At 72.3% G+C, this 114,693-nt stretch carries 93 protein-coding genes, 2 pseudogenes and 2 riboswitches; of the genes and pseudogenes, 30 read left to right on the top strand and 65 right to left on the bottom strand.

The annotated features are described in order from the left end of the window. Positions 1–262: 262 nt before the first annotated feature. From ACP4IX_RS24525 to ACP4IX_RS24480, 10 genes are all read right to left on the bottom strand, one after another. Entirely contained in the window at positions 263–1,528 is a 1,266-nt protein-coding gene (locus ACP4IX_RS24525) for a TolB family protein (RefSeq protein WP_426522094.1), read from the bottom strand. Between the two features lie 151 nt (positions 1,529–1,679). Next, on the bottom strand, positions 1,680–2,288 hold the full coding sequence (locus tag ACP4IX_RS24520; protein WP_426522095.1) for a TetR/AcrR family transcriptional regulator: 609 nt from the start codon (positions 2,286–2,288) through the stop codon (positions 1,680–1,682). 12 nt (positions 2,289–2,300) lie between these two features. Beyond that, entirely contained in the window at positions 2,301–3,320 is a 1,020-nt protein-coding gene (locus tag ACP4IX_RS24515) for an agmatine deiminase family protein (protein WP_426556619.1), read from the bottom strand. Positions 3,321–3,337: 17 nt separating this feature from the next. Then, the gene (locus ACP4IX_RS24510; protein WP_426556618.1) at positions 3,338–5,050 is read right to left on the bottom strand and encodes an urease subunit alpha; all 1,713 of its coding nucleotides are present in this window, start codon (positions 5,048–5,050) and stop codon (positions 3,338–3,340) included. Next, complete coding sequence (ureA, locus tag ACP4IX_RS24505; RefSeq protein ID WP_426522098.1) at positions 5,047–5,751, bottom strand: urease subunit gamma; 705 nt, start codon at positions 5,749–5,751, stop codon at positions 5,047–5,049. Before ureA ends, ACP4IX_RS24510 begins: the two co-directional genes overlap by 4 nt. 282 nt (positions 5,752–6,033) lie before the next feature. Next, on the bottom strand, positions 6,034–7,122 hold the full coding sequence (locus ACP4IX_RS24500; RefSeq protein WP_426522099.1) for a branched-chain amino acid aminotransferase: 1,089 nt from the start codon (positions 7,120–7,122) through the stop codon (positions 6,034–6,036). A gap of 259 nt (positions 7,123–7,381) precedes the next feature. Beyond that, on the bottom strand, positions 7,382–8,425 hold the full coding sequence (locus ACP4IX_RS24495; RefSeq protein WP_426522100.1) for a 3-isopropylmalate dehydrogenase: 1,044 nt from the start codon (positions 8,423–8,425) through the stop codon (positions 7,382–7,384). A gap of 75 nt (positions 8,426–8,500) precedes the next feature. After that, positions 8,501–8,632 carry a hypothetical protein gene (locus tag ACP4IX_RS24490; RefSeq protein WP_007444772.1) on the bottom strand — a complete coding sequence of 44 codons (132 nt, stop codon included), beginning with the start codon at positions 8,630–8,632 and terminating at the stop codon, positions 8,501–8,503. A gap of 303 nt (positions 8,633–8,935) precedes the next feature. Continuing rightward, positions 8,936–10,576, bottom strand: coding sequence for an L-glutamate gamma-semialdehyde dehydrogenase (gene pruA, locus ACP4IX_RS24485; RefSeq protein ID WP_426556617.1), 1,641 nt, complete (start codon positions 10,574–10,576; stop codon positions 8,936–8,938). A gap of 49 nt (positions 10,577–10,625) precedes the next feature. After that, positions 10,626–11,606 (bottom strand): proline dehydrogenase family protein, encoded by a 981-nt coding sequence (locus ACP4IX_RS24480; RefSeq protein ID WP_426556616.1) that lies wholly within the window; start codon positions 11,604–11,606, stop codon positions 10,626–10,628. Between the two features lie 164 nt (positions 11,607–11,770). Between ACP4IX_RS24480 and ACP4IX_RS24475 the strand changes: the two genes are divergently transcribed. The 5 genes from ACP4IX_RS24475 (at position 11,771) to ACP4IX_RS24455 (ending at position 18,032) form a co-directional block, all read left to right on the top strand. Then, entirely contained in the window at positions 11,771–13,042 is a 1,272-nt protein-coding gene (locus ACP4IX_RS24475) for a PucR family transcriptional regulator (RefSeq protein WP_426556615.1), read from the top strand. Between the two features lie 116 nt (positions 13,043–13,158). Further along, positions 13,159–14,652, top strand: coding sequence for an ABC transporter substrate-binding protein (locus ACP4IX_RS24470; protein WP_426526367.1), 1,494 nt, complete (start codon positions 13,159–13,161; stop codon positions 14,650–14,652). Beyond that, positions 14,649–16,427, top strand: a complete 1,779-nt coding sequence (locus tag ACP4IX_RS24465) for an ABC transporter permease subunit (RefSeq protein WP_426526365.1) — start codon at positions 14,649–14,651, stop codon at positions 16,425–16,427. The genes ACP4IX_RS24470 and ACP4IX_RS24465 overlap by 4 nt, the downstream gene beginning before the upstream one ends. Then, on the top strand, positions 16,396–17,355 hold the full coding sequence (locus ACP4IX_RS24460; RefSeq protein WP_426526363.1) for an ABC transporter ATP-binding protein: 960 nt from the start codon (positions 16,396–16,398) through the stop codon (positions 17,353–17,355). Before ACP4IX_RS24465 ends, ACP4IX_RS24460 begins: the two co-directional genes overlap by 32 nt. Continuing rightward, on the top strand, positions 17,352–18,032 hold the full coding sequence (locus ACP4IX_RS24455; protein WP_426556614.1) for an ATP-binding cassette domain-containing protein: 681 nt from the start codon (positions 17,352–17,354) through the stop codon (positions 18,030–18,032). The genes ACP4IX_RS24460 and ACP4IX_RS24455 overlap by 4 nt, the downstream gene beginning before the upstream one ends. Here the strand turns inward: ACP4IX_RS24455 and ACP4IX_RS24450 are convergent. Further along, positions 18,019–18,603 carry a TetR/AcrR family transcriptional regulator gene (locus tag ACP4IX_RS24450; RefSeq protein ID WP_426526359.1) on the bottom strand — a complete coding sequence of 195 codons (585 nt, stop codon included), beginning with the start codon at positions 18,601–18,603 and terminating at the stop codon, positions 18,019–18,021. The two genes, ACP4IX_RS24455 and ACP4IX_RS24450, sit on opposite strands and share 14 nt — an antisense overlap. A gap of 83 nt (positions 18,604–18,686) precedes the next feature. Here ACP4IX_RS24450 and ACP4IX_RS24445 point away from each other — a divergent pair, with 83 nt between their 5' ends. Next, positions 18,687–20,234, top strand: coding sequence for an MFS transporter (locus tag ACP4IX_RS24445; RefSeq protein ID WP_426556613.1), 1,548 nt, complete (start codon positions 18,687–18,689; stop codon positions 20,232–20,234). Positions 20,235–20,293: 59 nt separating this feature from the next. Here the strand turns inward: ACP4IX_RS24445 and serA are convergent, their stop codons facing one another. From serA to ACP4IX_RS24415, 6 genes are all read right to left on the bottom strand, one after another. After that, the gene (serA, locus tag ACP4IX_RS24440; RefSeq protein ID WP_426526355.1) at positions 20,294–21,883 is read right to left on the bottom strand and encodes a phosphoglycerate dehydrogenase; all 1,590 of its coding nucleotides are present in this window, start codon (positions 21,881–21,883) and stop codon (positions 20,294–20,296) included. A gap of 267 nt (positions 21,884–22,150) precedes the next feature. Further along, on the bottom strand, positions 22,151–23,149 hold the full coding sequence (gene ilvC, locus ACP4IX_RS24435) for a ketol-acid reductoisomerase (protein WP_426526353.1): 999 nt from the start codon (positions 23,147–23,149) through the stop codon (positions 22,151–22,153). A 117-nt stretch (positions 23,150–23,266) separates the two neighbouring features. Then, positions 23,267–23,791, bottom strand: coding sequence for an acetolactate synthase small subunit (gene ilvN / locus ACP4IX_RS24430; protein WP_239763114.1), 525 nt, complete (start codon positions 23,789–23,791; stop codon positions 23,267–23,269). Between the two features lie 21 nt (positions 23,792–23,812). Further along, positions 23,813–25,672 (bottom strand): acetolactate synthase large subunit, encoded by a 1,860-nt coding sequence (locus ACP4IX_RS24425; protein WP_426556612.1) that lies wholly within the window; start codon positions 25,670–25,672, stop codon positions 23,813–23,815. Between the two features lie 241 nt (positions 25,673–25,913). Then, positions 25,914–29,042 (bottom strand): putative bifunctional diguanylate cyclase/phosphodiesterase, encoded by a 3,129-nt coding sequence (locus ACP4IX_RS24420; RefSeq protein WP_426526348.1) that lies wholly within the window; start codon positions 29,040–29,042, stop codon positions 25,914–25,916. Positions 29,043–29,476: 434 nt separating this feature from the next. Beyond that, complete coding sequence (locus ACP4IX_RS24415; protein ID WP_426526346.1) at positions 29,477–30,418, bottom strand: 2-hydroxyacid dehydrogenase; 942 nt, start codon at positions 30,416–30,418, stop codon at positions 29,477–29,479. A 76-nt stretch (positions 30,419–30,494) separates the two neighbouring features. Between ACP4IX_RS24415 and ACP4IX_RS24410 the strand changes: the two genes are divergently transcribed. Beyond that, a complete protein-coding gene (locus ACP4IX_RS24410) occupies positions 30,495–31,493 on the top strand; it encodes an aldo/keto reductase (RefSeq protein WP_426526344.1) in 999 nt (332 codons plus the stop codon). Between the two features lie 97 nt (positions 31,494–31,590). After that, positions 31,591–32,760: a PQQ-dependent sugar dehydrogenase gene (locus tag ACP4IX_RS24405; RefSeq protein ID WP_426556611.1), complete on the top strand. Its 1,170-nt coding sequence runs from the start codon at positions 31,591–31,593 to the stop codon at positions 32,758–32,760. A gap of 10 nt (positions 32,761–32,770) precedes the next feature. Here the strand turns inward: ACP4IX_RS24405 and ACP4IX_RS24400 are convergent, their stop codons facing one another. The 5 genes from ACP4IX_RS24400 to ACP4IX_RS24380 form a co-directional block, all read right to left on the bottom strand. Further along, positions 32,771–32,965: a DUF6191 domain-containing protein gene (locus ACP4IX_RS24400; protein ID WP_426526340.1), complete on the bottom strand. Its 195-nt coding sequence runs from the start codon at positions 32,963–32,965 to the stop codon at positions 32,771–32,773. A 208-nt stretch (positions 32,966–33,173) separates the two neighbouring features. Beyond that, a complete protein-coding gene (locus ACP4IX_RS24395; protein WP_426556610.1) occupies positions 33,174–33,383 on the bottom strand; it encodes a hypothetical protein in 210 nt (69 codons plus the stop codon). A gap of 200 nt (positions 33,384–33,583) precedes the next feature. Next, complete coding sequence (locus tag ACP4IX_RS24390) at positions 33,584–34,180, bottom strand: hypothetical protein (protein WP_426526334.1); 597 nt, start codon at positions 34,178–34,180, stop codon at positions 33,584–33,586. A 35-nt stretch (positions 34,181–34,215) separates the two neighbouring features. Continuing rightward, complete coding sequence (locus ACP4IX_RS24385; protein ID WP_426526332.1) at positions 34,216–34,800, bottom strand: GNAT family N-acetyltransferase; 585 nt, start codon at positions 34,798–34,800, stop codon at positions 34,216–34,218. Then, entirely contained in the window at positions 34,778–37,024 is a 2,247-nt protein-coding gene (locus tag ACP4IX_RS24380) for an MMPL family transporter (RefSeq protein WP_426526330.1), read from the bottom strand. The genes ACP4IX_RS24385 and ACP4IX_RS24380 overlap by 23 nt, the downstream gene beginning before the upstream one ends. Positions 37,025–37,334: 310 nt before the next feature. Here ACP4IX_RS24380 and ACP4IX_RS24375 point away from each other — a divergent pair, with 310 nt between their 5' ends. Then, positions 37,335–39,245, top strand: coding sequence for a protein kinase domain-containing protein (locus ACP4IX_RS24375; protein ID WP_426556609.1), 1,911 nt, complete (start codon positions 37,335–37,337; stop codon positions 39,243–39,245). A 69-nt stretch (positions 39,246–39,314) separates the two neighbouring features. Here the strand turns inward: ACP4IX_RS24375 and gatB are convergent, their stop codons facing one another. The 10 genes and pseudogenes from gatB to ACP4IX_RS24325 form a co-directional block, all read right to left on the bottom strand. Continuing rightward, entirely contained in the window at positions 39,315–40,826 is a 1,512-nt protein-coding gene (gene gatB / locus ACP4IX_RS24370; protein ID WP_426526326.1) for an Asp-tRNA(Asn)/Glu-tRNA(Gln) amidotransferase subunit GatB, read from the bottom strand. Positions 40,827–40,841: 15 nt separating this feature from the next. Then, complete coding sequence (locus tag ACP4IX_RS24365) at positions 40,842–41,081, bottom strand: hypothetical protein (RefSeq protein WP_055421828.1); 240 nt, start codon at positions 41,079–41,081, stop codon at positions 40,842–40,844. After that, positions 41,078–42,574, bottom strand: coding sequence for an Asp-tRNA(Asn)/Glu-tRNA(Gln) amidotransferase subunit GatA (gene gatA / locus ACP4IX_RS24360; protein ID WP_426526323.1), 1,497 nt, complete (start codon positions 42,572–42,574; stop codon positions 41,078–41,080). The genes ACP4IX_RS24365 and gatA overlap by 4 nt, the downstream gene beginning before the upstream one ends. Before the next feature lie 5 nt (positions 42,575–42,579). Beyond that, on the bottom strand, positions 42,580–42,876 hold the full coding sequence (gene gatC / locus ACP4IX_RS24355) for an Asp-tRNA(Asn)/Glu-tRNA(Gln) amidotransferase subunit GatC (protein WP_003973500.1): 297 nt from the start codon (positions 42,874–42,876) through the stop codon (positions 42,580–42,582). A gap of 147 nt (positions 42,877–43,023) precedes the next feature. Further along, positions 43,024–43,199: pseudogene (locus ACP4IX_RS24350) on the bottom strand (DUF4267 domain-containing protein); the annotation flags it as partial. A 76-nt stretch (positions 43,200–43,275) separates the two neighbouring features. After that, a complete protein-coding gene (locus ACP4IX_RS24345; protein WP_426556608.1) occupies positions 43,276–45,612 on the bottom strand; it encodes an EAL domain-containing protein in 2,337 nt (778 codons plus the stop codon). Between the two features lie 259 nt (positions 45,613–45,871). Further along, on the bottom strand, positions 45,872–48,067 hold the full coding sequence (ligA, locus tag ACP4IX_RS24340) for an NAD-dependent DNA ligase LigA (protein ID WP_426524838.1): 2,196 nt from the start codon (positions 48,065–48,067) through the stop codon (positions 45,872–45,874). A gap of 15 nt (positions 48,068–48,082) precedes the next feature. After that, positions 48,083–49,096, bottom strand: a complete 1,014-nt coding sequence (locus ACP4IX_RS24335; protein WP_426524836.1) for a methionine synthase — start codon at positions 49,094–49,096, stop codon at positions 48,083–48,085. A 53-nt stretch (positions 49,097–49,149) separates the two neighbouring features. Then, positions 49,150–49,848, bottom strand: a complete 699-nt coding sequence (locus ACP4IX_RS24330) for an SDR family oxidoreductase (RefSeq protein WP_426524834.1) — start codon at positions 49,846–49,848, stop codon at positions 49,150–49,152. An 18-nt stretch (positions 49,849–49,866) separates the two neighbouring features. Next, positions 49,867–50,406, bottom strand: a complete 540-nt coding sequence (locus ACP4IX_RS24325; protein WP_426524832.1) for a TIGR00730 family Rossman fold protein — start codon at positions 50,404–50,406, stop codon at positions 49,867–49,869. 93 nt (positions 50,407–50,499) lie between these two features. On the opposite strand from ACP4IX_RS24325, the gene ACP4IX_RS24320 reads away from it, so the two are divergent. Continuing rightward, positions 50,500–50,823, top strand: coding sequence for a DUF427 domain-containing protein (locus ACP4IX_RS24320; RefSeq protein ID WP_426524830.1), 324 nt, complete (start codon positions 50,500–50,502; stop codon positions 50,821–50,823). Between the two features lie 439 nt (positions 50,824–51,262). Here the strand turns inward: ACP4IX_RS24320 and mnmA are convergent, their stop codons facing one another. Beyond that, entirely contained in the window at positions 51,263–52,393 is a 1,131-nt protein-coding gene (gene mnmA / locus ACP4IX_RS24315; protein ID WP_426524828.1) for a tRNA 2-thiouridine(34) synthase MnmA, read from the bottom strand. A gap of 60 nt (positions 52,394–52,453) precedes the next feature. On the opposite strand from mnmA, the gene ACP4IX_RS24310 reads away from it, so the two are divergent. Continuing rightward, positions 52,454–53,278: an N-acetylmuramoyl-L-alanine amidase gene (locus ACP4IX_RS24310; RefSeq protein ID WP_426556607.1), complete on the top strand. Its 825-nt coding sequence runs from the start codon at positions 52,454–52,456 to the stop codon at positions 53,276–53,278. Between the two features lie 16 nt (positions 53,279–53,294). On the opposite strand, the gene ACP4IX_RS24305 is transcribed toward ACP4IX_RS24310, so the two are convergent. The 3 genes from ACP4IX_RS24305 to ACP4IX_RS24295 all read right to left on the bottom strand — a co-directional run bounded on the left by ACP4IX_RS24305 (position 53,295) and on the right by ACP4IX_RS24295 (position 55,147). Continuing rightward, positions 53,295–54,464: a cysteine desulfurase family protein gene (locus ACP4IX_RS24305; protein WP_426556606.1), complete on the bottom strand. Its 1,170-nt coding sequence runs from the start codon at positions 54,462–54,464 to the stop codon at positions 53,295–53,297. Positions 54,465–54,677: 213 nt separating this feature from the next. Next, positions 54,678–54,947, bottom strand: a complete 270-nt coding sequence (locus ACP4IX_RS24300; RefSeq protein ID WP_426524820.1) for a DUF4190 domain-containing protein — start codon at positions 54,945–54,947, stop codon at positions 54,678–54,680. Positions 54,948–54,979: 32 nt separating this feature from the next. Continuing rightward, positions 54,980–55,147: a hypothetical protein gene (locus ACP4IX_RS24295; RefSeq protein ID WP_426524818.1), complete on the bottom strand. Its 168-nt coding sequence runs from the start codon at positions 55,145–55,147 to the stop codon at positions 54,980–54,982. A 115-nt stretch (positions 55,148–55,262) separates the two neighbouring features. Here ACP4IX_RS24295 and ACP4IX_RS24290 point away from each other — a divergent pair, with 115 nt between their 5' ends. After that, positions 55,263–55,907: a TetR family transcriptional regulator gene (locus tag ACP4IX_RS24290; RefSeq protein ID WP_426556605.1), complete on the top strand. Its 645-nt coding sequence runs from the start codon at positions 55,263–55,265 to the stop codon at positions 55,905–55,907. A 139-nt stretch (positions 55,908–56,046) separates the two neighbouring features. On the opposite strand, the gene ACP4IX_RS24285 is transcribed toward ACP4IX_RS24290, so the two are convergent. Both ACP4IX_RS24285 and ACP4IX_RS24280 read right to left on the bottom strand, forming a co-directional pair. Next, entirely contained in the window at positions 56,047–56,907 is an 861-nt protein-coding gene (locus ACP4IX_RS24285; protein ID WP_426524814.1) for a thioesterase family protein, read from the bottom strand. 132 nt (positions 56,908–57,039) lie between these two features. Continuing rightward, complete coding sequence (locus ACP4IX_RS24280) at positions 57,040–57,852, bottom strand: TioE family transcriptional regulator (RefSeq protein WP_426524812.1); 813 nt, start codon at positions 57,850–57,852, stop codon at positions 57,040–57,042. A gap of 58 nt (positions 57,853–57,910) precedes the next feature. On the opposite strand from ACP4IX_RS24280, the gene ACP4IX_RS24275 reads away from it, so the two are divergent. Further along, on the top strand, positions 57,911–59,155 hold the full coding sequence (locus tag ACP4IX_RS24275) for an erythromycin esterase family protein (protein WP_426556604.1): 1,245 nt from the start codon (positions 57,911–57,913) through the stop codon (positions 59,153–59,155). Between the two features lie 12 nt (positions 59,156–59,167). On the opposite strand, the gene ACP4IX_RS24270 is transcribed toward ACP4IX_RS24275, so the two are convergent. From ACP4IX_RS24270 to ACP4IX_RS24230, 9 genes are all read right to left on the bottom strand, one after another. Then, positions 59,168–59,827 (bottom strand): trimeric intracellular cation channel family protein, encoded by a 660-nt coding sequence (locus ACP4IX_RS24270; RefSeq protein ID WP_426524808.1) that lies wholly within the window; start codon positions 59,825–59,827, stop codon positions 59,168–59,170. A 70-nt stretch (positions 59,828–59,897) separates the two neighbouring features. Next, positions 59,898–61,280: an ABC transporter ATP-binding protein gene (locus ACP4IX_RS24265; RefSeq protein ID WP_426556603.1), complete on the bottom strand. Its 1,383-nt coding sequence runs from the start codon at positions 61,278–61,280 to the stop codon at positions 59,898–59,900. 23 nt (positions 61,281–61,303) lie between these two features. Next, positions 61,304–62,401, bottom strand: a complete 1,098-nt coding sequence (locus ACP4IX_RS24260; protein ID WP_426524804.1) for an ABC transporter ATP-binding protein — start codon at positions 62,399–62,401, stop codon at positions 61,304–61,306. Continuing rightward, positions 62,398–63,396: an ABC transporter permease gene (locus ACP4IX_RS24255; RefSeq protein WP_426524802.1), complete on the bottom strand. Its 999-nt coding sequence runs from the start codon at positions 63,394–63,396 to the stop codon at positions 62,398–62,400. The genes ACP4IX_RS24260 and ACP4IX_RS24255 overlap by 4 nt, the downstream gene beginning before the upstream one ends. Positions 63,397–63,503: 107 nt before the next feature. Continuing rightward, positions 63,504–65,303, bottom strand: coding sequence for an ABC transporter substrate-binding protein (locus ACP4IX_RS24250; protein WP_426524800.1), 1,800 nt, complete (start codon positions 65,301–65,303; stop codon positions 63,504–63,506). A gap of 70 nt (positions 65,304–65,373) precedes the next feature. After that, positions 65,374–66,381, bottom strand: coding sequence for an ABC transporter permease (locus tag ACP4IX_RS24245; protein WP_426524798.1), 1,008 nt, complete (start codon positions 66,379–66,381; stop codon positions 65,374–65,376). 314 nt (positions 66,382–66,695) lie between these two features. Continuing rightward, on the bottom strand, positions 66,696–67,493 hold the full coding sequence (locus tag ACP4IX_RS24240) for an enhanced serine sensitivity protein SseB C-terminal domain-containing protein (RefSeq protein WP_426556602.1): 798 nt from the start codon (positions 67,491–67,493) through the stop codon (positions 66,696–66,698). A gap of 188 nt (positions 67,494–67,681) precedes the next feature. Continuing rightward, positions 67,682–68,446, bottom strand: a complete 765-nt coding sequence (locus tag ACP4IX_RS24235; RefSeq protein ID WP_426524795.1) for an enhanced serine sensitivity protein SseB — start codon at positions 68,444–68,446, stop codon at positions 67,682–67,684. Positions 68,447–68,524: 78 nt separating this feature from the next. Further along, positions 68,525–69,193 (bottom strand): AAA family ATPase, encoded by a 669-nt coding sequence (locus ACP4IX_RS24230; RefSeq protein WP_426524794.1) that lies wholly within the window; start codon positions 69,191–69,193, stop codon positions 68,525–68,527. Between the two features lie 180 nt (positions 69,194–69,373). Further along, positions 69,374–69,468: riboswitch (glycine riboswitch) on the top strand. Then, positions 69,469–69,584, top strand: a riboswitch (glycine riboswitch). Positions 69,585–69,623: 39 nt separating this feature from the next. Here ACP4IX_RS24230 and gcvT point away from each other — a divergent pair. The 5 genes from gcvT to ACP4IX_RS24205 all read left to right on the top strand — a co-directional run bounded on the left by gcvT (position 69,624) and on the right by ACP4IX_RS24205 (position 75,286). Next, positions 69,624–70,760 carry a glycine cleavage system aminomethyltransferase GcvT gene (gene gcvT / locus ACP4IX_RS24225; protein WP_426524792.1) on the top strand — a complete coding sequence of 379 codons (1,137 nt, stop codon included), beginning with the start codon at positions 69,624–69,626 and terminating at the stop codon, positions 70,758–70,760. 149 nt (positions 70,761–70,909) lie between these two features. Continuing rightward, positions 70,910–71,287: a glycine cleavage system protein GcvH gene (gcvH, locus tag ACP4IX_RS24220; protein WP_043379681.1), complete on the top strand. Its 378-nt coding sequence runs from the start codon at positions 70,910–70,912 to the stop codon at positions 71,285–71,287. Between the two features lie 15 nt (positions 71,288–71,302). After that, a complete protein-coding gene (gene glyA / locus ACP4IX_RS24215; RefSeq protein WP_426556601.1) occupies positions 71,303–72,565 on the top strand; it encodes a serine hydroxymethyltransferase in 1,263 nt (420 codons plus the stop codon). A 104-nt stretch (positions 72,566–72,669) separates the two neighbouring features. Further along, on the top strand, positions 72,670–74,037 hold the full coding sequence (locus ACP4IX_RS24210; protein ID WP_426556600.1) for an L-serine ammonia-lyase: 1,368 nt from the start codon (positions 72,670–72,672) through the stop codon (positions 74,035–74,037). A 697-nt stretch (positions 74,038–74,734) separates the two neighbouring features. Next, positions 74,735–75,286, top strand: coding sequence for a Uma2 family endonuclease (locus ACP4IX_RS24205; RefSeq protein ID WP_426556599.1), 552 nt, complete (start codon positions 74,735–74,737; stop codon positions 75,284–75,286). 811 nt (positions 75,287–76,097) lie between these two features. Here the strand turns inward: ACP4IX_RS24205 and ACP4IX_RS24200 are convergent. The 6 genes from ACP4IX_RS24200 to ACP4IX_RS24175 form a co-directional block, all read right to left on the bottom strand. After that, complete coding sequence (locus ACP4IX_RS24200; RefSeq protein WP_426556598.1) at positions 76,098–77,330, bottom strand: FAD-dependent monooxygenase; 1,233 nt, start codon at positions 77,328–77,330, stop codon at positions 76,098–76,100. After that, the gene (locus ACP4IX_RS24195; protein WP_426556597.1) at positions 77,327–78,724 is read right to left on the bottom strand and encodes an MFS transporter; all 1,398 of its coding nucleotides are present in this window, start codon (positions 78,722–78,724) and stop codon (positions 77,327–77,329) included. The genes ACP4IX_RS24200 and ACP4IX_RS24195 overlap by 4 nt, the downstream gene beginning before the upstream one ends. A gap of 193 nt (positions 78,725–78,917) precedes the next feature. Further along, a complete protein-coding gene (locus ACP4IX_RS24190; protein ID WP_426556596.1) occupies positions 78,918–81,461 on the bottom strand; it encodes an ABC transporter permease in 2,544 nt (847 codons plus the stop codon). Next, positions 81,458–82,285: an ABC transporter ATP-binding protein gene (locus ACP4IX_RS24185; protein ID WP_426524777.1), complete on the bottom strand. Its 828-nt coding sequence runs from the start codon at positions 82,283–82,285 to the stop codon at positions 81,458–81,460. Before ACP4IX_RS24185 ends, ACP4IX_RS24190 begins: the two co-directional genes overlap by 4 nt. A gap of 529 nt (positions 82,286–82,814) precedes the next feature. Further along, the gene (locus ACP4IX_RS24180) at positions 82,815–83,522 is read right to left on the bottom strand and encodes a response regulator (RefSeq protein WP_426556595.1); all 708 of its coding nucleotides are present in this window, start codon (positions 83,520–83,522) and stop codon (positions 82,815–82,817) included. Continuing rightward, positions 83,519–84,745 carry a sensor histidine kinase gene (locus ACP4IX_RS24175; RefSeq protein ID WP_426524773.1) on the bottom strand — a complete coding sequence of 409 codons (1,227 nt, stop codon included), beginning with the start codon at positions 84,743–84,745 and terminating at the stop codon, positions 83,519–83,521. The genes ACP4IX_RS24180 and ACP4IX_RS24175 overlap by 4 nt, the downstream gene beginning before the upstream one ends. Before the next feature lie 151 nt (positions 84,746–84,896). On the opposite strand from ACP4IX_RS24175, the gene ACP4IX_RS24170 reads away from it, so the two are divergent. Further along, entirely contained in the window at positions 84,897–86,333 is a 1,437-nt protein-coding gene (locus ACP4IX_RS24170) for an MFS transporter (RefSeq protein WP_426556594.1), read from the top strand. Between the two features lie 129 nt (positions 86,334–86,462). Then, entirely contained in the window at positions 86,463–87,020 is a 558-nt protein-coding gene (locus tag ACP4IX_RS24165; RefSeq protein ID WP_426556593.1) for a glycoside hydrolase family 25 protein, read from the top strand. Between the two features lie 91 nt (positions 87,021–87,111). Here ACP4IX_RS24165 and ACP4IX_RS24160 read toward each other — a convergent pair whose 3' ends face one another. Further along, positions 87,112–87,324: an EF-hand domain-containing protein gene (locus ACP4IX_RS24160; protein ID WP_426524842.1), complete on the bottom strand. Its 213-nt coding sequence runs from the start codon at positions 87,322–87,324 to the stop codon at positions 87,112–87,114. Between the two features lie 47 nt (positions 87,325–87,371). Beyond that, on the bottom strand, positions 87,372–88,286 hold the full coding sequence (locus ACP4IX_RS24155) for a MerR family transcriptional regulator (protein WP_426524767.1): 915 nt from the start codon (positions 88,284–88,286) through the stop codon (positions 87,372–87,374). A gap of 48 nt (positions 88,287–88,334) precedes the next feature. On the opposite strand from ACP4IX_RS24155, the gene ACP4IX_RS24150 reads away from it, so the two are divergent. Then, positions 88,335–88,973 carry a GNAT family N-acetyltransferase gene (locus ACP4IX_RS24150; RefSeq protein ID WP_426556592.1) on the top strand — a complete coding sequence of 213 codons (639 nt, stop codon included), beginning with the start codon at positions 88,335–88,337 and terminating at the stop codon, positions 88,971–88,973. Between the two features lie 27 nt (positions 88,974–89,000). Here the strand turns inward: ACP4IX_RS24150 and ACP4IX_RS24145 are convergent. The 5 genes and pseudogenes from ACP4IX_RS24145 to ACP4IX_RS24125 all read right to left on the bottom strand — a co-directional run. Further along, a pseudogene (locus ACP4IX_RS24145) lies at positions 89,001–89,195 on the bottom strand (ADP-ribosyltransferase); the annotation flags it as partial. Positions 89,196–89,249: 54 nt separating this feature from the next. After that, complete coding sequence (locus ACP4IX_RS24140) at positions 89,250–89,753, bottom strand: ATP-binding protein (protein WP_426524763.1); 504 nt, start codon at positions 89,751–89,753, stop codon at positions 89,250–89,252. Between the two features lie 274 nt (positions 89,754–90,027). Then, complete coding sequence (locus ACP4IX_RS24135) at positions 90,028–90,795, bottom strand: enoyl-CoA hydratase/isomerase family protein (protein ID WP_426556591.1); 768 nt, start codon at positions 90,793–90,795, stop codon at positions 90,028–90,030. A 90-nt stretch (positions 90,796–90,885) separates the two neighbouring features. Further along, positions 90,886–92,148, bottom strand: coding sequence for a L,D-transpeptidase (locus tag ACP4IX_RS24130; protein WP_426556590.1), 1,263 nt, complete (start codon positions 92,146–92,148; stop codon positions 90,886–90,888). Positions 92,149–92,302: 154 nt separating this feature from the next. Continuing rightward, positions 92,303–93,538 (bottom strand): Ig-like domain-containing protein, encoded by a 1,236-nt coding sequence (locus tag ACP4IX_RS24125; RefSeq protein WP_426556589.1) that lies wholly within the window; start codon positions 93,536–93,538, stop codon positions 92,303–92,305. A gap of 170 nt (positions 93,539–93,708) precedes the next feature. Between ACP4IX_RS24125 and glgX the strand changes: the two genes are divergently transcribed. Beyond that, positions 93,709–95,967: a glycogen debranching protein GlgX gene (gene glgX, locus ACP4IX_RS24120; RefSeq protein ID WP_426524755.1), complete on the top strand. Its 2,259-nt coding sequence runs from the start codon at positions 93,709–93,711 to the stop codon at positions 95,965–95,967. Between the two features lie 24 nt (positions 95,968–95,991). Here the strand turns inward: glgX and ACP4IX_RS24115 are convergent, their stop codons facing one another. Genes ACP4IX_RS24115 through ACP4IX_RS24100 form a run of 4 tightly spaced genes read right to left on the bottom strand, consistent with a single transcriptional unit; the run spans position 95,992 to position 99,569 of the window. Beyond that, positions 95,992–96,636: a response regulator gene (locus tag ACP4IX_RS24115; protein WP_426556588.1), complete on the bottom strand. Its 645-nt coding sequence runs from the start codon at positions 96,634–96,636 to the stop codon at positions 95,992–95,994. After that, on the bottom strand, positions 96,626–97,879 hold the full coding sequence (locus ACP4IX_RS24110) for a sensor histidine kinase (RefSeq protein ID WP_426556587.1): 1,254 nt from the start codon (positions 97,877–97,879) through the stop codon (positions 96,626–96,628). The genes ACP4IX_RS24115 and ACP4IX_RS24110 overlap by 11 nt, the downstream gene beginning before the upstream one ends. 41 nt (positions 97,880–97,920) lie before the next feature. Then, on the bottom strand, positions 97,921–98,670 hold the full coding sequence (locus ACP4IX_RS24105; protein WP_426524749.1) for an ABC transporter permease: 750 nt from the start codon (positions 98,668–98,670) through the stop codon (positions 97,921–97,923). Beyond that, positions 98,667–99,569: an ATP-binding cassette domain-containing protein gene (locus ACP4IX_RS24100; RefSeq protein WP_426524747.1), complete on the bottom strand. Its 903-nt coding sequence runs from the start codon at positions 99,567–99,569 to the stop codon at positions 98,667–98,669. The genes ACP4IX_RS24105 and ACP4IX_RS24100 overlap by 4 nt, the downstream gene beginning before the upstream one ends. 148 nt (positions 99,570–99,717) lie before the next feature. Here ACP4IX_RS24100 and ACP4IX_RS24095 point away from each other — a divergent pair, with 148 nt between their 5' ends. The 7 genes from ACP4IX_RS24095 to ACP4IX_RS24065 all read left to right on the top strand — a co-directional run bounded on the left by ACP4IX_RS24095 (position 99,718) and on the right by ACP4IX_RS24065 (position 111,005). Beyond that, complete coding sequence (locus ACP4IX_RS24095; protein ID WP_426556586.1) at positions 99,718–101,640, top strand: ABC transporter ATP-binding protein; 1,923 nt, start codon at positions 99,718–99,720, stop codon at positions 101,638–101,640. Next, positions 101,637–103,511 (top strand): ABC transporter ATP-binding protein, encoded by a 1,875-nt coding sequence (locus ACP4IX_RS24090; RefSeq protein ID WP_426524743.1) that lies wholly within the window; start codon positions 101,637–101,639, stop codon positions 103,509–103,511. The genes ACP4IX_RS24095 and ACP4IX_RS24090 overlap by 4 nt, the downstream gene beginning before the upstream one ends. Before the next feature lie 26 nt (positions 103,512–103,537). Continuing rightward, on the top strand, positions 103,538–105,337 hold the full coding sequence (locus tag ACP4IX_RS24085; protein ID WP_426556585.1) for an ABC transporter transmembrane domain-containing protein: 1,800 nt from the start codon (positions 103,538–103,540) through the stop codon (positions 105,335–105,337). After that, positions 105,334–107,103, top strand: a complete 1,770-nt coding sequence (locus ACP4IX_RS24080; RefSeq protein WP_426524739.1) for an ABC transporter ATP-binding protein — start codon at positions 105,334–105,336, stop codon at positions 107,101–107,103. The genes ACP4IX_RS24085 and ACP4IX_RS24080 overlap by 4 nt, the downstream gene beginning before the upstream one ends. A gap of 88 nt (positions 107,104–107,191) precedes the next feature. Beyond that, complete coding sequence (locus ACP4IX_RS24075; RefSeq protein ID WP_426556584.1) at positions 107,192–108,043, top strand: phosphotransferase enzyme family protein; 852 nt, start codon at positions 107,192–107,194, stop codon at positions 108,041–108,043. Between the two features lie 329 nt (positions 108,044–108,372). Continuing rightward, the gene (locus ACP4IX_RS24070) at positions 108,373–110,412 is read left to right on the top strand and encodes a M4 family metallopeptidase (protein ID WP_426556583.1); all 2,040 of its coding nucleotides are present in this window, start codon (positions 108,373–108,375) and stop codon (positions 110,410–110,412) included. Between the two features lie 83 nt (positions 110,413–110,495). Next, positions 110,496–111,005 (top strand): DUF1990 domain-containing protein, encoded by a 510-nt coding sequence (locus ACP4IX_RS24065; RefSeq protein ID WP_426524733.1) that lies wholly within the window; start codon positions 110,496–110,498, stop codon positions 111,003–111,005. 49 nt (positions 111,006–111,054) lie between these two features. Here ACP4IX_RS24065 and ACP4IX_RS24060 read toward each other — a convergent pair whose 3' ends face one another. Further along, complete coding sequence (locus ACP4IX_RS24060; protein WP_426524731.1) at positions 111,055–113,673, bottom strand: glycosyltransferase family 1 protein; 2,619 nt, start codon at positions 113,671–113,673, stop codon at positions 111,055–111,057. A gap of 309 nt (positions 113,674–113,982) precedes the next feature. Between ACP4IX_RS24060 and ACP4IX_RS24055 the strand changes: the two genes are divergently transcribed. Continuing rightward, the coding region (locus ACP4IX_RS24055; protein WP_426556582.1) for a maltotransferase domain-containing protein at positions 113,983–114,693 on the top strand (711 nt) is incomplete at its 3' end.

Raw genomic sequence — 114,693 nt, 5'->3', positions numbered from 1 at the left:
CGGTTCCACCGTCCGTCTATGATCCCTCGCGCTCTCTTCCCGGCTGGGGGTGGGGCCAGGAAAACGAAAAACCTCTCGCGGGTGCGAGAGGTCTGCGCGCGGGTCGAGGACGACGGTGTCCACCCGTACCTGGTCGTACGTGGTGGTCACTGCGGACCGGCGCGCCTGCTGCCAATAATCATGGCGAACGAGAGCACGCGGGCATTCTGGCACAGTCTGTCCCCGTGCTCACCGTCCGTCTCAGGATGCGAGCAGCGGGCGTTCAGCGCAGGCGTCGCACGAAGCCGTCGTAGTGGCCGTTGGTGTCGCCCGGGACCAGTTGCGCGGAGCCGCTGCCGAGGCCGACGCGCCGGGCGTCCGCGCTCACCCAGGACACCGTCACGGAGGCATCGGTCACCGGGCCTCCGGCGACGGACTCGCTGACCGTGCGGGTGGTGCCGGTGCGCAGGTCACGCAGGTAGACGTTGGCCGGTCCGAGCCGCCCGTCCGCCGACCGGGGATCCGCCTGGTAGGCCAGGTACCGGCCGTCCGGGCTGAGCACCGGTTCGCGCGGCCGCTCCTCGCCGGCCGTTCCGGGATCGACGCGGCGGGTGACGTCCGTGCGCAGGTCGCGGACGTAGAGGTGGGTGTCGTCCCCGGGGGTCTCGCCCGGCACCAGGTCGTCGCCCCAGTACTGGAAGGCGATGGTCCGGCCGTCCGCGGAGAGCGAGGCGGGCAGCGCGTACCGCTCGGCCGGGGTGCCGTCCGAGCGGACGTTGACCCGCTCCTCGGTGCCGGTGCGGCGGTCGTGGACCCAGGTGGCGCCGTTGGAGCTGCGCGGCACCATCTGCGTGTACGCCACGTGGCGGCCGTCGGCGCTGATGGCCTGCAGCAGGGCGGGGTGGGAGGGGCGGTCGCGGTTGCTGATCCGCTCCACGGCGCCGGTGCGCCGGTCGAGGACGTACACGGCTCCGAAGAGGTCGCCGGGTTCGTGCTCCATCCGGTCGGCCTTGGCGTTGAAGGCGACGTAGCGGGCGTCCGCCGACATGACGGCGCCGCCCGCGTGGGCGGAACCTCCGTCGAGGCCGACGCTGATCTGCTCGGTGCGGCCGGTGCGCCGGTCGTGCAGGTAGATGTCGTACGCCCCCGCGGCCACGGGCGGGGTCTCCCGGTCGACCAGGTTCCGGGCCTGGGAACGGAACAGGACGTGACGCCCGTCGGAGCTGACGGCGAGCGCCGAGGAGTCGCCGTCGGCCTGCGCGCCGCCCGGGCCGACGTTGACCCGCTCGACGGTTCCCTCGCGCAGGTCGCGCACGAAGACGTCCGTGAGCGCGTTGGTGTCGCCGGGCACCAGGTTGGACGCGTTTCCCGAGAAGACCGCGAACCGGCCGTCGGCGCTGAGCTGCGGGCCGTACGAGTCACCGTCGCCCTGCTCCCCCGTCGCCGCCAGTGTGACCCTCTCGGTCCCCGGCTTCGGCGCCGCTGCCGCCGAGGTCGCCGACAGTGCGACCATCGCCCCCGCGAGCACCGCGACGGACGCTCCACGCATGGATCTGAGCACGATTCTCGACCTGAGCACGATTCCCCCTGTTTCCCCGTTGACGCCTTCCCCCGGCCCCGCGCCGAGGGGCTCCCCCGATCCAAGCGCACCGCACGCCACAGGGTCAATCACCCGTATTACGTACAACCCGGGCGCGGGGTCAGGCGTCCGCGAAGAGGCCGTCCGTCAGGAACTCCCTTACGTGGGCCATGACTTGGCCCCGGTCCGTGCCCCGCAGCCCGATCGCCACGTGGATGGCGAAGCCGTCGAGGAGGGCGCGCAGCCGGGACGCGAAGCGGTCCGGGTCGACGGGGCGGAACTCGCCGCGCGAGACGCCCTCGGCGAGCAGCGCGACCAGGTCGCGGTGCCAGGCACCCTCGATGGCGGCCTGCCGGTCGCGGGCCTCGTCGGCGGCGTTCTGCGAGCGGTTCCAGACCTCCAGCCACAGCGTCCAGTGCGGATCGCGGTGCCCGTCGGGGACGTACAGGTCGACGTAGGCGTGGAGGCGTGCGCGGGCGGTGCCGGGCCGGGCGAGGAGCCGGCCGCGTTCGACGCCGAGGCGGCCCTCGCTCCACTCCAGGGTGCGCAGCAGCAGTTCGTCCTTGGAACGGAAGTAGTAGAGGAGGTGGCCGCTGCTCATGCCGACCTCGCGGCCGAGCGCCGCCATGGTGAGCTTCTCCAGGCCGCGCTCGGCGATCATCTCCATGGCGGCGGCGAGGACGTCCTCGCGGGGCGGTGCGTTCTTCCGCGCTCGCGCCGCACCGGCCATGGCTGACTCCTTCTAGATCCTCGGCTGCTGTTGCGTGACGCAGTGGATGCCTCCACCGCTCGCGAAGATCGTACGGGCGTCCACCGGTGTCACCGTGCGCCCGGGGAACAGGCGCCGGAAGATCTCCGCCGCGCGTTCGTCGTTCGGGTCGTCGAAGGCGCACAGGACGACGCCGCCGTTGCACAGGTAGTGGTTGATGTACGAGTAGTCGACCCAGTCGCCGTCCTCGTCCTTGAGGACGGTCGGGGCGGGGACCTCGACGACCTCCAGGCGGCGGCCCGCCGCGTCGGTCTGGCCGCGCAGGATCTCCAGGTAGGTCTGCGAGCGGGCGTGGTCGGGGTGGGCGGGGTCGCGCTGGCTGTGCACGACGACGGTGCCCGGCCGGGCGAAGGCCGCGACGATGTCGACGTGCCCCTGGGTGCCGTACGTGCCGTAGTCGCCGGTCAGGCCGTGCGGGAGCCAGATGGCCTTGGTGGTGCCGAGCTTGGCGTGGATCTCCGCCTCGACCTGCTCGCGGGTCCAGCCGGGGTTGCGGCCGGAGCCGAGCTGGACGGTGTCGGTCAGCAGGACCGTGCCCTCGCCGTCGACGTGGATCGCGCCGCCCTCGTTGACGAGCGTGCTGCCCAGCACGGGGACACCGGCGAGATGCGCGACGTGGCGGGCGATGTCGGAGTCGTGCTCCCAGCGGGCCCAGTCCTGGGCGCCCCAGCCGTTGAACACCCAGTCCACGGCGGCCAGGCCGCCCTGCCCGTCCGTCACGAAGGTCGGGCCGATGTCCCGCATCCAGGCGTCGTCCAGCTCGCGCTCGACCAGGTCGACGTCCGGGCCGAGCAGCTCGCGCGCCGAGTCGCCCTGGCCGGGTCCGTGCACCATCGTCACCGGCTCGAAGCGGCGCACCGCGCGGGCCACGGACGCCCAGGCCGCACGGGCCTCGGCCAGCTGCTCGGCGCCGGCGAACGTCGGGTTGGGGCCGGGCCAGGCCATCCAGGTGCGTTCGTGCGGGGCCCACTCGGGAGGCATGCGGAAGGTCATGGAGGTGTCCCAGGAGGTCAGAGGAAGTAGAGGCGGTTGAGGGAGACGGAGTCGGCCGGTTCCGAGCGCAGCGGGTCGCCGTCCAGGGTGACCAGGCCGGTGCGCCGGTCGACGTCGACCGCGCCGGTACGGCAGTTCAGGCGCAGGTCGGCCGGGCCGATGCCGCGGGTGCCGCGCACGGCGACCCGGCGGCGGCGGGTCGGCATGGTGTCGCCGCCCTGGTCGAGGGCGGCCTGCGCGACGAAGGCCACCGATATCTCGGCGGGCGTGGCGCCGTGCGCGCCGAACTGCGGGCCGAGGACGAGGGGCTCGCAGGTGTCGGTGGCCGCGTTCGGGTCGCCGACCACGCCGTACGCCGGGAAGCCGGACTTGAGGACGAGCTGCGGCTTGGCGCCGAAGTACTCCGGGCGCCACAGGACGATGTCGGCGAGCTTGCCGGCCTCGATGGAGCCGACCTCGTGGGCCAGGCCGTGGGCGATGGCGGGGTTGATGGTCAGCTTGGCGATGTAGCGCAGGACGCGTTCGTTGTCGTCGTCCCCGTCGGCGCCGAACTGGGCCTTCATCTTCCCGGCCATGGCGAAGGTGCGGCGGACGGTCTCGCCGGCCCGGCCCATGCCCTGCGCGTCGGAGGAGGTGATGCCGATGGCGCCCAGGTCGTGCAGCACGTCCTCGGCGCCCATGGTCCCGGCGCGGATGCGGTCGCGGGCCATGGCGGCGTCGCCCGGCAGGTCGGTCTTGAGGTCGTGGACGGAGACGATCATGCCGTAGTGCTCGGCGACCGCGTCCCGGCCGAAGGGCAGGGTGGGGTTGGTGGAGGAGCCGATGACGTTGGGGACACCTGCCATCCTCAGCACGTTGGGGACGTGTCCGCCTCCGCAGCCCTCGATGTGGAAGGCGTGGATGGTGCGGCCCTCCAGGACGCGGAGGGTGTCCTCCACGGAGAGGCACTCGTTCAGGCCGTCGCTGTGCAGGGCGACCTGGACGTCGTGCTCCTCGGCGACGCGCAGGGCGGTGTCGAGGGCGCGGGAGTGGGCGCCCATGTCCTCGTGCACCTTGAAGCCGGACGCGCCGCCCTCGGCCAGCGCCTCGGTCAGGGGCGCCCGGTCGGACGACGATCCCCGGCCCAGGAAGCCGATGTTGACCGGCCAGGCGTCGAAGGCGCCGAACGCGTGCTTGAGCGCCCAGGGCGAGTTGACGCCGACGCCCCAGACGGGGCCGAACTCCTGCCCGATGACCGTCGTCACACCGGACGCGAGCGACGCCTCCATGATGCGCGGGGAGAGCAGGTGGACATGGGTGTCGACGGCTCCGGCGGTGGCGATGAGGCCCTCGCCGGAGACGATGGAGGTGCCCGTGCCGACCACGACGTCGACACCGTCGAGGGTGTCGGGGTTCCCTGCCCGGCCGATGCCGCAGATGCGGCCCTCGCGGACGCCGATGGAGACCTTCCGGACCCCCTGCACGGCGTCGATCACGACGACGTTGCTGATGACGACGTCGCAGGTGTCGCGCACGGCGGCGGCCTTGAGGTGGAGTCCGTCGCGGGCGGTCTTCCCGAAGCCGGCGAGGAACTCGTCGCCGTGCCGCTGGGCGTCGGACTCGACGCGGACCACCAGCCCCGAGTCGCCGAGGCGGAGGCGGTCGCCGGCGCGGGGGCCGTGGGTGGCGGCGTAGGCGTGGGCGTCGATGCGGACCGCCTCGCTGATCTCGCGTCCCTTCGAGCGGCTCATCGCTCGCCTCCTTCCGGTGCCTGCCGTGCGACGCCGAGGTACCCGCAGGCCGCCGCCCGCCGCAGGGCCTCCTCCCTCGCTCCCGGTGCGTCCAGCGGCCCGTCGACCAGACCGGCGAACCCGATCGCGACCCGCCGCCCGCCGATGGGCACCAGGCCGACCTCGGCGCTCTCCCCGGGCCCGAAGCGGACCGAGGAACCGGCGGGGACGGCGAGGCGCATGCCGTAGGCCCGCGCGCGGTCGAAGTCCAGGCGCGGGTTGGCCTCGAAGAAGTGGAAGTGGGAGGTGACGGAGACGGGCACGGTCGCGGTGTTGGTGACCGGGACGCGTACCGCCGCCTCCGGTTCGGCGAGGGCGGGACCCGGCAGCAGGGCGCCCGGCGCCCGCTCCCCCAGTCCGCCCCCGATCGGGTCGGGGACGACCGCGAGCCGGGAGCCGTCGTCGAAGACCGCCTCCACGTGCACCTCGGTGACGACGTCCGCGACGCCGGGCAGCACGTCGTCCGGGCCGAGCACGGACCGGGCGCGCTCGACCGCCTCCGCGAGGCGGGCACCGTCGCGGGCGGCCTCGCACACGGTGTCCGCGATCAGCGCGGTCGCCTCCGGCACGTTCAGCCGCAGCCCGCGGGCGCGCCGGGAGCGGGCCAGCTCGGCCGCCCCGAAGAGCAGCAGCCGGTCACGTTCCGTGGGAGTCAGTCTCACGACGCGGCACCTCCTCGCTATCCATGGATTAGAGCATCACTCTAAACAGGGAAACCTTGAAAGAGAAGCGTCTATGGACCCTCATGCGGCATCACATTGAACGTCACTCTAAAATATGGGCAAGGCGGTGTACGTGCCGCCGCCCCCGGGCTCTGCCTCGGCAGGGCCCGGGGGCGGCGCGGACTCAGCCCGTCCGGTGTCCGGGAAGGGGGCCGTTCGGCGGGGATCCCGGGACGGAGCCCCCGGGAGCCCCCGGCAGCCTCCGCACCGGCGCCCGGTGACTCAGGCCAGGCGGTGCATCCACCCGTGCTTGTCCTCGGCGGTGCCGCGCTGGATGTCCAGCAGGGCCCCGCGCAGGCGCTGCGTCACCTCGCCCGGCTCGCCCCCGCTCTGCTGCCACTGCGCCCCGGCCCGCTTCACCGTGCCGACCGGCGTGATCACGGCGGCCGTGCCGCAGGCGAAGACCTCCGTGAGGGTGCCGTTCTCCGAGTCGCGCTGCCACTGCTCGACGGAGACGCGGCCCTCCTCGGCCTCGTAACCGAGGTCGCGGGCGACGGTGAGGAGGGAGTCGCGGGTGACACCCTCCAGGATGGAACCGGTCAGGGCCGGGGTGACGATCTTGTCGCCGTACACGAAGTACAGGTTCATGCCGCCGAGCTCCTCGACCCACTGGTGCTCGACCGCGTCGAGGTAGCAGACCTGGTCGCAGCCCTTGGCGGCCGCCTCGGCCTGGGCGAGCAGGGAGGCAGCGTAGTTGCCGCCGGTCTTGGCGTCGCCCATGCCGCCGGGGACGGCGCGCACGCGGTCCTCGGAGACCCAGATGGAGACCGGCTTGACGCCGCCCGGGAAGTAGGCGCCGGCCGGGGAGGCGATGACGATGAAGAGGTACTCGTTGGCCGGCTTCACGCCCAGGCCGACCTCGGTGGCGATCATGAAGGGACGCAGGTACAGGGATTCCTCACCGCCGTGCGCCGGGACCCAGCCCTGGTCCTGCCGCACCAGCGCGTCGCACGCCTCGATGAAGGTCTCCACCGGCAGCTCCGGCATGCCGAGCCGGCGCGAGGACGCCTGGAAGCGCTGCGCGTTCTTCTCCGGGCGGAAGGTGGCGACGGACCCGTCGGGGCGCCGGTAGGCCTTCAGTCCCTCGAAGATCTCCTGCGCGTAGTGCAGGACCATGGTGGCCGGGTCGAGGGAGAGCGGGGCGTACGGAACGAGCCGGCCGTCGTGCCAGCCGCGGCCCTCGGTCCACTTGACCGTCACCATGTGGTCGGTGAAGTGGCGGCCGAACCCGGGGTTGGCCAGGATCGCCTGCCGCTCCGTGTCGGAGAGCGGGTTGGCGGAGGGCTTGAGCTCGATCGTGGGCGTCGTCATGGGTTGATGTCCTTCACCGGTTTGGTTGTGACGGGCCGCCGTCACGCCCCTACGGCCGGTGGCCGGTGCTAGGACGTCCGAGCATTCCCTCATGTCACGGCTTCGCGTTCGATTATCGCGCGCGGCCCGTGACGGATGAAGCGGGGTGAATGCGGCCCAGGTTTCGATGGTCGCACCTTGCGGACGCAGGAGAAAGCCGCCGGGTGCCTTGTTTCTCGGACCCGGCGGCTTCGAAAGGTTGTATTTCGAGTGCGCCGGGTCAGCCGGCTACTCGCACGGCGAGCGCGTCGCCGATCTCGGAGGTGCTCCGGGCGGGCAGGTCACCGCGTGCGCCGAGGTCGGCGGAGACGGCGTCCTCGATCCGGGCCGCCTCGGCCTCGTGGCCGAGGTGGCGCAGCAGCAGGGCGACGGACAGGACGGTGGCGGTGGGGTCGGCCTTGCCCTGGCCGGCGATGTCGGGCGCGGAGCCGTGGACCGGCTCGAACATCGAGGGGAAGTCGCCGGAGGGGTTGATGTTCCCGCTCGCGGCGACGCCGATGCCGCCGGAGACGGCCGCGGCGAGGTCGGTGATGATGTCGCCGAAGAGGTTGTCGGTGACGATCACGTCGAAGCGTTCGGGCTGGGTGACGAGGTAGATCGTGGCCGCGTCGACGTGCATGTACTCGGTGGTGACGTCGGGGTACTCGGCGGCCACCCTGTCGAAGACGTTCGTCCACAGGTGACCGGCGAAGGTCAGCACGTTGTTCTTGTGGATGAGCGCCAGCTTCTTGCGCGGGCGGGCCTGTGCGCGGGCGAAGGCGTCACGGACGACGCGCTCGACACCGTAGGCCGTGTTGACGGAGACCTCGGTGGCGACCTCGTGCTCGGTGCCCTTGCGGATGGTGCCGCCGTTGCCCGTGTACGGGCCCTCGGTGCCCTCGCGGACGACGACGAAGTCGATCTCCGGCTGGCCGGCGAGCGGGGTGGCCACACCCGGCAGCAGCTTGGACGGCCGCAGGTTGACGTGGTGGTCGAAGGCGAAGCGGAGCTTCAGCAGGAAGCCGCGCTCCAGGACGCCGGACGGCACCGACGGGTCGCCGATCGCGCCGAGCAGGATGGCGTCGTGCGCCTTGAGGGCGTCGAGGTCGGCGTCGGTGAGGGTCTCACCGGTGGCGTGGTAGCGCCGGGCGCCGAAGTCGAACTCCTTGGTCTCCAGCTTCACATCCTGCGGAAGGACGGCGGAGAGGACCTTCAGGCCTTCGGCCACGACCTCCTGGCCGATGCCGTCACCGGGAATCACTGCGAGATTGAGGCTGCGAGACATGCCGGCACCCTACCCCTCGTCCCACGGGATGACATGCGGCGTCCGGCATGCGGACGCCGGCCTGTCACGCCCGGCTCAGTGGCCGGTGGCGCCGCCGTTGTCGCGGCGGTCGAGGGCGCGCTGGAGGGCGGCGGCCGCGTTCTTGCGGTCGGAGTCGCTGGTGCGGGAGAGGTGGCGGACTCGGCGGCGGACGGTCGTCTCGGCCATGGGAATCGTCTCCTTCGGCGCGCGGGAGCGCGGAAAGCGAGTGGGAGGGGAGACGCCGGAAGGGCGGGGAGCGCGGTGCCGCAGGGGTTGCCTGCACGGGGCCCGGCTCACGACCGCCTGTCGCTCGATCGAGCGGGACGTTCGGCTCCTACAAAGCTAAGGGAACGCGGAGCGTCTGTCTCCACAATTACTCGGACTTCCTACTATCTGAGACAGTGCCGTCGGTCACTCCGCCGTGACCTGCGAAAACGTCGGACGGGCCAGGTCGGGGGGAGACCTGGCCCGTCCGGGATCGGGTGGGCGTCAGCCCATGTGCGGGTACGTGTAGTCGGTCGGCGGGACCAGCGTCTCCTTGATGGCGCGGGTCAGGGTCCAGCGCATCAGGTTCTGCGGGGCGCCGGCCTTGTCGTTGGTGCCGGAGGCACGGCCGCCGCCGAAGGGCTGCTGGCCGACGACGGCGCCGGTCGACTTGTCGTTGATGTAGAAGTTGCCGGCCGCGTAGCGCAGCTTCTCCATCGTGTACGCCGCCGCCGCGCGGTCGTTGGAGACGACCGAGCCGGTGAGGGCGTAGTCCGACACGGACTCCATCTGGGTCAGCATCGCGTCGTACGCGTCGGCCTTGCTGTCGTCGTACACGTACACCGCGAGGAACGGGCCGAAGTACTCGGTGCGGAACACCTCGTTCTCCGGGTCGGTGCACTCGACGACCGTCGGGCGGACGAAGTAGCCGACCGAGTCGTCGTAGGAGCCGCCCGCGACGATCGTGCAGGTCTCGTCGGCCTTGGCCCGGTCGATGGCGGCCTTGTTCTTGGCGAAGGACCGCTCGTCGATGACGGCGCCCATGAAGTTCGACAGGTCGGTGACGTCACCCATGGTGAGGTAGTCGACCTCGGCGGCGAACTCCTCCTTGAAGCCGTCGTTCCAGATGGACGCCGGGATGTACGCGCGGGAGGTGGCGCTGCACTTCTGGCCCTGGTACTCGAAGGCACCGCGGGTCAGGGCGGTCTTCAGGACGGCGCGGTCGGCGCTCGGGTGGGCGACCAGGAAGTCCTTGCCGCCGGTCTCGCCGACCAGGCGCGGGTAGGTGCGGTACTTCTCGATGTTGTTGCCGACCGTCTTCCACAGGTGCTGGAAGGTCTTGGTCGAGCCGGTGAAGTGGATGCCCGCGAGGTCCCGGTGCTCCAGCGCGACCTCGGAGACCGCGATGCCGTCGCCGGTGACCAGGTTGATGACGCCCTTGGGCAGCCCGGCCTCCTCCAGCAGCTGCATCAGCAGCACGGCGGCGTGGGTCTGGGTCGGGGACGGCTTCCAGACCACGACGTTGCCCATCAGGGCGGGGGCGGTGGGCAGGTTGGCGGCGATCGCGCTGAAGTTGAACGGCGTGATCGCGTAGACGAAGCCCTCCAGCGGGCGGTGGTCCATGCGGTTCCACACGCCCGGGGAGTTGGCCGGGGGCTGCTCGGCCAGGATGTTCCGGGCGTAGTGGACGTTGAAGCGCCAGAAGTCGATCAGCTCGCAGGGGCTGTCGATCTCGGCCTGCTGGGCCGTCTTGGACTGGCCGAGCATGGTGGAGGCGGCGATGGTCTCGCGCCACGGGCCGGACAGCAGCTCGGCGGCGCGCAGGATGATCGCCGCGCGGTCGTCGAAGGACATCGCGCGCCACGCCGGGGCGGCGGCCAGGGCGGCGTCGATCGCGTCCTGGGCGTCCTGCTGGGTGGCGTTCGCGTACGTGCCCAGACGCGCCTTGTGGTTGTGCGGCTGCACGACGTCGAAGCGCTCACCGCCGCCCATCCGCTTCACACCGCCGATGGTGCAGGGCAGGTCGACCGGGTTGTCGGCCAGCTCCTTGAGCTTGGCCTCCAGACGGGCGCGCTCGGGCGAGCCGGGGGCGTAGCCGTGCACCGGCTCGTTGACGGGGGTGGGGACCTGGGTCACAGCGTCCATGGGTTCCGTTACTCCTTGACTTGAGCGGGTTGTGCGAGCGGGTGCGGGCTCAGCCCTTGCTCACCATCGAGCGGGCGAAGAACCGGAGGTTGGCCGGCTTCTCCGCCAGACGGCGCATGAAGTAGCCGTACCAGTCGGTGCCGTAGGCGGTGTACACGCGCATGCGGTGGCCCTCGGCGGCGAGCCGCAGGTGCTCGTCGCCGCGGATGCCGTACAGCATCTGGAACTCGTACTCGTCGAGCTTGCGCCCGGCGGTGCGGGCCAGCTCCTGCGCGATGGAGATCAGGCGCGGGTCGTGGGACCCGATCATCGGGTAGCCCTCGCCCTCCATCAGGGTCCGCAGGATGCGCACGTACGCCTTGTCGATCTCGTGGCGCTGCTGGTAGGCGACCTCGGCGGGCTCCTTGTAGGCGCCCTTCACCAACCGTACGCGAGAGCCGTTCTCCGCGAGCCGGCGCGCGTCGGCCTCGGTGCGGAAGAGGTAGGCCTGGATGACGCAGCCGGTCTGCGGGAAGTCCTTCCGCAGCTCGTCGTGGATGGCGAACATCGAGTCGAGGGTGGTGTGGTCCTCGGCGTCGAGCGTGACCGTGGTGCCGATCTCCGCCGCCGCCTCGACGACCGGGCGGACGTTCTCGAGGGCCAGCTCGTGGCCGCCGTGGAAGGCGGACGCGGGTCCGGAGGACCCACCGTTGAGGGCGGTGGTGGGCGACGGGAGGGCCTGGCCGAACATGGACAGCTTCACCGACATCTCGGCGCGGGTGCCGAGGTCCAGCGGCTTCAGCCGGTCGATCAGCTCCAGGTAGGCGTCGCGGGCGGCCTCGGCCTGCGCGGGAGTGGTGATGTCCTCGCCGACGACGTCCATCGTCAGCTCCAGGCCCTGGTCGGTCAGGTCCCTGATGATCGGAACGATCTGGTCGACCGTCTCGCCGGGGATGAACCGGTCGACGACCGGCTTGGTCACCGGCGCGGCCGAGACCAGACGACGCATCCGGTCGCTGCGCGACGCGGCGAGAATCACGGGACCCAGCACGGGGCACCTCCACTTACCAACCAACACGAGGCCGTAGCCCGACGAACGGGGGACGGCACGGAGAACCACCGTGAAATCTAAGGATCCCCCCGATCGTGGGCCATCGACAGCTGTCACGCATCCGTGCCGCAGATCTCAGACAGATGTATGAACCAGGCACGCAAATGCGGCAGAATGCCCGGGTGACGACGGATTCCAGGGGTGACTACCAGGAGCTGGTCGACGAGATCTCCGAACTGCTGGGCGCGCCCGCGACCCTGGAGAACCGCGACTTCGAGCTGATCGCCTTCGGCGCGTACGACAGCGAGGGCGACCTCGACCCCTCCGCGCTGGACCCGGTGCGCACCCGCTCGATCCTCACCCGGCGCTCCACCACGGCGGTCCGGGCCTGGTTCGAGGGCTTCGGCATCACCCGCGCGACCGGCCCGGTCCGCATTCCGCCGACCCCGGAGGCGGGCGTGTACCGGGGGCGCACCTGCCTGCCGGTACGCCATCGGGGCGTCGTCCTCGGCTACGTGTGGCTCCTGGACACCGAGCCCGGCCCGACGGAGCGGCAGCTGACGGCGGCCATGGAGGTCACCGCCCGGATCGGCGCGCTGCTCGCGGACGAGGCGCAGCACGGCGCGGACCTGAGCCGTGAGCTGCGGGCGGTGCTCACCGCCGACCGGGACTGGCAGCGGGACATGGCCGTGGCGGAACTGCGCACCGCGCTCGGCGCCCGCGCGGACACCCCGCACGCGGTGGTGTGCGTGGCGCCCTGGCCTTCGGCCGGCCCCGACGACGCGCCCTCGGTCCGTACGGTGCCGGGGGCGACGGCGCTGTGCACGATGCCGTGGGACGGGGACGCCTCCCGCGCCCTCTGGGCGGCGGGGGCCGCGGGTCAGTCGCTAGCCCTGCTGGTGCGGCTGCGTTCGGCGGACGTGCCGACCCCGGCGACGACGGCGGCGGGGCGGCTGCTGGAGCGGGCGCGGGGCGCGGCCGGGGCGGCGGCGGGGGCGGCCGGGGCGGCAGCCGGGGCGACGGCGGGGGTGGCGGCGGGGGTGTCCGCGCCGCGCACCGGGCTGGTGGAGCTGGGGGACGCCTGGTGGGAGGCGTCGGCGGCGGCCCGGGCGGCGCGCGCCGAGAGCCGGTTCGGGCCGGTCGCCGAGTGGACGTCCATCGGGGCGTTCCGCCTGCTGACCGCACTGCCCGCGCGGTCCGTCCGCGATCCCGCCGTACGGGTGCTGCTCTCCCCCGCCCACCGCGAACTGGCCCGCACGGCCGAGGTCTACCTCGACTGCGCGGGCCAGGCCGGCCGCACGGCCGCCGAGCTGGGCATCCACCGGCAGACGCTGTACTACCGCCTCTCCCGCGTCGAACAGCTCACGGGCCTGGACCTGGCCGACGGCGAGGACCGGCTGCTGCTGCACATGGCGCTGAAGAGCGCGCGCCTCTGACGCACGGTCACGCGGCCATACGGCCACCCCCGGGGCCACTTCTGAAAACGATTGTCATCGTGTTACGGTCATCGAACGCTCAACCTTTGACCGGCCCCTTACTCGGAGTGACCCCCGTGCGCGTCTCCGCCCGCCTCCTGCCCGTCCCTGCAGCCCTCGCCGCCTCCGCCCTGCTCACCGGCTGCTTCGCGTCCACGGAGGCCACCGGCACCGGCGCGGGTGGAGGCGAGCGCATCCGCGTCGCGATGATGCAGCCGCCGCGCTCGGGCCTGTCCCCGCTCTCCGACGACGCGTTCAAGCTGTCCCGCTGGTCCACGGCGGAGACGCTCGTCAAGCTGGACGCGGACGGCGACGCCGAGCCGTCGCTGGCCACCGAGTGGAAGCAGTCCGGCCGGAGCTGGACCTTCACCCTCCGCGAGGGCGTCACCTTCCACGACGGCACGGAACTGACCGCCGAGGCCGTCGTCCGCTCCCTCACCGCTGCCGCCACCGCCTCCCCCAAGCCCCGCATCCTGGACGGCGTCGAGCTGACCGTCGAGGAAGGCGACGCCGGCACCGTCGTCGTCACCACCGCCGAGGTGGACCCCCTGGTCCCGCAGCGGCTCAGCTCCCCGCAGCTGTCGGTCCTCGCGGCGAAGGCGTACCGGGGGAAGACGGTGAACCCGGTCGGCGCCGGCACCGGCCCCTTCGAGCTGACCGACGTCAACGGCACCTCCTCCGCCGCCCTCGACCGCTACGACGACTACTGGGGCGGCAAGGCCAAGGCGCCCGGCATCGACGTGACGTTCGTACCGGACGGCACCGCGCGCGCCGCCGCCCTGCGCAGCGGCGAGGCCGACATCGTCGAGGCGGTGCCCGTCTCGCAGGCCGCGCTGCTGGAGAAGGACCTGATCACCGAGGTCCCGATGCCGCGCACCAACACGCTGTACCTCAACACGGAGAAGGGCGCCTTCAAGGACCCGGCGCTGCGGGCGGCGGCCCGGGAGGCGATCGACGCCGAGTCGATCGTGAAGGGCGTGTACGAGGGCCGGGCCGACGTGGCCGAGGGGCTGCTCGGACCGGCGCTGCCGTGGGCGGCCGGACTGCGCGAGCCGGTGCGGCGGGCGCAGGCGGGCGACCCGTCCGGGAAGAGCATCACCATCGGCACCTTCACCGACCGGGCCGAGCTGCCCGAGGTGGCCGCCGCGCTGCAACAACAGCTGAAGAAGGCGGGGTTCGAGGTGAAACTGGAGGTCCGCGAGTACGCCAACATCGAGTCCGACGCCCTGGCGGGCGCGTTCGACGCGTTCATCCTCTCCCGCGCCACCGTCCTCGACTCCGGTGACCCGGCCGCCTACCTCTACAGCGACTTCGCCTCCGACGGCTCCTTCAACATCTCCCAGCTCGCCGCCCCGGCCGTGGACAAGGCCCTGCACAAGGCGGGGAGCACCCCGACCGGTGACGCCCGGCGCCGGGCCGTCGTCGACGCGGAGGCCGCCGTGCTCGCCACCGACGCGGCCGTGCCGATGCTGCACGAGCGCGTGATCCAGGGCGACGCCGCCGACGTGGTCGGCGCGGCCCACGACCCGCGCGAGCGGGAACTGGTCACGCTCGACACGCACGTCAAGTGAGGCCGACCACAGCGGGGGTGACGCGAGCCGTCTCCCTCGTCGCCGTACTGGCCGCCGTCGGCCTGCTCCCCTGGCTGTCCGGCCGGGACCCGGCGCTGACCGTGCTGCGCGCCCGCTCCGCCGAGCAGGAGCCGACCGAGGAGGCGCTGTCCTCGATCCGCCGGGACCTCGGCCTGGACGCCGGCCCGCTCTCCCTGCTCGGCGACTGGGCGTCCGGGCTGCTCCGCGGCGACCTCGGCACCTCGTGGGTCTCGGGGACCGAGGTCGCGCCGTCCGTCGTCTCCGGACTCCAGGTGTCGCTGGGGCTGATGGCCGCCGCGCTGGCGGTGGCCGTGCTGCTGGCGGTGGCGCTGGTGGCACCCGTACTGGTGCGGGGGCGGGGGTCGGCCGGGGCGTTCGCCGCGATGGCGGCAGCGGTGCCCGAGTTCCTGCTGGCGACGGTCGGGCTGCTGGTGTGCGGGGTGTGGCTGGGATGGCTGCCGACGTCCGGCTGGCAGGGGCCCGAGTACCTGGTCCTGCCCGCCCTCGCGCTCGGCGTCCCCGCGGGCGGCCTGCTCGGGCGGCTGGTCGCGGACGCGCTGCCCGCCGTACTGGACGAACGGTGGGTGGAGCTGTGGCGGGGAGCGGGAGTGAGCCGTGCCCGCGTCTCGGCCGCCGCGCTGCGCCGCGTACTGCCGCCGCTGGTCCCGCAGTTCGGGATGGTCGCCGTCGGGCTGACGGGCGGCGCGGTCGCGGTGGAGACGGTGTTCGCGGTACCCGGCATCGGGCGTACGGCGCTGGGAGCGGCCAAGTCGCAGGACCTGCCGCTGCTCCAGGGTGCGGTACTCGCCCTGCTCGCCCTGGGCCTGGTGGCCGGCGCGGCGTCCGCCCTGGTACGGCGCCGGCTGCTGGGCCCGGCCCTGCGCGACGCCGGACTCTCGCTGCCGCCGGCCCGCCCGGTCCGGGCGCATCCGGCGATCCCGGCCGCCCTCGCCGCCGTACTGCTGGTGGCGATCGGCTGGGGCCTGCTGCGCGACCCGTACGCGGTGGACACGGCCGCCCGCCTGTCCCCGCCGTCCTGGGCGTACCCGCTCGGCACCGACGGACTCGGCCGCGACGTGCTGGCCCGGCTCGGGCACGGGGCCGCCTCGACGGTCGGCACGGCGGCGGCCGTCTGCCTGCTGAGCCTGCTGGCCGGGCTGGCGCTGGGCTTTTGGCCGGGTGTCGCGGCGGGCGCGGCGGACATCGCCAACGCCCTGCCGCCCGTCATCGTCGGCATCCTGGTCGCGGCGGCGGCCGGTCCCGGCACCGGCGGCGCGGCCCTCGCCGTCGCGCTGATCTCCTGGCCGCCACTGGCCGCGCACGCGGCGGCGCTGGTGCAGGAGGTACGGGCGTCGGCGTTCCTGACCGCGCAACGCGCCATCGGCGCACCGCCGCTGTGGATCCTCACCCGGCACGTCCTGCCGTCCGTCGCCGCCCCGGTCGCCCGCCACGCCCTTCTCCGGCTGCCCGGCATCGCGCTCGCCCTGGCCTCCCTGGGCTTCCTGGGCCTGGGCGCCCAGCCGCCCGCCCCCGAGTGGGGCCTGCTCCTGGACGAGTCCCGTGCCTACATCGAACGCGCCCCCTGGGCCGCCCTCGCCCCGGCCGTCGCCCTCGCCCTCCTGGCGGGGCTCGCGGTGTCGGGCGCGGCGCTCGCCCGGGGACGCGGTTCCCGCCGTGGCCCCCGCGCCGCTTCCCGCCCCGCTTCCCGGAAGGAGACGGCCGATGCCACCCGAGCCACTGCTGTCCGTACGTGACCTGCGCATCGCCTTCGGCCCCGCCGAGGCCGTGCGCGGTCTCTCCTTCGACGTGCACCCGGGTGAAGTCCTGGGCGTCGTCGGGGAGTCGGGGGCGGGCAAGTCCCTCGTCGCACGTGCGCTGCTGGGCATGGTGCCGCGGGGCGCGAGCACGAGCGGGAGCGTCCGGCTGCGCGGGGCGGCCGACCTCGCCGCCGAGCGCGGGCGCCGGATCGCCCTCGTACCCCAGGACGCCCTGTCCGCCCTCTCCCCGGTCCACCCGGTGGGCGACCAACTGGCCGCCGCCGTACGGTCGGTGCGCCGCGTCTCCCGCAAGGAGGCCCGGGCCCGGGCCGTCGCGGCCCTCGACCGGGTCGGCATCCCGGACGCCGCCCGCCGGGCGTGCGCCTACCCGCACGAGTACTCGGGCGGCATGCGGCAGCGCGCGGTGATCGCCATGGCGACGGTCAACGAGCCGGACGTGGTCGTCGCCGACGAACCGACCACCGCGCTGGACGAGGAGCGCCGCGAACAGGTGCTGCGCGTGCTCGCCGAGCAGCGGGAGGCGGTGGGCGCCGCACTGGTCCTGATCACCCACGACCTGGACGTCGTACGCGGCCACGCGGACCGCGTGCTGGTGATGTACGCCGGGCGGGCGGTCGAACTCGGACCGGCCGAAGGGGTGCTGTCCCGCCCGCGTGCCCCGTACACGGCGGGCCTGCTGGCCTCGCTCCCGCAGGACGGCCCCCGGCGCCGCCGCCTCCCGGCCCTCCCCGGCACCCCGCCCGCGCCGGACGCCCTCGGCCCCGGCTGCGCCTTCGCCCCGCGCTGCCCACTGGCGGCGGAGCAGTGCCGTACGGCCGAACCGGTGCCCCAGACGGTGGACGGCCGGCTGGTCGCCTGCCACCGCGTGGCCGAGATCCCCGAGCCCCTCAAGGAGTTCGTGTGAGCGACCTTCTCCTGGACGTGCGCGACCTGGTCGTCCGCTACGGTCCGGTGACCGCCGTGGACCACGTCTCCTTCACCCTGGACGCCGGTGAGACCCTCGCCCTCAACGGCCCCTCCGGCTGCGGCAAGTCCTCCACCGCCCTGGCGGTGCTCCAGCTGCGCCGGACGGACGGCGGCGAGGTCCGCTTCGAGGGGCGGGAGCTGACGGGCCTGTCCGAGCGGGAACTGCGGCCGCTGCGCCCGCGCATGCAGCCCGTCTTCCAGGACCCCTACGGCTCCCTCAGCCCCCGCCACCGCATCCGCGACGCGGTGGCCGAACCGCTGAAGGTGCAGGGCCGCTGGAACCCGGCCGACGGCCCGGACCGGGTGGCCGAACTGCTCGACCGGGTCGGCCTGGACCCGTCGTACGGCGACCGGCGCCCGCACGAGCTCTCCGGCGGCCAGTGCCAGCGGGTGGGCATCGCCCGCGCCCTCGCCTCCGAGCCCCGCCTGCTCGTCCTCGACGAGCCGGTGTCGGCCCTCGACGCCTCGGTACGGGCCGGGGTGCTGAACCTGCTCGCCGACCTCCAGGACGAGCTGGGCCTCGGCTACCTGTTCATCTGCCACGACCGGGCCGTCGTACGGCATGTCGCGGACCGGGTGGTCGAGATGCGGGACGGGCGGATCAGCTCCGGGTGATGCCCTCGACCACCCGGCGCAGCCCCTCGGCGAGCTGCTCCGCCTCGGGGGCGTCCTTGGGAGCGAAGGACCACTGCGTCATGAGTCCCATCAGCAGCGTGACGTAGAAGTTCCCGAGGGTGTCCACGGTCTCCTCCGGCACGTCCTCCTCACGCCCGCCCATGAAGAGCGTGACGAGGCCACGCGCACCCTCCCGCTGGGCCCGTGCCAGGTGATCCCGCACCTCCGGCATCTGGTCGCCCATGGACACGATCTCCATGCTGAGCCGCCACAGCGAGCCCGGGTCGCGCATGGTGCCGATGATGTTCGAGCACACCGCCGAGAACCGCTCCAGCGAGCCGGGCTCGCCGGGCAGATCACCCTCGGCACCGCCCTCGAAGGCGCCGGACATCGCCTCCACCAACTCGATGTAGGCCTGTACGAGCAGCGCGTCCTTGGACCCGTAGTGGTAGCCGATCGACGCGAGGTTGGTCCCCGACTCCTTGACGATGTCCCGCGCGGTCGTGCGCGCGAACCCCTTCTCCAGCAGGCAGCGCTTGGCGCCGGCGAGCAGATCCTCACGGTGTCCCATGCGCCCACCCTATCCCCGGTCCATACGAGCGTCCTATACAACTGTCATAGACGAACGTCTTATACATCCGTATAGTCGCTCGCATGACACCCACCCCGTCCCGTGCCGGCCGCCGCGCATGGACCGCGCTCGCCGTGCTGATGCTTCCGCTGCTGCTCGTCTCCATGGACGTGTCGGTCCTGTACTTCGCGGTCCCGGCGATCAACGCCGACCTCGCGCCGAGCGGCACCCAGCAACTGTGGATCTTCGACGTCTACGCCTTCGCCGTGGCCGGCCTGCTGATCACCATGGGGTCGGTCGGTGACCGCATCGGCCGCCGCAGGCTGCTGCTGATCGGCGCCGCGGCCTTCGGCGCCGCCTCGCTGGCCGCGGCGTACGCGGACAGCGCCGGGATGCTCATCGCGGCCCGCGCGCTGCTCGGCATCGGCGGCGCGACGCTGATGCCCTCGACGCTGGCCCTGGTCCGCTCCCTGTTCACCGACTCCGCCCAGCGGGCGCAGGCCATCGCGATCTGGTCCGGCGTGATGACGGCCGGCGTGGCGCTCGGCTCGGTGCTGAGCGGGGTGCTGGTGGAGTTCTTCTGGTGGGGTTCGGTCTTCCTGGTGAACCTGCCGGCGATGGCCCTGCTCCTGATCCTCGGGCCGCTCCTGCTGCCCGAGTCGAAGGACCCGGCGCCGGGGCGCTTCGACTGGGTGAGCGTTCCGCTGTCGATGGCCGCGGTGCTCCCGGTGGTCTACGGCCTCAAGGAGATCTCGGCCGAGGGCTGGAACGTCCGGTACGTCATGGCGGTGACCGTGGGTCTGCTGTTCGCGGCGCTGTTCGTGCACCGGCAGCGGACCACCGCCTCGCCGATGGTCTCCCCCGCCCTCTTCCGCGCGCGCGGTTTCGCCCCGGCCGTCGTCCTCAACCTGGTGACGATGTTCGCGATGATGGGCTCGGCGTTCTTCACCGCGCAGTACATCCAGTCGGTCGTGGGCAAGAGCGCGCTGGAGGCGGCCCTGTGGGCGCTGCTGCCCTCGGTGCCGATCGGCTTCGCGGCCCCGCTCGCGGCCCACCTGGTGCAGAAGGGCGTCAACCGTGCCCACGTGGTGTCGGCGGGCTTCGCCCTCGCCGCTTGCGGCTACGCCCTGCTGACGCTGGTGGACACGGACGCGCTCGCGCTGGGGCTGGTGGCCGCCGGGATCCTCGCCTCGGGCGTCACCATGGTGATGTCCCAGATCATGGACCTCGCGCTGAGCGCCGCTCCGGTGGAGCGGGCGGGCTCCGCGTCCTCCCTCATGGAGACCGGCGCCGAGTTCGGCGGGGCGCTGGGGATGGCGGTGCTCGGTTCCATCGGTACGGCTGTCTACCGGCAGGAGATGCCGGACTCCGCTCCGGAGGCGGCACACGAGACGCTGGGCGGCGCGCTGGCCGTCGCCGGGCAGTTGCCGGGGCGCGCGGGAGACGCCCTGGCCACCGCGGCACGGGAGGCGTTCACCGGTGGAATGCACGCGGCGGCGGTCGCGGGCGCGGTGGTGCTCGCCGGTGCGGCGGTTGTGGCGTCGGTGACGCTGCGGAAGGTCCGGGTGCGCGAGGAGACGTGTACACAAGACGCCGGACAGGCTGGACGTCCCAGCCCGTCCGGCGTGTGAGGCCGAGCCCGTTCGGGGCGAACGGGGGTCCGGGGGCGGCAGCCCCCGGAGAAGGTCACTCAGACCAGGTTCACCGACCGGGCCGACGTCGCCCCGATCTCCGCCGAGACCTCGGCGAGCACCCCGGCGGGCACCGTGTCGTCGACGGTCAGCACGGCCAGCGCCTCGCCGCCGACCGTCGCACGGGCGACCTGCATGCCGGCGATGTTGATGCCGGCCTCGCCGATGACGCGGCCGACGGTGCCGACGACGCCGGGGCGGTCCTCGTAGCGCAGGACGACCATGTGGTCGGCGAGGGTGAGGTCGACGTCGTACTCGCCGACGGCGACGAGCTTCTGGAGGTGCTTCGGGCCGGCCAGCGTGCCGGAGACCGACACCTCCTCGCCGTCCTGCAGGGTGCCGCGCACGGTGACGACGTTGCGGTGCTCCGGGGACTCCGAGCTGGTGGTCAGCCGGACCTCGACGCCGCGCTCCTGGGCGAACAGCGGGGCGTTGACGTACGACACGGTCTCGTCGACGACGTCCTCGAAGACGCCCTTGAGGGCGGAGAGCTCCAGCACCTTCACGTCGTGCTGGGTGATCTCGCCGTAGACCTCGACGTCGAGACGGACGGCGACCTCGCCGGCGAGCGCGGTGAAGATGCGGCCGAGGCGCTCGGCGAGCGGCAGGCCCGGCTTGACGTCCTCGGCGATGACCCCGCCCTGGACGTTGACCGCGTCGGGGACCAGCTCACCGGCGAGGGCGAGGCGGACCGACTTGGCCACCGCGATGCCGGCCTTCTCCTGGGCCTCGTCGGTGGAGGCGCCGAGGTGCGGGGTGCAGACGACCTGGTCGAACTCGAACAGCGGCGAGTCGGTGCAGGGCTCCTTGGCGTACACGTCGAGGCCGGCGCCGGCGACCCGGCCCTCCTTCAGCGCCGAGTACAGCGCCTCCTCGTCGACGATGCCGCCGCGCGCGGCGTTGACGATGCGGACGCTCGGCTTGACCTTGCGCAGCGCCTCGTCGCCGATCAGGCCGAGGGTCTCGGGGGTCTTGGGCAGGTGGACGGTGATGAAGTCGGAGACCTCGAGCAGCTCGTCCAGCGACAGCACCTTGACGCCCATCTGCGCGGCCCGCGCGGGCTGCACGTAGGGGTCGTAGGCGACGACCTTCATGCCGAAGGCCGACATGCGCTGCGCGACGAGGGCGCCGATGCGGCCCAGGCCCACGACGCCGAGGGTCTTCTCGGCCAGTTCGACACCGGTGTACTTGCTGCGCTTCCACTCGCCGTTCTTCAGCGCGGCGTTGGCCTGCGGGATGTTGCGGGCGGTGGCGACGAGCAGACCGCAGGCGAGCTCGGCGGCGGTCACGATGTTGGAGGTCGGGGCGTTGACCACCATCACGCCGGCCTTGGTGGACGCGGCGACGTCCACGTTGTCCAGGCCGACACCGGCGCGGGCGACGACCTTGAGCTTCTTCGCGGCGGCGATGGCCTCGGCGTCGACCTTGGTCGCGGAGCGGACCAGGATCGCGTCCACGTCGGCGATGGCGGGGAGCAGCTCGGCCCGGTCCGCGCCGTTGCACTGGCGGATCTCGAAGTCGGGGCCGAGCGCGTCCACGGTCGCGGGCGACAGCTCTTCAGCGATGAGTACGACGGGTTTCGAGCTCACGTGAGTCCTCACAAGTCCAATGCGGACGGCCGTCCCGACGGCCGCATGCGGTGGAGGGTTGGTGGCCGCGTGGAAGACGCACGACGCTGTGGGCCTGACGCGTATGTTGTCAGCAGTCTAGTGGCGTGGCGGAGGTCGTCCTGCGCCTTGGCGGAAGGATCACCCGTCCGTGGCCGGACGGGTTGGACAACGCCGCCCCCACGACGTTACCCGGGGTTCGCCGAGGGGGCCGGAGCGGTGTGCTCCGGCCCCCTCGGCCGTGAGGGCTTACGCCTCCTCGTCGACCCAGCTCATGAGCTTGCGCAGCTCCTTGCCGGTGGTCTCCAGGAGGTGCTCGGAGTCCTGCTGCTTGTACTCGTTGTACTTCTTCAGACCGCCGTGGTACTCGTCCATCCAGTTCTTGGCGAACGTGCCGTCCTGGATCTCGGCGAGGACCTTCTTCATCTCGGCCTTGGTGGCGTCGGTGATGATCCGCGGGCCGGTGACGTAGTCGCCCCACTCGGCGGTCTCGGAGATCGACCAGCGCATCTTCTCCAGGCCGCCCTCGTACATGAGGTCCACGATCAGCTTCAGCTCGTGGAGGCACTCGAAGTAGGCGATCTCCGGCTGGTAGCCGGCCTCGGTCAGGGTCTCGAAGCCCGCCTTGACCAGCGCCGCGGTGCCACCGCAGAGGACGGCCTGCTCACCGAACAGGTCGGTCTCGGTCTCCTCGGTGAAGGTCGTCTTGATGACGCCGGCGCGGGTGCCGCCGATGCCCTTCGCGTACGACAGGGCCAGCGCGAAGCCGTTGCCCGTGGCGTCCTGCTCGACGGCGGCGATGCAGGGAACGCCGCGGCCCTCCTCGTACTGGCGGCGCACCAGGTGGCCCGGGCCCTTCGGCGCGACCATGCAGACGTCCACACCGGCCGGGGGCTTGATGAAGCCGTAGCGGATGTTCAGGCCGTGGCCGAAGAACAGGGCGTCGCCGTCCTTCAGGTTGTCCTTGATGTGCTCCTCGTAGACCTGGGCCTGGATCGGGTCCGGGACGAGGATCATGATGACGTCGGCCTCGGCGGCCGCCTCGGACGGGCTCACCACGCGCAGGCCCTGCTCCTCGGCCTTGGTCTTGGACTTGGAGCCCTCGTGCAGACCGACGCGCACGTCGACGCCGGAGTCGCGCAGCGACAGGGCGTGGGCGTGGCCCTGGCTGCCGTACCCGATGACCGCGACCTTGCGGCCCTGGATGATGGACAGGTCGGCGTCGGCGTCGTAGAACAGCTCGGCCACTGGGTTCTCTCCTTGTGTGCAGGTGTTGCGTCCCACCGTATGCCGGTGGGCGGAAGGAAGTTTCGGGGTCTCGGAATACGGGCGGCAGGAATTCCCACCGGCCGCCCGTTTCCGTCGTTAGGCGGACCGGTCGAGTGCGCGCAGCGAGCGGTCCGTGATCGAACGGGCGCCGCGGCCGATGGCGATCGTGCCGGACTGGACGAGTTCCTTGATGCCGTACGGTTCCAGCATCTTGAGCATGGCGGACAGCTTGTCGCTGCTGCCGGTGGCCTCGATGGTGACGGCCTCCGGGGAGACGTCGACGGTCTTGGCGCGGAAGAGCTGGACGATCTCGACGATCTGGGAACGCGTCTCGTTGTCGGAGCGCACCTTCACCAGGACGAGTTCGCGCTGGACGGCCTGGGCCGGCTCCAGCTCGACGATCTTGAGCACGTTCACCAGCTTGTTGAGCTGCTTGGTGACCTGCTCCAGCGGGAAGTCCTCGACGCTCACCACGATGGTGATGCGGGAGATGTCGGGGTGCTCGGTGACGCCGACGGCGAGGGAGTCGATGTTGAAGCCGCGGCGGGAGAAGAGGGCGGTGATCCGCGCCAGGACGCCGGGGGTGTTCTCCACCAGGACGGAGAGCGTGTGCTTGGACATGGTCTCTTCGGTCTCTCTCGCTCAGTCGTCTTCGTTGTCGCCGAAGTCGGGGCGGACGTCCCGGGCGGCCATGATCTCGTCGTTGGAGGTGCCGGCGGCGACCATCGGCCAGACCATCGCGTCCTCGTGGACGATGAAGTCCACGACGACCGGGCGGTCGTTGATGGAGTTGGCCTCCTCGATGACCTTGTCGAGGTCGGCCGGGTCCTCGCAGCGGATGGCGTAGCAGCCCATGGCCTCCGACAGCTTCACGAAGTCGGGGACGCGGGTGCCGCGGGCCTCCGGGTTGACGTCGTCGGGGCCGGAGTGCAGCACGGTGTTGGAGTACCGCTGGTTGTAGAACAGGGTCTGCCACTGGCGGACCATCCCGAGGGCGCCGTTGTTGATGACGGCGACCTTGATCGGGATGTTGTTCAGGGCGCAGGTGGTCAGTTCCTGGTTGGTCATCTGGAAGCAGCCGTCGCCGTCGATCGCCCAGACGGTGCGGTCGGGGACGCCCGCCTTGGCGCCCATGGCGGCCGGGACGGCGTAGCCCATGGTCCCGGCGCCGCCGGAGTTCAGCCAGGTGGCGGGCTGCTCGTACTGGACGAAGTGCGCGGCCCACATCTGGTGCTGGCCGACGCCGGCGGCGAAGACCGTGCCCTCGGGCGCGAGCCGTCCGATGCGCTCGATGACCGCCTGCGGGGAGAGGGAACCGTCCTCCGGCTGGTCGTAGCCGAGGGGGTAGGTGTCGCGCCAGCGGCTGAGGTCCTTCCACCAGGCCGCATACCTCGACGCGGCGGCCTCGCCCGTGCCGCCCTCACCGTGCTCCTTCTGGACGGCCTGCACGAGGTCGGCGATGACCTCGCGGGCGTCGCCGACGATCGGCACGTCGGCGGCGCGGTTCTTGCCGATCTCGGCCGGGTCGACGTCGGCGTGGACGATCTTGGCGTACGGGGCGAAGCTGTCCAGCTTGCCGGTGACGCGGTCGTCGAAGCGGGCTCCGAGGGCGACGATCAGGTCGGCCTTCTGCAGCGCGGTGACGGCGGTGACCGAACCGTGCATGCCCGGCATCCCCACGTGCAGCGGGTGGCTGTCGGGGAACGCGCCGAGCGCCATCAGGGTGGTGGTGACGGGCGCTCCGGTGAGCTCGGCGAGGACCTTCAGCTCGGCGGTGGCCTTCGCCTTGAGGACGCCGCCGCCGACGTACAGGACCGGCCGCTTGGCGGCGGTGATCAGCTTGGCGGCCTCGCGGATCTGCTTGGCGTGCGGCTTGGTGACCGGGCGGTAGCCGGGCAGGTCCATGACCGGGGGCCAGGAGAAGGTGGTCTTCTTCTGGAGGATGTCCTTGGGGATGTCGACCAGGACCGGACCGGGGCGGCCGGTGGAGGCGATGTGGAACGCCTGCGCGATCACCCGGGGGATGTCCTCGGCCTTGGTGACGAGGAAGCTGTGCTTGGTGACCGGCATGGTGATGCCGACGATGTCCGCCTCCTGGAAGGCGTCCGTGCCGATCGCGGAGGACACCACCTGGCCGGTGATCGCGACCAGCGGCACGGAGTCCATGTGCGCGTCGGCGATCGGGGTGACCAGGTTGGTGGCGCCGGGGCCGGAGGTCGCCATGCAGACGCCCACCTTGCCGGTGGCCTGCGCGTAGCCGGTGGCCGCGTGGCCGGCGCCCTGCTCGTGGCGGACCAGGACGTGGCGCACCCGGGTGGAGTCCATCAACGGGTCGTACGCCGGGAGGATGGTGCCGCCGGGAATGCCGAATACCGTGTCGACCCCGACCTCCTCGAGGGAGCGGATGAGGGACTGCGCACCCGTGACGTGCTCGGGGGCGGACTGTCCTCCGGATCGGGGCCGGGGCTGCGGGTGATGGGCCCCGGTGGCCTGCTCGGTCATCGGCATTCTCTTCTCGATGCTGAGGGTTTATGCGAGGTTTGTGCGACGTGCGGCTGCTGCTCGGCAGGTGCCTGTGCAACAAAAAACCCCTCGTGCCATAGGCAAGCGAGGGGAGCGCGTCGGGTGTGGGGCGCTGGACGTCCGGGTCGGTCCGGACATCACCAGCTCAGCCGACGCGCTTTCCAAGTACGAGAATTCGGGTGCGCATGGCACTGACCCTCCCCCCGGCACGCACCCACTGTCAAGTGGGTGGGACGGGAGTCTCATCATGTGAGCGGAGGGCCGTGCCACCACCCAGGACCGCGGGCAGTCCGGGGGCGACACCGCCGACGATCTGCCCGGCGGCGGCGTTGCCGATGCCGGGGCCGACGCCCGTACCGACCCCTGCGCCTCCCGTGCCCACGCCCTTCGCGTACACTCCCGCGGCACCGCGCGCGAAGGCCGGTTCGGCGGGCCCGTGCGGCACCGGGTAGTGGCCGGTCCCGAGCGCTCTGCGCAGCCGGTACTCGTCCAGCGGCCCGGAGAACGCCATGCCCTGCCCGTGTGTGCAGCCCATCGCGCGCAGGGCGACGATCTGCTCGGGCAGGTCCACCCCGTCGGCCACGGACTTCAGCCCGAGGTCGGTGGCGATGCGCAGCAGACCACTGGTGATCTTGTGCAGTCGCGCCGACTCCACCACGCCCTCGACCAGGCCGCGGTCGAGCTTGAGGACGTCCACGGGGAGTCGCCGCAGCGCGGTGATGGCCGCGTAACCGCTCCCGAAGCCGTCCAGGGCGACGCGGACGCCCACCCTCCGCAGGGCGTTCAGCCGACGGTCCAGCTCGTCCAGTCCGACCCGTGGGTCGATGTCCGACAGCTCGACCACAAGGGAACCAGGAGGAAGCCCGTGTCGGGTCAGCAGGGCCTCCACGGAACCCAGCGGCATGGACCGGTCCAGCAGCCGGCGGGCTCCGATGCGTACGGCCACGGCCACCGGCAGTCCGGCGCCCGCGCGTTCGGCGGCCTGTTCCACGGCCTCCTCGAGCACCCAGCGGTCCAGTTCGGCGGTCTTGTCGCTGCCCTCGGCCACCCGCAGGAACTCGGCGGGGGTGAAGAGCACCCCCTGCGAGGAGCGCCAGCGCGCCTGGGCGCAGACGGACGTGATCCGGCCGTCCGTCAGGGAGACCACCGGCTGGTGCAGCAGCGCGAACTCGCCGTCGTGCAGCGCGGCGCGCAGGCGCGTGGCCAGCTCGGCCTTGCGGACGACGTCCTGCTGCATCTGCGGCCGGTACAGCTCGACGCGCCCCTTGCCGGCCGCCTTGGCGCGGTACATGGCGAGGTCGGCGTTGCGCAGCAGTTCGCCCGCGCCCAGGCCCGGTTCGGCGAAGGCGACCCCGATGGAGGCGTTGACCCGGACGTCGTTGCCGTCGATGAGGTAGGGCTGCGAGAGGGTCATCCGGAGCCGGTCGGCCAGTTCCACGATGTGCTTCTCGCGGGCGGCACGGTCCCGGGCTCCGTCCCCGACGATCAGGGCCGCGAACTCGTCGCCGCCCAGCCGGGAGGCGGTGTCCCCCTTGCGGACGGCCTCGTGGAGCCTGCGGGCGGCCTGCACGAGCAGCTCGTCGCCGGCCTGGTGCCCGATGGTGTCGTTGACCGCCTTGAAGCCGTCGAGGTCGATGAAGAGCACGGCCGTGCCGCGCAGGGCGGCACCGCGGTCGGAGGCACGGCGGCCGGACAGGGCCTGCTGGACGCGCCGGGTGAACAGGGCGCGGTTGGGCAGGTCGGTCAGCGGGTCGTGTTCGGCGTTGTGCTGGAGCTGCGCCTGGAGGCGCACTCTCTCGGTCACGTCCCGGCTGTTGAAGATCAGGCCCCCGTGGTGGCGGTTGACGGTGGACTCGACGTTGAGCCAGCCGCCGCCCCCCGAGCGGAAGCGGCACTCGATGCGCGTGGTGGGTTCCTCGACCGGGCTCGCGGCGAGGAACCGGCGCACCTCGTGCACCACGCAGCCGAGGTCCTCCGGGTGGATGAGACCGGCCAGCTCGCTGCCCACGAGCTCCTCGGCGGGGCTTCCGTAGACCCCGGCGGCGGCCGGGGAGACGTAGCGGAGGATGCCGTTGGGCGCGGCGATCATGATGACGTCGCTGGACCCCTGCACCAGGGACCGGAAGTGGTTCTCCTTCTGGGCCAGTTCCTGGGTGAGGGTGATGTTGTCGAGCAGCATGATGCCCTGGCGCACGACGAGCGCGAGCACCACGGTGCCGCCGGTCAGCAGCACCACACGGTCGACGCTGCGGCCGTTGAGGACGTTGTAGAGGATGCCCAGGGTGCAGACCGCGGCGGCCAGGTACGGCGTGAGCGCGGCCAGCGACCCGGCGATGGGCCGGGCCGCCGGATAGCGGCCGCGCTCGCCCACCGGTCCGGGTCCCGGTACGGGCCCGGCCATGGCCACGGAGGTCTCCTGGCCGACGGTGCCGCGCGGTGCGGGTACGTCCTCGCGCGTCACGCCCGGGTGCCCGTCGGCACCCTCCTCGGCCATCGGCAGCCCGCGCCGGGACGCCGCCCAGGGGGCGTACGCGAGCAGCAGCGAGCCCGCGAACCAGCCCGCGTCGAGCAGTTGACCGGAGCGGTAACTGTTGTGCAGCAGCGGCGAGGTGAACAGGGCGTCGCACATCACCGTCAGGGCGAGCGCGCAGATCGCCGTGTTGACGGCCGACCGGCAGACGGGCGATCGCCTGAAGTGCAGCGCGAGCACCATGCTGACCAGTGCGATGTCGAGCAGCGGGTACGCCACCGAGAGCGCGGAGTGCGCCACACTGGACCCGCCGCCGGCCTTCGCCGCCTGGGCGAGCGCCAGGCTCCACGCCAGAGTCAGCAGCGAACCGCCGATCAGCCAGGCGTCGAGGCCCAGGCAGATCCAGCCGGCCTTCGTCACCGGCCGTTTGGCCAGCACCAGCAGCCCCACGATGGCGGGCGGAGCGAAGCACAGGAAGAACAGGTCCGCGTAACTGGGGGTGGGCACGGGCTGGCGCAGGACGACCTCGTACCACCCCCAGACCACGTTGCCCAGGGCCGCCATCGCCGAGGAGAGGGCGAACAGCAGCCAAGCCGGCCGAAAGCGGACGCTACGCCCGCGGGCGTAGAGGAAGCAGGAGACGGCGGCGGTGGCCGCGGCGGCGCCCAGCCCGAAGTCACCCATGATCTTGGCGACGTGGTCCGAACCCCAGCCGAACGCGGAGCCGACGGCGTATCCCGCGCAGACCAGGGCCAGTACGAGCTGGCGGACGAGGTTCGGTCCGCAGGCGGCGGCCGACGACCGGGGCAGCGACGGCCCGGGGGAGGACTGCGTCCGCAGTGCTCCGTCCAGGGTGGACACGGGGGGTGGCGGACTCACCGGGACCTCCCGGTCCTCGCCGCTCCCGCATTCCCCGGGCCCCGCCGCACCGGGTGAGGCCGTCTCCCGTGCCCGCTCTGCCGACGCCGGTGAGGGCCGTGCCGACCGTCGTGGCCGGCGGGACTGCCGTCCTGACCGCGTCTGCGCACGGCCGTGGTCGCGGCCGCGCTCGCGCTCGTGGTGGTCGTGCGCCAGGGTCGTCGGCGGCGGCTCCGCCGCGTCGGGTCGTTCGTCCATCGGCCGTGCATCGCCCGTCGCCCCCCTCACAGTCTGAGATGTCCATCCCCGGCGCCGAACGGTGCGCGGCGCATCCCCTGTCGGACGATACACCAGTCTCGTCACTCAGGGACATAGGCTCTCTACGCTCCGTGACGGTCGACGGATATGCGCGTACCCTGCGCATCCGGGGAGTCGCGGAGGGTACCTGAAACGGATTACGCGCCCGTCGTCAGAATCACGTTGCGCAGCGGCTCCCGGTTCACGAAACGGCTCAACTGGTCCACCAGCAGCCGCTTGGCGCGGGGCAGGAAGGCGGAGGTCGGCCCCCCTGCGTGCGGGCTGACGAGTATGCCCGGAGCCTGCCACAGGGGATGGCCGGGCGGCAGCGGCTCGGGGTCGGTCACGTCGAGGGCGGCGGTGAGGCGCCCGCTCTCCAGTTCGGCGAGCAACGCCTTCGTGTCGACGACGGGGCCGCGCGCGACGTTGACGAGCAGGGCGCCGTCCTTCATCCGGGCCAGGAACTCCGCGTCGACCATGCCACGGGTGGCTTCGGTGAGCGGTGTGGAGAGGACGACGACGTCGGCATCCGGCAGCAGGGCGGGGAGTGCGGTGAGCGGGTGCACCGGGCCGCGCGCCGTGGTGCGGGCGGAGCGCGCGACGCGCACCACCGGCGCGACCTCGAACGGCACGAGCCGGTCCTCGATCGCGGCACCGATCGAGCCGTACCCGACGACGAGCACCTTCCGGTCGGCGAGCGCCGGCCGGAACCCGCCGAGCCACTCGCCCCGGTCCTGGGCCCGGACGAAGTCGGGGATGCCGCGCAGCGACGCCAGGATCAGGGCGAGGGCGAGTTCCGCGGTGCTGGCCTCGTGCACGCCGCGCGCGTTGCACAGCCGTACGCCCGCGGGCAGGTGCTTCAGTCCGGGCTCCACGTGGTCGATGCCGGCGGAGAGGGTCTGGACGACCTGGACGGAGCGCATCCGCGGCAGCGGGCGTACGCCGATCCCGCTGGGCTTCATGTAGGGGACGACGTAGTACGCGCAGTCGGCCGGATCGGCGGGGAACGACTCCTCGCCGTTCCAGTGGTGGTAGGCGGGGCCCTCGGGGAGGCCCTCGATCTCGTCCGGCGGGATGGGCAGCCACACGTCAGGAGTCATGGTCGGGAGGCTACGTCAGGAGCGTGGAAGGGCAGAGGTTAGGTTGGGTGGCCTGACGAGGGAGGGTCACGACCAGGTGGAGCGCAGGACGATCGGCGCGACGGCACTCGCGGTGGGGGCCGTCGGACTGGGGTGCATGCCGATGAACTGGGCGTACAGCGCGTCGCGGCAGCGCGGCGAGGAGTCGGTCAGGGCGGTGCACCGGGCCCTCGACCTGGGTGCTTCCCTGCTGGACACGGCGGACATGTACGGCCCGTTCACCAACGAGCTGCTGCTGGGGCGGGTGTTGAGGGAGCGGCGGTCCGAGGCCTTCGTGTCGACCAAGGTCGGTCTGCTGGTGGGCGATCAGCACATCGTGGCCAACGGCCGCCCCGGCTACGTGAAACGTGCCTGCGACGCCTCGCTGCGCCGGCTGCAGACGGACGTCATCGACCTCTACCAACTGCACCGTGCCGACCCGGAGATACCCGTCGAGGAGACCTGGGGTGCGATGGCGGAGCTGGTCCGGGCCGGGAAGGTGCGGGCGCTCGGGCTCTGCGCGGTCGGTGCGCGGTCGGCCCGGCGGCCGGGTGCGCGGCTGCACGACGCGACGATCCGGCAGCTGGAGCGGGTGCAGCAGGTCTTCCCGGTGAGCGCGGTGCAGGCCGAGCTGTCGGTGTGGTCGCCGGAGGCTCTGCGGACGCTGCTGCCGTGGTGCGTTTCGCGCGGCGTCGGTTTCCTCGCCGCGATGCCGCTCGGCAACGGCTTCCTGACCGGCACGCTGACGCCCGGACAGGGCTTCGAGCCGGAGGACCTGCGCGCCCGGCACCCCCGCTTCACCGCCGAGATGATGGCCGCCAACCAGCCGATCGTGGCCGGTCTGCGCCGGATCGCGGCCCGGCACGGGGACGGGGTCACACCGGCGCAGGTGGCGCTGGCATGGGTTCTCGCGCAGGGCCGGCACGTGGTGCCGGTGCCGGGCAGCAAGCGGGAGCGCTGGGTGGCCGAGAACGCCGGCGCGGCCCGGCTGCGGCTGACCGAGCGGGACCTGGCCGAGGTGCGTGGGCTGCCGGCGGCGCAGGGGTCGTGGGAGTGACGCGCGGGTGATCGCCGGGTTCGGAATGCGGCGATCGGGAACTCGCGAGGGCGCGTGCGGTGTATGACAGGGGAGAACCCGCCGCGTCGAAGGGACCATGATCGTGCAACGTCGAGCCGCGTCGGCCGTGTTGACCGCCGCCGCCCTGCTCCTGGCGGCCGGCTGCTCCTCCGACGACGGAGAGCCGTCGGGCGCGGACGCGAGTACCGCCCCGAGCCGTACGGCGGCGCAGTCGTCGCCCTCGGGTTCCGCCGCCGAGGAGACGCCGCCCGCGAAGGGCTCCGTGAAGGTGGTCCGTACGGTCGCCACGGGGCTGACGAGTCCCTGGGGGCTGGCCCCGTTGCCGGGCGGTGACCTGCTGGTCTCCTCCCGTGACGAGGCGACGGTCACCCTGGTCGACGAGGAGACGGGCAAGAAGACGGAGCTGGGCGAGGTGCCCGGGGTGGCGCCGTCCGGCGAGGGCGGCCTCCTCGGCATCGCCCTCTCCCCCGACTACGCGTCGGACCGGATGATCTACGCGTACTTCACCTCGGCGTCGGACAACCGCATCGTGCGCATGCGGTACGACGAGAAGAAGCCGTCCGGTGAGCAGCTGGGCGCGCCGGACACGGTCTTCCGGGGCATCCCCAAGGGTGTCGTCCACAACGGCGGCCGGATCGCGTTCGGACCCGACGGGATGCTCTACGCGGGCACGGGCGAGAGCGGTGACACGGGCCTGTCCCAGGACAAGGAGTCCCTCGGCGGGAAGATCCTGCGGATGACACCGGACGGCGACCCGGCGCCCGGCAACCCCTTCCCCGACTCCGCCGTCTACTCGTACGGCCACCGGAACGTGCAGGGGCTGGCCTGGGACGACAAGCAGCGGCTGTTCGCGGCGGAGTTCGGGCAGAAGGCCTGGGACGAGCTGAACGCGATCAAGCCGGGCGACAACTACGGCTGGCCGGAGGCGGAGGGCGACTCCGGGGGGTCGGAGTTCCACGACCCGCTCGCCCAGTGGAGCACCGACGAGGCCTCGCCCAGCGGCATCGCCCACGCCGAGGGTTCCGTGTGGATGGCGGGCCTGCGCGGCGAGCGGCTGTGGCGTGTCCCGCTGAAGGGCACGCAGACCGCGGCCGACCCGCAGGCGTTCCTGGAGGGCGAGTACGGCCGGCTGCGCACGGTGGTCCCGGCGGGCGACGGCAAGCTGTGGCTCGTGACCAGCAACACGGACGGCCGGGGCGGCGCGAAGGACGGCGACGACCGGATCCTGGAGCTGGAGGTGACGTAGGCGCCCGCCGTCACTCGTCCTCGGTGATGGTCTCCGCCTCCTTGGGCCGCGGCAGGTGGACGACGACCTTGCCCGAGGTGAGGTCTATCGGGCCGTGGCTCGGGGTGCCGTCGCCGACGTCCTCGCGGGTCAGTTCCAGTCGGTTCTGCTCGTCGCGGGTGTGTTTACTGCCCGGGGAGAAGAGTTCCTCGAATGCGTTGAACACAAAGCCTCCGTCCGTCGGCGTCCCGTCCAGCGTAAGCCTCACTCCGCGGAACGGGAGGTGATCCGTTCGTCCGGGAACAGCGCCAGCGGGTGGGCCGCCGCCTCGCCGCGGCCGGAGACGCCGAGCTCGGCCACGACGTGCGTGCTCGACGGCGACGGGGAGAGCGGCCGTGCGGCAGCCCTCCCCGGTCCTCCCCGGTCGTCCCCGCTCACGCGGCCCGGGCGAACCGGTGCCGGCGGAACCGGGACGTATGGCTCTCCACCGGGGCGGCGCCGCGGCGGGCTTCCCGGCGAGCGGCGCGGCGGGCTTCCCGGCGAGCGGCGCGGCGGGCGCGGACGGCCTCGCGGGCCGGCCTGGCCCGGTCGGCGCGGCGGATCAGTCCGGCGGAACGGGTCTGCTGGAGCTCGTGCACGAACATGGTGTGCCCCTCGGTGAGAGGCCGGTATCCGCTTCGCTTGCTGCGGTGCCTCAGCCTTCTTCTCCCGGGCGGGTCCGCCACATCGGGCACGTTCCCGCGTCTTCGGGCGGAGGACGGGGCCTCGGACGTGCGTGAGGGGCCCCAGGGCGGCGCGTGAGGAACGCCGGCTGCCCCGAGACCCCTCAGGGGCGGGGGAGGCATCACCCCACGGACGGCACGTCCAGCATCACGTTGGTGTACTTGAGCACGGCCAGGATCAGACCGATCACGCCCAGCGCGACACCGGCCCAGGAGACCGACTTGATCCACGCGGCCTGCGGCCGGCCGGGTACGCCGAACGCGGGCCGGACCAGGACCACGACGCCGACGATCAGCGCGACCAGGGCGAAGACGCCGCCCCAGAACGCGGTGGCCTGCCAGGCCTCGCCGTATCCCTTCTCGAGCATGGTCTGGACGTTCGAGGACGCGGTCGTCTCCAGTTGTCCGAAGACCGACTCGCGAGCGGAGGCGACGGTGCCGACCCAGCTCCCCGTCAGGGACACGATGCCGAGCCCCGCGGAGACGACGGCGCCCGCGCCCTGTCCGACGCCGGTGGCGCCGTGGCTCCCGGCGCCGGTCCCGGCCTCGTCGATGGCCGCGTCGTCGAGGTCCGCGGTGCCGAGGTCCGCGGTGCCGGCGCCGTCCGGGGTCTCGGCCGCGACGGTCTCGGCCCCGGTGTTCTCAGGAGACTCCGTGGCCTCGTCCGTCTTGTCCTTGTCGGTCTTCACGCCGGTCTCGTCCACTGTCTTCGTTCCCATGTCTCGCACCGTACGGACGCTGTCTGAGAGGTCCCTTAACGTTCCTTGTGAGCGGCACGCGCGCGTGCCTCACGTGCCGCACGCCACTCGGGCGCGAGCACCGCCCACACCTCCATGTCCTGGCGGGCACCCCGGTAGGGGAAGCTCTCGCGCAACACGCCCTCCCGCATCATGCCGAGTCGCCGTGCGGCGTTGACGCTCGGGGTGTTGGCGGACGACGCGTGCCACTCCACGCGGTGCATGCCGCGCTCGTCGAACGCCCAGTCGATCAGGACCCGGGCGCCGCGTGTGACGAGGCCCCGGCCCGTCCCGGCGGGCTCCAGCCAGCAGCCGATCTCGCAGACACCGGTGGCGGCGTCGAAGACCCGGAACAGCAGGCCGCCGACGAGCTTGCCGTCCAGCCACAGCCCGTGCAGGAAGCCGCTGCCGGCGGCACGGCGGTCGGCGTAGGCCTGGATCAGTTCGCGGGCGGAGTCGACGTCGGTGGCCTTCACCCCGAAGGGGATGTGCTGTGTGATGAACTCCCTGCCCCGGTCCAGGTGGGCCAGGAACTCCTCGGCGTGCCAGGTCTCCAGGGGACGCAGTTCGGCTCCGTCCTCACCCAGTGGTATCGCGTACATCCCGCTTCCGCTCCTCCTCCGCCAGGACGTCCGCCACTTCGGCGTCCGTCGCCGCGGCCAGCCTCTCATGGGCGACGCGGCACTCGGGCGGCTCGATGCTGATGCGCGGCAGGAGCCTGTCCAGCCGCCGCGGCAGCCACCAGTTGGCGCCGCCGAGCAGGTGCATCAGGGCGGGCACCAGGAGCGTACGGAGCACGAAGGCGTCCAGGGCGACGGCGGCGGCGAGCGCGATGCCGAACATGGCGATCACCCGGTCGCCGCTGAGGACGAAGGCGAGGAAGACCGCGATCATGATGACCGCGGCGGAGTTGATCACCCGGCTGGTCTCGGCGAGGCCGACGCGGACGGCACGGCGGTTGTCGCCGGTCTCCAGCCATTCCTCGTACATCCGGCTGACCAGGAAGACCTGGTAGTCCATGGAGAGCCCGAAGAGGACCGACACCATGATCACGGGCAGGAAGGGTTCGATCGGGCCGGCGCTGCCGAGGCCGAGCAGTTCGCTCCCCCAGCCCCACTGGAAGATCGCCACGACGACACCGAAGGACGCGGCGACGGCGGCGACGTTCATCGCGGCGGCCTTGACCGGTATGCCGACGGAGCGGAAGGCCAGCAGGAGCAGCAGGCAGCCCAGGCCTATGACGACGCCGACGAAGAGGGGCAGCTTGCCGACGATGACGTCGGCGAAGTCGTCGTAGCCGGCCGTCACGCCGCCGACGTGCACGTCGAGCGTGGTGCCGGACTCGGCGCGGGGCAGTACCTCGGAGCGCAGCCGGTCGACGAGGTCGCTGGTGGTCCGGGACTGCGGGGCCGACTCGGGTACGACGGTGAGGTACGCGGTGTCGCCGCCGGAGTCGTACGTCACCGGGGTCACCGAGGAGACGCCCTCGGTGGTGCGCAGGGAGGCGCCGAGGTTGTCCAGCGCGAGCCGGTCCTCGGCTCCGCCGACCTCGGTGACCAGGGTGAGAGGGCCGTTCACGCCGGGTCCGAAGCCCTCGGCGAGGAGGTCGTAGGCCTGGCGGGTGGTGGTGCCCTTGGGGTCGTTGCCCTGGTCGGAGGTGCCCAGGCGCAGCCCCAGGGTGGGCAGCGCGAGGACGGTGATGACGACGAGGGCGATGGCGCCGAGCAGCTTGGGACGGCGCTCGACCAGCGTCGACCAGCGGGCGGCGAACCCGGTCGGCAGCTCGGGTTCGGGCCCGTGCTCCGCCATCCGGCGCCGCTCGCGCCTGCTCAGGGAGCGGGGGCCGATGTACGACAGCAGCGCCGGCAGCAGGGTCACGGAGGCCGCGACGGTGAGGACGACGGTCAGCGCGGCGGCGACGGCCACGCCCCCCAGGAAGCTGAGCCGGAGGATCAGCATGCCCAGCAGGGCGATGCAGACGGTGGCACCCGCGAAGACGACCGCCCGTCCGGTGGTCGCCACGGCGTTCTCGGCGGCCTCGGCCACGGAGAGCCCGCGCTTCAGTCCGCGCCGGTGCCGGGTGACGATGAACAGCGCGTAGTCGATGCCGACGCCGAGTCCGACGAGGGTGCCCAGCATGGGTGCGAAGTCCGCGACGGTCATGGCGTGGCCGAGCAGGGTGATGCCGGCGTAGGCGGTGCCGACGGAGACCAGCGCGGTGGCGATGGGCAGCAGGGCGGCGGCGAGGGAACCGAAGGCGAGGAAGAGCACGACCGCGGCCACGGCCACACCGAGGGCTTCGGCGAGATGGCCGTCCGGCGCCTCGGTGAGCGCGACGGCGCCGCCGCCCAGTTCGACCTGGAGCCCGGCGGTCTCGGCCGCCTCGGCGGCGTCGACCACGGCGCGCGCCTCCCCCGCGTCGATGTCCTGGGAGGCGTCCCCGAAGGTGACCGGGGCGTACGCGGTCCGGGCGTTCTCGCTGATCAGGGGCGAGTCGGGGTCGTCGTACGGGTTGGTCACCGAGGCCACACCGGGCAGCTCCGCGATACGGTCCAGAGTGCGGGTCATGGCCTGTTCGACGTCGGTGGCGCGGACGGTGTCCGTCGTCGTGTGCCACACGATCGTGTCGCTGCCGCCGCCGAGGCCGGGGAAGCCGGAGGCGAGCAGCCGGGAGGCACGGTCGGAGTCGGTGCCGGGTACCCCGTAGTCGTTGGAGTACGCGGAGCCGGTGACCGCGGCGGCCGTGGCGACGCCGCCGAAGGCGACGAGCCAGAGCAGGACGGCGACGAGGCGGCGCTGGATGCACCAGCGTGCTAGGGCTGCCACGAGCGTGCTCCCAGGGTGTCCGATTGTTGATCTTTGACCGGGAACAGTCGTTCATCGTGTGAACAGCCCGCAAAGAACGCATCAGCGATGCCGAGCCACTCTTTCAGGCATAGATGATCGTTTGAGGCTTTAGTGGGCTTATTCACAATTCCGCCGCATCGCCCCGAGGGAACCGCTGGGCCGCATGGTGCTGTCGTTGACTTGGGCGACGAGTGCCGGGCAAGCTGACGCGCGCTCACCTACGGCACCGCATGCTCGTACTGAGCCATCAACTCGTCTACGCCGGGGGGCAATCGACTTGAACAGTGCCATGCACTACATCGGACCGGACGTGGCACCCGACCGGTACCGGCTCCTCAACTCGATCGGCCGGGGCGGTGAGGCCGTGCTGTACCGGGCGACGATCCAGCTGGACGGCGAGCCCGAGACGGTGGTCGTCAAGGTGCTCGACGCGAAGAACACGCTCACGCCGGACCAGTTCGAGCGGCTGAGCGCCAAGTGGAACGACCAGGCGGAGCTGCTGCGTTTCGTGGGGCGGCCGGGGGTCGTGGGGGTCCGTGAGCACTTCGAGGGGCCGCCGATCCACGCGCAGGGCGGGGCCGGGTCCGCCGCGGGACGGGCGCTGGTCCTGGTGATGAACCACGTCGACGGCCTCGACCTGCGGGACTGGCGGGCCGAACGCACCCTCGCCACGCATGCCGAGCGGCGCGAGGCCGGCCGGGTGCTGGAGCAGCTCGCCGACACCCTCGACTGGCTGCACTCCGGCCGGGCCACACCGTCCGGGCGCACCGTGATCCACGGTGACCTGTCACCGGGCAACATCATGGTCGACGTGCACGGGCAGGCCACGCTCGTCGACTTCGGCCTCAGCAAGCTCACCGCGGACCACCAGACCGCGGAGGTCTGGTTCACGCCCGGGTACGCGGCGCCCGAGGTGTTCGACGGCAAGCGCACCCCGAACACGGACCGGTACGCGTTCGGAGCCATCACGTACTTCCTGCTGAGCGGGCAGACGCCGCCCAGCACCCCGGAACAGCTGCGCGCCGCGCTGGCGGACCTGCCGTCGGTACAGGCGCTCGCCCCGGACCGTGCCGAGCGGGTCCTGACGATCTGCGCCACGGACCCGGCCCAGCGGCCCGAGAGCCTGCGCGCCTGGCTGAGCGACGTGCGGGACGCGGTGGTGTCGACGACGAACCCGGTGCGGGACGCCGTACCCGCGGGGTCCACCGGCACCCAGCAGCCGCCCACGACGGTGACGGCCGCGCCGACGGCCCCGCCGCCGCACCCGACCCAGGCTCCCCCGACCACCGTGACCGGCTCCGCCGTCTCCGGGCCGGCGGGGCCGCAGGCGCCGCCGACGACGGTGACGCACGCGCCCGAGCCCGGGCCGGTCGGGGCCCCGGTTTCGGCGCCGGTGGCGGACGCGGGCGGCAGCGGGCCCGAGCACCCGGCCCCGCTCGGGAGCTTCGGGCCGCCCGTCCCGCCGCTCCCCGGCGCCGGGGCCGCTGGTGGCGCCACGACCGGCGCCGCTCCCGGTCGTCCGAGCGGCGGGGACAGGGCGCGGCGGGTGCTGGTCCCCGTGCTGGCCGTGGCGCTCGTCGCCTCGCTGGCCGTCATCGGCGTCCAGGCCATGGCCGACGACGGCACCACGAACGGCGCGTCCCCCACCGTGACCAGGACGGTCACGGCGACGGCCACGGTCACGGCGGCGCCGGACGCGGCGGTGGAGAGTCCGGTGGCGGACGGGGGGACGACCACCGGTCCGTCCTCGGACGAGTCTTCGGCGGGAACCGGGAACGACGGGGTGGCGGACCAGGCGTCCTCGGTGTCGCTGACGACCTTCGAGACGGTCGCCCAGGACGTGAACGCCTCACTCACCGTCGGCGACGGCACCATGAACAACCGGCATTACGAGACGGCTCTCGTCCCCGAGGGCGGGGACAGGGAGTGCAGCGGGTGGGCCGAGTACAACCTGGGTCGTGAGTGGAAGAACCTCACCATGACCGCCGGTGTGTCCGACGTCTCGGCGAACACGTCGTCCCGCGTCGAGGTGTCCGTGGACGGACAGTCCCTGTTCACCGGGCAGGTCGATCTCGGCAAGCCGCGCGAGCTGGACATGAAGGTCGAGAACGGGCTGCGGCTGCGCATCGCGTACAGCGACCCGGACCGCAGCTGCGACATGGGCGACCTGCTGCTCGCCGACCCCACGCTCACGAGGTGAACACGAGGGGCGGTGCTCCGGGACACGAGGTCCGGGAGCACCGCCCCGTCATGCGGCGCGGGCGGGCGCTCAGCCCTCGACGCCCAACTTCTCCAGGATCAGCTCCTTGACGCGCGCCGCGTCCGCCTGACCCCGGGTCGCCTTCATGACCGCACCGACCAGGGCGCCGACCGCGGCCACCTTGCCGCCGCGGATCTTGTCCACGACGCCCTGGTTGCCGGCGATGGCCTCGTCGACGGCGGCGGTCAGCGCGCCCTCGTCGGAGACGACCTTCAGGCCGCGCTGGTCGACGACCTCGTCCGGCGTGCCCTCACCGGCGAGCACGCCGAGGATGACCTGGCGGGCCAGCTTGTCGTTCAGGTCGCCCTTGGTGACCAGCTCGGTGACCCGGGCGACCTGCTCCGGCGTGATCGCCAGCTCGTCGAGCGCCTTGCCCGACTCGTTGGCGCTGCGGGCCAGCTCACCCATCCACCACTTGCGGGCGGACGCGGCGTCGGCACCGGCGTCGATCGTGGCGACGATCGGGTCCAGCGCGCCGGCGTTGAGGATCGACTGCATGTCGGTGCCGGAGATGCCCCACTCCTCGCGGAGCCGGTTGCGGCGCACCAGCGGCAGTTCGGGCAGGGCGGACCGGATCTCCTCGACCCACTCGCGCGAGGGGGCCACCGGCACCAGGTCGGGCTCCGGGAAGTACCGGTAGTCCTCGGCCTCCTCCTTCACGCGGCCCGAGGTCGTGGACCCCGTGTCCTCGTGGAAGTGGCGGGTCTCCTGGATGATCGTGCCGCCGTCGTTCAGCACGGCGGCGTGCCGCTGGATCTCGAAGCGGGCCGCGCGCTCGACCGAACGCAGGGAGTTGACGTTCTTGGTCTCGCTGCGGGTGCCGAACTTCTCCCGGCCGTGCGGGCGCAGCGACAGGTTCACGTCGCAGCGCATCTGGCCCATCTCCATGCGGGCCTCGGACACACCGAGGGCACGGATGAGTTCGCGCAGTTCACGGACGTAGGCCCGCGCGACCTCGGGGGCCCGCTCGCCCGCTCCCTCGATCGGCTTGGTGACGATCTCGATGAGCGGGATGCCGGCGCGGTTGTAGTCGAGGAGGGAGTGCGAGGCGCCGTGGATACGGCCCGTCGCGCCGCCGACGTGCAGCGACTTGCCGGTGTCCTCCTCCATGTGCGCGCGCTCGATCTGCACGCGGAAGGTCTCCCCGTCCTCCAGCTGCACGTCGAGGTAGCCGTCGAAGGCGATCGGCTCGTCGTACTGGGAGGTCTGGAAGTTCTTCGGCATGTCCGGATAGAAGTAGTTCTTCCGGGCGAAGCGGCACCACTCGGCGATCTCGCAGTTCAGCGCGAGACCGATCTTGATGGCCGACTCGACGCCGGTCGCGTTGACGACCGGGAGCGCGCCGGGCATGCCGAGGCAGACGGGACAGGTCTGGGTGTTGGGGTCGGCGCCCAGTGCGGTCGAACAACCGCAGAACATCTTGGTGTGGGTGCCGAGTTCGACATGGACCTCGAGGCCCATGACGGGGTCGTACGACGCCAGCGCGTCCTCGTACGACACCAGGTCGGTCGTGGTGGTCACGGTGAAACTTCCCTCTCAGCCCAGCAGGACGTCGTCGTCGCCCAGGCGCTTCAGCTCGCGGTAGAGGATGGCGAGGTTGGTGACGACCGCGGCGCCGGTCACGACGGCGTCGAGCAGCCGCAGCGTGTCGTTGTCTCCGCGGGCCTTCTTGATCTGCTTGTACACCCCGACGGCGCCGAACGCCGACGTGGCCATCGAGACGTACAGGCCGGACCGGGACTTCTTGAAGCCCTTTGCCTTGGTCAGTGCGCTCACAGCGACGGTGCCTCCTCGATCAGCGGGTGGCCCCACTTTTCCACGAACGCGGCCTCGACGGCGGCGCCGACCTTGTAGAGCCGGTCGTCCTTCATGGCGGGGGCGATGATCTGCAGGCCCACCGGCAGGTTGTCCTCGGGGGCGAGGCCGCAGGGCAGCGACATGGCCGCGTTGCCCGCCAGGTTGGTGGGGATGGTGCACAGGTCGGCCAGGTACATCGCCATCGGGTCGTCGGCGCGCTCGCCGATCGCGAAGGCGGTGGTCGGCGTCGTCGGGGAGACGATCACGTCGACCTGCTCGAAGGCCCGCTCGAACTCCTGCTTGATCAGGGTGCGGACCTTCTGGGCGCTGCCGTAGTACGCGTCGTAGTAGCCCGAGCTCAGGGCGTACGTGCCGAGCATGATGCGGCGCTTGACCTCGGGGCCGAAGCCGGCCTCGCGGGTCAGGGAGGTGACCTCCTCCGCGGAGTGCGTGCCGTCGTCGCCGACGCGCGCGCCGTAGCGCAGGCCGTCGAAGCGGGCGAGGTTGGAGGAGCACTCCGAGGGGGCGATCAGGTAGTACGCCGACAGGGCGAGGTCGAAGGACGGGCAGTCCAGTTCGACGACCTCGGCGCCCAGTTCCTTCAGCAGTTCGACGGACTCGTCGAAGCGCTGGATGACACCGGGCTGGTAGCCCTCGCCGCGGAACTGCTTGACGACGCCGACCCGCATGCCCTCGACGCTGCCGTTGCGGGCGGCCTCGACGACCGCGGGGACCGGGGCGTCGATGGAGGTGGAGTCCATCGGGTCGTGCCCGGCGATCACCTCGTGCAGCAGGGCCGCGTCCAGAACCGTACGGGCGCAGGGGCCGCCCTGGTCGAGGGAGGAGGAGAAGGCCACCATGCCGTAGCGGGAGACGCCGCCGTACGTCGGCTTGACGCCGACCGTGCCGGTGACGGCCGCCGGCTGGCGGATGGAGCCGCCGGTGTCGGTGCCGATGGCGAGCGGCGCCTGGAAGGCGGCGAGGGCGGCGGAGGAGCCACCACCGGAGCCGCCGGGGATCTTGGTGAGGTCCCAGGGGTTGCCGGTCGGGCCGTACGCGCTGTTCTCCGTCGAGGACCCCATGGCGAACTCGTCCATGTTGGTCTTGCCGAGGATGACGACGTCGGCGGCCTTCAGACGCTGGGTGACGGTCGCGTCGTAGGGCGGGATCCAGCCCTCGAGGATCTTCGAGCCGACGGTGGTGGGGACGCCCTCGGTGGTGAAGATGTCCTTGAGCGCGAGCGGGACGCCGGCCAGGGGGCCGAGCTTCTCGCCGCGCTCGCGCTTCTCGTCGACGGCGCGGGCCTGCGCGAGGGCGCCCTCGCGGTCGACGTGCAGGAAGGCGTGCACCTTCTCGTCGACGGCCTCGATGCGGGCCAGGTGGGCCTCGGTGACCTCGACGGCCGTCAGCTCGCCGGAGGCGATCTTCGCGGCGATCTCGGCCGCGGTGAGCTTGATGATGGGATCGCTCATGGCGGTTACTCCTCCCCCAGGATCTGCGGCACCTTGAAACGCTGCTGCTCCTGGGCCGGGGCGCCGGAGAGCGCCTGCTCGGGCGTGAGCGACGGACGGACCTCGTCCGGCCGCATGACGTTCGTCAGCGGGAGCGGGTGCGAGGTCGGCGGTACGTCTTGGTCGGCGACCTCACTGACGCGGGCGACCGCGCCGATGATGTCGTCCAGCTGTCCCGCGAAGTGCTCGAGCTCTTCGGGCTTCAGCTCCAGACGCGCCAGCCGGGCGAGGTGGGCGACCTCCTCGCGCGTGATGCCAGGCATGCAGCGTTCCTCTGGGGTGAGTGTGTGTGGTGTGGGCAAATCGGCTTTGGCAAGTCGGTTTGGCCCAATCCTATGGGGCGGCGCCCCGTGCCCGTTAAACGGTTTCCCTCCGCCGCTCCCTCCCGGCCGCGGGCGGGGAGCCGCTCGGAGCGCGAAGAGCAGGCCGGGCGCAGCACGAGGACGACGAGCGCGGTGGCGAAGTGAACGCCGAAGGCCACGGCTCTCGTACCCCCGTGGCGCAGCACGGTGAGCGTGTCGCCGAGCGGCACGAGGGCCACGCCCAGCATGAACCACGCCTCGGCACGGGCGCCCGCGAAGACCAGCGGGGAATCGGCGGACGCCCTCCTTCGCGAGGGGCGCAACCGCCGGACGGGTGACAGGGGCCGGCGGGTGGGCGGGTCACTCGTCGGTCGCCGCCACGGGCAGTGCGGCGGCCGGCCTCACCCAGCCCCGCGAGCCCCGCGCACGCAGCCACGCCGTCGTCTCCTCGGGCGGCATCGCGGCCGCCACCAGCCAGCCCTGTACGGCGTCGCAGCCCAGGTCGCGCAGGCGCTCCCAGGTCTCGTCGTCCTCCACCCCCTCGGCGACGACGAGCAGACCGAGCGAGTGCGCCAGGTCGACGGTGCAGCGCACGATCGCCGCGTCCTCGGTGTCGACGGCCAGCCGGGCCACGAACGAGCGGTCGATCTTCAGCTCGCTGACCGGGAGCCGTCGCAGGTGGACGAGGGAGGAGTACCCGGTGCCGAAGTCGTCGAGGGACATCTTCACGCCGTGGCCGGTCAGCGCGTTGAGGGTGTCGGCGGCGCGCTGCGGGTCCTCCAGGAGGACGTGTTCCGTGATCTCCAGTTGGAGTGCCCCCGCCGGGACGCCGTGCCGGGCGAGCCGGGCGGCGACCGCGCCCGCGAAGCCGGGGGTGTGGACGTCACGCGGGGAGACGTTGACCGCGACGGGCACGAACAGGCCCTGGGAGCGCCAGCGGGCGACCTGCCCGAGGGCCGTCTCCAGCACGTACTCCGTCAGATGGGGCATCAGGCCGGAGGACTCGGCGATCGCTATGAACTCGTCCGGCGGCACCTTGCCACGCTCGGGGTGCACCCAGCGGACCAGGGCCTCCAGGCCCGCGACCTGTCCGTCGAAGCGGACCTTGGGCTGGTAGTGCAGCTCGACCTCGTGGGCGTCCAGGGCCCGGCGGAGGTCGCCCAGCAGCCCGAGCCGGTCCGGGGTGTTGGAGTCCCGCTTGGACTCGTAGACCTCCACGCCCGTACGGTCCCGCTTCGCCTGGTACATCGCCACGTCCGCGCGGCGCAGCAGGCCTTCGGCGTCCAGCGCGTGGTCGGGGAAGACGGCGACCCCGGCGCTGGCCTCCAGGACGAGGGTGAGTCCGTCCAGGTCCATCGGGGAGCTGAGCGCGGCCACCAGGCCCCGGGCCACCCGGGTCGCCGACGTGGTGGAGTCGGCGACGGGCAGGAGGACGGCGAACTCGTCGCCGCCGAGCCGCGCGGCCTCCGCTCCGCGCGGCAGGGCCTGCCGCAGCCGGTCGGCGGTCTGCAGCAGCAGCCGGTCGCCGGCGAGGTGTCCGAGCGTGTCGTTGACCGACCGGAAGCGGTCCAGGTCGATCAGCATCAGGGCGGAGCGGGCACCGATGCGCTCGGCGTCGTCCAGGGCGGCCCAGGTCCGCTCGAGCAGCCACTGCCGGTTGGGCAGTCCGGTGAGCGGGTCCCGCAACTGCTCCTCGGCCCGGGCGCGGGCGATCCACAGCGTGGAGTCGAGGGCGATCAGCGGGATGGAGAACAGCGGCAGCAGCAGCGGTTTGGCGACGGCGACCACGCAGATCAGCGGGGCGATGCCGAGCAGTGCGACGGCGACCAGGCCCTGTCTGACCAGGGCGGTGCGGGCGACGGTGGGCAGACCGGGGCGCGGCGTCTGCAGGTACCACAGCAGGGCGCGGGTGACGGCGAGGTAGGCGACGGCGACGAGCACCACCTTGGGTGCCGCGGACACCCCCCAGGTGTTCGGGTCCCAGGGTTCCTCCACGGACGGCTCGGAGCCGCAGAAGCCCAGCAGCAGGGCGCCCGCGGCGATGCCGAGGATGTCCACCGCGCCGTGCAGGAGGCCCTGTCGCCAGCGGCCCCGGCGGGCTATGCCGACCAGGACGACGACGGTGAGGCTGACCATGCCGGCCGGAACCCAGCCGTACAGCATCAGGACGGCGAGGGTGAGGGCGGCGCCGGAGCCGGTGCCGCCCCACCAGCGGGAGCGGCCGAGCATCACCAGGTGGCCGACGACGATGCCGGTCAGCACGGCCAGGGACCAGCCTGCGGTGCCGGACGGGAAGAGGGCGTGGCCGTCGGTGAACGCACGGTAGAACCCGGCACCCAGCACGAAGGCCGCGGTCGCGACGATCGCCGCGGGCAAGGCGGGCCAGGACAGGTGCCGTTCGCCGTCGGCGTCGGCGTCGGACAGCACGGAGGGGCGGCGGGCGGCCGGCGGTCCGGAGCCACGGCCGGCGGACGGCCGCGCGGAGCCGCGGGCGGTGGACGGCGGCGCGGAGCCGCCGGCGGTCGACGGCGGCGCGGAGTCACGGCCGGCGGACGGCGGCGCGGAGCCGCGGGCGGCGGGCGCGGGATGCGGTGCGCCGCCACCGCGCTGCCCGAGCCACCGGCCCACGTGCCGCGCGCCCGCCATGCGACGCAGGCGCAGCCGTGAGCCCGCGGCGGCGCTCTCGGTCGGTTCCATTCCCGTCCCTCTCACAGCCGGCGGTGCCCACGCCACGCGGCCCCCGCCTCGACCACCATCAACGGCTCCGCGTCGGACAACCCTTCCCCCTGTCCCTCGGGGGCAGGGGGATGCCCCGACCGCAACTGGGCACGGCAGGCGCACATCTCAACAGTAGGCCGCGGAAGGCTTCCAGGGGCACCGGTCGTCGACGGTTGCCCGAATGCGACCTGGCCAACCGTATGCATCTGGTATGCGCCGATCGGGTGGCCTTCAACCGCTATTCCTCAGCCGAAAGCGCTACGCCGGCCGCCGCTTCGGGTCCTTGTTCGAGCAGGACGGTGAAACCGTCCTCGTTCAGAACCGGCACCTTCAGTTGCATCGCCTTGTCGTACTTCGATCCCGGGTTGTCACCGACCACGACGAACGACGTCTTCTTGGACACCGATCCGGTCACCTTCGCACCCCTGCTCTGCAGGGCGTCCTTGGCTCCGTCCCGGGTGAAGTCCTCCAGGGTGCCGGTGACGACGACGGTGAGTCCTTCGAGCGGGCGCGGCCCCTCGTCCTCCCCCGTCGACCGGTCCTCCAACGGGACTCCGGCCGCCTTCCACTTGCGCACGATCTCGCGGTGCCACTCCTCGGCGAACCACTCCTTGAGGGCGCCGGCGATGATCGGGCCGACGCCGTCGGTGTTCGACAGCTCCGCTTCGGTGGCCTGCTCGATGCGGTCGAGCGAGCGGAACTCGCGGGCCAGGGCCTGGGCGGCGACCGGCCCGACGTGCCGGATGGAGAGTCCGTTGAGGAAGCGGGCGAGCGGTCGGGTCTTGGCCTCCTCGATGTGCTTCAGCAGCGCGAGGGTGTTCTTCTTGGGCTCGCCCTCCTTGTTGGCGAAGACCGTGACGATCTTCTCCTCGCCGGTCTTCGGGTCGCGCTTGGGCAGCCCGCTGTCCGGGTCGAGGACGTACGCCTTGATGGGCAGCAGCTTCTCGACGGTGAGGTCGAAGAGGTCGCCCTCGTCCACCAGCGGCGGGTCGGCCGGCTCCAGCGGTCCGGTCAGCGCCGCCGCGACGACGCCGCCGAAGTGTTCGATGTCCAGGCACTCCCGGCCGGCGAGGTAGGAGACTCGCTCGCGCAACTGGGCCGGGCACGTACGGGCGTTGGGACACCGGAGGTCGATGTCGCCCTCCTTCATGGCCTTCAGCGGCGTCCCGCACTCGGGGCACTCGGCCGGCATGACGAACTCCCGCTCGGTGTCGTCCCGCAGGTCGACGACCGGCCCGAGGATCTCCGGGATGACGTCACCGGCCTTGCGCAGCACCACGGTGTCGCCGATGCGCACGCCCTTGGCCTTGACGACCTCCTGGTTGTGCAGGGTGGCGAACTCCACCTCGCTGCCGGCCACCGTGACCGGTTCCACCTGCGCGTACGGCGTGACACGGCCGGTGCGGCCGACGCCGACCTTGATGTCGATGAGCTTGGTGTTGACCTCTTCCGGCGCGTACTTGTAGGCGATGGCCCAGCGCGGTGCCCGGGCCGTGGAGCCGAGGCGTCCCTGGAGGCGGATCTCGTCGAGCTTGACGACGACACCGTCGATCTCGTGCGCCACGGAGTGCCGGTTCTCGCCGTAGTACGCGATGAACTCGCGTACGCCGTCGAGTCCGTCGACCACCCTGTTGTGCGGGGAGGTGGGCAGGCCCCAGGTCTTCAGCAGGTCGTAGGCCTGGGAGAGGCGGGTCATGCCCGTGAAGCCCTCCAGGACGCCGATGCCGTGGACGACCATGTGCAGCGGGCGGGTGGCGGTGACGCGCGGGTCCTTCTGGCGCAGCGAACCGGCCGCCGCGTTGCGCGGGTTGGCGAAGGGCTTGTCGCCCGCCTCGTTCAACCGCTGGTTGAGTTCCTGGAACTTCTCCATCGGGAAGTAGACCTCGCCGCGGATCTCCACGAGGTCGGGGACCTCGTCCCCCTGCAGGCGCTCCGGGATCTCGGCGATGGTGCGGACGTTGGGTGTGATGTCCTCGCCGGTGCGGCCGTCGCCGCGGGTGGCCGCGCGGACGAGCCGGCCGCGCTCGTAGGTGAGGTTGACGGCGAGTCCGTCGACCTTCAGCTCGCACAGGAAGTGGTACTCCTGCTCGCCGAGCTCCCGGGCGATGCGCTCGGTCCAGGCGGCGAGCTCGTCGTCGTTGAAGGTGTTGTCGAGGGAGAGCATGCGGGAGCGGTGCTCGACGGCCGTGAACTCCGTCTCGTAGGACCCGGCGACCTTCTGGGTCGGGGAGTCCGGGGTGCGCAGCTCCGGGTACTGCTCCTCCAGCTCCTCCAGGGAGCGCAGCAGCCGGTCGAAGTCCGCGTCGCTGACGACGGGGGCGTCCTTCACGTAGTACCGGAAGCGGTGCTCCTCGATCCGCTCAGCGAGCTGCACGTGCTTCTCGCGCGCCTCGGCGGGCACGCTCGTCGTCTCCGCCTGCTTGTCGCCGGCCACCGTGTTGTCCTCCCGTTACTCTGGGTCGTCCGCGAGGGATCTCGCCGCCCGGGCGCAGTGGGCGAGGGCCCGGCGGGCGTACTCGGGGGACGCGCCCGCGAGTCCGCACGCCGGCGTGACGGTGACCGCCTCCGCGAGAAGTCCCGGATGCAGCCCCAGCCTGCGCCACAGCGTCCTGACCCCCATGACGCTACCGGCAGGGTCTGACAATGCGGCATCGGTGCCCGGGACGACACCGGCGAACAGCCGGGTGCCGCCCTCGACCGCCTCGCCGATCGCGTCGTCGTCACGCTCGGTGAGGAGCGAGAAGTCGAAGGAGACACCCGCGACGCCAGCCCGGCGCAGCAGGGCGAACGGCACGTCCGGTGCGCAGGAGTGGACCACGACGGGGCCGTCCCCGTGCACCCCGGCGACGTCGCGGAGCGCTGCCTCGACGACCTGGCGGTCGACGGCCCGGTGGGTGCGGTAGCCGCTGGCACTGCGCACCTGGCCGCGCAGTACGGCGGTGAGGGACGGCTCGTCGAGCTGGAGCACGGGCCGGGCGCCCGGCACGCGGCGCCGGACCTCCGCCAGGTGCAGGCGCAGGCCTTCCGCGAGCGAGGCGGCGAGGTCGCGGGAGGCGCCGGCGTCGGAGAGGACCGCCTCGCCGTTCCTGAGTTCCAGGGCGGCGGCGAGCGTCCAGGGGCCGACGGCCTGGACCTTCAGCGGCCCCTCGTAGCCCTGGGTGAACTCCTCCAGGGCGTCGAGGTCCTGCCCGAGCCAGGCCCGGGCCCGCTTGGTGTCGCGCCCCGGGCGGTCGCCGAGCCGCCATCCGCTGGGCTCCACGCGCGCGTACAGCTCGACGAGCATTCCGGCGGTGCGGCCGATCATGTCGGCTCCGGGGCCGCGGGCGGGCAGCTCGGGCAGGTACGGGAAGTCCTCGAAGGTGCCGGTGGCGGTCTTGACGGCCTCGCGGGCGTCGTCCCCCGGCTGGGAGCCGACGCCGGTGGCGGGGCCGAAACGCGGGCTGGTCTGGCTGTTGTCGCTCACCCGGCCAGCCTATGCGGGCGGCCTCGCCCCGGCGCCCGCTCCCCCGCGTGCGGTCACCGTCCCGGCCGCACCGTCAGGTCGTTGACCTCCGCGTCCCTCGGCAGGTCCAGGGCCATCAGGATCGTCGTGGCGACCGACTCGGGGTCGATCCACTGGGCGGGGTCGTACTCCTTGCCCTCCTGCTGGTGGACCTTGGCCTGCATGGGGCTGGCGGTGCGGCCGGGGTAGACCGAGGTGACGCGGACGCCGTTCGCGTGCTCCTCCTGGCGCAGGGCGTCGGCCAGGGCCTTCAGGCCGTGCTTGGAGGCGGCGTACGCGGACCAGCCGGCGTGGGCGTTCAGGCCGGAACCGGAGTTGACGAACAGCACGTGGCCCTGGGCGACGCGCAGCTGGGGCAGGAAGAGGCGGGTCAGTTCGGCGGGCGCGACCAGGTTGACGTTGAGCTGGTTGCGCCAGGTCCTGGACGTGAGGTCGCCGACCGGGCCGAGGTCGACCACCCCGGCGATGTGCAGCAGCGAGTCCACGCGGTCGGGCAGGGTCTGGTGCGAGAAGGCCCAGGAGAGCTTGTCCGGGTCGGCCAGGTCGCCGACCAGCGTCTTCGCGCCGGGGAACGCGGCCGCCAGGTCCTTCGCGCGGCCCGCGTCGCGCGCGTGCAGCACGACCTCGTCACCGCGTTCGTGCAGGCGGCGGGTCACGGCCGCGCCGATGCCGGATCCCGCTCCGGTGATCACATGTGTAGCCATGCCCGCCATGCTCGCATCACCGCGGGGTCATGCGACGCCCTGGCTCTCCTCCAGGTAGGCCAGCGCCCCGACGGGCTCCTCGGCGAAGAACACCAGCTCGGTGAGGGGGCGGGGCAGGAAGCCCTCGTCCTCCATCCGGCGGAACTGCTCCTTGAGGCCGTCGTAGAAGCCGGCCGTGTTGAGCAGGACGACCGGCTTGTCGGTGTGCCCGTGCTTCTTCAGCTCCAGGATCTCCGTGGCCTCGTCCAGCGTGCCGGTGCCGCCCACCATGATCACCACGGCGTCGGCCTTCTCCAGCAGCAGCCGCTTGCGCTCGGCGAGGTCCCGGGCGATCACCATCTCGTCGGCGCCCTCGCGCGCCTTGGCCGCCAGGAAGTCCACGGAGACCCCCAGCAGCCGTCCTCCGGCCCCCTGAACGCCGTCGGCGACCACCTTCATCAGTCCGACGTCGGAGCCGCCCCACACCAGGGTGTGACCGCCCTTTCCGAGCAGTTCGGCGAACTCCTTCGCGGGGCGCGTGTAGCGCTCGTCGAGGTCGGCGGCGGAGAGGAAGACGCAGATGTTCATGGGGCAACGGTACGTTCGGCGCCCTGACGGGAAGAACCCGGCCTCCGGCCGCGCTGTACGTGACCGAGGCCACTGCCACCGAGGAGGACGATCGTGACCAAGGGACACCGCATCACCGTCGAGCCGAGCGACCGGCACGTGCGCGTGGTGCACGGCGGGCAGGTCCTGGCGGAGAGCGACAAGGCGCTGGTGCTGCGGGAGACGGGCCTTCCGGAGCGGTACTACATCCCGCCCCAGGACGTACGCCTGGACCTGCTGACCCCGTCCGGCACGCAGACGCACTGCCCCTTCAAGGGTGACGCCTCCTACTGGTCGCTGCCGGACGCGGCGGACCTGGTCTGGGCCTACCCGGACCCGAAGCCGGAGGTGGCGGAGATCAAGGACCACCTCTGCTTCTACGAAGTCGAGGTGTCCTGAGCCGAGCGGTTCCCGGGCGGTTCGTGTCCTGTGCGACGGAGCGCGCCCCGTAGGGCGGTCTGCACAGCCGTGGAGGCGCAGACCCTCTTCACGCGACGGCACGCGGATCGCCTGCGAACGCACCGGACGGGGCCCGCGATGCGGGCCGGCCCGGAGTCGGTCGCGCCGAGTCCGGCGTAGGACGACGCGGTGACGGGCGGCAGCCGGGTCCCCCGCTCCCGGCTCGCCCCGGTCGCCGCTCCCCTGCCGGCCCTGGCGGGCGGCGTGAGTGCCGACCGGATGCGGGCGGCGGCCCGGGCGGTCGCGGACGCGGCTCCCCCAGGGGACGTACCGTGCCCCGAAGGGGCGGGCCCACGGGGGAGCCGGGCGGGCCGGCGCCGGTGCCGGCGGAGTTCTTCGCGAGGTGAGCGGCCCCGGGACGGGACGGCGTCCCCGCGGTTCAGGCCGCGCCGGCCGTCACGCGCGTCGTGGACGCGATCGTCGCCGAGCCCACCACGCGTGTGCCGTCGTAGAGCACGATCGCCTGGCCGGGGGCCACGCCCCGCACCGGCTCCGTGAACGACACCTCCAGTGAGCCGTCGACCAGTTCCGCCCGGACCTCCGTCTCGCCGCCGTGGGCGCGGAGCTGGGCGGTGTAGGTGCCGGGGCCGGTCGGGGCGGCGCCGCACCAGCGGGGCTTGATCGCGCGCAGGGCGCCGACGTCCAGGGCTTCCGCCGGGCCGACGGTGACGGTGTTGTTCACCGGGGAGATGTCCAGCACGTAGCGCGGCTTGCCGTCGGGGGCCGGGGTGCCGATCCTGAGGCCCTTGCGCTGGCCGATGGTGTAGCCGTACGCGCCTTCGTGGGTGCCGAGCCGGTTGCCCGCCTCGTCGACGATGTCGCCCTCCGCCTTGCCGAGCCGGCCGGCCAGGAAGCCCTGGGTGTCGCCGTCGGCGATGAAGCAGATGTCGTGCGAGTCGGGCTTCTTGGCCACCGCGAGGCCCCGGCGCTCGGCCTCCGCGCGGATCTCGTCCTTGGTGGTGACCGTGTCGCCGAGCGGGAACATGGCGTGCGCGAGCTGACGGTCGTCCAGCACACCGAGGACGTAGCTCTGGTCCTTGGCCATGTCGGAGGCGCGGTGCAGCTCTCGCGTGCCGTCCTCCCGGAGGATCACCTGGGCGTAGTGACCGGTGCAGACGGCGTCGAAGCCGAGGGCGAGCGCCTTGTCGAGCAGCGCGGCGAACTTGATCTTCTCGTTGCAGCGCAGGCACGGGTTCGGGGTGCGGCCCGCCTCGTACTCGGCGACGAAGTCCTCGACCACGTCCTCCCGGAAGCGGTCGGCGAGGTCCCAGACGTAGAAGGGGATGCCGATGACGTCCGCGGCGCGGCGGGCGTCCCGCGAGTCCTCGATGGTGCAACAGCCCCGCGCACCGGTGCGGAAGGACTGCGGGTTCGCGGAGAGCGCGAGGTGGACGCCGGTCACGTCGTGCCCCGCCTCGGCCGCGCGGGCGGCGGCGACGGCGGAGTCGACTCCGCCCGACATGGCGGCGAGGACGCGGAGGGGACGGGTGCGCTGCGGGGTGTCAGTCATAACCCCTCCAGGGTACGGGGAGGCGGGAACCGGAGCGCGCGAGTATGCGTTGAAGATCGTATGGGGGCGAAGCACGGATCCAGAAGCTCATCCGCCGGTCGATCCACCAGCGGATCCACCGGTGGATCGACCGGTGGATCGACCGGTGGCGCGACGGGCGGGCCCCCCGGCGGGTCTGCCCGCGGGTCCACCGGCGGGTCCAAGGACGCGGACCGGCGTATCGGCCGGCGGGCGCTGCTCGTCGGCGGTGCGGCGACGGCCGTGGGCACGGCCGTGCTGGCGCGCGACGAGCTGGCGCGCCTGTGGTGGCGCGTGCCGGGAGTCGAGCGGCCCCGCGAGGAGGGCGCGGTCGACTACGGCGGCGCGCGGTGGGTGGCGGCCTCGGACGAGAACTGGCGGCGTGCGGACCGGCCGGACGACTTCGACGTCGACATGGTGATCGTCCATGTCACGCAGGGCAGCTTCGAGAGCGCGGTGAGGGCCTTCCAGAACCCGGCGCACAAGGCGGCCTCGCACTACATCGTCGGGCAGGACGGGCGCGTCACCCAGATGATCCGTGAGCTGGACGTGGCGTACCACGCGGGCAACCGCGACTACAACGAGCGCAGTGTCGGCATCGAGCACGCGGGTTTCGTGGACCGCCCGCAGGATCTCACCGACGCGATGTACACGGCCTCCGCGCGGCTGACGGCGGGGATCTGCGCGCGGTACGAGATACCCATGGACCGCGAGCACATCATCGGCCACGTGGAGGTGCCGGGCACCGATCACACCGATCCGGGGCCGCACTGGGACTGGGACCGGTACATGGAGCTCGTCCGGCGGGCGGCCACGAGCGCGCCGTCGGGCAGTCCGTCGGGGGGGCCGTCCCCGTCCGGCGCTTAGGTCAGCCCCGTCGCGCTCAGGTCAGCCCCGCCGCCCGGGCCCGTTCCACCGCCGGGCCGATCACCTTGGCGAGCGCCTCGACGTCGGCCGCCGTGGACGTGTGGCCGAGGGAGAAGCGCAGTGTGCCGCGGGCCAGGTCGGGATCGGTGCCGGTGGCCAGCAGTACGTGGCTGGGCTGGGCGACGCCCGCGGTGCAGGCGGACCCGGTGGAGCACTCGATGCCCTGGGCGTCGAGCAGGAGGAGGAGGGAGTCGCCCTCGCAGCCCGGGAAGGTGAAGTGGGCGTTGGCGGGGAGGCGGCCCTGCGGCGCCGGGTCGCCGCCGAGGATCGCGTCCGGGACCGCCGTGCGGACGGCGTCGACCAGGTCGTCGCGCAGGGCCCCGATCTCGCGGGCGAACCACTCGCGCTGCCCGGTGGCGAGGCGGCCGGCGACCGCGAAGGAGGCGACGGCGGGGACGTCGAGGGTGCCGGAGCGGACGTGGCGTTCCTGGCCGCCGCCGTGCAGGACGGGTACGGGACTGTGCTCGCGGCCCAGCAGCAGCGCGCCGATGCCGTAGGGGCCGCCGATCTTGTGGCCGGAAACCGTCATTGCGGCGAGTCCGGAAGCGGCGAAGTCGACGGGGAGCTGGCCGACGGCCTGGACCGCGTCGGCATGCAGGGGTACGCCGAACTCGGCGGCCACGTCGGCGAGTTCACGGACCGGCATGATCGTGCCGATCTCGTTGTTGGCCCACATGACGGTGGCGAGGGCCACGTCGGCGGGGTCACGGGCGATGGCCTCGCGCAGGGCCTCGGGGTGGACGCGGCCGTGCGCGTCGACGGGCAGGTACTCGATCCTCGCGCCCTCGTGCTCGCCGAGCCAGTGGACGGCGTCGAGGACCGCGTGGTGCTCGACAGGGCTGGTCAGGACGCGAGTGCGGGCCGGGTCGGCGTCGCGGCGGGCCCAGTACAGGCCCTTGACGGCGAGGTTGTCGGCCTCGGTGCCGCCGGAGGTGAGGACCACCTCGCTGGGGCGGGCGCCGAGGGCTTCGGCGAGGGTTTCGCGGGCCTCCTCGACGGTGCGCCGCGCGCGGCGGCCGGAGGCGTGGAGGGAGGAGGCGTTGCCGGTGGCGCCCAGGTGCGCGGTGAGTGCCTCGACCGCCTCGGGAAGCATCGGGGTGGTCGCGGCGTGGTCGAGGTAAGCCATGGTGGGCCCGATTCTACGGGGCACTCCCGCCCGGCCTCAGATCAAGGCCGGTCTCTTTGTGCTCGGCCCCTTCACCTTCGGCCTCTTCACCTTCGGCCTCCTCACCTTCGGCCTCTTCGCCTTCGGCCCCTTCACCTTCAGCCCCTTCGTGTTCGGCCTCTCGGTGCGCGGTCCGCACGGCTGGCGCCACGGCTCGTGCGGTCCGGGCGCGACTCACACGCTCCACGACAACGTGTGGTCCGCGGCCGTGAACGCCGCCAGGACCAGCAGGTCGGCGACGCCCAGTCCGAGACCGAGCAGGGCCCGGCCGCGGCGCGCGGTCCCGTGCCGCAGGGCGGTGCCCGCCAGGACGATGGCGATCGGGCCGAGGAGGACGTTGAGCACGAGCAGACCGAGCAGGCCGAGGACGAAGGAGGCGACGGCCATGCCGTCGGTGTCCCGGATGCCGGTCCGGCGGGCGGTGGCCGGTGCGGTGAGCTGCATGGTGATCTCCCTACTGGGCGACGGTCCGTGCGTCAGCGGGCTGAGGTGCTCCGCCGGCGGCCGTGCCGCTCACGGATCGCGAAGATGCCGAGCCAGACGGCGATGACCAGGCCGGCGGCGGCGGAGAAGGCGGGCGGGGCGTGGGCGACGGTGCCCAGCACCAGGCCGAAGAGCAGGAGCGCGGCGACGAGAAACAGCATGGAGCGGATCCTCCGACCTCTCGTGAACGATTGCGGTTACAGTTGTTCACTGACTTGGCAGTCTAGCGCGCCGCACGGCTTTCCAATTCGAGAGAACAGTTGTTAACTGCATGGCATGAGTCACAGCGTCGGTGTCCGGCAGGCCCAGAAGCAGAAGACCCGGCAGGCGCTCATGGACGCGGCTCTCGGGCTACTGGAGGAGCAGAGTCTGAGCAGCCTGGGCCTGCGCGAGGTCACCCGTGCCGTGGGCGTCGCCCCGACCGCCTTCTACCGGCACTTCCGTTCCACCGCCGACCTCGGCGTGGCACTGGTGGAGGAGGCGCTGGGCAGTCTGCACCCGATGATCAGGACAACGGTGTCACCGGCCGGGGGCAGCGAGGAACGCATCGCCCGGGCGGTCGAGTTGATCGCGGGTCACGTGGCCTCGTATCCCGCCCACGTCCGGTTCATCGCCCGCGAGCGGCACGGCGGGGTGCAGCCGGTACGGGAGGCGATACGGGAGCAACTGGCCCGGTTCGCCGAGGAGGTGAAGGCCGAGCTGGCCAAGGACCCGGTGTCGGAGGGCTGGAGCGACGCCGACCTGCTGATGCTCGCGGGTCTGTACGTCGACCAGATGCTCGCCACGGGCTCCCTGTTCCTGGAGGCACTGGAGGCCCCGGAGACACCGGGGACATCGGAGGAGGCGCGGCGGCGCGCCGCCGCCACCGCGACCCGCCAGATGCGGCTGATCGGCCTCGGCCGCCGGCACTGGCTGGACTGACGGTTCACCGGCCGTCGGCAGAGCGGCCTCGAACCGGCCCCGGACCGGGACGCCGCAGGCGGACAGTGCCTCGACGACGTCCCGGTGGACGACGGGACGGCCGGACTTCACGGCACCGGCCCTGCCGCGAGTGCCGGGGTCAGCCGAGCCGGACCCGGGCCAGCTGCCGGGACTGGGCCACCAGGCGGTCGGCGCTGTCCCAGACCTCGGCGTCCTCCTCCAGGAAGCCGCCGGCGAGGTTGCGGGTGGTGATGGAGACGCGCAGCGGGCCCGGCGCCGGGCGGCACCGCACGTGCACGGTCAGTTCGACCGTGGGCACCCAGCCCTTGAGCCCGAGCTCGAAGGCGGTCGGGGGCAGCGCGTCCACCGCGAGGAGCATCGACAGGGGGTCGGCGTCGCGGCCGTCGGCCAGGCCGAACCAGGCCCGCATCTCGCCCCGGCCCGAGGGCTGTCCGAGCGCCCAGCCCAGCGTGGCGGGGTCCAGCTTGAGCATCAGCCGGTCGGCGATGGCCGAACTGCCTTCGACAGGGGCGGGGCCGTCCTCCGGGCCGAAGCACTGGTCCATCGGCGGGATCGCGGGTGGTTTCGCCGAGGTCCGGACGTCGTCGGGCAGAGCGTCGAGGTCGCCGTAGGAGGCGAGGACGCGGATGCGCTCGACTTCGTTGCCCTCGGCGTCGTACTGGAAGAGGGAGGCCTGGCCGGTGGACACGGTGCGCCCGGTGCGGACGGTCTCGGTGCGCACGACCGCCGGGCCCGGCTGGGAGGCCGTGAGGTAGTGCGCCGAGATGGTGAAGGGGTCGGGGTGCGGGAGGGCGTCCCCGAGGGCGCGGCCCAGGACGGCCAGCAGGTAGCCGCCGTTGACGGCGTTGATGATCGTCCAGCCGGCGGAGAGGTCGATGTCGTAGACGCCCGGGCCGCGACGGGTGACGGTGGTGTCCCGGTCGAACTCGCTGTCGCCGATGGTGGCACGCGTGGCCGCTGCGGAGGCTGCTTCTGGCATGGCTGCACGGTACAACAAGGAAGCTACTAAGCGGTAGCTTTCTGCTGACCGGAAGGCGAATCCTCGGCAGGGCGACCCCTCATGCGCACCCGGCCGCCACCCCCTCATCCCCTCACCCCCCCATCACCTCCCTCACCCACTCGTCTCCTCATCCACTCCTCCCCCACTCGGGGTACTGAGCCCTCGTCCGCGCTCGCGGAGGTACGCCTCGAGTGCGGCCGCACCGGTCAGCATCGCCCGTCCGCGGGCGGACACCCGGCCGTGCCAGTCGTGCAGGGCCGCTTCCAGCGGCTCCAGTCCACCGGCGGCCCGCACCTGGTCGATCACGCGGGCGATCTGCTCCAACGGATAGCCGCCCCGCCTGAGCTGGTGGGCCAGCCGGGCGTCCCGTACGTCCGTCTCGCCGTAGACCCGGTATCCGGTCTGCGGGTCGCGGCGCGGGCGCACCAGCCCGGCACGCTCCCACTTGCGCAGCGTCGCGGGCCGGATGCCGAGCTCCGCCGCCAGCGGACCGACGAACGTTCCGCCGGAACCGGCCGCGGACGCACCGGGCGCGGGGTGCAAGGCGGGCGCGGTGGGTGCGGCGCCCGCGGTGGGCGCCAGGTCGCGCAGCGCGCCCTCCACGGCCCGGAGCGTTCGCCGGTCGTCGAGCAGCTGGGCGTGGCTCTCGTCGATGAGCCGGTACGCCTCGTCCACCGCGTCCCGGTTCACGGCCCGCATGATCGAGGCCGCCGACCGGTGGCCGTGGCCGGGCACCAGGGCGAGGAACGCGTCCAGCGCCCGGGCGTGCAGGGGGGTGTAGGTGCGGTAGCCGTGGGCCGTGCGAGCGGCGGCCGGAAGGATGCCGGCTTCCTCGTAGTTCCGGACGGCCTGCGTCGACAGACCGTGCCCGCGCGCGAGATCGACCGGCCTGAGCCTGTCCCTGCTTTGAGACTTTCGCACCATGGGCGGGACAGTACAGCGACAAAGTTTCCACCGAAAGTTCAACGATAGCGTTGAGGGCATGGCTACTGGCATCAAGGACACCGTCCACCCCGTCGAGTCCGCCGCCGTCATGGCGCTGCTCCCCGGCCGGCCTCGGATGCTCGCCCTGGGCGAACCCACCCACGGCGAGGACGCGCTGCTCGAGATCCGCAACGACCTCTTCCGGCAGCTCGTCGAACTGGAGGGCTACCGGACGATCGCGCTCGAGAGCGACTGCCTGACGGGCCTGGTCGTGGACGACTACGTCACCTCCGGCGCGGGCACCCTCGACGAGGTCATGGAGCGCGGGTTCAGCCACGGCTGGGGGGCCTCGGCGGCCAACCGCGAACTCGTGCGCTGGATGCGCGCCCACAACGAGCGCGCCGACAAGGACGGCCGGCCCGCCTCCGAGCGGCTCCGCTTCGCCGGTTTCGACGGCCCGCTGGAGATCACCGGCGCCGCGAGCCCCCGGCAGGCCCTCACCGCGCTCCACGGCTACCTGGAGCAGGCCCGGGTGGACGCGGGCCTGCTCCCGTGCACCGCGGAAACGCTCGACCGCCTGCTGGGCGCAGACGACCGGTGGACCGAGCCCGCCGCGATGACGGACCCGGCCCGGTCCGTGGGGCGGTCGGCCGAGGCCGGGGAGTTGCGGCTGCTCACCGACGACCTGGTGTCGCTGCTCGACGAGCAGACGCCGCACCTGCTCGCGGCGACCTCGTGGGACGACTGGGACCGGGCGCGCCTGTACGGGCGGACCGCGGCCGGCCTGCTGCGCTACCACGCGTGGATGGCCGACACCTCACCGGCACGCATGAACCGGCTGCTGGGCGTGCGGGACGGGATGATGGCCCACAACCTCCTCGCGCTCGCCGACCGGGGTCCGGTGCTCGTCCACGCCCAGAACGCCCATCTCCAGCGGGAGAAGAGCACGATGCGGATGTGGCAGGGGCAGGTGGAGTGGTGGAGCGCCGGTGCGCTGGTGAGCGCCCGGCTCGGCGAGGAGTACGCCGTCCTCGCCACGGCCCTCGGCACGATCCGGCACCGGGGAGTGGACGCCCCTCCGCCGGACACCGTCGAGGGACTCCTGTACGGGCTCCCGGAGGAGCGCTACGTCGTCGACACCTCGCGGCTGGCCACCGCCCTGGGCGAGACGCCGCCCGCGCCCCGCGTGTCCCCCTGGTTCGGCTACGCCTCGCTCGACCCGGCCCACCTGGCCTCGATCGACGGGCTGATGTTCGTCAAGGACGTCCCGGACAGGCGGCAGGACGTCCCGGACAGGCGGTAGTGCCGCCGGGCCTCACTCCCCCTCCGCCACCGTCGACCGCCGGTTCCAGGCGCGCGGGGCCCGCCAGTGGAACCGCAGGGCGAGCAGGCGCAGGGTGAAGGCCGTGACCACCGCGAGTCCGGTGGTGGCCGGGGTGAGCGCCTCGTAGCGGATGCACAGGGCGACCATGGTGGCGCCGACGATCGCCGGGACGGCGTACAGGTCGCGGTCCCAGCGCAGCAGCGACGGCACCTCGTTGGCCAGCACGTCCCGCAGTACGCCGCCGCCCACGGCCGTGGCCAGGCCCAGGCAGGCGGAGGCGGTCAGGCCGAGCCCGTAGTCGTACGCCTTGGTCGTGCCGGCGACGCAGAACAGGCCGAGGCCGGCCGCGTCGAAGATGTTCACGCCGGTCTGGAGGCGCTCCACGTGGGGGTGGAGGAAGAAGACCAGCAGGGTGGCGAAGAGCGGGGTGATGAAGTAGCCCAGGTCCGTGAAGGCCGCGGGCGGTACGGCGCCGATGACCAGGTCCCGGAAGAGCCCGCCGCCCAGCGCGGTGACCTCGGCGAGGACGGCGATGCCGAACACGTCGAAGTTCTTGCGTACGGCCAGCAGCGCGCCGGAGATGGCGAAGACGAAGATGCCGACCAGGTCGAGCGTGTGCTGGACGGTGGGGCTGAAGAGTTGCTCGTACACCCTTCTATTCTTACCTGCCGATGAGCCCCCGCCTTACAAACGAAGGCGGGGGCTCCTCAGCAGGGCAAGGTTACTTCTCCTTGGCGGGAGGCTCCTCGTCGGCGCCATCGGCACTCTCGGGGCTCTCCGTGCCCTTGGCACCCTTGGCACCCTCGGAGCCCTCCGCACCCTTGGCGCTCTCGGCGCTCTCGGCGCTCTCGGCGCCAGGCTCGTCACCGCTCGCGGCGTCCTCGGAGTGCTCGGAGTCCTCGGCGCCGGCCTCGGCCTCCGCGGCCTCGACCTCCGCGGCCACCGCCGCCGAGGTCGCCGCCGACTCCGCCAGAGCCTTCTCGGACACCAGCTCCGCCGCCTCCTTGGCGTCGGAGAGCAGGACGACGTCCTGCGGGGCCTGGTCCTCGAAGTTCTCCGGGTGGTGGCAGGCGACCTGCTGGCCGGGGCGCAGCTCCTTCAGCGGCGGCTCGGTCGTCGTGCAGATCTGCGTCGCCTTCCAGCACCGGGTGTGGAAGCGGCAGCCGCTCGGCGGGGCGATCGGCGAGGGGACGTCGCCCTTGAGCAGGATCCGCTCGCTCTTGGCCGACTTGCGTGCCGGGTCGGGGATCGGAACCGCCGACATCAGCGCCTTGGTGTACGGGTGCATCGGCGTCTTGTAGAGCAGGTCGCGGTCGGCCAGCTCCATGATCTTGCCGAGGTACATCACCGCGATCCGGTCCGAGACGTGCCGGACGACGGACAGGTCGTGCGCGATGATCACGTACGTCAGGCCCAGCTCCTGCTGGAGGTCGTCGAGGAGGTTGACGACCTGGGCCTGGATCGACACGTCGAGCGCGGAGACCGGCTCGTCGGCCACGACCAGCCTGGGGTTGAGCGCGAGCGCGCGGGCAATGCCGATGCGCTGGCGCTGACCGCCGGAGAACTCGTGCGGGTAGCGGTTGTAGTGCTCGGGGTTGAGACCGACCACCGACAGCAGCCGCTGGACCTCCTTCTTGACCCCGCCCTCGGGCTCGACGCCCTGGAGCTTGAAGGGGGCGCTGACGATCGTGCCGATGGTGTGGCGCGGGTTCAGCGACGAGTACGGGTCCTGGAAGATCATCTGCACGTCGCGGCGCAGCGGACGCATGCCGCCGACCCCGAGGTGGGTGATGTCCTTGCCCTGGAACTCGACCTTGCCGGCGGTCGGCTCGAGCAGCCGGGTGATCAGCCGGCCCATGGTCGACTTGCCGCAGCCCGACTCGCCGACGACGCCGAGGGTCTCACCGGACCTGACCTCGAAGTCGATGCCGTCGACGGCGCGCACCGCGCCGACCTGGCGCTGCAGCAGGCCCTTCTTGATCGGGAAGTGCTTCTGCAGCCCGGTCACCTTCAGCAGGGTCTCGCCGGGGGCGGCGTCCTTGGTGAGGGTGGCGGCCCGGGCGGCCTCGCCCTGTGTGCCGTCGCTCTGCGCAGGAATGGCCACTGCTTCGTCCTTGGCGTTCTCGCTCACAGCTTCGGCGCAATCTCTTCGGTCCAGATACGCTCCCGCTGCTCCTGCGACATGTGGCAGGCGGCCCAGTGCTTGCTGCCGACCTCGGCCAGCTCGGGGCGGACCGTGCGGGTGACGTCGTCCTTGGGCACGTCGGCGTACGGGCAGCGCGGGTTGAAGGCGCAGCCGGACGGCAGGTTGATCAGCGAGGGCGGGGAGCCCTTGACCGGGATGAGGCGCTCCTGCTGGTCGCGGTCGAGCCGCGGCATCGAGCCGAGCAGGCCCCAGGTGTAGGGGTGCCGGGGCTCGTAGAACACCTTCTCCGCCGGGCCCCGCTCGACGCACCGGCCGCCGTACATCACCAGGAGGTCGTCGGCCAGCTCGGCGACGACGCCCAGGTCGTGGGTGATGACGATGACCGCGGAGCCGAACTCCTTCTGCAGGTCCCGGATGAGGTCGAGGATCTGCGCCTGGACGGTCACGTCCAGGGCGGTGGTCGGCTCGTCCGCGATGAGCAGCTCGGGGTTGTTGACCAGCGACATCGCGATCATCGCGCGCTGGCGCATGCCGCCGGAGAACTCGTGCGGGTAACTGTCCACCCGCTTGTCCGGCTGCGGGATGCCGACGCGGTCGAGCATCTCGACCGCGCGGCGCTTGGCGGTCTTCTTGTCCACGTCGTGGTGGATGCGGTACGCCTCCACGATCTGCTGCCCGATCGTGTAGTACGGGTGCAGGGCGGACAGCGGGTCCTGGAAGATCATCGCCATCTCGCGGCCGCGCAGCTTGCGCACGTGGTCCGGGTCGGCGGAGAGCAGCTCGGTGCCGTCCAGCCAGATCTCACCCGAGATCCGGGCCTTGCGCTTGCCGTACTGGCCGGCGGTGTGCAGGCCCATGATGCCGAGCGAGGTCACCGACTTGCCCGAGCCGGACTCGCCCACGATGCCGAGGGTCTTGCCCCGCTCCAGCTGGAAGCTGAGCCCGTCGACGGACTTGACCAGGCCGTCGTCGGTCGGGAAGTGCACCTTCAGGTCGCGTACTTCCAGGAAGGCGCTCGGCGCGGGCGAGGTGCCGGTGGGCTCGCCCACGGCTGCTCCGCTCTTGCTGAGTTCGGTCATGCGAGCCTCACTCGGGGGTCGATCACGGCGTACAGGATGTCCACCACGAGGTTGGCGATCAGCACCGCGAGGGAAGTGATCAGGACGACGCCCAGGATGAAGGGCAGGTCCTGGGTCTTGATGGCGTCCAGCACCTTCTGGCCGAGGCCGGGGAGGCTGAACGTGGTCTCGGTCAGGATCGCGCCGCCCATGAGGGCGCCGAGGTCCATGCCGAGCATGGTGAGCAGCGGGGTCAGGGTCGACCGCATGGCGTGCTTGCGGATGACGACCGGCTCCCTGAGGCCCTTGGCACGCGCGGTGCGGATGTAGTCCTCGCCGAGGATCTCCATCATGGTGGCCCGGGTGATCCGGGCGTACATCGCGGCGTACAGGAAGGCCAGGGTGACCCAGGGCAGGATCATGCCGCCGAGCCAGCCGGTGAGGCTGTCCTCCAGGGGCACGAACTCACCGTCGATCCAGCCCAGGCCGTAGGAGAAGACCGCCAGGCTGACCAGGCCGGTGAAGTAGATGGGGAGGGAGACGCCCGCCAGCGCGACGATCATCGCGCCGCGGTCCCACAGGGTGCCCCGCTTGAGCGCGGAGAGCACACCGGCGGCGAGGCCGAAGATCAGCCACAGGACGGCCGCACCGAGCGCGAGAGCCAGGGTCACCGGGAAACGCTCGGTCAGCACCGGCCACACGGACTGCTCGGTGCGGAAGGAGTAGCCGAAGCACGGCGCGGCGCAGTTGGTGACGTCACCGCCGGCCGCGTAGGTGCGGCCCACGAAGATGCCCTTGAAGAACTCCCAGGCCTGGACGAAGACCGGGTCGGACAGACCCAGCTTCTGTCGCACTCCCTCGACGGCGGCGGGGTCCGCCTGCTTGCCCACGAAGCTCAGGGCGACGTCGACGCCCGCCCACTTGGGGACGAGGAAGAAGATGCCGAAGACCACCAGGATGATGACCACGAGCATCACTGCGGCGGCGAACAGCCGCCTGATGAGATAAGCGAGCACGGGTTGCGGCCCGCTGCGGACCAGGGCCGCCGGAGATCGTCCGGCGGCCCGCGGTCACGCCGCGCCGGCCTTCACCTGCCTTTCGTGCCGTACGGCGGGTGTACCGGTTACTTCGAGGACTTCAGGCCGAGGTTGACGAAGTCGTACATACCGCTGTAGCCGTCGGTCGTGTACACGTTCGCCAGTCGGTTGGAGCGCCAGTTGATGAACTTCTCGAAGACGAAGGGCAGGTAGTACGCGCCCTCCATCACCTTGTGGTTGATCTCCGTGGCGATCTTGGCCTTGCCCGCGTCGTCCAGCTCGGTCAGGTAGTCCGCGAACAGACCGTCGATGGCCTTGTCCTTGATCATCGCGAAGTTGTTGTTCGCGCTCTCGAGGATGTAGTCGCTGTGCCACAGCGGCAGACCGTAGCCCTGCACGGACGGGAAGTCCGGGCCCCAGCCCATGATGATGATGCCGTAGCCCTTCTTCTGGACGTTGGCGGGGGCACCGATGACGCTGGCGTACTGCGAACCGTCGTACTGGTCGATCTCGACGTCGATGCCGACCTTCTTCAGCGACGCCTGGAGCGACTCGGCGGTGGCCACCTCGACCGGCTTGTTGTTGCGGACCGCGATGGTGGTCTTGAAGCCGTTCGGCTGGCCGCAGGCCTTCAGCTCTTCCTTGGCCTTGGCGACGTTGCCCTTCTTGTTCTCACCGGCCATGCCGTACGGGTCGTACTTCTGGCCCTCGGAGCCCGGGACGGACGGCGGCAGCATGTTGGTGCCGATGTCGCCACCGGCGACCGGGCCGCCGCGCGCGGTCTGCAGCGAGACGTGGTCGGCCCCGTAGAGCACGGCCTTGCGGCAGTGGACGTTGTCGAACGGCTTCACGTTCTGCGGGAAGGACGCGTACCGGATGTAACCCGAGACCGGGTTGTCCAGGTTGCCCTTGTGCTCCTGCAGGGCGGTGGTGCGGCCCTGCGGGGACAGACCGGTCTGGGCCAGGTCCAGGTCGTAGTCGCCGGCGATCAGGCGGGCGTCCAGGTCGTTGGCGTTGGAGAAGAACTTGATCGTGATCTTGTCCGGGTACGCCTTGCGGACCGGGTCCGACTCCTGCTTCCACTCGGTGTTGCGGACCAGGGTGAGGTCCTTGCCCGGGTTGTAGGACTCGAACTTGTACGGGCCCGAGGAGAACGGGCGCAGGCCGTACTTGGACTTGGTGTCCTTGTCCTGGCGGACCGGGGACGCCGAGGTCAGCGCCAGCATCTCCTCGAAGTCCGAGTTGGCCTGCGGCAGCTTGAAGACGATGGTCTTGTCGTCGGGGGTCTCGATCGCCTTCAGACCGAGCTTGTCCTTCGACGGGTCCTTGTAGGGACCGGGGTACTCACCCTTGGGGTCCAGGACGTCCTTCAGGTAGACCGGACCGCCGGACAGCACGTCCTGGGCCCAGACGCGCTCGATGCCGTACTTGACGTCCTTGGAGGTGATCGGCTTGCCGTCCTCCCAGGTGACGCCCTCACGCAGGGTGTACGTGTAGGTCTTACCGTCGTCCGAGACCTTGGCGAGCCCGGTGGCGAGGTCGGGGGTGACCTGCGCTCCGGCGGCGCCCGGCTCCGTCTTGTTCGTGACGAGCTGGCGGCTGTAGTAGCGGGAGAAGTTCCACATGAAGCCGTAGTAACCGCGCGTGGTGTCCCACGAGTCGGCGTCCTGCGTGCTCGCGAACTTCAGCGTGCCGCCCTTCTTGGCCTCGGAGGCCTGAAGGACCTTGTTGTTGGCCGCGTCGAACTTGGCCGCGCCGTTCTTCGAGCCGCCGCCGCTGCTGTCGTCTCCGCCGCCGCCGCACGCCGCCGTGGTCAGCAGCGCGGCGACCACTGCGGCAGCGGCCAAAGCCTGCTTGCGCCGCCCTGAGGTGCGTTGGGTAGTCACGATCTCGGATCCTCCGGATTAGATGAGAGACCCCGTGCAGGTGCCACGGGTCGCTTGCCGGTACGGCAGGTCAGCGGGAGCCCTTCGGGTCCAGCGCGTCACGCACGCCGTCGCCGAAGAGGTTGAAGGCAAGAACGGTGATGAAGATCGCCACACCGGGAACCACCATGTACATGGGATCCGACTTGTAGTAGTCGATCGCGCTCGAGAGCATCTGCCCCCAGGACGAGGTGGGCGGCTTGACGCCCACGCCCAGGAAGCTGAGCGCCGCCTCGGTGAGGATGTTGGTGGGGATCATCATCGTGGTGTACACGATGATCGGCGCCACCAGGTTGGGCAGCAGTTCCTTGAACAGGATGTAGAACCGTCCGGCTCCCAGGGACCGGGCCGCCTCGACGTACTCGCGTTCACGCATCGAGAGCGTCTGGCCGCGGACCACACGGCCGATGTAGGGCCAGCCGAAGAAGCCGATGACCAGGATCATCATGAGCAGTCGCACGCCCGTGCCGCTCAGTCCCAGCATGTTGTCGGGCATGACGGAGACCAGCGCGATGATGAACAGCAGCTGCGGGAAGGCCAGCAGGCCGTCCATGATCCGGCTGATGAGGGCGTCGACCCAGCCGCCGAAGAAGCCGGCCAGGACACCCAGGACGGTGCCGATGACCACGGCGACCATCGCGGACAGGAAGCCGACGAGCAGCGAGATCCGGGCACCGTGGACGATGCGGGCGAAGACGTCGCGGCCGTTGACCGGTTCGACGCCCAGCCAGTGCTCGCCGCTGATCCCGCCCAGGGACCCCGTGGGGGTGCCGAACAGCGGGTCGATCTTGTCCTCGTTGAAGGCGTTGGGCTCCTGCCCGTAGAGGGAGGTGATCAGGGGTGCGAGCACCGCGATCACGATGAGGGCGAGTACCACGACGCCGCCCGTCAGGGCCAGCTTGTCCCGTTTCAGGCGCTCCCAGGCGATCCGGCCCAGGGAACGTCCCTGTACCGCCTTGGCGTCGGCGCCGGCAACCGCCGCTTCCTCGGCAGCACTTGGGGCCGCTTCCGCGGTCGGCTCGTGCAATGGTGCCGTCATCTGGCAGGGACCCCTCTCAACCGGCGGTAGCCGGCCCGCACTTGCCGCTGTAGCGGCGTGATCAGTCCGTCGTACACAGGGGCAGGCAATCACCCCTCGTTTCGGGAGTCTTCAACGCTTTGGCGATCTGTAGCCAGACTTGAAGGGGAATGGATGCGCAACCGTGATGCTGTTTGAGGTGTTCCGTTATCCGGACACTGGGTAACGGGGGCCGGACGCGGACGAGTTGGGGCATCGAGGACGAGACGGGACCTTACGCCCTCGTCTACGCGCGAAGATCTCCCCCGGCACCGGCGGAACCGGCCCCGCGACGGTCAGTACCGTCCCCCGGCCGGAGGGTATCCGTACCCGCCCGCCGGCGCCTGGGCGGGGGCGGCCACGTGGGCCTCGCGGTCGTAGAACGGGCGGGCGTGGGCACGTAGCCACATGGCGACCGGATCGTGGGCGTCGGTCATCGCCACCGTCGACACCGGCAGCCCGTCCGGCACCGCGCCGACGGACTGCTGCATCATCGCGCGCACCGCGTCGACGGCCGGCGGGGAGGTGTCGTACACGTCGAGACCGATGGCGAGGTACGGCGCGCCCAGCGCCGGCTGCACCCAGGCGCGGCGCAGCGCGCGGACCGCCGGGGTGCGGTGGGCGTTCTGGGCGAGCAGGGCGTAGAACTGGGGGACCTCGATGGCCGGTTCGGACAGGCGCAGGGGGCCCGCCGGCTGGCGGTCCAGGCCGGAGGCGATGCGGCGCAGGTCGAGCCACGGGATGCCGACACCGCCGCCGGGGGCGTGCGGGTTGAGCCACAGGCCGTAGTGGTCCGGGTAGAGGGCGCGGGCCACTTCCAGGCCGTCGACCACTTCGTACGACCGGTTCCAGCCGCTGGCCGACAGTTCCTGGGCGGAGGTCACGCAGGGCGCGTAGCCGTAGCCGTCGACCTCCATGTTCCCGTACTGGGCGTCGGGGGAGCCGGCCTGGCCGTGCCAGAGCAGCATCCAGATCTGGCCGGATGTGGGGGTGGCGAGCGCGCGCAGCAGGGCCTCGTAGGCGTCGTAGCGCCCGGGCGTCACCTGGCGCAGCATGTGCTCGACCTGTCCGGTCGTGGTGCCGCTGGCGCTCACGCGTATCGCCCCTTCGAGAAGTTCCCCGGTCGTGGAACCAGCTTAAGGCTCCGCGGACAGGGGGCGGCCATGAGCTCGGGCGCGCTGTCCGCCGACGGGTGCGGGTTCGGTTGCGGCTCGTCGCACCCCTGCGGCGGAGCCGCACATCGGTACGGCTAGCGCCGCACGCACGTCCTCCTCGGCGGCGCTCACACGTCGCGGTCGTAGAAGGGGCGGACATGGGTCCGCATCCAGTCGCAGACCGGGTCCTGGGCCGCCTCCAGGAGGACCAGGTTGACCTGGCACTTCAGGGGAGCCCTGGTCAGGGCCCGGCCCAGGGCGTCCAGGGGGAGGGCGCGGGCGTCACCCTCCCAGTGGGTGAGTTCGACGCCGACGAACATGACGGGGTCGGCGGTCTCGACGGCGGCCATGCAGCGGCGGGCGGTGCGGACGACACCGATCGCGGTGAACTCGGCGGAGGCGGCGGCCAGGAAGTCCACCGGGTCGTCCTGCCAGTCCGGTTCGAAGAGGCGGACCCGGCCGCCGGACGCGGGCCCGTCCAGCGGGGTGCGGCCGGCCCGGCACAGCTCGGCCACCGCCGGCGGCGGCAGCGGGATGCCGACCGTGCCGTCCGGGTTGACGGCGATGCCGACCTGAGGGGGGAGGCCGCGGGCGAACTCCGCGGCGGGGGCGACGGTGTACGCCATCTGCGCGCCGGCCACCTGGCGGAGCTGCTCCTCGGAGCTGAAGACCGGTACGTAGGCCTGGCCGTCGATCTCCAGGGAGGGCAGGTCGAGGGGGCCGCTGTGCGGGCCGCCGCCGTTCGGCAGGGGTATCCACAGGAAGCTGCGGCCGAGCACCTCCACGATCCGGCCGCCGGCGCCCGGCACTCCGAGCGAGGCGGACAGCACCTCCTCCAGCTCGTTGCCGGGCCACCCGCCGTGCGGGTGGTGCGCCTGTGCCGGGACGTCCATCTGCCTACCTACCGCCTGCCTGGTACCGCTGCTGTGACGGAAAGGCTAACCCGTTCGGCCCCGCGGCCCTACGGTGCGTCACCCGGTGAAGGCGATACGGCGGAGCGTGTTCGCCGCCGCCCGGTCCAGGAGGACCGCCGAGGTGCAGCCGGCGGGCAGGGTGCCCTCGGTCACCGCGCGCAGCAGGCGGGTGTTGGCCGCGCGGTGCCGCAGGAACGCGTACCGCGACACGCCCCGGCCGCGCTCGCGCTGGCCGGCCAGGGCCTCGTCGGCCTCGACGTCGAGCAGCAGCAGGTGGAGCGTGCCGTCGCGGCGGCGGGCCTCGCGGGCCAGCCAGCCGCGCACCCAGGCCTGGGTGCCGCAGTCGTGCACGACGACGCCCTCGCCGGAGCGCAGGGCCCTGCGCAGTCCGGCGTAGTGGGCGAGGCGGACGAGGGGGCGGTAGAGCCCGTACGGCACGAAGCGCGGCATGCGTCGGTCCCAGCGGTCCCGGGTGTCCTGGGAGTCGATGCGCAGTCCGCGCACGGTGCGCTCCATCAGCGTGGACTTCCCGCTGCCGGGCAGGCCGGTGATCACCACCAGGTCCCGGGGTCCGAAGAGCAGGGCGTGCGGGCTGTGGCCGTCCCGGTCCCGCAGGTCGCGGACGACCGGTGCGGGCAGTTCGGCGCACGCCTGGGGTGCCGGGGCGACGGGCTGCTCTGGCAGCGCGAGACCGGAGGTGGTGGCGTACGCCGTGGTCCTGTTCACCGTGATCGTCCTCCCCTGGGGCGGTTCACGAGTTCCCATCCCCGTCGAGTGTAAAGAGAAGGTAATGCGCAGGTCTCGCGTTTTCGTGCGCTGACTGCCACAAGCCGGTTACAGATATCGGTCTGCCCACGGGTCGGCGGGGCGTGCAATGATGGCGGCGCCAACTGCATACCGGCCGTTTGAATCCGCGCGGGAGAGTCCCCGGCCGTCGCCGGGGCGCCGAAGGAGCAAGTCCCTCCCTTGAATCTCTCAGGCCCCGTTACCGCGCGGGCGAGGCACATCTGAAAAGCGGGCGCCGTTCGACGGCTGCCCCACCCAAGGTGCAAGTCCCGGCCACCGCGCTCCGGTGGCCGTGACGAACCTCTCAGGTTCCGATGACAGATGGGGAGGACCGACCTCGCCACGTCCTGTCCTGGGAGACGAACGACCGATGAGCAGTACCGAACTCCGCCGTACCGCGCTCGATGCCACGCATCGGGCGCTGGGCGCGACGATGACCGACTTCGCCGGCTGGGACATGCCCCTGCGCTACGGCTCCGAGCGGGACGAGCACGTCGCGGTGCGCACCCGGGCCGGACTCTTCGACCTCTCCCACATGGGCGAGATCACGGTCACCGGCCCCCAGGCCGCCGATCTGCTGGACTTCGCGCTGGTCGGCAACATCGGCAGCGTGAAGCCGGGCCGCGCCCGCTACACCATGATCTGCCGCGAGGACGGCGGCATCCTGGACGACCTGATCGTCTACCGGCTGGGCGAGACCGAGGCCGCTCCTTCTCACTACATGGTGGTCGCCAACGCCTCCAACGCCCAGGTGGTGCTGGACGCGCTGACCGAGCGCTCGGCCGGCTTCGACGCCGAGGTGCGCGACGACCGCGACGCCTACGCGCTGCTCGCCGTGCAGGGCCCCGAGTCCCCGGCGATCCTCGCCTCGCTGACCGACGCCGACCTGGACGGCCTGAAGTACTACGCCGGTCTTCCCGGCACCGTGGCCGGCGTCCCGGCGCTCATCGCGCGCACCGGCTACACCGGCGAGGACGGCTTCGAGCTGTTCGTGAAGCCGGAGCACGCCGTCGGGCTGTGGCAGGCGCTGACCCGGGCGGGCGAGGGCGCCGGGCTGGTCCCGTGCGGACTGTCCTGCCGGGACACGCTCCGCCTGGAGGCGGGCATGCCGCTGTACGGGCACGAGCTGTCGACCGCGCTGACGCCCTTCGACGCCGGGCTCGGCCGGGTGGTGAAGTTCGAGAAGGAGGGCGACTTCGTGGGGCGCGCCGCGCTGACCGAGGCCGCCTCCCGGGCCGAGCAGAACCCGCCCCGCGTCCTGGTCGGCCTGGTCGCCGAGGGCCGCCGGGTGCCGCGCGCCGGGTACCAGGTCGTCGCCGGCGGCGGCGAGGTCGTCGGCGAGGTCACCTCCGGGGCGCCGTCCCCGACGCTGGGCAAGCCGATCGCCATGGCGTACGTCGACCCCGCGCACGCGGCACCCGGCACCGCGGGTGTGGGCGTGGACATCCGGGGCAGCCACGAGCCGTACGAGGTCGTCGCGCTGCCGTTCTACAAGCGGCAGAAGTAGACACCCGGGCGGACGGCGGCGTCCTCGTCGCCCCGCGCGTGTCCTCGTCGCCCCGAGCGTGTCCTCGCTGCTCACCAGCGGTTTCAGCAGCCCCCTCACCAGCAGCCCCCCGTCACCAGCACTCCCCCGCGTACAGGAGAATTCAGGCCATGAGCAACCCCCAGCAGCTGCGTTACAGCAAGGAGCACGAGTGGCTGTCGGACGCCGAGGACGGCGCCTCGACGGTCGGCATCACGGAGCACGCGGCCAACGCGCTCGGTGACGTCGTCTTCGTCCAGCTCCCCGAGGTCGGCGACTCGGTGACCGCGGGCGAGACCTGCGGCGAACTGGAGTCCACCAAGTCGGTCTCCGACCTGTACTCCCCCGTGTCCGGTGAGGTCACCGAGGTCAACGAGGACGTCGTCAACGACCCGTCGCTGGTGAACAGCGCGCCCTTCGAGGGCGGCTGGCTGTTCAAGGTGCGGATCACGGACGAGCCGGCCGACCTGCTCTCCGCCGACGAGTACACCGCCTTCACCGCCGGCTGAGGAGTCACGGACCGCATGTCGCTTCTGAACACCCCCCTGCACGAGCTCGACCCCGACGTCGCCGCCGCCGTCGACGCCGAGCTGGACCGCCAGCAGTCCACCCTCGAGATGATCGCCTCCGAGAACTTCGCGCCGGTCGCGGTCATGGAGGCCCAGGGCTCGGTCCTCACCAACAAGTACGCCGAGGGCTACCCCGGCCGCCGCTACTACGGCGGCTGCGAGCACGTCGACGTGGTCGAGCAGATCGCCATCGACCGGGTCAAGGCGCTCTTCGGCGCCGAGCACGCCAACGTGCAGCCGCACTCGGGCGCCCAGGCCAACGCGGCGGCGATGTTCGCGCTGCTCAAGCCCGGCGACACGATCATGGGTCTGAACCTCGCCCACGGCGGGCACCTGACCCACGGCATGAAGATCAACTTCTCCGGCAAGCTCTACGACGTCGTCCCGTACCACGTCGGCGACGACGGCCAGGTCGACATGGCCGAGGTGGAGCGCCTCGCCAAGGAGACCAAGCCGAAGCTGATCGTGGCCGGCTGGTCGGCCTATCCCCGTCAGCTGGACTTCGCCGCGTTCCGCAAGGTCGCCGACGAGGTCGGCGCGTACCTGATGGTCGACATGGCGCACTTCGCCGGTCTGGTCGCGGCGGGCCTGCACCCGAACCCGGTGCCGCACGCCCACGTCGTCACCACGACCACCCACAAGACGCTGGGCGGACCGCGCGGCGGTGTGATCCTCTCCACGGCCGAGCTGGCCAAGAAGATCAACTCCGCCGTCTTCCCCGGTCAGCAGGGTGGCCCGCTGGAGCACGTGGTGGCCGCCAAGGCCGTCGCCTTCAAGGTCGCCGCGAGCGAGGACTTCAAGGAGCGCCAGCGTCGTACGCTGGAGGGCGCCCGCATCCTCGCCGAGCGCCTGGTGAAGGACGACGCGAAGGCGGCGGGCGTCTCCGTCCTGACCGGCGGCACGGACGTCCACCTGGTCCTGGTCGACCTGCGCGACTCCGAGCTGGACGGGCAGCAGGCCGAGGACCGCCTCCACGAGGTCGGCATCACGGTCAACCGCAACGCCGTCCCGAACGACCCGCGTCCGCCGATGGTGACCTCCGGTCTGCGCATCGGTACGCCGGCCCTGGCGACCCGAGGCTTCACGGCCGAGGACTTCGCCGAGGTCGCGGACGTGATCGCCGAGGCGCTGAAGCCGTCCTACGACGCCGAGGCCCTCAAGGCCCGGGTGAAGGCCCTGGCCGACAAGCACCCGCTGTACCCGGGTCTGAACGCGTAGCACCCCGCGTGTTCAGGTGCGCCGTGCCCGCCACAAGCGGGCGCGGCGCGTCCCACCCCGACCAAGCACCACCCTCTGCACCACCCCCGTTCTGAGGAGTCCCCGTGGCCATCTCGGTCTTCGACCTGTTCTCGATCGGCATCGGCCCGTCGAGCTCCCACACGGTCGGCCCGATGCGCGCGGCCCGTATGTTCGCCCGCCGCCTGCGCAACGAGGAGCTGCTCGGCTCCGTCGCCTCGGTCCGCGCCGAGCTGTACGGCTCGCTCGGCGCCACCGGCCACGGCCACGGCACGCCCAAGGCGGTGCTGCTCGGCCTGGAGGGCGACTCGCCGCGCACGGTGGACGTGGAGACGGCGGACGAACGCGTCGAGACGATCAAAGCCTCGGGCCGCCTCCGCCTCCTCGGCGAGCGCGGGATCGCCTTCGCCTACGACGACGACATGGTGCTGCACCGCCGCAAGGCCCTCCCGTACCACGCCAACGGCATGACGCTGTGGGCGTACGACGCGGCCGGCGCGGAAGTGCTCTCGAAGACGTACTACTCGGTCGGCGGCGGCTTCGTCGTCGACGAGGAGGCGGTGGGCGCGGACCGCATCGTGCTCGACGACACGGTGCTGAAGTACCCCTTCCGCACCGGCGACGAGCTGCTGCGGCTGGCCCGGGAGACGGGCCTGTCCATCTCCGCCCTGATGCTGGAGAACGAGCGGGCCTGGCGCGACGAGGACGAGATCCGCGAGGGCCTGCTGGAGATCTGGCGCGTCATGCGGGCGTGCGTCGACCGCGGCATGTCCCGCGAGGGCATCCTGCCGGGCGGCCTCAAGGTCCGCCGCCGCGCCGCCAACACCGCGCGCAAGCTGCGCTCCGAGGGCGACCCGCTGGCCCTGGCGATGGAGTGGATCACCCTCTACGCCATGGCCGTGAACGAGGAGAACGCGGCCGGCGGCCGGGTCGTCACCGCCCCGACGAACGGCGCGGCGGGCATCATCCCGGCGGTCCTGCACTACTACATGAACTTCGTCCCGGGCGCCGACGAGGACGGCGTGGTCCGCTTCCTCCTGGCCGCGGGCGCCATCGGCATGCTCTTCAAGGAGAACGCCTCCATCTCCGGCGCCGAGGTCGGCTGCCAGGGCGAGGTCGGCTCCGCCTGCTCCATGGCGGCCGGCGCGCTCGCCGAGGTGCTGGGCGGCACGCCGGAGCAGGTGGAGAACGCCGCCGAGATCGGCATGGAGCACAACCTCGGCCTGACCTGCGACCCGGTCGGCGGCCTCGTCCAGATCCCGTGCATCGAGCGCAACGGCATGGCCGCGGTCAAGGCGGTCACGGCGGCGCGGATGGCGATGCGCGGTGACGGCTCGCACAAGGTGTCCCTCGACAAGGTCATCAAGACCATGAAGGAGACCGGCGCGGACATGTCGGTGAAGTACAAGGAGACGGCGCGGGGCGGGCTGGCGGTGAACATCATCGAGTGCTAGCCAGATGGGCTCTGACCAGCGCGTTCGCATCTTTCAGCGCTGTCAGGGCCTTCCCTGTTCACGCGGCGGAAAGTCCCTGGGAAGTCCATGTGACAGGCGTGAAAGTCCTGAGAAGTCCCTGGGACATCCCCCCTGGAAGGGGCTTTTGACCTGCAGGTTCGCGGCACGTGATCAACGCCGGATGTGCCGATCACCCACCAGCTGATGTATCGAATCGATCCCTTACCCCCGCTCAAGGGGTGCCATTCGATATACGAACTCTGCGGAAAACCCGCGCTTGAAGCAGCGGCTGGCCGGCCTCTCCCCCACATTCACGACGGCGCAGGCGCGACAGGCCCTGCTCTCCCCTCCCTATCCGGCGCACTTGGTCACGGAGGGGAGACAGACGAACTGTCCCGTGGGGTGTACCGGCGGGCAGACGCCCCGGAAACGGCGCACGCTGATCTGCTGGCCGCGTGCGCACGGGCCCCTCGCGCCGTCTTGTGCGGTGAATCCTCCCTGGCCCGGCATGAGCTGATCGACGACATCCCCGCAGCAGTACACATCGCCGTGCCGCGCGGTACACGCCGCCCGACGATTTCCTACCCGCCGCTCGTGCGGACCGGTTCCCCCTATAGTGCGCGCACGTCATGGAAGTCCACCCGTGGGACGGCTCTGCCCGCCGTATCATGACGGCACACGGGAAGGAGTACCGTCCATGAGTGTCGACGCGATCACGCACACCGAGTTCCCCGCGGGATACGTGGTGTTCTTCGGCGCCGACGGAAAGATCATCATGACCCCGCAGAGCGAAGAGCACTCCAGCACGATCAGGTCGATGCAGATCGACTCTCTCGCCCTCGGCCGTCATGCGAAGGTCACCTCGGACGTCTACATCGACTTCCCCGCCGACGAGCACTCCGCCCCCGACCTGGCCATCCTGCGCGAGGACGCGCGCAAGGAGGGCAAGCGCTACAGCTTCGAGGACGTCCTGTTGATCTCGGAGGTCGTCTCCACGTCCTCGGCACGCAAGGATTACGACGACTGCACCGCCAAGTACGGCCGGTACGGCATCCCCGTCTACCTCGTCGTGGATCCCTACGCCCGGGAAGTCGCCCTGCACACCGAGCCCACCTCCAGCGGCTACAGCACCGCCCACACCCGCGCATACGGCACAGGCAAGCTCCCCATCCCCCTGGCCGACGGCCGCACCTTCACCCTCGACCTCGACGAACTCCCCCTGCCGGACCCGGAGCCCGACACTCACTGAGTCCGAGAAAACACGCCCCGAAGCAGGAAGAGGCCCGGCAGCCGGTCGGCGCGCGCAGGATCATCAAAACCGGACTGAAGAGCTCCACGCATGTGGGGCGCCCGGGGTTTGGTGATCACTCCCGGTGCTTCCCTGTCCTTCCGGCCCCATTCTGGCCCCAGGAAGGCCCAGCGGCAGGCTGGGCCGGGGCCCGTCGGGCAGGACTCCAGTTCTGAGCCCATCCCCCGGTCGAGCAGATCGAGGCCGCGTCTCGCGAGTACGAGGGCGCCGCCGACCAGGCCCGCCGCACTGACCGCGGCGAGCGCGCCGCGAAGAAGGTCCTCGACAAGCTGCCCGCCAGTACCTACGGCACATGGCGCGTCTTCCGCACCCCGTCCTCGCGGTAGGCCCCGGACCTCGCCGAGATCACCCGCATCTTCAGAGCCCACGGCCTCGACCCCGTCTCGATGAGGCCCGCACCCCGAGCCGCAAGGTCGAGCTTGCCAAAGACGGCGTTCGAGGGCGGTGGTGACGGCGAGGAAGGCATGTGCGAGCAGGGCCAGAGTGACCCAGCGGTGCCAGGAGTCCCAGCGGCGTACTTGATGCTCGTCCAGTCCTGCCAGTGTCTTAGGAGACGGCGCGGGGCGGGCTCGCGGTGAACATCATCGAGTGCTGAGGACGCGGGCCCCGGCCAGCGCGTTCACACCATTCAGCGCTGTCAGGCCCGTCCCTGCCCGCCCAGCGGAAGGTCCCGGAGCTGGAAGCCAGGCCCTGGCGAAGGCGGGCCACGGCCCCTCGGCGGCGACCACGACGTGATCGCCGCCTCGGAGTGTCAGCCGTTCCTGCCGCTGTCCCCGATGGGTTCGGGCAGGGTGAGGGCCGAATGGGCGGGCTGTCCCTCCCCGGAGGGGAGGGTGCTGAGTTCGCGGAGCCTGTTGTTGCGTCGCTCCAGGGCCTGGGGGGTGGTCGGGAAGAGGGTGGCACCGCCCTTGCCGACCAGTCCCTGGTTCAGGGTGACGAACTCGCGGGTGCTGTCTTCGTAGGCGGCGAAGCCCGTGGCATGGTCCTGGTGGGCCAGGGAGCGGGCGAGCATGTAGGCGCCGACGAGCGCGAGGCTGGTGCCCTGGCCGGTGAGGAACGAGGGCGCCCACGCGGCGTCGCCCACCAGCGCGACCCTGCCCCTGGACCAGCGGGGCATACGGATCTGGCCGACCGCGTCGAAGAACAGGTCGTCCGCGTCGCGCATGGCGGCGATCATGCCCGGGATCTCCCATCCCGCGTCGGCGAAGACCGAGGCGACCAGCTCCTGCCGGGCTTCCGGGTCGCGGAGCGCGTCCCGTGGCGGTTCGGGGAGGGCGAAGTTCAGGAAGGCGTGCACTTCGTCGTCGTCCCCCACCGCGTAGAGCGCCGCGGCCCTGCCCGGGCTGTTCCACATCACGGTCTCGTGCGAGAGCGCGAGGGTGTTGGGCATCGTGAACACGGCGAAGCAGTAGCCGAGGTAGTGGTGGAACCGGTCTTCGGGTCCGAACAGCATCTCCCGGGTACGTGAGTGCACGCCGTCCGCGGCGACCACCACGTCGAAGGTACGCCGGCCGCCCCCGCGGAAGGTGACGTCGACCCCGTGGCCCGACTGGTCGAGGGTGTCGATGGAGTCGTCGAACACGAACTCCACGTCGTCGCGGACCGCCGTGTAGAGCGCGTCGGACAGGTCCCCGCGCCGTACCTCCAGGTCCCGTCCCGCGGCGCCGCCGGTGACGGTGTGCGGATGGAGCGAGGCCACTTCGCTGCCGTCGCCCTCGAGGAAGGTCAGCCGGCGCAGGTCGATGTGCGCGTCCCGCAGTCGCGGCAGGATGCCCATCCTCTCCACGACGTCCAGTGCGGTGCCGCGCACGTCGACGGGATAACCACCGCCTCGGAGTGCGGGCGCCTTCTCGACCACCGTGACCGCGTGTCCACAGCGGTTCAGCCAGAACGCCAGGGCGGGGCCCGCGATGCTGGCCCCCGAGATCAGGACCGTGCGCCTCGGTGTGGTGCGGGTGTCTGCCGGCTGGTCGGTGCGGGTCATGCCTTGACTCCTTTGCTCATGGTGCGGGTGACAAGCAGGGCCAGCGCCGTGACGGCGCCGGCGATGACGAAGCCGGTGACGTAAGCCGATTCAGCCGCAACATCCGATCCGGACGGAGTCGCGGCGGTGAGGAGCGCGCCGCCGAGCTGCCCGCCCACGGCGTAGCCGAGCACGCGGCTCACCAGGACCAGGCTGGTGGCGATGCCGGTGTCACTCCGGTCGACGGCCGTGGCGGTGCTGGTCATCATCGCCGTGACGCACAGACCGTTGGCCAGCGCGATCAGCGCCTTGCCGACGACGAGGTGCCAGACCTCGGTGTGCACGGCTGCCAGGGCGGCCAGGGAGACGGCCATCATGACCACTCCGGCGGTGACGACGGCACGTGAGCCGAAACGCCGGTCCCCGATCCCGCCGAGCGGCCCGGCCAGCGACGCGGCGATGGCGCCGGGCAGCAGGAAGAAGCCGATCTGGGTGGCGCTGGCCCCGAATCCGTATCCGTCGCCGGTCTCGTCGAACAGCTGCGGAACGAGATAGACCCCCATCGAGGTACCGAGGCATATCACGAACGTCAGCGCGCAGGCCTTCCATATCGCGGGCCGTGCCAGCATGCGCAGATCGATCATCGGCGAGGCCGCACGCCGTTCGACGGCCACCCATCCGGTGACGAAGGCGGCCAGAGCCACGAGGAGGGCGCCGAGCACGAGGGGCTGCGAGACGAGGTCGGGCGCCAGCGCGAGTACGAGCATGAGCGTGACCAGCGTCCCGCTCAGGAGAAGCAGGCCGGGCCAGTCGATCCCGGCGTCGTCCGACCGGCCCGGCGGATCAGTCGGCATCAGCCGGTTCACCAGCAGGGTGGCCCCGATGACCGCGAGCGTCGGCAGCGCGAACATCCAGTGCCGGGAGAGCGCTTCCGCCACGGGCCCGGCCGACAGCGTTCCCGCCATCCCGCCCCCGACGAACAGTCCGCTGACCACCCCGATGGCCACCTTCGACTCTCCCGCGGGGAGGTGTTTGCGCACCACGATGAACGACAGGGGCAGCGCGCCCACCATCGCCCCCTGGAGTACCTGGCCGAGCAGCAGCACGGGCAGGTTCGGCGCCAGGGCGGACACCAGACCGCCGGCACAGACCACCGCCATCAGCCGGATCAGGATCCGCTTCCCTCCGTAGCGGTCGCCGAACTTGCCCGCCAGCGGTGTGATGAGCGCGCCGGTGATGAGGAGCACGATGCTGAGCAGCGCCCCCTCGGAGGGGCTCATGTCCAGCTCGCGTTGCAGGAGCGGAAGCGTCGGTGTCACCACCGACTCCAGGGCACCGGTGGCGAGTGCCAGTAGGCCGAGGGCCCCGACGGCTGCCTTCCCGATGCGGACGGGGGGAGCCAGAGTGTCGGTCATGAACGTCCTTTCCTTCGTTGCCGGGCGGGTGGAAGGGGGGCGGCAGGCGTAGCGCTGCCGCGTCGCGGCCCGCGCCACAAGCCGGCCAGGGCCGTCGCGGCACCATGCGCCCGCTGCTCTGCGGCCCTGGGCCCCGAGAGGTCGTACGGGGCGGGAGCCGGCGTGGGGCCGGCCGTCGCGCCGTACGCACGTGCTACGACCAGCGGCGCAGCGCCGCTCGCGCCGGCAGCGTGACCGCGAGCAGTGCCAGGCCGACGCCGGCGGCCGCGAAGGATCCGTACATCAGCGGGGGCACGTACGGCCCCTCGCCGGTCGTGCCGCGCATCATCGGGATGAGCGTGGCCGCGGCGATCGCGGAGCCGAGGACCACGCCCACCGTGGAGACCAGCAGGCCCTCCCAGCCGAGCATCGTCAGCACCTGGCGCCGGGTGGAGCCGACCAGGCGCAGTGTGCCCAGCTCGCGGCGGCGGTCGAGGACCGTCATCACCAGGGTGTTGGCGGCGGCGACGGCGGCGAAGCCGCCGAGGACCGCGGCCATGGTGTTGTTCATCCAGGCGCCCAGCTCGGCGTCGAGGTTCCGCTCGGTGGCGTAGCCGGAGGCGTCGGTGACCTCGCCCAGGGCGCTGAGTGACGTCTCCGAGCCGCCCCTCACCAGCAACGTGTCGTCGAAGCCCGAGGTGACGTGCCCGGCGAGGGACGCCCGGTCCATGGTCACCGTGGCCAGGCCGAGGCCTCGGCCGTAGACGGCGACGATCTCGGGGCCGGCCTCGGTGCCGTCGGGGAGGTAGAGCGGGAGCCGGTCGCCGACGCCGGCGTCCGCCGCGTTCGCGAGGGTCTTGTCGATGGCGATCCGGCCCTCGCCGAGCCAGTCGAGACTGCCTTCGCGTACGTCCAGGTCCTGCACCTTCGCGAGCTCGGCGCCGGAGCCGCTGACACCCTGGGTCGCCGCGCCCTGCAGTGACCTGAACTCGCCGGAGCCGGTCGGCACCAGCACCTGCGTGTTCAGCAGGCCGACGGCCGCGTCCACGCCCGGCGCGCGGGCGGCCCGTGCCACCGCGTCCACGGGGAGCCCGGCCGGGTGCGTGACCACGTGGTCCGCGGTGACGCCCGCGCGCAGCTGCTTGTCGGCGGCGTGGGTCTCGCTGGTGTGCATGAACACGAGGGTCGAGGCGAAGGCCATGGCGAGGACGATCGGAGTGATCGCGGAGGCGAGGCGGCGGGCGTTGGTACGGGAGTTGGCGGCCGCGAGCTGCGCGGCCGGGCCCGCGCCCCGCAGGGGGAGGCCGAACAGGCCCGCGCACAGCCGCGCCACCAGCGGGCCGAGCAGCGCGACGGCCAGCATGAAGAGCATGACGACGCCGAGGGCGGCGCCGGCCGCGTCACCTCCCGTGGAGCCGGCGGAGACGCCGGTGAGGACTCCACCGCCGACGAGGGCGCCCACGCCCAGCACCGTACGGACCAGGCCGGGCCGCAGCCGCTCCACCGACGCCTCGGCGAGCGCCTGTCCGGGCTTGATCCTCGCGGGCCGACGCCCGGCCGCCCAGCCGGCGGCGAGGGCGGTGAGCAGTCCCATGGCGACCGCGGCGAGGAGGGGCAGCCCGGAGACGTGCAGGTCCACGGCGTGCGGGATCGCACCGCGGTCCTGCAGCTGTCCGAACCACCAGTGGGCGAGCCCGATGCCGGGCAGGCAGCCGGTGATCCCGGCGAGCGGCGCGACGAGCAGTGCCTCGGAGGCGACCGCGCGCCGGACCTGCCGCGGGGTGGCGCCGACGGCGCGCAGCAGCGCGAATTCGCGGGCCCGCTGGGATACGGACAGGGACACGGTCCCGGCCGCGGTGAGGATCGCGACGATGGTGGCGATGCCACCGAAGGAGCCGCCGATTCCGAAGAGCGTGACCTTGGCGTAGCCGAGGCCCGGGTCCTCGACGGCACCGCGGTCGTCGCCGGTGTGCACCTGGGCTCCGGAGCCGGCCAGGGCCTTCCTCACGGAGTCGGCGAGGGTCTCGGCATCGGTGCCGTGCTCGGCCAGCACGGCGATGGCGTCGGCCTTGCCGGGGTGTCCGGCGAGCGTGGGGGCCTGGGCGTCGGCGAACCAGGCCAGGGCGCCGGCGGCGCCGGTGTTCCGGGCGGTGTCCCCGGATCCGGCCCTGGCGACGCCGGCCACGCGGAAGTCCTGCTGCCCGGCGGCGGTCCGCAGCACCACGGTGTCACCGACGGCGGCCTTCGCGGCGCGGGCCGTGGCCGCGTCGAGCACGACTTCGCCCCGGTGGGGCGCGGAGCCGGTGGTCAGCGCGGTCCCGGTGAAGAGGTGCGAGCCCCAGCCGTGTGCGGTGAGCACACCGCCCGGAACGGGCAGTTCGCGTGCGCCGGGGTCCACGCCTTCGTCCGCCGCGCGCACCGGGAAGGTGAAGTCCGGGACGGCGGTGGCCGCGCCCGGCGCCTCGGCGGCCTTCGCCACCAGCCCGGCGTCCACGCGTGCGGTGTCCGGCAGCGGGACCGCCTCCTTCTCACGGTCCTCACCGCTGCCCGTGACGACGTACTCGTACTGGTCCGCGGCCGCGACGACCGGCGCCTTCGCGTACCGCTCCGGCGGCACCGACGCGCGCAGGCTGGTCTCGAGCAGGATTCCGCAGGTCGAGACGATCAGCGCGGACATCAGCAGCGCGAGGAAGGTCCCCGCGAAGGACGCGGGCCTGAAGCGGACGGCCTCCCGGGCGAGTCCGTTGGGGAGCCTCATGCCGCCGCACCCGCCATCACGCCCGTACGGGAGGTGAGCACGGCCATCCGTGCCGCGATCTGCTCCGCCGAGCCACGCTCCAGGCCGTCGGCGAAGGCGCCGTCGGCGAGGAACAGCACGCGGTCGGCCCAGGCGGCCGCGGCCGGGTCGTGGGTGACCATGACGACGGTGGCGCCGAGGGTGTCCACCGCGTGCCGGAGCAGGCCGAGGACCTCGGCGGCGGTGCCGGTGTCGAGGGCGCCGGTGGGCTCGTCGGCGAAGATCACGTCCGGGCTGGTGACCAGGGCGCGGGCGACGGCCACGCGCTGCTGCTGGCCGCCGGAGAGCTCGCCGGGCCGGCGCCGGGCCTTGTCGGCGAGCCCGACCTGGGCGAGCACCGCGGCCGCCCGGCCGCGGTCCTGGCGCTGCCCGGCGAGGCGCACGGGCAGCAGGACGTTCTGCTCCACGGTCAGTGACGGCAGCAGGTTGAACGCCTGGAAGACGAAGCCGAGGCGGCTGCGGCGGAGCTCGGTGAGCTCGGTCTCGTTCATACCGGTGATCTCCGTACCGCCGAGGCGCACGGACCCCGCCGACGGCCGGTCGAGCCCGGCGGCGCACTGCAGGAAGGTGGACTTGCCGGACCCGGACGGGCCCATGACCGCGGTGAACGTGCCGCGCGGGAGGGCGAGGTCGACGCCCGCGAGGGCGTGCACGGAGCCCGCGCCGCGGCCGTACTGCCGCCGGACACCGCGCAGTTCGACGGCGAGACCGGGTGTGCCCGGTGTGGTGGCCGGGGCCTCCGGCCGGTCGTCCGCCTTCTGACGCTTGCGGCTGCGTAGCCTCATGTTCCGCCCTCTCGCGATGTTCTCGTGCCTACGAGGTGAGAGTGCGGGGACGGCTGCGCGCCGGGCGTCATACCCGGGAGCCAATGTGGAGGTGCTACCACGGTAGGGGGTGGAGGAGGGGCGGGCCCTGCCTCCGCCTCCGCCCGGGGCTGCCGGCGAGGGGCGGATCCAGCGGACTGCGCCCCGGCCTGCACCGGCACGGGGCACCCCGGCTCGGAGGTCGGCGCAGGGCCGGCCCGGCCGCCGCCGGCGCGGCGTGCACGGGGATGCGTCCGTTGCCGCCCTGTGCCGGAGCGCGGCCCGGCGGGGAGCCGTCTCTCTGGGGGGCCGCCCGCCACCGTCTCTCCGGCGGGGGCCGCCCGCGCCGTCCGGGGGCGTGGGGCGAGCCGCCTCCCGACGAGGCCGCGACTCGCCCGACGCGGCTCAGGGACACCGACACCGGCGACGTGCGAACACCGGGGCCGCGGGCTCCTCCGTCTCCGACGGCGACTGCTCGCGGTCGCGGGGCACGGCCCGGTCGGGGGCCGTCCTACTCCCCCGCGGTGACCAGCCCCGACTCGTACGCGAAGACCACCGCCTGGGCGCGGTCGCGCAGGTCGAGCTTGGTCAGGACGCGGCTCACGTGCGTCTTCACCGTCTGCTCGGCCAGCACCAGCGTCTGCGCGATCTCCGCGTTGGACCGGCCGCGGGCCACCAGGGTGAGGACCTCGGTCTCGCGGTGGGTCAGGGCCTTGAGCCGCAGTGCGGGCTTGCCCCGGGCGGCGGGACGCTGCCGGGCGAAGTCCGCGATGAGGCGGCGCGTCACGGAGGGAGCGAGCAGGGCGTCGCCCGCGGCCACCACGCGTACCGCCGCGATGAGGTCGGCCGGCGGCGCGTCCTTCAGCAGGAAGCCGCTCGCACCGGCCCGCAGCGCCTCGTAGACGTAGTCGTCGATGTCGAAGGTGGTGAGCATCAGCACGCGCGGCCGGTGTTCCCCCCCTGCCTGTCGGGCGTGGGCGGTGCCCCCACCGCCCGGCGGGGGCGCGAGGATGCGGCGCGCGGCCTCGAGGCCGTCCATCTCGGGCATGCGGACGTCCATCAGTACGACGTCGGGGTGGGTGCGCCGGCTCAGCTCGACGCCCTGCGCACCGTCGGGGGCCTCGCCCACCACGTCGATGTCGCTCTGGGCGGCCAGCAGCGCGGCGAAGCCGGCCCGCACCATGGCCTGGTCGTCGACGATGATGACGCGCGTCGTCACGTGAAGTCACTTTCCGTCAGGGGAAGTCGGGCTGCCACCCGGAAGCCGCCGTCCGGCAGCGGCCCCACATCGAGGCTGCCGCCTATGATCCGCACCCGCTCGCGCATGCCGACGAGACCGTGCCCGGTGCCGCCCACCTCGAGCGGCGCGGCGGGCGGCTCCGGCGGCGGCCCGTTGACGACCAGAACGGTGAGCCGCGCGCCGTCCTCCGGCACCGACAGCGACACCCGCGTCGGGGCACCCGGCGCGTGCCGCACGACGTTCGCGAGGGCCTCCTGGACGATGCGGTACGCGGACAGGCCCACCGCCTCGGGCACGTCGGCGTCGCAGGGGGTGAACTCCACCGGCATGCCGGCCCTCGCCGTCGCCTCCACCAGCTGCCCGATCCGCGTCAGGCCCGGCTGGGGCGCGAGCTCGCCGTGCGCCTCCTCGTTGCGCAGTACGCCGAGGAGCCGCCGCATCTCGCCGAGCGACTCGCGCGCGGTCGCCGCGATGGACGTGAACTCCTCCCGCACGTTGGGCGCCAGTCCGTCGAGGCGGTACTCCGCGGTGCCCGCCTGCACCGTGATGACGGACATGTGGTGCGCCACCACGTCGTGCAGCTCGCGTGCGATCCGGGCGCGTTCCTCCAGCAGCATCCGCCGGCCGCGCTCGGCCTCGCTGATCGTCTCCTGCTCGGCCAGCCTGCGCTGCACGTCGTACCGCTCCCGGAGCGCACCGGCGATCAGGAGCGTGATGCCGCTGAGCATCGTGAGCACGGTGCTGTTGCTGTTCGTACCGTCGGGAACGACGAACCCCAGACCGATGCCCGCGCCCACCGTCGCCAGCCACACCAGCAGCAGCGTCCGGCGCGACTCGCGCAGACCGAGGGCGAGGCAGAGGCCGACGTACCCGACGATCTCCATCGGCGGAAACGGCCACAGGAGCCGCTCATCGAAGTCGACGGTGCGCAGGACGAGCGCCCCGGCCACATCCGCCACGAAGATCACGCACCAGGCCGGCAGCGGACGGACGACGGCGAGCAGCAGCGGTGCCGCCTGCGCGACCGCCAGCGCGCTCGCGACGCCGCCGTTCAGCCCGTAGTCGGCGGTCAGCACCTGGATGGTGGTGGGCAACAGGGCGACACCCAGCACGAACGCCACACCCCACGGCAGCAGCCGCACCCACCGACGCGAAGCCCCCGCGAACAGCGCGCGCGGCGGCTGCTCCTCCGCTGACGTCATGGGCTCCACCCTATGCGCGGGGGAACGGCGTCAGGAAACACCGTGCAGCGGGCGGCCCGGCCGGCGTCTCACATCGTGACACCCGCTTTCCGAAAAATAAGACGCCTGAGATCGTTGCGCTACCCATGTATCGCGCGTGAAAGACCGAGAGATGCCCGCACCGTCCCCCCACCCCGCTCCCGCTCAGACACCCGTCAATTCGCGGTCCCGCGTCCTCATCGCCAGCCTCATCGGCACGACGATCGAGTTCTACGACTTCTACATCTACGCGACCGCCGCCGTCCTGGTCTTCCCCGCCCTCTTCTTCCCGGACAGCGACCCGACCACGGCACTGCTGTCGTCCTTCGCGGTCTTCGGCGCCGCGATGGTCGCCCGGCCGATCGGCGCCGTCTTCTTCGGGCACCTCGGTGACCGGCTCGGCCGCAAGAAGACGCTGGTGGTCTCGCTCCTCACCATGGGCATCGCCACCTTCCTCATCGGCGTGCTGCCCACCTACGCACAGGCCGGCTGGGTCGCCACCGCGCTGCTCGTGCTGATGCGGCTGGCGCAGGGCTTCGCGCTCGGCGGCGAGTGGAGCGGGGCCGCGCTGGTCGCGACCGAGAACGCCCCCCGCGGCAAGCGCGCCCTGTACGGGACCTTCCCGCAGCTGGGCGCCCCGCTCGGCTTCATCATCGGCAACGGCCTGTTCCTGGTCATCGGGGCGCTGCTGCCGTCCACGGCCGGCGCCGACCCCACCCAGCCGTCCGAGGCCTTCACGAGCTGGGGCTGGCGCATCCCGTTCCTGTTCTCCGCGGTGATGGTCGCGATCGGCCTGTGGGTGCGCTCGCGGCTCGTCGAGTCGGCGGTGTTCGCCAAGACCCGCGAGGCCGGGAAGGTGCGGAAGCTGCCGCTGGCCACCGTGGTCCAGGGCCACTGGAAGCAGCTGATCCTGGGCACGTTCATCATGCTGGCGACGTACGTGCTCTTCTACCTCATGACCACGTTCTCGCTGAGCTACGGGCGCACCGCGAAGGACGCCGACGTGCCGGGTCTGGGGTACAGCTACACCACGTTCGTCCTGATGATGATCTTCGGCGTGCTCTTCTTCGCCGTGTTCACCCTGGTCTCCGGCCCGCTCGCCGACAAGTACGGCCGCCGTACCACCCTGATCTGGATCACCGCCGCGATCGTGGTCTTCGGCCTGGTCTGGGTGCCGCTGATCGGCCTGGGCACGCTCGGCGTGGTGCTGTGGCTGGTGCTCGGCTTCACGCTGATGGGCATGACGTTCGGTCCGATGGGCGCGCTGCTGCCGGAGCTGTTCCCGACGAGTGTGCGCTACACCGGCTCCGGCATCTCGTACAACGTCAGCTCGATCCTCGGAGCGGCCGTCGCGCCGTTCATAGCGGTGGCGCTGTGGGAGACCGGTGACGGCTCACCGTGGCTGGTCGGCGTCTACCTCTCCGCGATGGCGGTGCTGACGCTGGCCGCGCTCCTGCTCAGCAAGGAGACCAAGGACGTCTCCCTGGACGAGGGCGAGGACGAGGGCGAGGACGAGGCGGCCTCCGCCGCTGACGGCACCGGCACCCCGGTCGTCACCTCCGCCCCCTGATCCCACCGGCGTTCACCACTGCCGTACGCCGAGCATCCACACGCCCGGCGTACGGCAGCCGATGCCGGGCATAACAACTACCTAGGCCCCCGGGGCACTTCAGTCCCACCGGCATCCGAGGGAGTCGTCATGCTCCGCGGCATCGACGTCAGCGCGTACCAGTCCTCCACCTACGACACCGACGGGCTCTCCTTCGTCTTCGTGAAGGCGACGGAGGGCCGTTCGTACGTCAATCCGAAGCTCAAGGCCCAGACGGAGCGGGCCCGCGACGCCGGTCTCGTCGTCGGCTTCTACCACTTCCTGTGGCCGGGAAACCTCAGCGCCCAGGCCGAGTACTTCGTCTCCAAGACCCCGGAGAAGAAGGGTGACATCCTCGCCGTCGACTGGGAGACGAACGGGGAGGGCACCCACGCGAGCAACTCCGAGAAGGACCGCTTCATCCGGAAGCTGAAGGAACTGCGGCCGGACAGCCGGGTCGTCCTCTACTGCAACCGGCACTTCTGGCTCACCGTCGACAGCACCTCGTACGCCGGTGACGGCCTCTGGATCGCCGACTACGTGTCGGCCGGAAAGCCCCGCATCCAGGCCGAGTGGCGCTTCCACCAGTACACCGACGACCCGGTCGACACCAATGTCGCGGACTTCGCGAGCCGGGCCGCGCTGAAGGAGTGGGCCGAGGGCGCGTAGCTCCCGGCCCTTGAGCCCCTCGCCGGCCGGGGCGGGGCGTTCCGCGCAGGGGCGCCCCCGGGTGACCGGACGGGCGCCCCTCACGGCGTCGTCACTTGTTCAGGTGGGCCCAGAACTCGTCGAACGACAGCACCTTGTCCCCGTCGAGGTCGCGACCGGCGATGATCGCCTCGGCCACCGACTCGGTGACGTTCCAGTCGCCGCCCTGGGCCAGCGCGGTCTTGAACTCGGCGGCGGTGATGAAGCCGTCCCCGTCCGTGTCGATCCGCTGGAACTGCTTGCGTGCTTCCTCGATGTCCGCCACCGGTCCGCCCCTCATCTCATGCGTGGGTCCTTCTGACGCAGGTCAGATTAGCTGCCCGTCCGGGCACCCAGTGCGGCGACCACCCACCCGAACTGCTCCTCGTAGGCGGCCGGGGGCTCCAGGCCGTTCACGATCGCGGAGAGCTCCCGGTAGCGGACGAGACGGGCGTTCGTCACCGGTGTGAGGCGCTCCCGTACGACGGCCGGGTCGGCGTCGCCGATCAGCCCGCGCAGGATGCCGGCGGCCCGCGGCGAGTCCGGCGCGACGTCCTCCCTCAGCGCATCGCCCGCGAGCTGCACCAAGCGGCTCACGAACCACAGGGAGGAGCCGGTGGGGACGTCCGGTCCCCGGTCGGCCGCGTTGAACTCGATCATCCTGCGCATCGTCGCCCGGAACTCCGGGTCCTGGATCAGCTCGGCCAGCTCCACCCAGGCGTCCACCTGCTCGGGGGTGGGGTCGTCGGGCAGGTCGGCCGCGGCGAAGCGCAGGCGGCTGCGGATGTCGGGGTCCGCGGTGTCGACGCCCTCGAAGACCTCCGCCAGGAAGTCCTCGATGATGCGCCGTCGTTCGGTGGCGGACAGTCGCGCCAGTCTGTTCATCAGGGTCGTCTCCTCAACGGTCGAGCCGCGTCGTGCCACGGTCGACAGCACCGCGCGGGTCACCCGCAGGGACCTGATCTGCGCGTCCAGCGCGCTCACGTGGGCCGCCGCCACCTGCGCGACCGTCGTCTCGCCGGCCAGCACACGGCGTACGGCGTCCAGGCCGAGGCCGAGTTCGCGCAGCGTGCGGATCAGCTCCAGGCGGGCGACGGACGCGGCGTCGTAGAGCCGGTAGCCCCCCGTGGAGCGGGTCACCGGGGGCAGGGCGCCCTCGTCGGACCAGTAGCGGATGGTGCGCACCGTGAGTCCGGTGGCACGCGCCAGTTCGCCGATGGTCAGGAGTCCGGTGCCGTCGTCGGTCATGTCTGTGAGTCTGGGCCTTCCAGTGGGTGGAGACTCAAGGAGAGCGGTGTGGCGGAGAGCCTGCGGGACATTCTGGACGCGGCGGCGCGGGGCGTCTTCCCGGCGGCGGACGGCGGTACGACCGTCGTGCCGCAGCACGGCCCCCGGGACGCGGGGGTGATCGCGTTCACGGCGCACTCGGTCGTCTTCACGGACGAGGACGAGGGGTGGGTGCGCGAGACGTTGGGCGCGCTGCGCTGCGACGCCCTCGCCGCGACGATGAACGCCCGTTTCCTGGCCGCCTTCATGGCGCGGACCGGGCGGACGACCGACACGATCGACGTGCTGCTGACCGGTGCTCCGCTTGCGGGCCGGCCGGAGACCGTGCTGACGGAGGTCGTCGGTCCCGGGCATCCGCGGGTGGTTTCGGCGCGTCGGCGGCGGGACGAGGCGCGGGTGTGGGCGGCGGACGGCGGGGTGCTCGTGCTGGGCCGGGGGGTCGCCGGGCGGCTGGAGGCCGCGGTCGAGGTGGCGGAGGGGGCGCGGCAGCGGGGGCTGGGGCGGCGCCTGGCGACGGCGGCGCGGCAGCTGGCCGGGGGTGAGCCGGTGTGGGCCCAGGTGTCGCCGGGTAACGCCCGCAGTCTGCGGGCGTTCCAGGCGGCGGGCTACCGGCCGGTGGGGGCGGAGGCGCTGTTCCTCCGGCCCTGAGTCAGGTCCTGTCCCGGCCCGGCGCCGTCAGTGCCAGGGCTGGTGGTGCGGGTTGCTCTCGCACTCGCTCGTGATCTCGGTCCTGGTCTGCCTGTCGACCGGGCAGACGCCGATGACGTACTTCCGCTGGACGCCGCCGGGGAAGGCGACCTCGACCTGGTCGGCCCCCTTGTGGGTGTCGCCGATGGTCTTGTTGACGTCGACGCCGCCGGGGGCGTCGATACCCCTGGGTGGCGTGTCCGCCGAACGCGGTCGCGCCGAGCGGCAGACGGGCCCTCAGCGGTCCGTCACCCGCATCTCGAACCAGGTCGTCTTCCCGCGCGGCAGCAGGTCGACGCCCCACCGGTCGGACAGCTTGTCGACGAGGAACAGGCCTCGTCCGCTGACGTCCGTCTCCTGTACCGGCATCAGACACGGCAGCCCCCGGGAGGGGTCGCGGACCTCGACGCGGATCCAGCCGGGGCGGCGGCGCATGTGCAGTCCGAAGACGCGGGCGCCGGTGTGGCGTACGGCGTTGCCGACCAGTTCGGAGACGAGCAGAACGGTGTCCTCCGTGACCTTGGGGCCGAGTTTCCACTGGCGAAGGGCCACGATCTGGGCCAGTCGGCGGGCGGTGGCGGCGGACTCGGGGCGGGACGGTAACGGAACCTCGCACTCCGTCGGATTGCCGAACAACTCCAGCGCCTTGACTGCGCGTTCGTCCTCGACCGCCGGCGACCAGCGCGCCGCGGTCGCCCGTCCGGCTCCCCGCGGCTGTTCCGTACCATCCAGCCCCGCCATGCCCCCCATCATGGCCGCCCCCGGGGGGCTCCGGGGCCGTTCCCGGGGAATACGCCCCTGCGGGGCCGCGGCCCGGCAACAGCCGGTTGGCATATGCCAAAGGCATTTCAGAGCCGACGGCGACCCCGCTGACCTGCGCGGACGGCTCGGTCGGAGACGAAAGGCGGGCCCCCTCGACAGGACTCGCTCAATGGGGTGTCAGGGCTGACCTAAACCGCCCTATCGAGGGACCTGGCACCACACGCCGCGTCAACGCAAGCAGTTCGGGCGAACTTCAGAGGAACTCGGCCTTCCCGGGGCCCTCTTCCACGAAGCTGCGCATTCCGCGTTCGCGGTCCTCGGTGGCGAACAGACCCGCGAACCAGTTGCGCTCGACGGCGAGGCCGGTCTCGATGTCCGTCTCCAGTCCCGTGTCGATCGCCTCCTTCGCCGCGCGCAGCGCGATCGCGGGCCCCTTCGCGAGCCGCGCGGCCCACGCGTGCGCCTGCTCGTAGACCTCGGCGGCCGGTACCACCCGGTCCACCAGTCCGAGCGCGAGCGCCTCGTCGGCCCTCACCTGGCGGCCGGTGAAGATGAGGTCCTTGGCCTTGGAGGGGCCGACCAGCCGGGACAGCCGCTGGGTGCCGCCCGCGCCGGGGATCAGGCCGAGCAGGATCTCGGGCTGGCCGAGCTTGGCGTTCTCACCGGCGACGCGGTAGTCGGCGCAGAGCGCGAGTTCGCAGCCGCCGCCCAGCGCGTACCCGGTCACCGCCGCGACGACCGGCTTGGGGATGCGGGCCACCGCCGTGAAGGAGTCCTGCAGGGCCCGGGCGCGCACGATCATCGCCGCGTGGTCCATCGCCTGCATCTCCTTGATGTCCGCGCCCGCCGCGAACACCTTCTCGCCACCGTGGATCACCACGGCGCGTACGTCCGCGCGGCGGGTGGCCTCCTCGGCGAGCTCCTTGAGCCGGTCCTGCGTGGCGATGTCCAGCGCGTTCATGGGCGGACGGTCCAGGCGCAGCGTGCCGACGCCGTCCGCGACTTCGAGATGTACGGTCATGCCAGCAGGTTAACGGCGGCTAACGGCAACGGCCCCGGTGCCGTACCTCACATCGAGGATCACGGGCACCGGGGCCGTACGCGGGCGGGGCTACGCCTTCCACTTCTCCCAGGACATGTTCCAGCCGTTGAGGCCGTTGTCCGGGGCGATGGTCGCGTCGTTGGAGTTCTTCACCACGACCACGTCGCCGATGAGCGAGTTCTCGAAGAACCAGGCGCCCGGCGCCTTCTCGTCCCAGCCGCCGCGCACGTCGCGCAGGCCGATGCAGCCGTGGCTGGCGTTGCGGTTGCCGAAGGCGTCGCCGCCCCAGTAGTTGCCGTGGATGAAGGTGCCGGAGGTGGACAGGCGCATGGCGTGCGGGACGTCCTTGATGTCGTACTCGCCGCCGTAGCCGACCGTCTCGCCGTTCATCCGGGTGACCGGGAGCCGCTCGGTGATGACCATCTGGCCGTTCCAGGTCTCGTAGCCGGGCGCGCCGGTGGTGACGGGGATGGTCTTGACGGTCTTTCCGTCCCGGACGACCTCCATCGTGAGCTTCTTGGCGTCGACGACGGAGACCTGGCTGCGGCCGACGGTGAAGGAGACGGTCTTGGCCTGCTTGCCGTAGACGCCGTCGCGGCCCTCGACGCCGTCGAGGTTGAGGTCGACGGTGACCTTGGTGCCGGGCTTCCAGTACTTCTCCGGGCGGAAGTCGAGGCGGTCGTTGCCGAACCAGTGGCCCGCGACCTCGACGGCCGGCTCGGTCGTGATGCGGATGGCCTTCTCGACGTCCTCGGGGTTGGTGATGCCCCGGGTGAAGCGGATCGAGAACGGCATGCCGACGCCGACCTTCGAGCCGTCCTCCGGTGTGAAGGTGCCCATGAAGGTGTTCTTCGGCGTCAGCGTGGTGAAGCGGGAGTCCTCGGCGGCGGTGCGGCCCTCGGAGTCCTTGGCGACCGCGTGCACGGTGTAGGCGGTGGCGGCGGCCAGGTGGGTGGACGGCGTCCAGGTGGCGCCGTCCCCGGATATCTGCCCGTCGACCTTCGCCCCCTTGGCGTCCTTGACCACGACCTCGGTCAGCTTGCCCTTCGCGGCGCCGACCTTGAGGGCGCCGCTGGTGTCGACGGCCGTGGCCCCGTCCTTCGGGGTGACGGTGACGACGGCCTCGGACTGCTTGCTCTGTGCCGCGGTGGAGTCCTTGGCGTTCTTGCCGCCGTCCGCCGCCCCGGCTCCCGAGCCGGAGTCCGCCCCGCCGCACGCGGTGACCGTCAGCAGCACGCCCAGTGCCAGCGCCGGCAGTGTCCTGCCGCGTCCCTTGCCGCCCCGCCCCCGGATGCCGGCCGACGCCGTCCTCGATATCGGACGCACGTTCAACTTGTCTCCCCTCGCCGGGCCTGGTCGGGCCCGCGCCCCAGTGCGCCCGCGCGCGCACCGGCGCATCGTAACCGCAGGCCAGGGGCGTAGGGGACAGTGGAATGGTCACTGTTCCGTACCGAGTTGGCGGCCGGGTGCCGGAAACGGGCCGGCGTCACTTCACCGCGCTGCCCGCCTTCCACTTCTCCCAGTTCATGTTCCAGCCACCGAGGCCGTTGTCGGGGGCGACCTTCTTGTCCTTGCTGTGGACCACCTCGACGACGTCGCCGATCAGGCTGCGGTCGAAGAACCAGCCCGCCGGGGTGTCGGAACCGCCGCCCTTGACGTCGCGCAGCCCGACGCAGCCGTGGCTGACGTTGGCCCGGCCGAAGGTGTCGGCGGGCGCCCAGTAGTTGCCGTGCAGGAAGGTGCCGGAGCTGGTCAGGCGGATGGCGTGCGGGACGTCGGGGATGTCGTACTCGCCGCCGAAGCCGACCGTGCGGCTGTTCATGCGGGTGACGTCGAGCATCTCGGTGATCACCATCTTGCCGTTGTAGGTGGGGGTCGTCGGCGCCCCCGCCGTGATCGGCACGGTGGCCAGCAGCGTGCCGTCCCGGCGCACCTGCATGGTCCGCGCGGCGGCGTCGACGAGCGAGACCTGGCTGCGGCCGACAGTGAAGGAGAGCTTCTTGTGCTGGAGCCCGTAGACCCCCGGCGCGCCCTCGACGTCGCGCAGGCGCAGGTCGACGGTGACCTCGGTGCCGGGTTTCCAGTATTCCTTCGGGCGGAAGTCGAGGCGGTCCTTGCCGAACCAGTGGGGGCGGATCTCCGTGGCGGGTTTCGCGGACACCGAGACGGCGCGTTCGACGGCGGCGCGGTCAGTGATCTCCCGGCTGAACTCCAGCGAGACGATCATTCCGGTGCCGACGACCGAGCGGTTCTCGGGGCCCACGTACCCGATGAAGCGTTCCTCGGGTACGTAGGTGGTGAAGGTGGCGTGCCGGGCGGAACGGCGCCCGTGGCCGTCCAGGGCGACGGCGTCGACGGTGTACTTCGCGGCCAGCGCCAGCCGGTCGTCGTGGGGTTCCCAGCGCAGACCGTCGCGGGAGATCCGGCCGGGCACCGGGGTCTCCTGCGCGTCCTGGGACTTGACGACCTTCACCGACTCCAGCCGCCCGTCGGGCACCCGGACCGACAGCTTCTTCTGTGGCCGGACGGCCTTGCTGCCGTCGTCCGGGGTGATGCGGATGACCTCCTCGGCGGCGGGGGGTTTGCCGAACACCCCGCCGATGCCGCCTGCGACACCGCCGTCCGAGGTGCATCCGGCGGCCCCGGCCAGCAGTCCTGCCCATGTCAGTACGGCGGCCAGAGCGGCCCCCGCGCGCCGTGCGCGCCCATGTACGTGCCTCACATCCACCCGTAACGACCGGTCCGCCCTGGGGAAACGTGAGTGCGAGCCATGCGGTGGGCAGAACTGTGGGGAGGACGACGCGACGGGGTGCGGCGGTCGGGACACCGCGCGCCCTTTTCCCGTCTTCCCGTCTGAGGCACGTCGTTCCACGAGCCGCAGGAGGCTGACAGGTGTCCAGCGCAGCCGAGCAGGAGGCGGTGGCCGGCAACCAGGCCGCCGAGGACGGGCACCCCGCCGTCGTGGTCAACGGCGCGCGGCGTGCCGCGTCGCCGCCCGCCGTGCCGGCCTGGCCGGGCACCCCGGTGCCGCTGGGCGCCCGGTTCCGGACCGGGCCGGGCCAGGTGGCGGGGACCAATTTCGCGCTGTGGGCGGGCGGGGCGGAGGCGGTGGAGCTCTGCCTGTTCGACGAACGGGGGGTGGAGAGCCGGGTACGGCTGACCGAGCTGACGCACGAGATCTGGCACGGCTTCGTGCCGGGCGTGGGGCCCGGGCAGCGGTACGGCTTCCGGGTGCGGGGCCGCTGGGACCCGTGGACCGGCGCCCGCTGGAACCCGGCGAAGCTGCTGCTCGACCCGTACGCGCGCGCGGTCGACGGCGACTTCTCCCTGCCGCCCCAGGTGTACGGGCATGTGCGGGACTGGCCCGAGCAGCACGTGGCGGACACCGTGCGCGACGACCGGGACTCGGCGCCGTACGTCCCGAAGGGCGTCGTCGTGCACGACGGCGGCCCCGACGACGAATGGACGTACGACCACCGGCCGAAGACGCCGTGGGCGGACTCCGTCATCTACGAGCTGCACGTGCGCGGCTTCACCAAGCTGCACCCCGGCATCCCCGAGGAGCTGCGCGGCACGTACGCCGGTCTGGCGCATCCGGCGGCGGTCGAGCACCTGACCCGGCTGGGCGTGACGGCGGTGGAGCTCCTCCCGGTGCACCAGTTCGCGCACGAGAGCCATCTGCTGGAGCGCGGCCTGAGGAACTACTGGGGCTACAACTCGATCGGCTACTTCGCCCCGCACGCCGCCTACGCCGCCTCCGGCACCACGGGTGAGCAGGTCGGCGAGTTCAAACGGATGGTGCGCGCGCTGCACGCGGCGGGCATCGAGGTCATCCTCGACGTGGTCTACAACCACACGGCGGAGGCGGGCGAGCTGGGTCCGACGCTCTCCCTGAAGGGCATCGACAACCGCGGCTACTACCGCCTCCAGCCGGACGCGCGCCGGTACGCCGACTACACGGGCTGCGGCAACACGCTTCACGTCGTCCAGCCGCACGTCCTGCGCCTGATCACCGACTCCCTGCGCTACTGGGTGACGGAGATGGGCGTGGACGGCTTCCGCTTCGACCTGGCGGCAGCGCTGGCCCGCTCGATGCACGACGTCGACATGCTGTCCCCGTTCCTCGCGGTGATCGCGCAGGACCCGGTGCTGCGGCGGGTGAAGCTGATCGCCGAGCCGTGGGACGTCGGCTCGGGCGGCTACCAGGTGGGCGCGTTCCCGCCGCTGTGGACCGAGTGGAACGACCGCTACCGCAACGCGGTACGGGACTTCTGGCGGCACGCCCTGCCGGACGTCCGGGAGATGGGCTACCGCCTGTCGGGCTCCAGCGACCTGTACGCGTGGGGCGGGCGCCGCCCGTACGCCTCGGTCAACTTCGTCACCGCGCACGACGGCTTCACCCTCCGGGACCTGGTGAGTTACGAGCGCAAGCACAACGAGGCCAACGGCGAGGGCAACCGGGACGGCACCGACGACAACCGGTCCTGGAACTGCGGCGCCGAGGGAGAGACGGACGACGAGGACATACGCGCGCTCCGGCGGCGCCAGCTGCGCAACCTGCTGACCACGCTGCTGCTGTCGACCGGCGTGCCGATGCTGGTCGCGGGCGACGAGATGGGCCGCACCCAGCACGGCAGCAACAACGCCTACTGCCAGGACAACGAGATCAGCTGGGTGGACTGGAGCCTGCTGGACGACCCGGAGTGGAAGCCCCTGTTCGAGCTGACCTCCCGGCTGATCACGCTGCGCCACCGGCACCCGGTGCTGCGCCGCCGGGCCTTCTTCTCCGGCCGCGCGCACTCCGCGGACGGCCTGCGCGACCTGGCCTGGTTCACCGCCCGGGGCACGGAGATGACGGAGCGGGACTGGTACGCCCCCGCCGCCACCCTCGGCATGTACCTGTCCGGCCGGGACATTCCGGGCCGCGACGAGCGCGGCGCCCCGATCGTCGACGACAGCTTCCTGGCCGTCCTGCACGCGGGCGAGGGGCCGGTCTCCTTCGTGCTGCCGGGGCCGCCCTGGGCGGAGCGGTACGAGGTGGTCGTCGACACCAGCGGGGAGGAGCAGGCCGAGGCACCGGGCGGGACGCACCCGGCGGGGACGGAGATCACGGTGCCCGCGCGGTCGGTGCTGTTGCTGAAGGTGGGATGACCCGGGCGACGGCGGCGGGCCGGTTCAGCCGAGGATGCCCCGGTCGTAACCCACCGCCACCGCCGCCGCGCGGTCGTTGACACCGAGTTTGGCGTACAGGTGGGTGAGGTGGGTCTTCACGGTCGCCTCGCTGATGAACAGTTCACGGGCGATCTCCTTGTTGGAGGTGCCCCGCGCGACCAGGGCGAGCACCTCGCGCTCCCGTGCGGACAGGGGTTCGCCGCCGGGCGCCCTGGGTGTGCGGACCGCGGAGACCAGGCGGGTGGCGACGGCCGGGGAGAGGACGGTGCGGCCCTCGGCCGCCGCGCGGACCGCCGCGAACAGCTCGTCCCGGGGCGCGTCCTTGAGGAGGTAGCCGGTCGCGCCGGCCTCGATCGCGGGCAGCGTGTCGGAGTCGGTGTCGTACGTGGTCAGCACGAGGACCTGGGCGCGGGCGCCGCGCCGGGCCAGCTCACGGATGGCGTCCACGCCCGAGCCGCCCGGCATCCGCAGGTCCATGAGGATCACGTCCGGGTCGAGGGCGGCGGCCCGCTCCAGCGCCTCGACGCCGTTCGCGGCCTCGCCGAGGACACGGAAGCCTGGCGCGGACTCGAACATGCCGCGCAGGCCGTCGCGTACGACGGGGTGGTCGTCGACGATGAGGAGGGAGATCACGGCGTCATCGGTCATGGCGGACCAACGGTACGCGAGCCGAGACGGCCGTGCCCTGGCCGGGCTCCGCCTCGACGGTGAGCGAACCGGCGATGCGCTCGGCGCGGGCCCGCATGCCGTCGAGGCCGAAGCCGCCGGTGCGGGTGCGTGCGGGGAGGGCGAGCGGATCGAAGCCCCGGCCGTCGTCGCGGATGTCGAGGCTGACCTCGTCGCCCATGTAGGAGAGGGTGACACCGACCCGGCCGGCGGCGGCGTGCCGGGCGGTGTTGGACAGCGCCTCCTGGGCTATGCGCAGGAGGGTGGCCGCCACCTCGTCGTGGAGCTGCTCGGCGGTGCCGGTGACGGCGAAGCGGGCCTGGACGCCCGCGCGTTCGCCCCACTCCGTCACCGTCTTCCTCAGCGCGTCCGGCAGCCCGTCGTCGGCCAGGGCGACCGGGGACAGGTTGTGCACGGAGCGGCGGGCCTCGCCGAGGCTGTGCCGGGCCAGGCCCAGGGCACGGTCGACGTGCTCACGTGCCGTCCCCTCGTCCGGGGCGTTGGCGACGACCTGGAGCTGCGCGATGATGCCGGTCAGCCCCTGGGCGAGGGTGTCGTGGATCTCGACGGCCAGTCGGCGGCGTTCCTCGGCGATCCCGGCCTCCCGGGCCTGGACGAGCAACTGGGCGTGCAGGGCGGCGTTCTCGTCGAGGGCCTGCTGCAGGGCGGTGTTGGTGCGCTCGAGTGCGGCGATGGTCTTCAGCCGCGCCCGGCCGCGGGCCTCCTCCAGGTCGGCGAAGTGGCCGAACAGGAAGACCAGCACGCTGTTGGCCGCGAGGAGGGCGCCGAAGAGCACCCAGCCCAGTTCATGGTTCGGCGGCAGCCCGCCGGACTGGGAACCCGCCAGGGTCACGGCGGTGGCGAACAGACCGGCCTTGCGCAGGTGACGCGGCAGCAGGCGCTCGGTGCTGAAGTAGCCGATGGCCGCGTAGAACGCGAACAGCGGGTTCGCCCAGGTGAGGGCGAACCCGATCGCCCAGCGGAGGAAGTAGTGCCGAACGGCCCCCGTGGACGGCCCGGGACGGGTACGCACCACCCTGTTCCACCGCAGCTCGAGAACGACGGCGGCGACGATCAGGACGCCGCACGCCCCTCGCTCACGGGTGCTCATGCCGAGCGCGTCGGCGGCCGCCCAGGCGATCAGGGTGCTCAGTACCAGGAGTCCGTGCGGCCCCCAGCGGTCGAACACCTCCCACCGCTCGTCGAGCACCGTGGTTTCCGTCATGGCGTCATTGTCGGTTACACCCGCGCACCCACTCCGCGTGCTCACTCCCAGCGGAACCAGCGCGAGGCCGCCGCCGTGAGCAGCACCGTCCAGCCCGCCAGTACACCGAGGTGGCTCCAGTCCGGCCAGTCGCCCGCCGCGGCGTCGTTCAGTGCCTGCGCGGCGGCGCCGAACGGGGTCCAGCCGACGATGTCGGCCAGCAGGTCCGGCATGGCCTCCACCGGCAGCCACACGCCCGCGCAGAACATCGCGGGGAAGAGCGCGGTCGACCCGACCGCGGTGGCGATCTTCGTCGTGCGGGACAGGGCGGCGAGCAGGGCCCCCAGGGCGAGGGAGCCGAGCAGGGCGAGGAGCAGGGCGAGGAGGTAGCCGAGCGGCTGCCCCGGCAGCCCCACGTCGAAGGCGAGCCGGCCGACCGCGAGGGCGACCAGGGAGGACAGCAGCGCGGCGGCGCCGAGCACCAGCATCTCCGCCGTCAGCAGTGCGGAGGGACGTACCGGCGTGGTGGACATCCGGCGCAGGATGCCGTTCTCCCGGTAGCCGGCGATCGTCGGCGGCATGCCCTGCAGCGCGCCGACGATCAGCCCGAGGAGGACGGCCACCGGCACGTAGGCGTCGACCGGCCGCAGGCCGCCGAGGTTCGGGTCGCTCTCGCGGAAGGACGGGATGGAACCCAGGATGGCCAGGAGCAGGGTGGGGAAGAGCAGGATCCAGAAGATGCCGCCCGGTTCGCGCGCGAAGAGACGGATCTCGGTCTTCAGTACGGCGGTGTTGAGGATGCCGGTGCTCATGCCGTGGCCTCCGTGAGGTCCAGGAAGGCGTCGTCCAGCGTGGCGTCGGTGACGCGCAGCTGGTGGGCGGTGACGCGGGTGCGGGCGAGGAGGGTGATGACGGCGTTGACCGTCTCGTCGGTGCCGGACAGGGTGACGCGGCCGTCCTTGCGGTCGACCGAGGCCAGCCCCGGCAGCGCGTTGAGGTCGTGGTCGTCCAGCGGGGCGGACGGGGTGAAGCTGATGACGGTGGCGCCCGCCGACCGGCGGATCAGCCCGGCCGGGGTGTCCAGGGCGGCCACCCGCCCCTTGTCGATCACCGCGATGCGGTCGCAGAGGCGCTGCGCCTCCTCCATGAAGTGGGTGACCAGCAGGACGGTGACGCCGCCCGCGCGGATGTCCTCGATGAGCTGCCAGGTGTCGCGCCGGGCGCGCGGGTCGAGGCCGGTCGTCAGCTCGTCCAGCACCACGATCCGCGGGTCGCCGATCAGGGCGAGCGCGATGGACAGGCGCTGCTTCTGGCCGCCGGAGAGCTTGGCGAACCGGGTGTCCATCTTCGGGGTGAGACCGAGGCGTTCGGCGAGCGGGCGCCAGTCGACGGGGGCCGGGTAGAAGGCGGCGTACAGCTCCAGGGCCTCGCGGACGGTGAGTCTGGGCTGGAGCGCGCTCTGCTGGAGCTGGGCCCCCAGGACACGGGTGACCTCGTGGTGGTCGGCGACGGGGTCGAGGCCGGTGACGCGGACACGGCCCGCGTCGGGGACGCGCAGACCCTCCACGCACTCGACGGTGGTGGTCTTGCCGGCGCCGTTCGGGCCGAGGATGCCGAAGATCTCGCCTTCCTCGACGGTGAACGACACGCCGTCGACGGCGCGGTGGTCGCCGTAGGACTTGCGCAGGTCGGTGACTTCGATGACGGGCATGGTGTCAGGGTCCCGGGACACGGGCGTGCGGCACATCGGCCGTCGCGCTCGAAGGCGCATCAGCCGATCGGTTGATGCCCCCGTACGACCCCGGTGAGCCAGAAAACCCGGTGGGCAGTGTCAGTGGCGAACCGTAGGCTCGCTGCTGATGCCCACGACACCTGCACCCGCCGAGGACCTCGCTCCGGAAGCCGCGGAGGGGCGTTCCACCGTGCGCGCCCTGCTGCGGCTGTGGCCCTATGTGCGTCCCGTGCGGGCCCGGCTGGGGGCCGCCGCGTGCGTGGGGACCCTCGCCTCCTGCGTGGGGCTGGTGATCCCGCTCGTCCTGAAGTGGATGGTGGACGGGCCGGTCGCCGACCGCGATCCGGCCGGCGTGTGGCTCGGGGCGCTGTACCTGCTGCTCCTCGGGCTGGCGGAGGCGCTGCTGTTCGGGCTGCGGCGGTGGCTGGTGGCCCGGCCGCTGGCCGGGGTCGAGGCGGGGATGCGGGCGGACCTGTACCGGCACCTGCAGCGGCTGCCGGTGGCCTTCCACGACCGGTGGGCCTCGGGGCAGTTGCTGTCGCGCGGGACGACGGACCTGATGCTGCTGCGTATGTTCCTCGCGTTCCCGTTGACGTTCCTGCTGGTCAACGGAGTGACGATCCTGGTCGGCGTGGGCATCATGCTGGTGCAGGACTGGACGCTGGGGCTGGTGATCCTGGGACCCGCCGTTCCCGTGGTGATCACGTGCGGGATCTTCGAGAAGAAGTACTCCGCGGTGGCGCGGCGCGCGCAGGACCAGGTCGGGGATCTGACGACCGTGGTCGAGGAGAGCGTGCTCGGCGTCCGGATCATCAAGGGCTTCGGCCGGCACCGCAGCCAGGCGCGGGCCTTCCACGAACTGTCGCACACACTGCGGGGGACGGAGCTGCGCAAGGCACGGCTGCTGGCGGCCATCTGGGCGGTCATCGTGACTCTGCCGGAGCTGGCGATCGGGGCGGCCCTGGTGGTGGGCACGGTGCAGGTGGCGGACGGGTCGCTGTCGGCGGGGACCCTGGTGGCGTTCCTGTCCACGGCGCTGGCGCTGCGGTGGCCCGTCGAGTCGATCGGCTTCCTGCTGGCGATGAGTCAGGAGGCGGCCACGGCCACGGACCGGTACTTCGAGGTGATGGACGCGGAGGTCGAGACCGGCGTGGCCGCGCCGCCCCGCACCGAAGCCGCAACCGCAGCCACAGGCACAGGCACAGGCACAGCCGCCATGGGCACGGGCACGGGCACCGAAGCGGATCCCGGTCACGGCGGAGGCCTGCGGTTCGAGAACGTCTGCTTCCGGTATCCCGACGCGCCGCCCGGCTCCCCGCCCCTCCTCGACCGTGTCGACCTGCACATCCGCCCCGGCGAGTCGATGGCGCTGGTCGGGGCCACCGGCAGCGGGAAGACGACGCTCACCGCGCTCGTCCCCCGCCTGCACGAGGTGACCTCCGGGCGGATCACGCTGGACGGCGAGGACATCACCGCCCTGCCCCGCGAGGAGCTGCGCTCCATGGTCGCCGTGGCCTTCGAGGAGCCCACGCTCTTCTCGGCGACCGTCGGCGAGAACGTGCTGATGGGGGCCGGTGAAGGCGCCGGCGACGAGGAGCTGGGGCGGGCGCTCGCCGTCGCGCAGGCCGACTTCGTGCACGCCCTCCCCCAGGGCACCGGTACCCAGGTCGGCGAGCAGGGTCTCACCCTGTCCGGCGGCCAGCGGCAGCGTCTCGCGCTCGCCCGGGCGGTGGTCGGCCGGCCGAGGTTCCTCGTCCTGGACGACCCGCTGTCCGCGCTGGACGTGCACACGGAGGCCGCCGTGGAGGCCGCGCTGCGGCGGGTCCTCGCGGACACGACCGCGCTGATCGTGGCGCACCGCCCGTCCACGGTCCTGCTGGCCGACCGCGTGGCGCTGCTCTCGGGCGGCCGCGTCGCCGCCGTCGGCACCCACCAGGAACTGCTGCGCACCAACGCCGAGTACGCCCATCTGATGTCCGGGCGCGACGGGCACGGGGATCCCGGGCCGCCCGGGGAATCACAGGCACCAGGGGAAGGGGACGGCCGATGACCGCGCCCACGGCCACCGCGCCGGACCGGGAGCGACCGGAGGACGGCGACCCGGCGGCCGGGTCCGGGAGCCGCACGGCCGACGACGCCTTCGACCGGGACGTCCTGCCCAGCCCGCCGGGCGCGACCGGCGCCCTGCTGCGCTCCCTGCTGGCGCCCATGAAGGCCCGCGTCGCCCTCACCACGTTCCTCCTGCTGCTCCAGCAGGCGGCGGTGCAGGCGGGCCCGCTGCTGGTGGCGTACGCCATCGACCGCGCCGTGCCGGCGCTGCGGGACGACGACCACGGTCCGCTCATCGCGGTGGGCGCCGGCTACCTGCTCTGCTCGCTGGGCGCGGGCGGGCTGCAGTACGCGTTCGTCGCCACCGCGGCCCGCGTCAGCCAGGACGTGCTGCTGGACCTGCGCGGCCGGATCTTCCGCCACGCCCAGGCGCTCAGCGTCGACTTCCACGAGCGCTACACCTCGGGCCGGCTCATCTCCCGCTCCACCACGGACGTGGAGTCGCTGCGCGAACTGCTCGACGAGGGCCTGCAGGAGCTGGTGACGGTCATCCTCTCCTTCGTCTACATCGCGGCCCTGCTGCTCTGGCTGGACCTGGGGCTCGGCGCGGTCGCGGTGGCGTCGTTCGTACCGCTGTACGGGCTGGTGCGGCGGTACCGGCGGCGGGCGGGGCGGGTGTACCGGCGGCGGTCCACGGCGATCGCGGCGGTGATCGTGAAGTTCGTGGAGACGATGAACGGCATCCGGCCGGTGCGCGCCTTCCGCCGCGAGGCCGCCAACGACGCCGACTTCGCCGTACTGAACCGGCATCACGAGCGGACGAACGGCGACGCGCTGCTGGAGATGGCCCGCTACGTCGTCGGATCGAGGCTCGTCGCCAACACGGCCGTCGCCGGCATCGTGCTGTGGGGCGCCTACCGGGTCGCGGACGGCACGCTCGCGCTCGGTGTGCTGGCGGCGGCCGTGCTGTACCTGCGCCGGCTGTACGACCCGATCGACCGGCTCGGCATGTTCCTGAACTCCTACCAGTCGGCGGCTGCCTCGCTGGAGAAGATCGCCGGACTGCTGGCGCAGACGCCGTCGGTGCCGGAGCCGGCCGCGCCGAAGGAGCTGCCGCCCCTGGAGTCGGAGCACCCGGGCCGGGAGGTCGTCTTCGACTCGGTCCGCTTCGCCTACCGCACCGGCGGCGAGGTGCTGCCCCGCTTCGACCTGACGATCCCGGCCGGGCAGACCGTCGCCGTGGTCGGCTCGACGGGTGCCGGCAAGTCGACGCTGGCCAAGCTGCTCGCCCGGTTCTACGACGCCTCCGGCGGCCGGGTCCTGCTGGACGGCACCGACCTGCGCGACCTGGCCGTGCCCGAACTGCGGCGCGGCGTGGTGATGGTGACCCAGGAGGCGTTCCTGTTCTCCGGCACGGTCGCCGAGAACATCGCCATCGGCCGTCCGGAGGCGACGCGGGAGGAGATCGAGCGGGCCGCGAAGGCGATCGGCGCCCACGACTTCATCGCCGCGCTGCCCGACGGCTACGACACCGACGTCCGCAAGCGGGGCGGCCGGATCTCCGCCGGGCAGCGGCAGCTCGTGGCGTTCGCACGCGCGTTGCTCGCGGACCCGGCGGTGCTGATCCTGGACGAGGCGACCAGCTCGCTGGACGTCCCCGGTGAGCGGGCGGTGCAGCGGGCCATGGCGACGGTGCTGAAGGGCCGTACGGCGGTGGTGATCGCGCACCGGCTGTCCACCGTGGAGATCGCCGACCGGGTGCTGGTGATGGAGGACGGCCGCATCGTCGAGGACGGCGCGCCGGCCGATCTGATCGCCGGCCGGGGCCGGTTCGCGGACCTGCACCGGACGTGGCGGGACAGTCTGGCGTGAGGGCGGGTCTTCGGGGGAGGCCGACGGTGATCGACGCGTACGAGGATCCGGGCCCGCCGGACCGCAGGGGCGGCTGGCGGTACCTGTCGTGGCTGGTGCGCCGGCAGTGGCCGCGCTGCCTGGCGGGGGCGGTGCTGGCCAGTGTCTGGATGGTGCTGCTGGCGGCGACGCCGTACCTGATGGCGCGGGCGGTCGACCACGGCCTGACCCCCGGCGACATGGGCGCGCTGGCGGGCTGGACGGGCGCGCTGGTCGCCGTCGGGGCGGTCAACGCCTGGCTGGGTGTCCTACGGCACCGCACGATGACGCGGGTGCGGATGGACGCCAACTTCCGCACGGTCAAGGTGGTCGTCGCCCACGCCACGCGGCTCGGTGCGGCGCTGCGCCGGCAGGTGGGGGCCGGGGAGGTCGTCACCATCGGGGTGGGCGACGTGCAGACCATCAGCGCCTCCCTGACGGCCGTGGGGCCCGGCGTCGGAGCGGTCGTCGCCTACGCGGCCGTCGGCGGGCTGCTGCTGTCGGTGTCGACGCGGCTCGCCCTGGTGGTGCTGCTCGGGGTGCCGCTGCTCGGCGTGGTGCTCGGGCCGCTCATGGGGCGGTTGCAGGGCAGGGAGACCGAGTACCGGGAGCGGCAGTCCGTGCTGACCGCGCGGATCGGCGACCTCGCGGGCGGGCTGCGGGTGCTGAACGGCCTGGGCGGCAAGGACCTGGTCGCGGACGCCTTCCGCCGGGACTCGGGACGGCTGCGCGAGCAGGGGTACCGGGTCGGGGCGGTGACCAGCTGGATCCAGGCCCTGGGGGTGGGCCTGCCGATGCTGTTCCTGGCGCTGGTGACCTGGCTGGGCGCCCGGCAGGCCGTGCAGGGGCACCTCAGCGTGGGAGAGCTGGTGTCGGTGTACGGCTACGTGGTGGCGCTGGGCTGGCCGGTGGCGTTCCTGATCGAGATGGGTCACCAGCTCAGCCGGGGTGTGGTGGCCGCCCGCCGGGTGGTGACGTTCCTGCGCCTGGAACCGGAGCCGGACACCGGCACCCGCGACGCCCCCGCCGAGTCCTCGGTGCTGTACGACCCGGCCTCCGGCGTCCGGATCCTGCCGGGCCGGCTGACCGCCCTGGCCGGCGCCCGGCCCGGGGACGCCGCCGAGCTGATCGACCGCCTGGGCCGCTACGCCCCCTCCGAGGTGACCTGGGGAGACGTCCCGCTGTCCGAGGTACCGCTCACCCAGGTCCGCGCCCGCATCCTGGTCGCGGAGGCGGAGGCCGACCTCTTCGCGGGCACCCTGCGCGAGGTGATAGGCGCTCAGGAGCCGCCGATCGGGGGCACGGGCGGTACCGGCGTGCGGCCCCGCCGCGTGGGCGCGACCCGCCCTACCGAACCCGCGGCCGCGCGACGGCGTACTGGGGCACCCCCGGACACGTCTGTCGCTCACGCCATCCATTCCGCCGCAGCCGAAGACATCGTCCAGTCCCTCCGCGACGGCGTCGAAACCGAGATCGCGGCCCAGGGCCGCACCCTCTCCGGCGGCCAACGCCAACGCGTCCGACTGGCCCGCGCCCTGTTCGCCGACCCCGAGGTCCTGCTCGCCGTCGAGCCGACCTCCGCACTGGACGCCCACACGGAGGCCACCGTCGCGGACCGCCTCCGCGACGCCCGCAAGGGCCGCACGACCGTGGTGGCCTGCACCTCCCCCCTCGTGCTCGACCGGGCGGACGTCGTGCACCACCTGGTCGACGGCAAGGTCGTCGCCACCGGCACCCACCGCGAGCTCCTGGCCGCCGAGCCGGGGTACCGGGCACTGGTCTCCAGGGACGACGAGGGGGCCCGATGACGTCCGAAGGACAACTCCCCGTCGCCGAGCGCGCCGGCGTCCGCCGGGCGGCGGCCCACCTGGTGCGCGCCGACCGGCGCTCCTTCGCGCTGGTCCTCGCCCTGAACGCGCTGGCCGCCCTGGCCGGACTCGCGGGCCCGTGGCTGCTGGGCCGGATCGTCGACGAGGTGCGCGCCGGGGGCGGTGTCGGCGCCGTGGACCGGATGGCGCTCGCCATCCTGCTCTGCTCGCTGGCCCAGCTGCTGCTGGCCCGCTGGGCCCGGTACGTGGGGCACCGCTTCGGGGAGCGGACGCTCGCCCGGGTGCGGGAGCGGTTCGTCGACCGCGCGCTGGCCCTGCCGGCGTCCGTGGTGGAACGGGCGGGCACCGGGGACCTGACGACGCGCGGCACCGCCGACGTGACCGCGGTCGGCACGACGCTGCGCGACGCGGGACCGGAGCTGCTGATCAACTCCGTGCAGGCGCTCTTCCTGGCCGCCGCCGTGTTCGTGCTCGACCCGCTGCTCGGCCTGGTCGGCGTGCTGGGGCTGACGCCTGTCTGGTTCGCGCTGCGCTGGTACCTGCGCCGGGCCAGGGCCGGCTATCTCGCCGAGGGCGCGGCCAACTCGGAGGTCGCCGAGAGCCTGACGGCCACGGTGGCCGGGGCCCGCACGGTGGAGGCGTTCCGGCTGGCCGGCCGGCGCGTCACGGCGAACCGGCGGGCGCTGGAGGAGTCGCGGCGCACCCGTTTCCACACGCTGTACCTGCGCAGCGTGTTCTTCCCGGCGGTGGAGATCTCGTACGTGGTCCCCGTGGCGGGTGTGCTGCTGATCGGCGGTGTCCTGCACACGCACGGGTCGGTGAGCCTGGGGGCGGTGGTGTCGTGCGCCGTGTACCTCCAGCAGCTGGCCGGGCCGCTCGACGAGGTGCTGATGCGGATCGAGCAGCTCCAGTCGGGCGGCGCCTCCTTCGCCCGGGTGGAGGGGCTGGCTCGTGCTCCGCGGGCGAGGACCGACGCCTCGCCGGTGCCGGCGGACGACCGGATCGACGTGTCCGGGGTGCGGTACGCCTACGACCGGGGCGGCGAGGTGCTGCGGGGAGTGGACCTGACCGTGCGGCCGGGGGAACGGCTGGCCGTGGTGGGCCCGTCCGGGGCCGGGAAGACCACGCTGAGCCGGCTGCTGGCGGGCGTGGACGCGCCGACCGAGGGCTCGGTGACGGTGGGCGGGGTACCGGTGGTCGCCCTGGGGCCGGAGCGGCTGCGCCGCCAGGTCGTGCTGGTCACCCAGGAGCACCACGTCTTCCTCGGTACGGTCCGCGACAATCTCCTCATCGCCGAACCGGCCGCCACCGACGAGCAGTTGTGGTCGGCCCTGGCCGCCGTGGGCGCCGAGCGGTGGGTCCGGGAACTGCCCGACGGCCTCGGCGCCGAGCTGGGTGCCGGCGGTCACCGCACGGACGGCTCGCAGGCCCAGCAGCTCGCCCTGGCCCGCGTGGTGCTGGCCGACCCGCACACGCTGATCCTGGACGAGGCCACCGCCCTGCTGGACCCGACGACGGCCCGGCACACCGAGCGTGCCCTGGCCGCCGTACTGGAGGGGCGCACGGTCATCGCCATCGCCCACCGGCTGCACACCGCGCACGACGCCGACCGGGTGGCCGTGATGGAGGACGGCCGGCTCACCGAACTCGGCACGCACGACGAGCTGGTGGCGGCCGGCGGGGCGTACGCGGCGCTGTGGGGGTCCTGGCACGGGGAGCCGGCGCCGGGGACGGTCGCCGACTGAGCGGGCGGACGGCAGCACTTGGTACGGTGCGCCGGCTGCACCGCTCGGAAGGTCACGGAAGCACTCGAGGGAGAGGCAACGGACGACGATGCAGGCGTCTCAGGTCCCGCGTGCGGTGGCCGCGGCCATGTCGGTCGTCTCGTCGCTCGGCCTGCCGGCCGACGACGCGATCGTGCTCCACGACTCGAACAAGCTCACTCTGCGCCTGCTGCCCTGTGACGTCCTGGCCCGGGTGGCACCCGTGGCGCAGCAGGTCGCGCGGTTCGAACTCGACCTCGCCCGGCGGCTCGCCGCGGCCGGGTGTCCGGTGGCCGCTCTCGACCCCCGGGTGGAGCCACGCGTCCATGAGCGCGACGGGTTCGTGGTCACGCTGTGGACCTACTACGCGCCCGTGGCACCCGGGGAGGCCGCACCGGCCGACTACGCCGACGCGCTCGCGCGGCTGCACGCCGGCATGCGCGGGCTCGACGTCCCGACGCCGCACTTCACGGACCGGGTCGAGCAGGCGCAGCGACTCGTGGCGGACCGCGACCGCACTCCGGCGCTCGCCGACCCGGACCGGGAGCTGCTCGGCGACACGCTGCGAGGCCTGCGGCGCGTGATCGGCGAGCACGGCGGCGCCGAGCAGCTGCTGCACGGCGAGCCGCACCCGGGCAACCTGCTCACCACGGCGAACGGGCCGCTGTTCATCGACCTGGAGACGTGCTGCCGCGGGCCCGTCGCATTCGACCTCGCCCACGCGCCCGAAGCAGTCGGCGAGCACTACCCGGGCGCCGATCAGGACCTGCTGCGCGCGTGCCGGCTCCTCGTGCTGGCGATGATCACCGCATGGCGCTGGGACCGGGACGACCTGTTCCCGGACGGGCGCCGGCTGGGCACGGAGTGGCTCGGCCGGATCCGGGCGGAACGCGATCGCGACGGCCTGGGTCACCACGGCTGACCGCGGATCCCAAAGGTCGCGGCCGGCCCGCTGCGGAGGCCGGGTCCCACCGCCCCCGAAGCGTCCCTTCCGTATATCGAACGTGAACGCCCGGACAACGAACGATTTCCGGCCAACTTCCTGACGCGCTCCTGACAGAAGGCGCGATCACCTGCCACTCTTCCCACGGCCGCTCCACAGCGCCCCCACAGCTTCGCTCACCAGCGCTGTGCCGCGGCCAGCTCCTAGCACGTGGTTTCTGCGTACCGAACCAGTACCGCCCGGCCGGCCCACCCGCCGACCGGTCTCCCCTGGCCGCGCGACCCGCGGCCACGCAGAAGGAGTCAGTGTTGAGCAGCAGCACTCCCCACAGACGCACCTCCCACACCGCGTCCCGCACCACCCACCGCCGCGCCGCCGCCGTCGCCCTGGCCGGTGTCGCCGCGCTGATCGCCACGGCGGTCCAGTCCGGCGCCGCCACCGCGGCGCCCGGTCCGGCCCCCGCTCCGGGCGCCGAGTCCGTCAGGCTCACCCCCGCCCAGCGCGCCGAGCTGATACGCGACGCCGACGCCGCCAAGGCCGAGACCGCCGACAAGCTGGGGCTGGGCGCCAAGGAGAAGCTGGTCGTCCGCGACGTGCTCAAGGACCGCGACGGCACCCTGCACACCCGCTACGAGCGCACCTACGACGGACTGCCCGTCCTCGGCGGCGACCTGGTCGTCACCACCGACGCCGGCAGGACCGAGCGGGTCGTGAAGGCCACGTCCAAGGCGATCGAGCCGGCCACGGTGACGCCGAAGATCACCGCCGCCAAGGCCGAGACACAGGCCGTGTCCGCCGCGAAGGCCGCCGGCGCCGAGCAGCCCGAGGCCGACCGGGCCCCGCGCAAGGTGATCTGGGCGGCGAACGGCACCCCGGTCCTGGCGTACGAGACGGTCGTGGGCGGGCTCCAGGAGGACGGCACCCCCAACGAGCTGCACGTGGTCACCGACGCCGCCACCGGCGCCAAGCTCCACGAGTACCAGGCGGTCCGCAACGGCACCGGCAACACCCTGTACAGCGGCACGGTGACCCTGGGCACCGCGCAGTCCGGGTCGTCGTACACGCTGACCGACACCACGCGCGGCAACCACAGGACGTACAACCTCAACCGGGGCACCTCCGGCACCGGCACGCTCTTCTCCGGCTCCGACGACGTGTGGGGCAACGGCAGCGCGTCCAACGCGGAGACGGCCGCCGCCGACGCCCACTACGGGGCCGCGCTGACCTGGGACTACTACAAGAACGTCCAGGGCCGCTCCGGGATCCGCGGCGACGGCGTGGGCGCCTACTCGCGCGTCCACTACGGCAACAACTACGTCAACGCCTTCTGGTCGGACGGCTGCTTCTGCATGACGTACGGCGACGGCGCCGGCAACGTCAACCCGCTGACCTCCATCGACGTGGCCGCGCACGAGATGACGCACGGCCTCACCTCCCACACCGCGGGCCTCAACTACAGCGGCGAGTCCGGCGGGCTGAACGAGGCCACCTCCGACATCTTCGGCGCGGCCGTCGAGTTCTACGCGAACAACTCCTCCGACGTCGGTGACTACCTCATCGGCGAGGAGATCGACATCAACGGCGACGGCACCCCGCTGCGCTACATGGACAAGCCCAGCAGGGACGGCGCGTCCAAGGACTACTGGTACTCGGGGATCGGCAACGTCGACGTCCACTACTCGTCCGGCCCGGCCAACCACTTCTTCTACCTGCTGAGCGAGGGCAGCGGCACCAAGACCGTCAACGGGGTCAGCTACGACTCGCCCACCTCGGACGGCCTCCCGGTCACCGGCATCGGCCGCGCCAAGGCGGAGAAGATCTGGTTCCGCGCGCTGACCACGAAGTTCACCTCGACCACCAACTACGCGGGCGCCCGCACCGGCACCCTCGCCGCCGCCGGTGAGCTCTACGGCACCGACAGCGCCGAGTACACGGCGGTCCAGCACGCGTGGGCGGGCATCAACGTCGGTGCGCGCCCCGGCGACGGCGGTGGCGGCGACGGCTCGACCTACGAGAGCACCTCCGACGTGAACATCCCCGACTACGGGTCGGCGGTGACCTCCTCGCTCACGGTCTCCGGCCGCACCGGGAACGCGCCGAGCGACCTCCGGGTGGGCGTGGACATCGTGCACAGCTGGCGCGGTGACCTGCGGATCGACCTGGTCGCGCCGGACGGGACGACGTACCGGCTGAAGAACAGCGGCTACGACCCGGCCGAGGACGTGCACGAGACCTACACGGTCAACGCCTCCTCCGAACCGGCGAACGGCACCTGGAAGCTGCGCGTCCAGGACGTGGGCCGGCAGGACACCGGCTACATCGACGCCTGGCGGCTCACCTTCCCGTAGGCCCGTGGCCCGCAGCGCGGTGACGGCCTGACGGCGGCACCCGGAACCCACGGTTCCAGGGTGCCGCCCTACTCTTGGTACCCATGTCCTTCACGTACGACGACGTCGGCGCCACCCGCGAGCAGGACCACTGCCCGCCCGGCTTCCGCCCCATGCACGTACGCACCCGCCTCGGTGAGGGCGAACCGGTGTTCCGACGCGCGGTCGAGGCCGTGCTGACCTGGGAGATGCACCGGGAGATGGGCGTCGGCATCGACGCGAGCGCGGAGCGCGCCGCGCCCGGCGTCGACGTCACCGTCACCCTCGCCGGGATGATCAAGGCGCCCTGCCGGATCGTCTGGACGCTGGACGAACCCCGCCGGGCCGGCTGGGCCTACGGCACGCTGCCCGGCCATCCCGAGTGCGGTGAGGAGGCCTTCGTGGTCGACCGGACGGGCGACGGCACGGTCTGGCTGACCGTGACCGCCTTCAGCCGCCCCGCCAAGTGGTACGCCAAGGCCGGCGGACCGGCCACCCGTGCCTTCCAGCACGCCTACGCCCGCCGCTGCGGCAGCGTCCTGCGGCGGTTGAGCGGCGGCGACGAGGAGGACTGAGCCCCGCCCGGCCCGCCCCGCCGGGCCCGCCCCGCGCCGCCCGGGGCGCTCACCGCATCAGCAGCCCCGCCGCCTGAGCCAGCTCGTCCGACGGCACCGCGACCAGCCCCGCCTCCGCGCCGGACGCCAGCAGCCGGTGCGCGGGCAGGACGCGGACCGTGTAGCCGAACGGGCCGGTGCGGTCGAGGGCGAGCGGGCCCTCGTACAGCCAGCGGCCCTCCAGGTCGGGGCCGCCCACCGGTTTCAGCGGCACCGTCGTCGCGTCGGTGATCCGGTCCTCGGAGTCCACCCGGCCGGAGACCGCCTGCACCTCGACGTCGTCCGGGGCGAGATCGCCGAGGTTCACCCGCACCCGCAGCCCCAGCGTCGAACCCAGCTCCGCCGTGGCGGTGGCGGCGGACGTCTCCACGTGGTCGACGCTCACCCCGGGCCAGGCCGCCCGCACCCGGGTCTTCCACTCGGCCAGCGCACGGGCGGAGTCCGGGTCCATCGCGCGGTGCGCCTCGGCCGCCGGAAGGTAGAGCCGCTCGACGTACTCGCGGACCATGCGGCCGGCCAGCACCTTCGGCCCGAGCAGGCTCAGGGTCCGGCGGACCATCTCGATCCACCGGTCGGGCAGCCCGCTCGCGCCCCGCTCGTAGAAGCGGGGGGTCACCCGCTGCTCCAGCAGGTCGTAGAGGGCGGCGGCCTCTATGGCGTCGCGCCGCTCCGGGTCGGTGCCCGCGCCGTCGGCGGTGGGGATCGCCCAGCCGAAGTCCGGCTGGAACCACTCGTCCCACCAGCCGTCGAGCACCGACAGGTTGAGGCAGCCGTTGAGCGCCGCCTTCATGCCGCTGGTCCCGCACGCCTCCAGCGGCCGCAGCGGGTTGTTCAGCCAGATGTCGCAGCCCGGGTAGAGCTTCTGCGCCATCGCCATGCCGTAGTCCGGCAGGAACACGATCCGGTGCCGCACCCGCGGGTCGTCCGCGAACCGCACCAGCTCCTGCACCAGCCGCTTGCCGCCGTCGTCCGCCGGGTGCGCCTTGCCCGCGACGACGATCTGGACCGGCCGCTCGGGGTGCAGCAGGAGGTCCGTCAGGCGGTCGCGGTCGCGCAGCATCAGCGTCAGCCGCTTGTACGACGGGACGCGCCGCGCGAAGCCGATGGTGAGCACGTCGGGGTCGAGGACGTCGTCGATCCAGCCCAGTTCGGCGGCCCCGGCACCGCGCTGCCGCCAGGAAGCGCGCAGCCGCGCCCGGACCTCGGTGACGAGCTGTTCGCGCAGCGTGCGGCGCAGCTCCCAGATGTCCTGGTCGGGGATGTCGGCGACCGAGTCCCAGCGGTCCGAGTCGCCGACGGTCAGCGCGTCCTCGGCCCGCTGGACGCCGATCTGCCGGGCGCCGAGCCGGAAGACCTCCGGGGCGACCCAGGTCGGTGCGTGCACTCCGTTGGTGACGGAGGTGATCGGCACCTCGTCGGCGTCGAAGCCGGGCCACAGTCCGGAGAACATCTCCCGGCTGACCCCGCCGTGCAGCAGGGAGACGCCGTTGGCGCGCTGGGCCAGGCGCAGGCCCATCACGGCCATGTTGAAGAGGTTGGGCTCGCCGCCCGGGTAGGTCTCCATGCCGAGCCTCAGGACGCGTTCGACGTCGATGCGCGGGAGCTCGGTGTCGGGGCCGAAGTGCCGGGCGACCAGTTCGCGGTCGAAGCGGTCGATGCCGGCCGGGACGGGGGTGTGGGTGGTGAAGACGGTGCCCGCCCGGACCGCCTCCAGGGCAGGGCCGAACTCCAGTCCCTTGTCGCAGAGTTCGGAGATGCGTTCCAGACCGAGGAAACCGGCGTGGCCCTCGTTGGTGTGGAAGACCTCCGGCGCGGCGTGTCCGGTGAGCCGGCAGTACGTCCGCACCGCCCGGACACCTCCTATGCCCAGCAGCATCTCCTGGAGGAGCCGGTGTTCGCTGCCGCCGCCGTAGAGCCGGTCGGTAACGCCGCGTTCGCCGAGGTCGTTCTCCTCGACGTCCGAGTCCAGCATCAGCAGCGGCACCCGGCCGACCTGCGCCAGCCAGATGCGGGCGCGCAGTTCCCGGCCGCCGGGCAGGGCCAGGGCGACGTGGGCGGGGGTGCCGTCGGCCTCCTTGAGGAGGACCAGGGGCAGTTCGTGCGGGTCCAGGACGGGATAGTGCTCCTGCTGCCAGCCGTCCCGGGTCAGGGACTGGCGGAAGTAGCCGTGGCGGTAGAGCAGGCCGACGCCGATGAGCGGCACGCCCAGGTCGCTGGCCGCCTTCAGATGGTCGCCGGCCAGGATGCCGAGGCCCCCGGAGTACTGGGGCAGGGCGGCGGTGATGCCGAACTCGGGCGAGAAGTAGGCCACCGCGGCGGGGAGCCGGCCGGGCTGCGCCTGGTACCAGCGGTCTCCGGTCATGTAGTGGTCGAGGTCGTCGGCCACCGCGGTCAGCCGGCGCAGGAAACGCCGGTCCTCGGCCAGCTCCGCGAGGCGTGCGGACCGGACGGTGCCGAGCAGCCGTACCGGGTCGCAGCCGGACGCGGTCCAGCACCCGGGGTCGACGGACTGGAAGAGGTCGCGGGTCTCCGGATGCCAGGACCAGCGCAGGTTCCGGGCCAGATCGCTGAGCGGCCCGAGGGGGTCGGGGAGAACGGGACGGACGGTCAGTCGACGAATCGCCTTCACCCCGACGACGTTACCGGCGCGATGTGTCCCACGCTGGGGCCTTCGCCCTCGGAACTCCGATTCGGCCTGAACGGCGTCGTCGTCGCTCGCCGGACGGGCTAATAACCACCGGCGTGACGATCTCCCGGCGGGGAAGGTGTCCGGTCAGGGTCGTCGCGTGTGTCGACATACGCGTGAGTAGGTAACAAAGTGCCGGATTGCCCACCCGAAGAGTGTGGGAAGGCTCCTGCGGTACGCCCCGCACGCACCCGCAGGACCCACCTCCCCAGAGTCATCCGCCCACCCACGTTGACGCGGACAGGAGCGGTCATGCCCGCCACGCACCACTCGTCAGCACCCCCCGCGACATCGCCGGCGGCGTCTCCCGCGGCGTCTCCCGCGCCCCCCGTCGCGGACGGTGCCACCGTCGTCGGACGCATCCCCGTCCTGGACGTCCGCCCGATGGTCCAGCAGGGACGCAGGCCCGCCAAGGCCGTCACCGGCGAGTCCTTCGAGATATCGGCCACCGTGTTCCGCGAGGGACACGACGCGGTCGCCGCCAACGTCGTCCTCAGAGATCCGCGGGGCCGGCCGGGCCCGTGGACCCCCATGCGCGAACTGGCCCCGGGCACCGACCGCTGGGGCGCCACCGTCACCGCCGGTGAGCCCGGACGGTGGTCGTACACCGTGGAGGCGTGGGGCGATCCGGTCACCACCTGGCGGCACCACGCGCGGATCAAGATCCCGGCGGGCCTGGACACCGACCTGGTGCTGGAGGAGGGCGCCCGGCTGTACGAGCGCGCCGCCGCGAACGTGCCGGGCGGCGAGGACCGGCGTGAACTGCTCGCCGCCGTCGACGCGCTGCGGGACGAGGGCCGTCCGGCCGCGTCACGGCTGGCGGCGGCGCTGACGCCCCGGGTGGACGCGGTGCTGGCCCGGCACCCGCTGCGGGACCTGGTCACCTCCTCCGACCCGCTGCCCCTGCTGGTGGAACGCGAACGCGCCCTCTACGGCGCCTGGTACGAGTTCTTCCCCCGCTCC

Origin of the sequence: Streptomyces sp. WG5 (assembly GCF_049974565.1) — a bacterium.
Taxonomy (GTDB): Bacteria; Actinomycetota; Actinomycetes; order Streptomycetales; family Streptomycetaceae; genus Streptomyces.
The sequence above is the reverse complement of the archived record's forward strand: the minus strand, read 5'-3'. Positions and strand labels throughout refer to the sequence as shown.

What these genes read in the sequence shown, in the direction of transcription:
- ACP4IX_RS24495 (WP_426522100.1), bottom strand. Translation starts at nt 8,425, where the DNA reads ATGTCTCGCAGCCTCAATCTCGCAGTGATTCCCGGTGACGGCATCGGC.
- gatC (WP_003973500.1), bottom strand. Translation starts at nt 42,876, where the DNA reads ATGCCTGGCATCACGCGCGAGGAGGTCGCCCACCTCGCCCGGCTGGCG.
- ACP4IX_RS24105 (WP_426524749.1), bottom strand. Translation starts at nt 98,670, where the DNA reads ATGAGCACCGGCATCCTCAACACCGCCGTACTGAAGACCGAGATCCGT.
- ACP4IX_RS24300 (WP_426524820.1), bottom strand. Translation starts at nt 54,947, where the DNA reads ATGCAGCTCACCGCACCGGCCACCGCCCGCCGGACCGGCATCCGGGAC.
- ACP4IX_RS24185 (WP_426524777.1), bottom strand. Translation starts at nt 82,285, where the DNA reads ATGAGGCTACGCAGCCGCAAGCGTCAGAAGGCGGACGACCGGCCGGAG.
- ACP4IX_RS24450 (WP_426526359.1), bottom strand. Translation starts at nt 18,603, where the DNA reads ATGGGACACCGTGAGGATCTGCTCGCCGGCGCCAAGCGCTGCCTGCTG.
- gcvT (WP_426524792.1), top strand. Translation starts at nt 69,624, where the DNA reads ATGAGCAGTACCGAACTCCGCCGTACCGCGCTCGATGCCACGCATCGG.
- gcvH (WP_043379681.1), top strand. Translation starts at nt 70,910, where the DNA reads ATGAGCAACCCCCAGCAGCTGCGTTACAGCAAGGAGCACGAGTGGCTG.
- pruA (WP_426556617.1), bottom strand. Translation starts at nt 10,576, where the DNA reads ATGGACGCTGTGACCCAGGTCCCCACCCCCGTCAACGAGCCGGTGCAC.
- ACP4IX_RS24460 (WP_426526363.1), top strand. Translation starts at nt 16,396, where the DNA reads ATGCCACCCGAGCCACTGCTGTCCGTACGTGACCTGCGCATCGCCTTC.
- ACP4IX_RS24310 (WP_426556607.1), top strand. Translation starts at nt 52,454, where the DNA reads ATGGGGGCGAAGCACGGATCCAGAAGCTCATCCGCCGGTCGATCCACC.
- ACP4IX_RS24245 (WP_426524798.1), bottom strand. Translation starts at nt 66,381, where the DNA reads ATGACGGCACCATTGCACGAGCCGACCGCGGAAGCGGCCCCAAGTGCT.
- ACP4IX_RS24135 (WP_426556591.1), bottom strand. Translation starts at nt 90,795, where the DNA reads ATGACCGTACATCTCGAAGTCGCGGACGGCGTCGGCACGCTGCGCCTG.
- ACP4IX_RS24475 (WP_426556615.1), top strand. Translation starts at nt 11,771, where the DNA reads ATGCGGCAGAATGCCCGGGTGACGACGGATTCCAGGGGTGACTACCAG.
- ACP4IX_RS24170 (WP_426556594.1), top strand. Translation starts at nt 84,897, where the DNA reads ATGCCCGCACCGTCCCCCCACCCCGCTCCCGCTCAGACACCCGTCAAT.
- ACP4IX_RS24095 (WP_426556586.1), top strand. Translation starts at nt 99,718, where the DNA reads ATGCCCACGACACCTGCACCCGCCGAGGACCTCGCTCCGGAAGCCGCG.
- ACP4IX_RS24305 (WP_426556606.1), bottom strand. Translation starts at nt 54,464, where the DNA reads ATGGCTTACCTCGACCACGCCGCGACCACCCCGATGCTTCCCGAGGCG.
- ACP4IX_RS24065 (WP_426524733.1), top strand. Translation starts at nt 110,496, where the DNA reads ATGTCCTTCACGTACGACGACGTCGGCGCCACCCGCGAGCAGGACCAC.
- ACP4IX_RS24080 (WP_426524739.1), top strand. Translation starts at nt 105,334, where the DNA reads ATGACGTCCGAAGGACAACTCCCCGTCGCCGAGCGCGCCGGCGTCCGC.
- ACP4IX_RS24385 (WP_426526332.1), bottom strand. Translation starts at nt 34,800, where the DNA reads ATGTACGCGATACCACTGGGTGAGGACGGAGCCGAACTGCGTCCCCTG.
- ACP4IX_RS24345 (WP_426556608.1), bottom strand. Translation starts at nt 45,612, where the DNA reads ATGGAACCGACCGAGAGCGCCGCCGCGGGCTCACGGCTGCGCCTGCGT.
- ACP4IX_RS24175 (WP_426524773.1), bottom strand. Translation starts at nt 84,745, where the DNA reads ATGACGTCAGCGGAGGAGCAGCCGCCGCGCGCGCTGTTCGCGGGGGCT.
- ACP4IX_RS24500 (WP_426522099.1), bottom strand. Translation starts at nt 7,122, where the DNA reads ATGACGACGCCCACGATCGAGCTCAAGCCCTCCGCCAACCCGCTCTCC.
- ACP4IX_RS24445 (WP_426556613.1), top strand. Translation starts at nt 18,687, where the DNA reads ATGACACCCACCCCGTCCCGTGCCGGCCGCCGCGCATGGACCGCGCTC.
- ACP4IX_RS24285 (WP_426524814.1), bottom strand. Translation starts at nt 56,907, where the DNA reads ATGCCAGAAGCAGCCTCCGCAGCGGCCACGCGTGCCACCATCGGCGAC.
- ACP4IX_RS24200 (WP_426556598.1), bottom strand. Translation starts at nt 77,330, where the DNA reads ATGACCCGCACCGACCAGCCGGCAGACACCCGCACCACACCGAGGCGC.
- ACP4IX_RS24290 (WP_426556605.1), top strand. Translation starts at nt 55,263, where the DNA reads ATGAGTCACAGCGTCGGTGTCCGGCAGGCCCAGAAGCAGAAGACCCGG.
- ACP4IX_RS24100 (WP_426524747.1), bottom strand. Translation starts at nt 99,569, where the DNA reads ATGCCCGTCATCGAAGTCACCGACCTGCGCAAGTCCTACGGCGACCAC.
- ACP4IX_RS24235 (WP_426524795.1), bottom strand. Translation starts at nt 68,446, where the DNA reads ATGGACGTCCCGGCACAGGCGCACCACCCGCACGGCGGGTGGCCCGGC.
- gatA (WP_426526323.1), bottom strand. Translation starts at nt 42,574, where the DNA reads ATGAGCGATCCCATCATCAAGCTCACCGCGGCCGAGATCGCCGCGAAG.
- ACP4IX_RS24330 (WP_426524834.1), bottom strand. Translation starts at nt 49,848, where the DNA reads ATGGCGGGCATGGCTACACATGTGATCACCGGAGCGGGATCCGGCATC.
- ACP4IX_RS24115 (WP_426556588.1), bottom strand. Translation starts at nt 96,636, where the DNA reads ATGACCGATGACGCCGTGATCTCCCTCCTCATCGTCGACGACCACCCC.
- glyA (WP_426556601.1), top strand. Translation starts at nt 71,303, where the DNA reads ATGTCGCTTCTGAACACCCCCCTGCACGAGCTCGACCCCGACGTCGCC.
- ACP4IX_RS24325 (WP_426524832.1), bottom strand. Translation starts at nt 50,406, where the DNA reads ATGAACATCTGCGTCTTCCTCTCCGCCGCCGACCTCGACGAGCGCTAC.
- ACP4IX_RS24165 (WP_426556593.1), top strand. Translation starts at nt 86,463, where the DNA reads ATGCTCCGCGGCATCGACGTCAGCGCGTACCAGTCCTCCACCTACGAC.
- ACP4IX_RS24405 (WP_426556611.1), top strand. Translation starts at nt 31,591, where the DNA reads ATGATCGTGCAACGTCGAGCCGCGTCGGCCGTGTTGACCGCCGCCGCC.
- ACP4IX_RS24260 (WP_426524804.1), bottom strand. Translation starts at nt 62,401, where the DNA reads ATGACCGAACTCAGCAAGAGCGGAGCAGCCGTGGGCGAGCCCACCGGC.
- ACP4IX_RS24425 (WP_426556612.1), bottom strand. Translation starts at nt 25,672, where the DNA reads ATGACCGAGCAGGCCACCGGGGCCCATCACCCGCAGCCCCGGCCCCGA.
- ACP4IX_RS24190 (WP_426556596.1), bottom strand. Translation starts at nt 81,461, where the DNA reads ATGAGGCTCCCCAACGGACTCGCCCGGGAGGCCGTCCGCTTCAGGCCC.
- ACP4IX_RS24075 (WP_426556584.1), top strand. Translation starts at nt 107,192, where the DNA reads ATGCAGGCGTCTCAGGTCCCGCGTGCGGTGGCCGCGGCCATGTCGGTC.
- ilvN (WP_239763114.1), bottom strand. Translation starts at nt 23,791, where the DNA reads ATGTCCAAGCACACGCTCTCCGTCCTGGTGGAGAACACCCCCGGCGTC.
- ACP4IX_RS24520 (WP_426522095.1), bottom strand. Translation starts at nt 2,288, where the DNA reads ATGGCCGGTGCGGCGCGAGCGCGGAAGAACGCACCGCCCCGCGAGGAC.
- ACP4IX_RS24090 (WP_426524743.1), top strand. Translation starts at nt 101,637, where the DNA reads ATGACCGCGCCCACGGCCACCGCGCCGGACCGGGAGCGACCGGAGGAC.
- ACP4IX_RS24155 (WP_426524767.1), bottom strand. Translation starts at nt 88,286, where the DNA reads ATGACCGACGACGGCACCGGACTCCTGACCATCGGCGAACTGGCGCGT.
- ACP4IX_RS24140 (WP_426524763.1), bottom strand. Translation starts at nt 89,753, where the DNA reads ATGGCGGGGCTGGATGGTACGGAACAGCCGCGGGGAGCCGGACGGGCG.
- ACP4IX_RS24195 (WP_426556597.1), bottom strand. Translation starts at nt 78,724, where the DNA reads ATGACCGACACTCTGGCTCCCCCCGTCCGCATCGGGAAGGCAGCCGTC.
- mnmA (WP_426524828.1), bottom strand. Translation starts at nt 52,393, where the DNA reads ATGACTGACACCCCGCAGCGCACCCGTCCCCTCCGCGTCCTCGCCGCC.
- ACP4IX_RS24280 (WP_426524812.1), bottom strand. Translation starts at nt 57,852, where the DNA reads ATGGTGCGAAAGTCTCAAAGCAGGGACAGGCTCAGGCCGGTCGATCTC.
- ACP4IX_RS24525 (WP_426522094.1), bottom strand. Translation starts at nt 1,528, where the DNA reads ATGCGTGGAGCGTCCGTCGCGGTGCTCGCGGGGGCGATGGTCGCACTG.
- ACP4IX_RS24415 (WP_426526346.1), bottom strand. Translation starts at nt 30,418, where the DNA reads ATGACTCCTGACGTGTGGCTGCCCATCCCGCCGGACGAGATCGAGGGC.
- ACP4IX_RS24515 (WP_426556619.1), bottom strand. Translation starts at nt 3,320, where the DNA reads ATGACCTTCCGCATGCCTCCCGAGTGGGCCCCGCACGAACGCACCTGG.
- ACP4IX_RS24375 (WP_426556609.1), top strand. Translation starts at nt 37,335, where the DNA reads ATGCACTACATCGGACCGGACGTGGCACCCGACCGGTACCGGCTCCTC.
- ACP4IX_RS24205 (WP_426556599.1), top strand. Translation starts at nt 74,735, where the DNA reads ATGAGTGTCGACGCGATCACGCACACCGAGTTCCCCGCGGGATACGTG.
- ACP4IX_RS24490 (WP_007444772.1), bottom strand. Translation starts at nt 8,632, where the DNA reads ATGGCCGAGACGACCGTCCGCCGCCGAGTCCGCCACCTCTCCCGCACC.
- ACP4IX_RS24110 (WP_426556587.1), bottom strand. Translation starts at nt 97,879, where the DNA reads ATGACGGAAACCACGGTGCTCGACGAGCGGTGGGAGGTGTTCGACCGC.
- ACP4IX_RS24395 (WP_426556610.1), bottom strand. Translation starts at nt 33,383, where the DNA reads ATGTTCGTGCACGAGCTCCAGCAGACCCGTTCCGCCGGACTGATCCGC.
- ACP4IX_RS24390 (WP_426526334.1), bottom strand. Translation starts at nt 34,180, where the DNA reads ATGGGAACGAAGACAGTGGACGAGACCGGCGTGAAGACCGACAAGGAC.
- ACP4IX_RS24295 (WP_426524818.1), bottom strand. Translation starts at nt 55,147, where the DNA reads ATGCTGTTTCTCGTCGCCGCGCTCCTGCTCTTCGGCCTGGTGCTGGGC.
- ACP4IX_RS24275 (WP_426556604.1), top strand. Translation starts at nt 57,911, where the DNA reads ATGGCTACTGGCATCAAGGACACCGTCCACCCCGTCGAGTCCGCCGCC.
- ACP4IX_RS24510 (WP_426556618.1), bottom strand. Translation starts at nt 5,050, where the DNA reads ATGAGCCGCTCGAAGGGACGCGAGATCAGCGAGGCGGTCCGCATCGAC.